Source organism: Kordiimonas gwangyangensis DSM 19435 = JCM 12864 (assembly GCF_000375545.1).
GTDB lineage: Bacteria > Pseudomonadota > Alphaproteobacteria > Sphingomonadales > Kordiimonadaceae > Kordiimonas > Kordiimonas gwangyangensis.
Map to the genome: position 1 here is coordinate 230,687 of NZ_AQXF01000004.1, position 114,245 is coordinate 344,931.

Annotated in this window: 104 protein-coding genes, 1 tRNA gene and 1 pseudogene (2 of these 106 running past the window's edge); 54 read left to right on the plus strand and 52 right to left on the minus strand. The window is 58.4% G+C overall.

The annotated features are described in order from the left end of the window. A protein-coding gene (locus B150_RS22465) for a FecR domain-containing protein (protein WP_020400298.1) crosses the window boundary here: on the plus strand, positions 1–656 show its 3' portion. Its footprint begins 451 nt before the window's first position; 656 of the gene's 1,107 nt are visible here — the last part of the coding sequence; its start codon lies off the left edge, out of view; the stop codon is at positions 654–656. A gap of 54 nt (positions 657–710) precedes the next feature. Continuing rightward, positions 711–1,433, plus strand: coding sequence for a tetratricopeptide repeat protein (locus B150_RS0112625; protein ID WP_020400299.1), 723 nt, complete (start codon positions 711–713; stop codon positions 1,431–1,433). 154 nt (positions 1,434–1,587) lie between these two features. On the opposite strand, the gene B150_RS0112630 is transcribed toward B150_RS0112625, so the two are convergent. Together B150_RS0112630 and B150_RS20950 are read right to left on the minus strand one after the other, a co-directional pair. Next, positions 1,588–4,068: an ABC transporter permease gene (locus tag B150_RS0112630; protein ID WP_040565435.1), complete on the minus strand. Its 2,481-nt coding sequence runs from the start codon at positions 4,066–4,068 to the stop codon at positions 1,588–1,590. A gap of 133 nt (positions 4,069–4,201) precedes the next feature. Beyond that, on the minus strand, positions 4,202–6,151 hold the full coding sequence (locus B150_RS20950) for a serine hydrolase (RefSeq protein ID WP_020400301.1): 1,950 nt from the start codon (positions 6,149–6,151) through the stop codon (positions 4,202–4,204). Positions 6,152–6,277: 126 nt separating this feature from the next. Here B150_RS20950 and B150_RS0112640 point away from each other — a divergent pair, with 126 nt between their 5' ends. From B150_RS0112640 to B150_RS0112660, 4 genes are all read left to right on the plus strand, one after another. After that, positions 6,278–6,892 (plus strand): TetR/AcrR family transcriptional regulator C-terminal domain-containing protein, encoded by a 615-nt coding sequence (locus B150_RS0112640; RefSeq protein ID WP_020400302.1) that lies wholly within the window; start codon positions 6,278–6,280, stop codon positions 6,890–6,892. Positions 6,893–7,392: 500 nt separating this feature from the next. Next, positions 7,393–8,370: a polysaccharide deacetylase family protein gene (locus tag B150_RS20955; RefSeq protein ID WP_020400304.1), complete on the plus strand. Its 978-nt coding sequence runs from the start codon at positions 7,393–7,395 to the stop codon at positions 8,368–8,370. Positions 8,371–8,663: 293 nt separating this feature from the next. Next, complete coding sequence (locus B150_RS0112655) at positions 8,664–9,314, plus strand: GNAT family N-acetyltransferase (RefSeq protein WP_162139699.1); 651 nt, start codon at positions 8,664–8,666, stop codon at positions 9,312–9,314. Positions 9,315–9,327: 13 nt separating this feature from the next. Further along, a complete protein-coding gene (locus tag B150_RS0112660) occupies positions 9,328–9,852 on the plus strand; it encodes a GNAT family N-acetyltransferase (RefSeq protein WP_020400306.1) in 525 nt (174 codons plus the stop codon). Positions 9,853–10,260: 408 nt separating this feature from the next. On the opposite strand, the gene gyrB is transcribed toward B150_RS0112660, so the two are convergent. The 9 genes from gyrB to mutM all read right to left on the minus strand — a co-directional run bounded on the left by gyrB (position 10,261) and on the right by mutM (position 20,514). Beyond that, on the minus strand, positions 10,261–12,693 hold the full coding sequence (gene gyrB, locus B150_RS0112665; RefSeq protein ID WP_020400307.1) for a DNA topoisomerase (ATP-hydrolyzing) subunit B: 2,433 nt from the start codon (positions 12,691–12,693) through the stop codon (positions 10,261–10,263). An 18-nt stretch (positions 12,694–12,711) separates the two neighbouring features. Further along, positions 12,712–13,896: a DNA replication/repair protein RecF gene (gene recF, locus B150_RS0112670; protein ID WP_020400308.1), complete on the minus strand. Its 1,185-nt coding sequence runs from the start codon at positions 13,894–13,896 to the stop codon at positions 12,712–12,714. Positions 13,897–13,996: 100 nt separating this feature from the next. Then, positions 13,997–15,112 (minus strand): DNA polymerase III subunit beta, encoded by a 1,116-nt coding sequence (gene dnaN / locus B150_RS0112675; RefSeq protein WP_020400309.1) that lies wholly within the window; start codon positions 15,110–15,112, stop codon positions 13,997–13,999. 356 nt (positions 15,113–15,468) lie between these two features. After that, positions 15,469–15,807, minus strand: a complete 339-nt coding sequence (locus B150_RS0112680; RefSeq protein ID WP_020400310.1) for a nuclear transport factor 2 family protein — start codon at positions 15,805–15,807, stop codon at positions 15,469–15,471. Between the two features lie 81 nt (positions 15,808–15,888). Continuing rightward, positions 15,889–17,256, minus strand: a complete 1,368-nt coding sequence (gene dnaA / locus B150_RS0112685; RefSeq protein WP_020400311.1) for a chromosomal replication initiator protein DnaA — start codon at positions 17,254–17,256, stop codon at positions 15,889–15,891. A 627-nt stretch (positions 17,257–17,883) separates the two neighbouring features. Further along, complete coding sequence (gene rpsT / locus B150_RS0112690; protein WP_020400312.1) at positions 17,884–18,147, minus strand: 30S ribosomal protein S20; 264 nt, start codon at positions 18,145–18,147, stop codon at positions 17,884–17,886. Positions 18,148–18,381: 234 nt separating this feature from the next. Next, positions 18,382–19,158: an enoyl-CoA hydratase gene (locus B150_RS0112695; RefSeq protein ID WP_020400313.1), complete on the minus strand. Its 777-nt coding sequence runs from the start codon at positions 19,156–19,158 to the stop codon at positions 18,382–18,384. A gap of 104 nt (positions 19,159–19,262) precedes the next feature. Beyond that, positions 19,263–19,655, minus strand: coding sequence for a hypothetical protein (locus tag B150_RS0112700; protein WP_020400314.1), 393 nt, complete (start codon positions 19,653–19,655; stop codon positions 19,263–19,265). 22 nt (positions 19,656–19,677) lie between these two features. Then, on the minus strand, positions 19,678–20,514 hold the full coding sequence (gene mutM, locus B150_RS0112705) for a bifunctional DNA-formamidopyrimidine glycosylase/DNA-(apurinic or apyrimidinic site) lyase (RefSeq protein ID WP_020400315.1): 837 nt from the start codon (positions 20,512–20,514) through the stop codon (positions 19,678–19,680). Between the two features lie 122 nt (positions 20,515–20,636). On the opposite strand from mutM, the gene ubiE reads away from it, so the two are divergent. From ubiE to B150_RS0112745, 8 genes are all read left to right on the plus strand, one after another. Beyond that, positions 20,637–21,416, plus strand: coding sequence for a bifunctional demethylmenaquinone methyltransferase/2-methoxy-6-polyprenyl-1,4-benzoquinol methylase UbiE (gene ubiE, locus B150_RS0112710; RefSeq protein ID WP_025897265.1), 780 nt, complete (start codon positions 20,637–20,639; stop codon positions 21,414–21,416). Between the two features lie 11 nt (positions 21,417–21,427). After that, entirely contained in the window at positions 21,428–22,957 is a 1,530-nt protein-coding gene (gene ubiB / locus B150_RS0112715) for a 2-polyprenylphenol 6-hydroxylase (protein ID WP_020400317.1), read from the plus strand. A 97-nt stretch (positions 22,958–23,054) separates the two neighbouring features. Beyond that, complete coding sequence (gene coaBC / locus B150_RS0112720) at positions 23,055–24,257, plus strand: bifunctional phosphopantothenoylcysteine decarboxylase/phosphopantothenate--cysteine ligase CoaBC (RefSeq protein WP_025897263.1); 1,203 nt, start codon at positions 23,055–23,057, stop codon at positions 24,255–24,257. Positions 24,258–24,281: 24 nt separating this feature from the next. After that, positions 24,282–24,743: a dUTP diphosphatase gene (dut, locus tag B150_RS0112725; RefSeq protein ID WP_020400319.1), complete on the plus strand. Its 462-nt coding sequence runs from the start codon at positions 24,282–24,284 to the stop codon at positions 24,741–24,743. Positions 24,744–24,745: 2 nt separating this feature from the next. Continuing rightward, complete coding sequence (locus B150_RS0112730; protein ID WP_020400320.1) at positions 24,746–25,510, plus strand: HesA/MoeB/ThiF family protein; 765 nt, start codon at positions 24,746–24,748, stop codon at positions 25,508–25,510. A gap of 1 nt (position 25,511) precedes the next feature. After that, positions 25,512–25,922 carry a DsrE family protein gene (locus B150_RS0112735; protein ID WP_020400321.1) on the plus strand — a complete coding sequence of 137 codons (411 nt, stop codon included), beginning with the start codon at positions 25,512–25,514 and terminating at the stop codon, positions 25,920–25,922. A gap of 115 nt (positions 25,923–26,037) precedes the next feature. Then, positions 26,038–26,277: a hypothetical protein gene (locus B150_RS0112740; protein WP_020400322.1), complete on the plus strand. Its 240-nt coding sequence runs from the start codon at positions 26,038–26,040 to the stop codon at positions 26,275–26,277. 11 nt (positions 26,278–26,288) lie between these two features. Then, positions 26,289–26,690, plus strand: a complete 402-nt coding sequence (locus B150_RS0112745) for a hypothetical protein (RefSeq protein ID WP_020400323.1) — start codon at positions 26,289–26,291, stop codon at positions 26,688–26,690. Here B150_RS0112745 and B150_RS0112750 read toward each other — a convergent pair. Next, positions 26,687–27,382 (minus strand): aspartate/glutamate racemase family protein, encoded by a 696-nt coding sequence (locus tag B150_RS0112750; protein ID WP_020400324.1) that lies wholly within the window; start codon positions 27,380–27,382, stop codon positions 26,687–26,689. The two genes, B150_RS0112745 and B150_RS0112750, sit on opposite strands and share 4 nt — an antisense overlap. A 12-nt stretch (positions 27,383–27,394) precedes the next feature. Beyond that, a complete protein-coding gene (locus B150_RS0112755) occupies positions 27,395–28,261 on the minus strand; it encodes a prephenate dehydratase (RefSeq protein ID WP_020400325.1) in 867 nt (288 codons plus the stop codon). A 296-nt stretch (positions 28,262–28,557) separates the two neighbouring features. Here B150_RS0112755 and B150_RS0112760 point away from each other — a divergent pair, with 296 nt between their 5' ends. Further along, the gene (locus B150_RS0112760) at positions 28,558–29,166 is read left to right on the plus strand and encodes a c-type cytochrome (protein ID WP_020400326.1); all 609 of its coding nucleotides are present in this window, start codon (positions 28,558–28,560) and stop codon (positions 29,164–29,166) included. Positions 29,167–29,238: 72 nt separating this feature from the next. On the opposite strand, the gene B150_RS0112765 is transcribed toward B150_RS0112760, so the two are convergent. From B150_RS0112765 to B150_RS0112780, 4 genes are all read right to left on the minus strand, one after another. Continuing rightward, on the minus strand, positions 29,239–30,111 hold the full coding sequence (locus B150_RS0112765; RefSeq protein ID WP_020400327.1) for a C40 family peptidase: 873 nt from the start codon (positions 30,109–30,111) through the stop codon (positions 29,239–29,241). Next, on the minus strand, positions 30,104–30,445 hold the full coding sequence (locus B150_RS0112770) for a MarR family transcriptional regulator (protein ID WP_020400328.1): 342 nt from the start codon (positions 30,443–30,445) through the stop codon (positions 30,104–30,106). The genes B150_RS0112765 and B150_RS0112770 overlap by 8 nt, the downstream gene beginning before the upstream one ends. Positions 30,446–30,543: 98 nt before the next feature. After that, a complete protein-coding gene (locus B150_RS0112775) occupies positions 30,544–31,929 on the minus strand; it encodes a leucyl aminopeptidase family protein (RefSeq protein WP_020400329.1) in 1,386 nt (461 codons plus the stop codon). 27 nt (positions 31,930–31,956) lie between these two features. Next, on the minus strand, positions 31,957–32,277 hold the full coding sequence (locus B150_RS0112780; protein ID WP_020400330.1) for a 2Fe-2S iron-sulfur cluster-binding protein: 321 nt from the start codon (positions 32,275–32,277) through the stop codon (positions 31,957–31,959). A 579-nt stretch (positions 32,278–32,856) separates the two neighbouring features. Here B150_RS0112780 and B150_RS0112790 point away from each other — a divergent pair. The 7 genes from B150_RS0112790 to B150_RS0112820 all read left to right on the plus strand — a co-directional run bounded on the left by B150_RS0112790 (position 32,857) and on the right by B150_RS0112820 (position 40,180). Beyond that, positions 32,857–34,293, plus strand: coding sequence for a helix-turn-helix domain-containing protein (locus B150_RS0112790; protein WP_020400332.1), 1,437 nt, complete (start codon positions 32,857–32,859; stop codon positions 34,291–34,293). Between the two features lie 188 nt (positions 34,294–34,481). Then, positions 34,482–35,876 carry an L-serine ammonia-lyase gene (locus B150_RS0112795; protein ID WP_020400333.1) on the plus strand — a complete coding sequence of 465 codons (1,395 nt, stop codon included), beginning with the start codon at positions 34,482–34,484 and terminating at the stop codon, positions 35,874–35,876. 31 nt (positions 35,877–35,907) lie between these two features. Next, positions 35,908–37,590 carry an AMP-binding protein gene (locus B150_RS0112800; RefSeq protein WP_020400334.1) on the plus strand — a complete coding sequence of 561 codons (1,683 nt, stop codon included), beginning with the start codon at positions 35,908–35,910 and terminating at the stop codon, positions 37,588–37,590. Between the two features lie 89 nt (positions 37,591–37,679). Next, on the plus strand, positions 37,680–38,339 hold the full coding sequence (locus B150_RS0112805) for a hypothetical protein (protein WP_155860053.1): 660 nt from the start codon (positions 37,680–37,682) through the stop codon (positions 38,337–38,339). Between the two features lie 61 nt (positions 38,340–38,400). Next, a complete protein-coding gene (locus tag B150_RS20960; protein ID WP_020400336.1) occupies positions 38,401–38,781 on the plus strand; it encodes an MGMT family protein in 381 nt (126 codons plus the stop codon). A 58-nt stretch (positions 38,782–38,839) separates the two neighbouring features. Continuing rightward, positions 38,840–39,214 (plus strand): hypothetical protein, encoded by a 375-nt coding sequence (locus B150_RS0112815; RefSeq protein ID WP_020400337.1) that lies wholly within the window; start codon positions 38,840–38,842, stop codon positions 39,212–39,214. Between the two features lie 66 nt (positions 39,215–39,280). Then, a complete protein-coding gene (locus B150_RS0112820; RefSeq protein WP_020400338.1) occupies positions 39,281–40,180 on the plus strand; it encodes a transporter in 900 nt (299 codons plus the stop codon). A gap of 37 nt (positions 40,181–40,217) precedes the next feature. Here the strand turns inward: B150_RS0112820 and B150_RS0112825 are convergent, their stop codons facing one another. The 6 genes from B150_RS0112825 to B150_RS0112850 all read right to left on the minus strand — a co-directional run bounded on the left by B150_RS0112825 (position 40,218) and on the right by B150_RS0112850 (position 49,091). After that, a complete protein-coding gene (locus B150_RS0112825; protein WP_020400339.1) occupies positions 40,218–43,403 on the minus strand; it encodes an efflux RND transporter permease subunit in 3,186 nt (1,061 codons plus the stop codon). Then, positions 43,400–44,563: an efflux RND transporter periplasmic adaptor subunit gene (locus tag B150_RS0112830; protein ID WP_020400340.1), complete on the minus strand. Its 1,164-nt coding sequence runs from the start codon at positions 44,561–44,563 to the stop codon at positions 43,400–43,402. Before B150_RS0112830 ends, B150_RS0112825 begins: the two co-directional genes overlap by 4 nt. Positions 44,564–44,740: 177 nt before the next feature. Then, positions 44,741–45,805 (minus strand): NAD-dependent epimerase, encoded by a 1,065-nt coding sequence (locus tag B150_RS0112835; protein ID WP_020400341.1) that lies wholly within the window; start codon positions 45,803–45,805, stop codon positions 44,741–44,743. Between the two features lie 72 nt (positions 45,806–45,877). Further along, on the minus strand, positions 45,878–48,220 hold the full coding sequence (locus B150_RS0112840; RefSeq protein WP_020400342.1) for an oxidoreductase: 2,343 nt from the start codon (positions 48,218–48,220) through the stop codon (positions 45,878–45,880). 50 nt (positions 48,221–48,270) lie between these two features. Further along, the gene (locus B150_RS0112845; protein ID WP_020400343.1) at positions 48,271–48,666 is read right to left on the minus strand and encodes a RidA family protein; all 396 of its coding nucleotides are present in this window, start codon (positions 48,664–48,666) and stop codon (positions 48,271–48,273) included. Further along, positions 48,663–49,091, minus strand: coding sequence for an acyl-CoA thioesterase (locus tag B150_RS0112850; RefSeq protein ID WP_020400344.1), 429 nt, complete (start codon positions 49,089–49,091; stop codon positions 48,663–48,665). The genes B150_RS0112845 and B150_RS0112850 overlap by 4 nt, the downstream gene beginning before the upstream one ends. A gap of 208 nt (positions 49,092–49,299) precedes the next feature. On the opposite strand from B150_RS0112850, the gene B150_RS0112855 reads away from it, so the two are divergent. The 3 genes from B150_RS0112855 (at position 49,300) to B150_RS0112865 (ending at position 52,003) form a co-directional block, all read left to right on the plus strand. Beyond that, entirely contained in the window at positions 49,300–49,890 is a 591-nt protein-coding gene (locus tag B150_RS0112855) for a hypothetical protein (protein WP_020400345.1), read from the plus strand. Positions 49,891–50,018: 128 nt separating this feature from the next. Continuing rightward, the gene (locus B150_RS0112860) at positions 50,019–51,389 is read left to right on the plus strand and encodes a S41 family peptidase (RefSeq protein ID WP_020400346.1); all 1,371 of its coding nucleotides are present in this window, start codon (positions 50,019–50,021) and stop codon (positions 51,387–51,389) included. A gap of 122 nt (positions 51,390–51,511) precedes the next feature. Further along, positions 51,512–52,003 carry a hemerythrin domain-containing protein gene (locus tag B150_RS0112865; protein ID WP_020400347.1) on the plus strand — a complete coding sequence of 164 codons (492 nt, stop codon included), beginning with the start codon at positions 51,512–51,514 and terminating at the stop codon, positions 52,001–52,003. A 34-nt stretch (positions 52,004–52,037) separates the two neighbouring features. On the opposite strand, the gene B150_RS0112870 is transcribed toward B150_RS0112865, so the two are convergent. From B150_RS0112870 to B150_RS0112890, 5 genes are all read right to left on the minus strand, one after another. After that, positions 52,038–53,642, minus strand: a complete 1,605-nt coding sequence (locus B150_RS0112870) for an AMP-binding protein (RefSeq protein WP_020400348.1) — start codon at positions 53,640–53,642, stop codon at positions 52,038–52,040. A 40-nt stretch (positions 53,643–53,682) separates the two neighbouring features. Continuing rightward, complete coding sequence (locus B150_RS0112875) at positions 53,683–54,870, minus strand: acyl-CoA dehydrogenase family protein (protein ID WP_020400349.1); 1,188 nt, start codon at positions 54,868–54,870, stop codon at positions 53,683–53,685. Continuing rightward, on the minus strand, positions 54,870–55,679 hold the full coding sequence (locus B150_RS0112880) for an enoyl-CoA hydratase family protein (protein ID WP_020400350.1): 810 nt from the start codon (positions 55,677–55,679) through the stop codon (positions 54,870–54,872). The genes B150_RS0112875 and B150_RS0112880 overlap by 1 nt, the downstream gene beginning before the upstream one ends. 18 nt (positions 55,680–55,697) lie before the next feature. Continuing rightward, the gene (locus B150_RS0112885) at positions 55,698–56,174 is read right to left on the minus strand and encodes a MarR family winged helix-turn-helix transcriptional regulator (RefSeq protein ID WP_020400351.1); all 477 of its coding nucleotides are present in this window, start codon (positions 56,172–56,174) and stop codon (positions 55,698–55,700) included. Between the two features lie 80 nt (positions 56,175–56,254). Continuing rightward, a complete protein-coding gene (locus B150_RS0112890) occupies positions 56,255–57,016 on the minus strand; it encodes an SDR family NAD(P)-dependent oxidoreductase (RefSeq protein ID WP_020400352.1) in 762 nt (253 codons plus the stop codon). Positions 57,017–57,291: 275 nt separating this feature from the next. Here B150_RS0112890 and B150_RS0112895 point away from each other — a divergent pair, with 275 nt between their 5' ends. The 5 genes from B150_RS0112895 (at position 57,292) to B150_RS0112915 (ending at position 63,276) form a co-directional block, all read left to right on the plus strand. Then, entirely contained in the window at positions 57,292–57,957 is a 666-nt protein-coding gene (locus B150_RS0112895; protein ID WP_020400353.1) for a hypothetical protein, read from the plus strand. Between the two features lie 133 nt (positions 57,958–58,090). After that, positions 58,091–58,906, plus strand: coding sequence for a metallophosphoesterase (locus tag B150_RS0112900; protein WP_020400354.1), 816 nt, complete (start codon positions 58,091–58,093; stop codon positions 58,904–58,906). A gap of 173 nt (positions 58,907–59,079) precedes the next feature. Beyond that, the gene (locus tag B150_RS0112905; protein ID WP_020400355.1) at positions 59,080–60,372 is read left to right on the plus strand and encodes an outer membrane beta-barrel protein; all 1,293 of its coding nucleotides are present in this window, start codon (positions 59,080–59,082) and stop codon (positions 60,370–60,372) included. Between the two features lie 51 nt (positions 60,373–60,423). Continuing rightward, positions 60,424–60,984, plus strand: a complete 561-nt coding sequence (locus tag B150_RS0112910) for a polysaccharide biosynthesis/export family protein (RefSeq protein ID WP_155860054.1) — start codon at positions 60,424–60,426, stop codon at positions 60,982–60,984. Positions 60,985–61,005: 21 nt separating this feature from the next. Beyond that, positions 61,006–63,276, plus strand: a complete 2,271-nt coding sequence (locus tag B150_RS0112915) for a GumC family protein (RefSeq protein WP_020400357.1) — start codon at positions 61,006–61,008, stop codon at positions 63,274–63,276. 157 nt (positions 63,277–63,433) lie between these two features. Here B150_RS0112915 and B150_RS0112920 read toward each other — a convergent pair. After that, positions 63,434–63,522: transfer RNA gene (locus B150_RS0112920), tRNA-Ser, on the minus strand. A gap of 303 nt (positions 63,523–63,825) precedes the next feature. Between B150_RS0112920 and B150_RS20965 the strand changes: the two genes are divergently transcribed. Then, positions 63,826–64,203 carry a TonB family protein gene (locus B150_RS20965; protein WP_238322630.1) on the plus strand — a complete coding sequence of 126 codons (378 nt, stop codon included), beginning with the start codon at positions 63,826–63,828 and terminating at the stop codon, positions 64,201–64,203. A 168-nt stretch (positions 64,204–64,371) separates the two neighbouring features. Here B150_RS20965 and B150_RS22470 read toward each other — a convergent pair whose 3' ends face one another. Further along, complete coding sequence (locus B150_RS22470) at positions 64,372–66,678, minus strand: methyl-accepting chemotaxis protein (RefSeq protein ID WP_020400359.1); 2,307 nt, start codon at positions 66,676–66,678, stop codon at positions 64,372–64,374. 225 nt (positions 66,679–66,903) lie between these two features. Between B150_RS22470 and B150_RS0112935 the strand changes: the two genes are divergently transcribed. Continuing rightward, positions 66,904–68,109: a BaiN/RdsA family NAD(P)/FAD-dependent oxidoreductase gene (locus B150_RS0112935; RefSeq protein ID WP_020400360.1), complete on the plus strand. Its 1,206-nt coding sequence runs from the start codon at positions 66,904–66,906 to the stop codon at positions 68,107–68,109. Positions 68,110–68,148: 39 nt separating this feature from the next. On the opposite strand, the gene B150_RS20975 is transcribed toward B150_RS0112935, so the two are convergent. The 3 genes from B150_RS20975 to B150_RS0112950 form a co-directional block, all read right to left on the minus strand. Then, complete coding sequence (locus B150_RS20975) at positions 68,149–70,764, minus strand: cation-translocating P-type ATPase (protein ID WP_020400361.1); 2,616 nt, start codon at positions 70,762–70,764, stop codon at positions 68,149–68,151. 76 nt (positions 70,765–70,840) lie between these two features. Continuing rightward, a complete protein-coding gene (locus tag B150_RS20980; protein WP_020400362.1) occupies positions 70,841–71,188 on the minus strand; it encodes a chaperone modulator CbpM in 348 nt (115 codons plus the stop codon). Beyond that, the gene (locus tag B150_RS0112950) at positions 71,185–72,099 is read right to left on the minus strand and encodes a DnaJ C-terminal domain-containing protein (RefSeq protein ID WP_020400363.1); all 915 of its coding nucleotides are present in this window, start codon (positions 72,097–72,099) and stop codon (positions 71,185–71,187) included. The genes B150_RS20980 and B150_RS0112950 overlap by 4 nt, the downstream gene beginning before the upstream one ends. 163 nt (positions 72,100–72,262) lie before the next feature. Between B150_RS0112950 and B150_RS20985 the strand changes: the two genes are divergently transcribed. The 6 genes from B150_RS20985 to B150_RS0112980 all read left to right on the plus strand — a co-directional run bounded on the left by B150_RS20985 (position 72,263) and on the right by B150_RS0112980 (position 81,511). Then, a complete protein-coding gene (locus B150_RS20985) occupies positions 72,263–73,897 on the plus strand; it encodes a Na/Pi cotransporter family protein (RefSeq protein ID WP_020400364.1) in 1,635 nt (544 codons plus the stop codon). 65 nt (positions 73,898–73,962) lie between these two features. Next, positions 73,963–75,456, plus strand: a complete 1,494-nt coding sequence (locus tag B150_RS0112960; protein WP_020400365.1) for a thymidine phosphorylase family protein — start codon at positions 73,963–73,965, stop codon at positions 75,454–75,456. Beyond that, on the plus strand, positions 75,453–76,355 hold the full coding sequence (locus B150_RS0112965; RefSeq protein WP_020400366.1) for a ribose-phosphate diphosphokinase: 903 nt from the start codon (positions 75,453–75,455) through the stop codon (positions 76,353–76,355). Before B150_RS0112960 ends, B150_RS0112965 begins: the two co-directional genes overlap by 4 nt. After that, the gene (locus B150_RS0112970) at positions 76,345–77,940 is read left to right on the plus strand and encodes an MBL fold metallo-hydrolase (protein ID WP_020400367.1); all 1,596 of its coding nucleotides are present in this window, start codon (positions 76,345–76,347) and stop codon (positions 77,938–77,940) included. The genes B150_RS0112965 and B150_RS0112970 overlap by 11 nt, the downstream gene beginning before the upstream one ends. A gap of 41 nt (positions 77,941–77,981) precedes the next feature. Further along, on the plus strand, positions 77,982–79,073 hold the full coding sequence (locus tag B150_RS20990) for an acetate/propionate family kinase (RefSeq protein WP_020400368.1): 1,092 nt from the start codon (positions 77,982–77,984) through the stop codon (positions 79,071–79,073). 17 nt (positions 79,074–79,090) lie between these two features. Then, positions 79,091–81,511 carry a phosphoketolase family protein gene (locus B150_RS0112980; RefSeq protein ID WP_020400369.1) on the plus strand — a complete coding sequence of 807 codons (2,421 nt, stop codon included), beginning with the start codon at positions 79,091–79,093 and terminating at the stop codon, positions 81,509–81,511. Positions 81,512–81,647: 136 nt separating this feature from the next. Here the strand turns inward: B150_RS0112980 and B150_RS0112985 are convergent, their stop codons facing one another. Beyond that, the gene (locus B150_RS0112985; protein ID WP_155860055.1) at positions 81,648–82,967 is read right to left on the minus strand and encodes a hypothetical protein; all 1,320 of its coding nucleotides are present in this window, start codon (positions 82,965–82,967) and stop codon (positions 81,648–81,650) included. Positions 82,968–83,137: 170 nt separating this feature from the next. On the opposite strand from B150_RS0112985, the gene B150_RS22475 reads away from it, so the two are divergent. The 3 genes from B150_RS22475 to B150_RS0113000 all read left to right on the plus strand — a co-directional run bounded on the left by B150_RS22475 (position 83,138) and on the right by B150_RS0113000 (position 86,332). Further along, positions 83,138–83,860, plus strand: coding sequence for a GntR family transcriptional regulator (locus tag B150_RS22475; RefSeq protein WP_020400371.1), 723 nt, complete (start codon positions 83,138–83,140; stop codon positions 83,858–83,860). Positions 83,861–83,884: 24 nt separating this feature from the next. Continuing rightward, on the plus strand, positions 83,885–84,928 hold the full coding sequence (locus B150_RS0112995; protein WP_020400372.1) for a serine hydrolase domain-containing protein: 1,044 nt from the start codon (positions 83,885–83,887) through the stop codon (positions 84,926–84,928). 162 nt (positions 84,929–85,090) lie between these two features. Next, positions 85,091–86,332 carry a serine hydrolase domain-containing protein gene (locus B150_RS0113000; protein ID WP_020400373.1) on the plus strand — a complete coding sequence of 414 codons (1,242 nt, stop codon included), beginning with the start codon at positions 85,091–85,093 and terminating at the stop codon, positions 86,330–86,332. Between the two features lie 8 nt (positions 86,333–86,340). Here the strand turns inward: B150_RS0113000 and B150_RS0113005 are convergent, their stop codons facing one another. After that, positions 86,341–87,228, minus strand: a complete 888-nt coding sequence (locus tag B150_RS0113005; RefSeq protein ID WP_020400374.1) for a LysR family transcriptional regulator — start codon at positions 87,226–87,228, stop codon at positions 86,341–86,343. 132 nt (positions 87,229–87,360) lie between these two features. On the opposite strand from B150_RS0113005, the gene B150_RS0113010 reads away from it, so the two are divergent. From B150_RS0113010 to B150_RS0113020, 3 genes are all read left to right on the plus strand, one after another. Then, entirely contained in the window at positions 87,361–88,101 is a 741-nt protein-coding gene (locus tag B150_RS0113010) for an SDR family oxidoreductase (RefSeq protein ID WP_020400375.1), read from the plus strand. A gap of 42 nt (positions 88,102–88,143) precedes the next feature. Continuing rightward, a complete protein-coding gene (locus B150_RS0113015; RefSeq protein WP_020400376.1) occupies positions 88,144–88,356 on the plus strand; it encodes a tautomerase family protein in 213 nt (70 codons plus the stop codon). A gap of 83 nt (positions 88,357–88,439) precedes the next feature. Continuing rightward, positions 88,440–88,943: a DoxX family protein gene (locus B150_RS0113020; protein WP_020400377.1), complete on the plus strand. Its 504-nt coding sequence runs from the start codon at positions 88,440–88,442 to the stop codon at positions 88,941–88,943. 25 nt (positions 88,944–88,968) lie between these two features. On the opposite strand, the gene B150_RS0113025 is transcribed toward B150_RS0113020, so the two are convergent. Further along, positions 88,969–91,107 (minus strand): TonB-dependent siderophore receptor, encoded by a 2,139-nt coding sequence (locus tag B150_RS0113025; RefSeq protein WP_020400378.1) that lies wholly within the window; start codon positions 91,105–91,107, stop codon positions 88,969–88,971. A gap of 430 nt (positions 91,108–91,537) precedes the next feature. Here B150_RS0113025 and B150_RS0113030 point away from each other — a divergent pair, with 430 nt between their 5' ends. From B150_RS0113030 to sigJ, 4 genes are all read left to right on the plus strand, one after another. Beyond that, positions 91,538–93,058 carry a glucan biosynthesis protein G gene (locus B150_RS0113030; protein WP_020400379.1) on the plus strand — a complete coding sequence of 507 codons (1,521 nt, stop codon included), beginning with the start codon at positions 91,538–91,540 and terminating at the stop codon, positions 93,056–93,058. A 7-nt stretch (positions 93,059–93,065) separates the two neighbouring features. Then, entirely contained in the window at positions 93,066–95,174 is a 2,109-nt protein-coding gene (mdoH, locus tag B150_RS0113035) for a glucans biosynthesis glucosyltransferase MdoH (protein ID WP_040565455.1), read from the plus strand. Positions 95,175–95,257: 83 nt separating this feature from the next. Beyond that, positions 95,258–95,716, plus strand: a complete 459-nt coding sequence (locus B150_RS0113040; RefSeq protein ID WP_020400381.1) for a carboxymuconolactone decarboxylase family protein — start codon at positions 95,258–95,260, stop codon at positions 95,714–95,716. Positions 95,717–95,726: 10 nt separating this feature from the next. Then, positions 95,727–96,626, plus strand: coding sequence for an RNA polymerase sigma factor SigJ (sigJ, locus tag B150_RS0113045; protein ID WP_020400382.1), 900 nt, complete (start codon positions 95,727–95,729; stop codon positions 96,624–96,626). Here sigJ and B150_RS22480 read toward each other — a convergent pair. Together B150_RS22480 and B150_RS0113060 are read right to left on the minus strand one after the other, a co-directional pair. Continuing rightward, a complete protein-coding gene (locus B150_RS22480) occupies positions 96,623–97,276 on the minus strand; it encodes an FMN-binding negative transcriptional regulator (protein ID WP_020400383.1) in 654 nt (217 codons plus the stop codon). The genes sigJ and B150_RS22480 overlap by 4 nt on opposite strands. Before the next feature lie 599 nt (positions 97,277–97,875). Further along, positions 97,876–98,217: a PilZ domain-containing protein gene (locus B150_RS0113060; protein WP_020400385.1), complete on the minus strand. Its 342-nt coding sequence runs from the start codon at positions 98,215–98,217 to the stop codon at positions 97,876–97,878. 130 nt (positions 98,218–98,347) lie between these two features. On the opposite strand from B150_RS0113060, the gene B150_RS0113065 reads away from it, so the two are divergent. The 3 genes from B150_RS0113065 (at position 98,348) to cysK (ending at position 101,067) form a co-directional block, all read left to right on the plus strand. Next, positions 98,348–99,115, plus strand: a complete 768-nt coding sequence (locus B150_RS0113065; protein WP_162139700.1) for a lysophospholipid acyltransferase family protein — start codon at positions 98,348–98,350, stop codon at positions 99,113–99,115. Positions 99,116–99,238: 123 nt separating this feature from the next. Then, positions 99,239–100,105 (plus strand): serine O-acetyltransferase EpsC, encoded by an 867-nt coding sequence (gene epsC, locus B150_RS22485; protein WP_020400387.1) that lies wholly within the window; start codon positions 99,239–99,241, stop codon positions 100,103–100,105. A 47-nt stretch (positions 100,106–100,152) separates the two neighbouring features. After that, positions 100,153–101,067, plus strand: a complete 915-nt coding sequence (gene cysK / locus B150_RS0113075) for a cysteine synthase A (RefSeq protein ID WP_020400388.1) — start codon at positions 100,153–100,155, stop codon at positions 101,065–101,067. A gap of 28 nt (positions 101,068–101,095) precedes the next feature. On the opposite strand, the gene B150_RS0113080 is transcribed toward cysK, so the two are convergent. The 5 genes from B150_RS0113080 to B150_RS21010 form a co-directional block, all read right to left on the minus strand. Next, positions 101,096–101,449: a hypothetical protein gene (locus B150_RS0113080; protein ID WP_020400389.1), complete on the minus strand. Its 354-nt coding sequence runs from the start codon at positions 101,447–101,449 to the stop codon at positions 101,096–101,098. Positions 101,450–101,536: 87 nt separating this feature from the next. Continuing rightward, positions 101,537–102,616 carry an AI-2E family transporter gene (locus B150_RS0113085; protein WP_020400390.1) on the minus strand — a complete coding sequence of 360 codons (1,080 nt, stop codon included), beginning with the start codon at positions 102,614–102,616 and terminating at the stop codon, positions 101,537–101,539. An 86-nt stretch (positions 102,617–102,702) separates the two neighbouring features. Continuing rightward, positions 102,703–103,467 carry an SDR family NAD(P)-dependent oxidoreductase gene (locus tag B150_RS0113090; RefSeq protein WP_020400391.1) on the minus strand — a complete coding sequence of 255 codons (765 nt, stop codon included), beginning with the start codon at positions 103,465–103,467 and terminating at the stop codon, positions 102,703–102,705. 99 nt (positions 103,468–103,566) lie between these two features. Next, positions 103,567–104,658, minus strand: coding sequence for a ZIP family metal transporter (locus B150_RS0113095; protein ID WP_155860057.1), 1,092 nt, complete (start codon positions 104,656–104,658; stop codon positions 103,567–103,569). Positions 104,659–104,817: 159 nt separating this feature from the next. Then, on the minus strand, positions 104,818–105,909 hold the full coding sequence (locus tag B150_RS21010) for a serine hydrolase domain-containing protein (RefSeq protein ID WP_020400393.1): 1,092 nt from the start codon (positions 105,907–105,909) through the stop codon (positions 104,818–104,820). A 151-nt stretch (positions 105,910–106,060) separates the two neighbouring features. Here B150_RS21010 and B150_RS23535 point away from each other — a divergent pair, with 151 nt between their 5' ends. Continuing rightward, complete coding sequence (locus tag B150_RS23535; RefSeq protein ID WP_202899620.1) at positions 106,061–106,591, plus strand: winged helix-turn-helix domain-containing protein; 531 nt, start codon at positions 106,061–106,063, stop codon at positions 106,589–106,591. Here B150_RS23535 and B150_RS21020 read toward each other — a convergent pair. Genes B150_RS21020 through bamJ form a run of 3 tightly spaced genes read right to left on the minus strand, consistent with a single transcriptional unit; the run spans position 106,582 to position 108,732 of the window. Then, positions 106,582–107,535: a peptidoglycan bridge formation glycyltransferase FemA/FemB family protein gene (locus B150_RS21020; RefSeq protein ID WP_020400394.1), complete on the minus strand. Its 954-nt coding sequence runs from the start codon at positions 107,533–107,535 to the stop codon at positions 106,582–106,584. The genes B150_RS23535 and B150_RS21020 overlap by 10 nt on opposite strands. Beyond that, positions 107,528–107,725, minus strand: coding sequence for a hypothetical protein (locus B150_RS23265; protein ID WP_155860058.1), 198 nt, complete (start codon positions 107,723–107,725; stop codon positions 107,528–107,530). The genes B150_RS21020 and B150_RS23265 overlap by 8 nt, the downstream gene beginning before the upstream one ends. A gap of 38 nt (positions 107,726–107,763) precedes the next feature. Then, the gene (gene bamJ / locus B150_RS23555; RefSeq protein WP_020400396.1) at positions 107,764–108,732 is read right to left on the minus strand and encodes a BamJ family beta-barrel-assembly machinery protein; all 969 of its coding nucleotides are present in this window, start codon (positions 108,730–108,732) and stop codon (positions 107,764–107,766) included. A gap of 100 nt (positions 108,733–108,832) precedes the next feature. Between bamJ and B150_RS0113125 the strand changes: the two genes are divergently transcribed. Next, entirely contained in the window at positions 108,833–109,090 is a 258-nt protein-coding gene (locus B150_RS0113125; RefSeq protein WP_020400397.1) for a DUF3253 domain-containing protein, read from the plus strand. Positions 109,091–109,164: 74 nt separating this feature from the next. Then, complete coding sequence (locus B150_RS21030; RefSeq protein WP_020400398.1) at positions 109,165–109,491, plus strand: Hpt domain-containing protein; 327 nt, start codon at positions 109,165–109,167, stop codon at positions 109,489–109,491. Positions 109,492–109,493: 2 nt separating this feature from the next. Here B150_RS21030 and B150_RS0113135 read toward each other — a convergent pair whose 3' ends face one another. The 6 genes and pseudogenes from B150_RS0113135 to yidD form a co-directional block, all read right to left on the minus strand. Beyond that, the gene (locus tag B150_RS0113135; protein WP_020400399.1) at positions 109,494–110,741 is read right to left on the minus strand and encodes an RNA polymerase sigma factor; all 1,248 of its coding nucleotides are present in this window, start codon (positions 110,739–110,741) and stop codon (positions 109,494–109,496) included. A gap of 2 nt (positions 110,742–110,743) precedes the next feature. Then, positions 110,744–111,091 carry a YciI family protein gene (locus B150_RS0113140; protein WP_020400400.1) on the minus strand — a complete coding sequence of 116 codons (348 nt, stop codon included), beginning with the start codon at positions 111,089–111,091 and terminating at the stop codon, positions 110,744–110,746. A gap of 100 nt (positions 111,092–111,191) precedes the next feature. Then, positions 111,192–111,647, minus strand: a complete 456-nt coding sequence (locus B150_RS0113145; RefSeq protein ID WP_020400401.1) for a hypothetical protein — start codon at positions 111,645–111,647, stop codon at positions 111,192–111,194. A gap of 5 nt (positions 111,648–111,652) precedes the next feature. After that, positions 111,653–112,306: a ribosome biogenesis GTP-binding protein YihA/YsxC gene (gene yihA, locus B150_RS0113150; RefSeq protein WP_020400402.1), complete on the minus strand. Its 654-nt coding sequence runs from the start codon at positions 112,304–112,306 to the stop codon at positions 111,653–111,655. A gap of 7 nt (positions 112,307–112,313) precedes the next feature. Further along, positions 112,314–114,062, minus strand: a complete 1,749-nt coding sequence (yidC, locus tag B150_RS0113155) for a membrane protein insertase YidC (RefSeq protein WP_020400403.1) — start codon at positions 114,060–114,062, stop codon at positions 112,314–112,316. A 112-nt stretch (positions 114,063–114,174) separates the two neighbouring features. Further along, a pseudogene (yidD, locus tag B150_RS23560) lies at positions 114,175–114,245 on the minus strand (membrane protein insertion efficiency factor YidD); its annotated part runs 193 nt beyond the window's last position; the annotation flags it as partial.

Sequence of the window (114,245 nt, forward strand, 5' to 3'; positions counted from 1 at the left end):
TCATCACGCTCAATACTGACACACGCCTTTCGGTCGCGTTGGCGTCACAGGAACGGCGCATTTTGCTTGAGCGCGGCGAAGCCTATTTTGATGTCGCCAAAGACAAAGCCCGGCCATTTGTTGTGGTGGTGGGTGATGAGATAGTGCGCGCTGTGGGCACCGAGTTCAATATTCGTCGCCGGTCCGATATCACCAATGTCATGGTCACGGAAGGTGTGGTCGAGGTGAAGAAAAACCTACCGGACGCCACACAGGGCGACACGTCGCGCCCGCTGCCCGTGCCGGTGTCCCTCAAGGTGGGGGATGACCTGACGGTGGATCATGAAGGCGTGCGCACCAATACGCTCAGCGCGGAAGAACTGGCACAGCGCACCTCGTGGCGGCGTGGCATGCTGCATTTCAAGGCCAAGCGCCTTGATGCCGTGGTGCAGGAGATCCAGTATTATCTCGACAAGGAAATCATCATTGCGAGCGACGATGTGGCCGACCTGATGGTGGGCGGTTCCATCAACACACAGAATGTCGCGTCCTTCCTTAAGGGGCTTGAACTCAATTTCCCGGTTACCGTTATTGAGCGCGACAGTGTTATCATCATAAGCTACCGCGAACGGCGGGATGCGGGAGCAACGGCCTCAGGCCTCGCCATCATCCTCTGACCTCGGCATGATATGGCGGACGGCAGGCTGAACAGGGCATAGGGGCAGCAAGAGTTGAAAAGCAGGTTTGTGCACATCGCCGTCTTGAGCGCCAGCTTGCTGATCTCTTTCCCGTCCTTCATGGCAAGTCCGGCTATCGCGTTTGAGGGCAAAACATGGTCCGCCAGTAAAATCGAGAAAGTGCGCAAGCGCGCGACCATCGCGGCGGACAAGAAAAAATGGTCCCTCGCCATTCGCTATAACGAGCAGGTCCTGGCGGTGCTCAGGAGCCGCGCCATGCAGGACAGCGCACCCTATATCCAAGCTCTGATACTGGGCGCTGACTATTACGCACAGGCAGGCCGCGTCATGGAAGCGGATGCGCGCGCGGCGGAAGCATATGCCCGTGCCGAGGCCAATTTGCCGGGCGCGCATGAGATCACCCGTGCCGCCCGTGCGGCGCATTATCGGCAACTGATAGCACGGCAGGATTACAGCGCAGCGCTGGCACTTGTTGAAGAAGCAGTCGCGGCGCTTGGTGTCACCGTAGATGACGACTACCGCCGCCACCGTTACCTCAAACACCTTTATTCCCTATATGGGCTGACCGGGCAGTTGGCGCGTGAGGCGGAAACCATTGAGGCTTTCCTGCGTCTGGACCGACAGTTATACGGCAACACCGCAATCGACCACGCCAAGGTACTGCAAAACCTCGCCAACAGCTATTGCCTGCAGGGGAAACTGCAGGAATTTGAGAACCTGCGACCGAAGCTGTCGGGTGACTTTGTCTGCCCATGAGATACGCTTTTGTGCGCCTTCGGCCAATCGCGGACGTTCGTGGGTAGCATGATACCTGCACCATGATCTCTTTGCTCGCGATCCTTGCGCGAAATACTTAGGTGGTCACGTCGGCCTAGAACGGGGGAAGAACCGTTTCTGTGTACACCCCACATCATTCATAGCGTAATGCCCGGATTGGATTGGTGCGGGCCACTTTTGCGGATTGTACACACACTGTGGCCCAGGCAATAGCCAGCGATAGAGCGCCGGCCCCGAAGCAGAAGACCCATATGAACCAGGTGTCGATTCGGTAGGGAAAGGTCTCGAGCCAGCGAGACATGGCCCAAACGGCGAGAGGCCATGCAATAATGTTGGCCACGAGCACGGGTTTGGAAAACTGCCAGACCAGAAGACGCACGATATCAAGCACGCGCGCGCCCATAACCTTGCGAATGCCGATCTCCCTTGTGCGTCGCTCTGCGGTGAAAGCCGCGAGACCGTATAAGCCAAGACAGGCGATGATCACCGTAATGGCGGAGAAGGTTGCCAGCACCTTTGATATCGTGCTTTCGCGGTCAAACTCCGCCGCAATCGTATCCTCGACAAATTCATATTGGAACGGCACTTCCTGGCTGAAGGATCGCCAGATGGTTTCGAGCCGTGCGACAACGGCCTGTGCCTCACCGTCATATTTAATGGCAAGCGTGTTATAGCGCGCGGGTGCAAGCAGATAGACCTCGGCCCGGATGGCTCGTTTGGGTGACTGGAAATAAAAATCAGGGGTGACGCCGATAATTTCCAGCTCGCCATACACTGGCCCGTCTGCATTCACGCCTGTTATGGTCGTAACGCGCTGGCCGATTGCTTCCTGAGCGGCTGTGAAACCCAGTTTGTGCGCACTGGTTTTGTTGATGACGACGGACCCTGTTGCCCCTTCGGCCGGCATGCCGTCCGACGTGAAGTCCCGGCTATAGAACCGGCCCGCCAGCATCGGTATCTTGTAGGTGTCCAGATAGTCATGGTCGACCGCCTGGGTGCTGATCAGTACCGTCTGGTCCGACTTGGCACCAACAAGCTGGAAGGGGTTCAGCCTTTCGTGGATGTCAATCGGGCTATAGTCCGTATACCCTGCCGCGCGGACACCGGGCACCTTCAGGATGGCCTGTTTGAGCGCTTCCCGGCTGCTGGCAATCTTCCCACTTCCCGTGTTGTTGAGCACCAGCACATTGTCCTTGCTGTATCCTGGGTCCTTGTTGGTGGCGAACCAGGTTTGCATATAGACGGTGGCCGTCGCGACAATAAGCGCCGTGGAAATAGTGAACTGAAGCACAACAAGAGCGCTGCGCAGCAGGCGCGAACCACCTCCCTCGGTTGACCGGTTGGCCCGCAACAGAAGCGCAGGCTTGAAGCCGGAAACTATGAGCGCAGGGTATACACCGGCAATCAGCCCGGTTGCGAACAATAACCCCGTAATGAGCAGGAGCGTGGTGCCATCACTATAGGAAAGCGTGAGCTCAAGGTTCAGGAACCGGTTGAAGGCAGGCAGCGAAATTTCCACGAATAGCAGACCGAACAGCAGGCCGAGGCCAGCGAGTAAAACCGTCTCACCCGCAAACTGGGTCACCAGCTGTGACCGCTTTGCACCCAGCACTTTCCGCAGCACAACCTCACGGGCGCGCTGGGTCGACTTGGCGGTCACAAGGTTGATGAAGTTGATGCAGGCAATAAGCAGAACGGCAAGGGCAATGCCGACAAGTATCCGGACAGCATCCATATCGCCCGAGGGCTTCATCTCACCGATGCCGACGGGGTGCAGGTGAATATCTGTGATGGGCTGGATGGTTTGGATATAAAAATCCGAGACCTTGGCATCCGGCCCGGACTTCAGGGAATCAAGCCCGGTCACATGGGTGTTGACCAGGTCCGGCAGGCGGCTGCTGATGGGGGCAAAGTCGCCTGTGCTGGCCACCTCGATATACAGCTGGTGCTCCCCAAGGTTTCCCCAGGTGTCATACAGGTCTCGTGTTTGCGGGAAATCCGTCAGGTCGAATTTTGCGAGGCCGTTGAGGGCGAGCGATGTATTGTCCGGCAGGTCCTTGAAAACCGCGCCGATACGGTAGTCCCGGTCAATTTCTGACAATTTGATGTGCAGAACCTGTCCAATCGGGTCGGCACTGCCGAAATACTTTTCCGCCATTGTTTCGCTGATCGCGAGGCTGGCCTTGTCGTTCAATGTTGCCTGCAGGTCGCCACGCAGCACAGTGATGTCAAACATCTGTGCCATTTCAGGGTCTGTCAGGTGGATGTCCTCCGCGAAGGCCTCACCATCGCGGATGATGACCGGGTGGACCGGGATAAAACGGGTGGCCCGAACGACTCTGCCGGGGAAGTAGGTTTCCACGATCTCTTTCATAGGGCTGGATGCAGAAGCCGCTTCATAAGGTGCGCGACCGGGCAACAGGACCGTCGTGTTAATCCGGCCGATGCGCTCAGCCTTCTCCCAGAACCTGTCATAGGAAAGCTCGTGTTGCACATAGAGCATGATAAGGATGCAGGCAGCAAACCCGGTGGCGAGGCCGATGGTGTTGATGGCGCTGTAAAGTTTGTTGCGGATCAGGTTCCTGATCGCGATTTTCATATAGTTCCTGAACATTGACTACCCTTCCCATGGGCTTGTGCCGGTACACTACAGGGCATGGTGAGCAGGACATGCGGCGCCGGGCCTTTTAAGGTGGCCAGGCGACACATCCTCGCGTTGTGGCCGGGCGTTTACGCCCAGCACCCGGTCAGTATTCGAGGGTAAAGCTCATGAGACCGCCAATGAAGGCAACCCAGGCGAAACCACACAGTGCGGCGGCGAATAGCAAGCTTCCCGCCTTGGCCATGACATGCCGGTCCGAGCGCAGGGTCAACCACGCGTTCCAGATGCCCACGCCAGCACCGGCGAGAGGAACTATGGCAGCAGCCAGAAGGGTGAAGAGCAGCGGATCAAGCGCAGGGCCAAAACCGTCCAGCTGCATCTGGAAGATCGGCAGCAGCGCTATATACCAGCCGAAGAGATAGACCATGTTCCCAACCATCAGCCAGCGCGTAAGACGGTAGGCAACCAAATCCCGACCGGTAAGGCCAAGCGGTTGGCTGTAAAGCCGACGACACCACCAACTGATCGGCCATGCGACAAGGGCCAGCAAGATGACGGTGATTGATGCGAAGAGGATGAAGCTGTTCAGGCCGGCATTCTCCGCCAGATCAACTTTCTGCAGGACAGAAACGGGGTTGTTGTTGCGGGTGATTGTTAGCTGTCCGTCAACGGTGTCAACATAAAGGGCATGTTCGCTGTCGGCGTCCCGCCACAGGCCCGGTGCGGTTTCGCGGTATTTCACCCCCGGTTCGTCGGCGAAGCTGACCGTGCCGTCCTCGTTTGCCACCACCGTCGTCTGTTGCAACGTGTAGAGCATTTTGAGGAACGCCGTTTCAATGCGGCGGGAGCTTCGGTATTTCCCTGCCAACGCCTCTGCGTGTTCCTTGGCCCCCTCAATGGTTTGGGGAAGTGACGCTTTGTCCTCCACCGGGAAATAGCGGTCCATGAAATCGTCGATGATACGTTCCCGAATGCCATAGACAGCATCGTCCTTGCCGCGGCTGTTGAAGCTGACGAAAAGGCCAACGCCTTCCTCGGGGATCAGCTTCATGTCGGTGTGAAACCATATGGTGTCGCCACCATGGCCGATGATACGTTTACCGTTGATGGGGCCACTGAAAAATCCATGCGCCATTGTGGTGAAACCCGGCTGGTGAGGTGCTGTGGGTTGATACATAAGGCGCGCTGTTTCAGGCTTAAGGATCTGGGCACCGTTAAACTGGCCTTCCTGCAGGTGGGCGATCATGAAATTGGCCATATCGTCCGCGGTGGAACTCATGCTGCCCGCCGGCGCGAACGTGATGAGCTCAAAGGCCTGGGGCGGCTGCGAGGCACTCCTGTATCCGAGTGATACATCGTCCTGAAGTTCTGCAGGCAGTGGTTGCCGGAACGTGGAGCGTTCCATCTCAAGCGGCGCGAGAATATGTCGCTCGATATAATCGTCGAAGCTCTCTCCGGACAGGCGTTCAACAATATAGCCCGCAAGCGCGGTACCATAGTTTGAATAGGCAGGCACTTTGCCAACCGGGAATATCCGCGGCCTGATGTGGTCTTGCAGAAACTTTTCCGTGGCGATGAACTTGGCAGGGTCTGTGATCACTACCTCTTTCAGCCCTTCCTCGAAACCGCCCCGGTGGTTCATCAGGTCTTTCATGGTGACCGGACCACCGTCACGTTCGGGTATTTTGAAATCGAGGTAGGTATTCACATCGGCATCAAGGTCCAGCTTGCCCTCTTCAACCAGTTGCATCACGGCGGTCCATGTGAACAGCTTTGACGTGGAGCCAATCCTGACAAGGGTTCGGCTCGCGTCCATCGGCCGTTTGGTGGCTACGTCGGCATAGCCATACCCCTTGGAAAAGAGTTGCTTGCCGTCCTTGACCACGCTGATGACAGCACCCGCAACGTCACCCTGTTCGAGCGCGCCGGACATATAGCCGTCGAGCCAGGCTTCAAGGTCGGTTGCATCAAGCGGCGAAGCGTCGGTTGCCTCGGCGCTCGAGATGTTCGCGGGTGTTTCCACCTGTGCTTCATGCGACGGCTCCTTAGCTTGGTTGTCCTGTGCCAGTAGCGGCCAGCCAAGTCCGAAAGCCATGAGTGTTATAGGTATCCAGAATCTTTTCTTCACTTCACTCTCCCTGTCGAATAGGCTTATACCTACACTGTATGTTTTTTATGAAACCTACAGTGTATGTTTTAAAGAGTCAAGGAGCCCGAAAAGGTGCCCAAACCGCAACTGAGCAAAGAAAAGATCGTCGATACCGCCATAGAAATTGCAGATGAGAAAGGACACGAAGCCGTCACGCTACGCGGCATTGCCAAACGACTGAACGTGCATGTTACGTCTTTATATAATCACGTGCCCACCAAGGATGCTGTCTTTATCGAAATGATGAAGAAGATGCTGGCGGATGCCGACATGCCGACCGGGTCTTTCACGTGGCAGGACTGGATCAGGGGATACGCCGCGGCGTTCCGGAGAATGGGCTATCAACATCCGGGAGCGTTTCAGGCGTTTCAGCGTGGCCTGGCCCAGGGCGAGGAAGCAATGGAAACAATGGAAGCCGCCATCGCAGCGTTTCTGAGCGACGGCTTTGATGTGGAAACCTGCTTCTGTGCCATACGGGCGACAAATGTCGTTGTATACGGGCTGTGCCTCGAGGATATGGCGCGCGAGGCGGACGCGGCGTCGCAAATCGACCCCGAGCTTGTTCCTGTTGCGCGGTTTCCGCGAATTCATGAGGTTATGGCCTTATCGGAACGGCCGGATACTTTCCATTTTCTGGTGGAGGCATTGATCGCGGGCATTGAAGCGAGACGATCAGGGCCACGATAACCAGGTGGCAACATTGACCCAGCGGCACCGCTCTGGGTCATTAACCGCAAAGTGGGCGCGGACCACATCCGGCGTGGACAACAGCCTCATGTAGCGTTTCGCTGCATCAACATATGGTGGCCATTGCTGAATTCGCGCTTGAGAAGCCGGAAAAATTACACGTGCCTTTAGGGCCGGAATTCCCTGCGGAACCCGATCGTCAGGCAGTAGGAATTACTGACGTAATGCTGCAGGGAATTCCGGACCTTGTGAGCTTCTAAAACAAATGGCTGGCAAAATCTGCCAGCCATTTTTCTATTCGTATCCTGAAAAACTCAACGCGATTAGTGTATTGATCGCGACACAGTAGTGCCTCAAGCTGGGGCTCCAGTCTCACTTTGTGGGTCAAAATTCTCATTTATGTGTCATCCTAAACGAACATAGGCAGATGTCCGCTTGCTTTTCTTTCGATGCGAAGCTTTAAACATTGTGTCGATCAGATGCAGCCTAAAGGCGAGAGAATGAGTGATGTCTTTATTACAATCGATACCGAATTCAGTGCGGGAGGTTATTTCTCGGGGACGGGAGGCCCCGTTACCGATCGGGCAGTGTTCTGCACTATCGACGGCAAGTCCCACGGCCTAGGCTTTCTTTTGGAGACGTTCGAACTTCACGGGATCAGGGTGACCTTTTTTATCGAGGCCGCGCATACCCATGTCCTCGGAGTTGAGCCTATGAAACCGGCAGTCAATGCTATTCTTGACGCTGGCCATGACATCCAGCTTCATATTCATCCAATGTGGCTTCAAAGAGATATTGGTCCGGGTGTCCAGATAAACGATTCAATGGAAAAAATTAGTGTCGAAAAAGCCAAGGAGGCCTTTGAAGTTGGTCTGCACGCTTTCGATGCCTGGGGTGTTCCCACTCCTATCGCTTTTCGCGCCGGCAACTTGCAAATGGGACGGAATGCGTATGCGGCGATGGAAACATTCGGTATTCCGGTCTCGAGCTCCTTGGGGCTTGCCATTCATGATCCTGCTGACCCATCCCTCCGGTTGTCCTCCGGCGTTCACCAAATAGGTAAAGTTCTGGAAGTACCAGTCCTGACCTATCGGCAATTCGGTATCGGCCGGTTTGCTCGTCCCAAGAATTTGACAGTTACAGGGTGTGGTACGCGAGAAACCGCCGAAGTGCTTAACAAAGCCTGGCGAGCGGGAATGGAGGATATCGTGCTCCTTACGCATCCTTTTGAGTTCATAAAACGAAGCAACCGGTGTTATGATCAAATCCATATAAACAGGGTCAATCAGGTCAGGCTGATGCAGCTTTGTCACCATATCGCGTCCACCGATACGTTGAATTGCATGACGTTTACAGCCAAGCATCCTCACTGGTCTTCCGGCGGCGTTCGTCACACCAGTTCTATTTCGGCTCCTATGATCGCTAGCGTACAGAGAATAGTGGAAAACAAGTTGAATGACTGGTTGACATGGTACTGACCCCCCAAGAGGAAAAAGCACCCTCTGAGCATCCGCGCGCCGAGATCGTGTACCTTAAGTTCTGGCTTGGTCCATTCCGGCTTGCTCAAGCACCAATCGCTGCGCATATAGTGGCATGTGTGCCTCCTCATGTCGGCCCTAAATTGTTGGAGCTTCCAGATGCATCTGAGGCACCACTTTTTGTCTGCTCTCTACCTCTAAGCGACACAGAACGGTCAATAACCATTAGTAGCGGTGTAATTCGGTACATTGAGAAAAGTTTTGTACACTGTTCCACGGACCTTACGGCTACGATGGAAGAATACTGGGGTACTTTCTCCGGTAAAACGAGGTCAACACTAAAGCGTAAGCTAAGAAAATTTGAAGCTGCCAGTGGGGGCGCTATTGATGTTCGCAGCTATCGCTCTCGTGAGGAGGTCAGGGAGTTTCTCTCGATTGCCCAACTGGTCTCAGCCAAGACATATCAGGAACGTCTCTTCCAAGCTGGCTTACCTGTTTCCGAAGAGTTTCAGGCGAAGACCCTGTCTTTGGCAGAGGAAGGGCATCTTCGAGCTTTTATCTTGTTCTTTCAGGGCACTCCTATCGCTTACCTGCTGTGTCCGGTTGAGGAAGGCCGTGTAGTATATCAATATCTCGGGTTTGACCCGGCCTTTGCGGAGCATTCTCCCGGGACGATACTTCAGCTAGAGGCGTTCAAGGCACTTTTCCCTGATCCGGTCTGCCAGATATTTGATTTCACCGAAGGGGATGGCGCCCATAAAAGGCTTTTCGCGACACACACGGCATTATGCGGCAATGTTTATTATTTTCCGCGTAAATTGAAATATATAATCCTAGTGGCTGGGCACCGGACTTTGTTGGCAGCGGACAGGCTGATCAATAGTTGCCTCGAAAAACTCAAGCTTAAGCAGCGGCTAAGAGCCCTGTTGCGTCGACAGGTTTGAAGCGAGGCCCGTAATGAAAAACATCCTCAAAAAGATCGCTGACGTCCTCATCGGCCCTTATGAAATCTATGCGATTTTCCGATCTGGCCAAACAGATGAGCTGCCACCCGGAGTGCGAGAGGTCACAGCAGCCGAGATCTTGGCAAGTCCTTATGAAACTGTTCGCGCCATAAGCCACTATGATGCACCAGACGCTCTATTCTTCGGAGCGTTTGAGAATGAATTGCTGGCGTCCGCTTGCTGCGTTTGGCATGGCGCTACGTATACGCGACTGCGCGGTTTTATCGATTTGCCAGCGGATGCCGCGAAACTGGTTCAAATCAATACGGCTGAGGAAATGCAGGGTAAGCATCTCGCCAGGAAGCTGATCAAAGGCGCAACCTTTTTACTGAAAAGAAAAGGCTTTAAACATGTTTATGCTAGAGTTTGGCGAGGCCATATTGGTAGCGAGAAGGCTTTCAAGTACGCAGGCTGGCAAAAGGCTTACACTATATTGAAGGGTACCATCTGGCGCAGCCCGTTTCGCATCAGTTTTTGAGCGGCCTGTCGCGCCGACACAGTGCCGTCTAACGAGACACCGGATGTAACCAATCGGAGCCGTTTTTTGAGTTGCATCACGGCCCTGACCATGTGGCCGTGTGGCCGTCAATTGCTTTATCTTTGATACACCTTGGCAGTGCGCTAATGAGGTCGGATTTACGAAGCGATCTGTAAGTGGCGAGGAATTTGATAATGCCGTCGCACAACAAAAGGCATGTGACTCCGGTGGGCAGGATACAGATACAGATTGGGGAGCCAAAAGCTCCCCATTTTCATGTCTGTCACCACGCAGTTTTGCTGAAAAACGCTTCAAAGGCGCAGAACTCTGGGCTCCGTTGTCCCAGTTTATGTGTCAATTGTCTCACTTTATGTGTCAACCGACAACCCTACAACACCTACAATGACCTTAGATATCGAGGTTTCCTACGCTCAGGGCGTTGTCCTGGATGAAGTTTCTACGTTCTTCCACGACGTCACCCATCAGCTTGGAGAAGATCTCGTCCGCCGTGTCGGCCTGGCTGATTTTCACGCGCAGGAGTGAGCGCACGTCTGGGTCGAGCGTGGTTTCCCAAAGCTGGTCGGGGTTCATCTCGCCAAGGCCTTTATAGCGCTGGATCGACAGACCCTTGCGGCCGAAGGCCAAGAGGATGGCGAGCATTTCAAGTGGTGTTCCCACGCTTTGCGCGTCTTCCTTGCGAGTGACGGTGATGGGCTCATCAAACAGGCCGCGCACCTCACCCATGCGTTTGTGCAGGCTGCGCGCTTCCTGGCTTTCGATGAAATGCGGGTCGATCTTGTGCATGTCGATCACGCCGCGCACCTCATGCGCAAAGCTGTAACCACCGTCGTCAGTTGCCGTGCCCGACCAGCCGCGTTCGTCATCGCTTGCGGCGAGGAAGTTGAGGCGTTCTGCGATGCGGTCAGCCATGGCCTGGCGGCCTGTTGCGTCTTCGAGCAGCTTTTCGTCAAAGCCGCCGAGCAACCCCATGGTCTCAATCAGCATGGGGTTATAACGCTGTGGCACGTTCGACATGATCGATTTGATCGCGCGGGCTTCGCCTGCCAGATGCTCAATCGCGGCACCGGCGTGCTGCGCGCCCGTCGCATCAGTGATCACAACGTCTGACGTGCCCTGATTGAGCAGATAATCATCAAGCGCCTTGTCGTCCTTCAGGTACACCTCTGACTTGCCGCGACCAACCTTATAGAGCGGCGGTTGTGCAATATAGAGGTGCCCACGTTCCACCACTTCCGGCATCTGCCGGTAGAAGAAGGTGAGAAGAAGTGTACGAATGTGGGCGCCGTCGACGTCGGCGTCAGTCATGATGATGATTTTGTGGTAGCGCAGTTTATCGACATTAAAGTCCTCGCGCCCGATACCGGTGCCGAGGGCGGTGATCAGCGTGCCGATCTCGTTCGAGGCCAGCATGCGGTCGAAACGCGCGCGCTCCACATTGAGGATTTTACCGCGGAGCGGCAGGATCGCCTGGTTTTTCCGGTTCCGGCCCTGTTTTGCGGAACCACCTGCGGAATCACCCTCCACGATGAAGATTTCAGAGAGCGCCGGGTCGCGTTCCTGACAGTCGGCGAGCTTGCCGGGCAAGGATGCGATATCAAGTGCGCCCTTGCGCCGCGTCAACTCGCGCGCTTTCCGCGCAGCTTCGCGGGCGGTGGCGGCGTCGATGATCTTCTGGATCACCATGCGCGACTCTGACGGGTGTTCACCAAACCATTCTGCCAGCTTCTCGTTCACGAGGCCTTCAACAGCCGGGCGAACTTCAGATGACACCAGTTTGTCCTTGGTTTGGCTCGAAAATTTCGGGTCCGGAACTTTTACGGACACAACGGCCGTAAGGCCCTCGCGCGCGTCATCACCGGAGAGCGTGACCTTGGCTTTTTTCGCCAAGCCGCTGTCGTTGACATAGTTGTTGATGGTGCGGGTGAGCGAGGCGCGGAAGGCCGCCAGGTGCGTGCCGCCGTCGCGCTGCGGAATGTTGTTGGTGAAGCAGAGCACGTTTTCGTGGTAGCTGTCGTTCCACTGCAGCGAAATCTCGGCCGTGATGCCGTCTTTCTCACCGGTGATGGTGATCGGCTCACCAATCTGGCTTGATTTGTTGCGGTCGAGATATTTCACGAACGCGGTGATGCCACCCTCGTAGAAGAGGTCCACTTCCTTGACGTCCGCATGGCGGTTGTCGCGGATGAGGATATGCACGCCCGAGTTCAGGAAGGCGAGCTCGCGGTAGCGGTGCTCAAGCCGGTCGAAATCGAACTCGACAAATTTGAAGGTCTCGAGTGAGGGCATGAAGGTCACGCTGGTGCCTTTCTTGCCGTTGGCGTCGCCGACGACCTTGAGGTCTTCAACCGGCTCGCCGCGCTCGAAACGCATATAGTGTTCCTTGCCGCCGCGCCAGATGCGCAGTTCAAGCCAATCGGAAAGCGCGTTCACAACCGAGACACCCACGCCGTGCAGGCCGCCCGATACCTTGTAGCTGTTCTGGTCGAACTTGCCGCCCGCGTGCAGCTGGGTCATGATCACCTGCGCTGCCGAGACGCCTTCTTCCTTGTGGATATCGGTTGGGATGCCGCGGCCATTGTCGGTCACGGTGCAGCTGCCGTCCGGGTTCAGGGTCATGGTCACAAGGTCACAGTGGCCCGCGAGCGCTTCGTCGATCGCGTTATCGGAAACCTCGAACACCATGTGGTGGAGGCCAGAGCCGTCCTCGGTGTCGCCGATATACATGCCCGGGCGCTTGCGCACCGCATCAAGGCCTTTCAGGACCTTGATCGAGCCTGCACCGTATTCCTGTTCCGCCGTGTTTGTCATTTCTTCACTCATGGCCTACGACCCTTCCTTCTACCCATGCGCCGGCTGGATCAAACCGCCGCACACATCAAAAAATTCCGCCCGGCCCTCAAGCGCAGCAAAAAGGCTGCGGTCCGTGCCGGTCAACCAGCACTGGCCACCAAGGGCGGCAAGTGCCTCAAACAGCGCAGCGCGGCGTTCGCCGTCCAGATGCGCGACAATTTCGTCCATCAGCATCAGGGGCGCTTGCCCGCGGATGGCTGACTGCAGTTTGGCGTTCGCGAGCACGAGGGCGATGAGAAGCGCCTTCTGTTCACCCGTTGAACACAGGTCCGCCTGCATGCCTTTGGGCGCATGCGTGACCACAAGGTCCGTTTTGTGCACACCCTCATGCGTGCGGCCTGACGCGATATCGCGCCCGCGCTCTGCCATCAGGCGTTCGCGGTAGGCGCTTTCGGCCTCGACCGCCGCCATGCCGTCCGCCAGTAAACCTTCAAGCCAGCCGTCGATCGCCAGTTCCGCCTTCGGGAACGGCCCGTCTTCGGCGTCCGCCAGTTGGCCCGCAAGCTGACCCGCAAAGTCAAGCCGCGCATTGGCAACCGCGACCGCGTGTTCGGCCATGCGCGCTTCAATCGCGCTCAGCCACGCCGGGTCGGCCCTGCGGCCTTTGTCCGTGAGCAGTCGGTTGCGTTCCCGCATCACGCGCTCATAGGCACCCACCTGACGGCTATGGTCGGCATAAAGGCCAAGCACAAGCCGGTCGAGGAAACGGCGGCGTGAGGACGGCCCCTCGATAAACAGCCGGTCCATCTGCGGCGTAAGCCATGTGACCGACCAACGGTCCCCAAGTACGTTGCTGTTCGGCGCGCTCTCGCCGTCAAGGCGCACAAGGCGTTTGCTGCCGTCGCTTGCACCCATGTCCTGGCCCGTGCCCACGCGCACATCTTCACCCAGCACATCAAGCGTTGCCGCCACGGCCCAAGGGCTGGTGGCACCCTGCTTGGCAACTTCGCCGATGGTCGCGCGGCGTAGGCCACGACCGGGGGCGAGGTAGCTGAGCGCCTCGAGCACATTGGTTTTACCTGCGCCGTTTTCGCCCGTCAGTACCACGAGAGGCGCGTCACAGGCTGGCGACAGGCTCGCGCGCGTATACGAGCGGAAGTTCGTAAGCGTCAGCGCGCGGACAAAAACCCCGCGTCTTGGCATATCTTCCCACTGTCGCATCGCATCAGCCATGGCATGGCACCACCTGCGCTGCCGGAAAGATCCCCGGCAGGGCTTTGCTCAAGCTCGGATTATATGTGCACTGGCGTGTCAAAACGGCCCTTGGCTGCTGTTACACACGCATCGGCATCAGCACATAAAGCGCGCCTTCGTCGACCATGTCGCGAAGTACGGTCGGTGCCGACGGGTCTGCGAGGTAAACCTGCACCGTCTCGCCCTCAACCTGCGCGAGGATGTCGAGCAGATAGCGGCTGTTGAAGCCGATCTCGAACGTGTCAGAGCCGTAGGACGCAGCCAGTTCTTCCGTCGCAGTGCCGCTATCGGGGCTGTTGACGGAAAGTGTGAGGGTGTCTTCACCCAGCGCGAGCTTGACGGAGCGTGTCTTGTCGGAGCTGATGGTGGACACGCGGTCCGTCGCTTCCGCGAACAGGCGGCAGTCCATCTCCAGAACCTTGTCGTTCCCCTTCGGGATCACGCGGCTATAGTCCGGGAACGTGCCGTCGATCAGCTTGGAGGTGATTACAGCGCCGTCATAGGCGAAGCGAATTTTGGTGTCCGAGAGCGAGACCTGAATGTTGCCATCAAACTCGTCAATCAGCTTGCGAACCTCACCAACGGTTTTGCGCGGTACGATCACGCCCGGCATGCCAGCCGCGCCCTCAGGCACGTCCTGCTCAACCTGCGCGAGGCGGTGACCGTCTGTCGCGACAGCCCGCAGGCGCGCGCCGTCTTCGGTGTTGGCAACGTGCAGGTAAATGCCGTTGAGATAGTAGCGGGTCTCTTCCGTCGAGATGGCGAAGCGGGCCTTGTCGATGAGGCGCTTCAGCTCAGCGGATGCAAGCTCGAACCGGTGCGGCATGTCGCCCTGGCTCATGACCGGGAAATCTTCCTTGTCGAGACAGGCGAGGGTAAAGCGCGACCGGCCCGCCTTGACGATCAGGCGGTCGTTTTCCTCAGCCGTCAGCTCAACCTCGGAACCGTCAGGCAGCTTGCGCACGATGTCAAACAGCGTGTGGGCCGGTACGGTGATGGCACCACCGGTGTGGACAGTTGCGCCAACGCGCTCCACGATGGCGATATCAAGATCGGTCGCGGTCATCGAGACCATGTCGCCATCGGCTTCGATCATCACGTTTGAAAGAATAGGGATGGTATTCCGGCGCTCGACCACCGACTGAACGTGACCGAGTGTCTTGAGAAGGGAATTCCGCTCGATAGTGACTTTCATGGATAATTCTTCTTGTCTGACTGTTTCTTCCGGCTGTGCAAAATTGCCCCCGTGCCGGACACTCCCGCCTCACCGCCAAACACCCTTTTGGGGTGCATTTCCCCTGCCGCCAACCGCCTCCCAGTTGCCAGCCCAGAGAAGGGTGAAAAACACCCAAAGCCGTGAGGATTTAATTCATAGAGAACAATAGCGATTTTGGCGCTCAAACCAAACTAAAAAGCGCCAAAAAGGCGCTTTTTTTTGGGGACAGGAATCGAAGGAAAACAGCCGAGTCGCGCCCGTGAAAAATAGGGCTCGGATTATGCCAAGCGCGGGGCGCGCAATTCGCTGTTTTTTACGTTGCCAGGTCGTTCGGCTCAGGCGGGTGAAAAGCCCATAACGGTGCGAATAAGGCCATCCTCAACTTCAAACACGGCAACCATCTCGATGGGTTCCGTCGCCACGCCATGAATGAGCTCATGGTCGAATATCTTGTTGCCCATGACGATGCGGTTCACCAGTTCCGCGCGCAGGCCTTTCTTGTTGAAGCGCTGGTCGCGGTAGAAGGCGCCGAAGGCTTCTTTGCCTTCAATCACAGCTTCACCTGAGGGTGGGCGTACCACGCGCACGTCGTCGCTGAAGAAGGACAGGAAACGCTCAAGGTCGCGGGCGTTATAGGCGTCAAACTGGCCTTGGACGAGATCAAGCGGGCTCATGGCATTGCTCTTGTGGTGAAGGGGAGGAAAAAGGCAGCACCGCGCGGTACTGCCTTTAATCGTTACAATCGCTTTGCTGTATTAGCCCTCAAGCAGGCGACCAAGGCGGGCAAGGTCGTCATCAAGCTGGCTATCGTCGCGGCGCAAGTCTTCGATCTTCCTCACCGCGTGCATCACCGTCGTATGGTCACGACCACCAAAACGGCGACCGATTTCGGGCAGGCTACGGCTGGTGAGCTGCTTTGAGAGATACATGGCGATCTGGCGCGGGCGGGCAATGTTGCGCGCGCGGCGCTCGGACAGCATCTCGGCAAGGCGCAGGTTGAAATAGTCCGCCACGGTGCGCTGGATCTCATCAATCGTCAGCTTGCGGTCATTGGCGCGAATGAGGTCCTGCAGCACGTCGCGGGTCATGTCCATGGTGATCGGACGGCCCACAAGCGTACCGTATGCCAGCACGCGATTGAGCGCGCCTTCAAGCTCACGCACGTTTGAGGTGATGCGGCGGGCAAGGAACTCAAGCACCTCAGCGGGTACGGGCACCGACCGCGTTTGCTCGGCCTTCGACTGCAGGATACCAAGACGCAGTTCATAGTCTGTCGGGTGGATATCTGCCACAAGGCCCCAACCCAGACGGCTGATGATGCGGTCCTGAATGCCTTCAAGGTCGGTCGGCGAGCGGTCAGCCGTGATCACCACCTGGCAGCGATTGTCCACAAGCGCGTTGAAGGTATGGAAAAACTCTTCCTGCGTGCTTTCCTTGTTGGCGATGAACTGCACGTCATCAACCATCAGCAGGTCTACCGCGCGGAACTTCTGCTTGAAGGCATGGGTGTCCTTGAAGCGAAGTGCTGCGATAAACTCGAACATGAATTTCTCAGCCGAGATATAGACCACACGTTTTTGCGGGTCACGGCGTTTTACTTCCCACGCCAGTGCGTGCATGAGGTGGGTTTTACCAAGCCCGACACCACCGTGCAGGAACAGCGGGTTAAACGCCACATCATCGGATTCGGAAATGCGTTTTGCGGCCGCATAGGCCAGCTCGTTCGACTTGCCGACGACAAAGCTGTCGAAGGTATATTTCGGGTCAAGCGCCGAGCCTTCGTCCGTGCGCATGCTGATACCGGCTTCCGCCGGTTCAGCGGGCACGGTCTCAGCCGGTGCTGCAGTCTCTGGCGTGCCTGTCATGGATTTTGGCGCCAGACGGATCGTCAGTGCTTTGACGCGGGCGTCTTCGCTGGCGAAAAAGTCCTGCAGGCGCGGCGCATAGTGCCGCTGTATCCAGTCGCGTACAAATTTTGTCGGTGCTGTCAGCTCAGCCGTGCCGCCGTCGATGCCATTGAAGCCCAACTGGCCCAGCCATGTCGTGAAAGCATGATGGCCGAATTCGCGCTTGAACTTTTCGCAGACCCGTGGCCATGGCGAACTGTCGCGTGTATCGGACATTACGGATGCAACCCCCCCGGTGGCCCCCATTTCACTTCGCTCCCTCTCAGACATCGGGCAATCAACCCCCTTGTTCACTAGATACATTTCTGTTGTCTTGCCCGACAAATGGACCAACAGCTTCCCTCGGCTGCAAACACATTTGCAGCGGTGCTGGCATGCATATGATCCCAAAAACTGGTCCTATGCGCCGGCTAGGGCACTGATGGTCCCGTTCTCTCATTTTTTAAAGCGGTGGCGTGATCCCAGCACAATAGCTATCGCTCTGCAAACTCTAGCAATCCCTGGGGCCTGAACCACATTCGGGCTACTCTCTCGAGGAGAAGGTTGGGCACCCGACCGGCCCACCGCGTAAGGATGGAATTTACAGTCCAGCCCCCTCACGCTCAACCGATTCATTCGCTTGACAGCAATTAAATTCACAGCCCTATGGCGCGATTCAGAGGGGCACACAAGATATTGATTGAAGGGTCAATATGGCTCCCGGCGTCCCACTTTTGTTCCTGAAGGGTCTGGGAACATTCGGGCAACAAAAAAAGCCGCATCCGGGGATGCAGCTTTTTCAACTCTCTCACACGCTCCCCTAAGGGGCGAATCGGAGGCGCGACGTTCGCGCGCCAGCGATAATTATGCGAGTGCTTTTACGCGAGCCGACAGACGGGAAACTTTGCGCGCAGCGGTCTTCTTGTGAATAACGCCTTTGGTAACGCCGCGCATGATTTCCGGCTGTGCATTCTTGAGGGCTTCGCCAGCAGCGTCTTTGTTGCCAGAAGCAATCGCTTCCTCAACCTTGCGAACGAAGGTACGGATGCGGCTTACGCGCGACTTGTTTACAAGGCGACGGGTTTCGTTCTGACGAATACGCTTCTTGGCTTGCAGTGAATTTGCCATGTCTTTTTTAACCTTTTTCGGACCCGCGCCCCGTTTATCGTCCGGCGCTCTAGTGTCCTTGCTTCTTCTGTTTGTCCGGGCGGCCAGCAAACTTCCGGTCAGCCACGTATGAATTCGAGGTCGGGTCTATATACCGCTTCCGGGCCCGCGTCAATAGCGGAAGGCCAGAAAACCGAAGCGAAAACTCAAGAGAAAACTTGGGGGTTCACCGGCCTTGACCTGCCTCGTGTGCCATCAGCAGTTTTTGAACTGCGGCTGGCGTTTCTCGATGAAGGCATTCATGCCCTCTTTCTGGTCTTCCGTCGCGAAGAGCGAATGGAAGGCACGACGCTCGAAAAGCAGGCCTTCTGCAAGGCTTGTCTCAAGCGCACGGTTGGTTGCTTCCTTCGCCAGCGCCACGCTTGGGCCGGAAAGGCCCGCGATGCCACTCGCCACTTCCATGGCCTTATCAAGAAGGTCATCGACGGAAACAATGCGGCTGATGAGGCCGGAACGTTCCGCCTCGGTCGCGTCCATCATGCGGCCGGTGAGCATCATATCCATCGCTTTTGACTTGCCAACAAGGCGTGTCAGGCGCTGCGAGCCACCGATTCCCGGAATGACGCCCAGCTTGATTTCAGGCTGGCCGAATTTGGCGTTTTCAGCGGCGATGATGAAATCGCACGCCATCGCGATCTCGCAGCCACCGCCAAGCGCATAGCCGGATACGGCTGCGATGACAGGCTTGCGAACCCGCGCGAATACACTGTTGATGCCGCCGAACAGGTCGCTTTTCGCAACGTCGGCGAATGTCAGTTCCGACATTTCCTTGATGTCAGCGCCTGCGGCAAATGCCTTTTCGCTGCCCGTGACAACAATTGCACCCACTTCTTCATCTGCATCAAGCGCCAGAAGCGCCTCACCCAGTTCCCCCAGAAGCTTGCTGTTGAGCGCGTTAAGCGCATCGGGGCGGTTGAACGTGATCAGTCCAACACCTTCCTGCTTGTCGAGCAGAATCGTTTCAAAAGTCATTAATCAGCCTTATTTTTGCTCCGACCTCGGTCGAGACTCCTACTGCTGTTCAGGCAGTTTGAAAAGACCTTTATGGAAAGCCTGCCGGGCTTCGCCATATATGGTCATTCTACGGGTTCTAGCCGCAAGATAATGCGATGCTCAGGCGCGCCTTCTTCAGGTTTTGTGAAGACGAGGCGATTCTCTTCCCGCGAGCAGGTGAGACGCTGAGACTCCGTCACGCATGCCCAGCCAAGGCCGGTGAGCGCCGCCTCATAGGCTTTGGCCGCCTCTTCCGCTGTGCCGGACAGCATGAGCGTAAACTCGGCCACGGTGCCGGACGGCGTGTCGAAAATCATCGGCTCACCTTCGAACGCTGTGACCATCTCAAGCTGCGGCACGTCAGGCAAGCCTTCTAGGAACACGTCCTCAGCCAGCACAAAACCACCGCACAAAACCCGCACACTTACCGCACAGATCAGGGCCGTTTTTGCACACTTGGTGCTCAGGATTCGCACAGATTTTGCTCCTAGTTCTGGCCTAGCTCTGGCAAGTGTCGCAGTAGAAACTGGACCGGCCCTGCTGGACGATTCGGCCAACCGTACCACCGCAGCCCTCACGCAAACAAGCTTCGCCTTCACGGCCATAAGCCNGGAAGCTGTGCTGGAAATAGCCAAGTTCGCCGCTCGCCTGCACATAATCCTTGAGGGTGGAGCCGCCGGCTCCAATGGCATCTGTCAGAACCTGCCGGATGATGGGTGTCAGGGTCTCAATCTCCGCGGAGGTCAGGCTAAGCGCTTGGCGAGACGGATGAATTCCTGCGCGCCACAGTGCCTCGCAGACATAGATATTGCCAAGTCCTGCCACCAGTTTCTGGTCTAGAAGCACAGCCTTGATGCTGGACTTGCGGCCCATAAGGCCGGCTTTCAGAACATCTGTATTGAATTCGTTCCCCAGCGGTTCCGGCCCGATGTCGCGAATGAGCGGATGGTCCTGCACCGTATCCCGGTCGCTGAACAGCAGCAGGCCAAAGCGCCGTGCGTCATTATATATAATGGTCGCGCCCCGGTCGGTTTTCAGCACCACATGGTCATGTTTGGCATAAACCTCGGGCGTGTTCTCTGCGTCATGGATCGTCACCCGACCCGACATGCCGAGATGCAGGATCACGATCAGCCCGTCCGCGCATTCCATCAGGATATATTTGGACCGGCGCGTCAGGCGCTCAATCCGGTTGCCGGTCAGGCGCGTACTAAAATCAGCGGGGATCGGGAAGCGCAGCTTGGGCGCGCGGGCGGTTGCTTCCACCAGCGTCGCACCTTCTAGGGCGGGCAACAGGCCACGCCGGACCGTTTCAACCTCGGGCAATTCGGGCATTTTGTCGCGTTCTCTCCGCTCGTGTTGCAGGATAGAGATAAAAGGGCGCTGGCAATTCCCGGTCATGCTGGGCTATGGTCCGCCGAAATCGCCGCACCACAAGCAACAGGGCCGATGGCATGATGTCAAGCAGCAAAGACGATAAAACCGGGCAGACAAGCGCGGACACCACCACCCACTTCGGTTTCCAGACCGTTCGGGAATCGGACAAGGCGTCCATGGTGCGCGGTGTGTTCAACTCGGTCGCGGACCGCTACGACCTTATGAACGACGCCATGAGCGCGGGTGTGCACCGGCTTTGGAAAGATTCGCTGATTAACAGCATCAACCCGCGGCCCGGCATGCACCTCTTGGATGTGGCGGGCGGCACGGGTGATATCGCCTTCCGTTTCCTTGAAGCATCAGAGGGCGGGCAGGTCACGGTATGCGATATCAATGCCGAGATGCTGCGCGTGGGCCGCAAGCGCGCGGAAGACAAAGGCTACGCTGGCCGGGCCGAATTTGTCTGTGGTGACGCGCAGAAGCTGCCGTTTGGTGACCGCACCAAGGACGCATACACCATCGCTTTCGGCATCCGCAATGTGACGCGGATCGAGGAAGCCTTGGCGGAGGCTTACCGGGTGCTGAAGCCGGGCGCGAAATTCTTCTGCCTTGAGTTCAGCCCGCAGGTGGTGCCGGTGCTTCAAAGCACCTACGACAGCTACAGCTTCAATGTGATTCCCAAGATGGGCAAAGTGCTGACGGGCGACGCGGACAGCTACCAGTATCTGGTCGAATCGATCCGCCGTTTCCCGGTGCCTGACCGTTTTGCCGATATGATCCGCGCTGCGGGCTTCAGCCGGGTGAGTTACCGCACCATGTCCGCTGGCGTTGTCGCCATCCACACCGGCACCCGTATTTAAAGGACAGCGCCGTGCGCACGCTCAGGTACCTCATCCAGCTTTATATGCTTGCCGCAGGGTTGCGCCGCTATGGTGCCATCCGTGCGCTCGCGGGCATTGAGCTGGTGCCAGCCTGGGCCCCACGTACTTTGCGGGCGCTGACCTTCTATATCCCGCGCAGGCGAGGGTTGCCAGACGCTGATGGTGAACGCCTCGCAATGGCGCTCGCTGCCATGGGGCCCGCCTATATCAAGCTTGGTCAGACGCTGGCCACGCGGCCTGACCTTGTCGGTCGTCCGCTCGCGGAAGGGTTGGCCACGCTGCAGGACCGCCTGCCGCCTTTCTCTTTTGCAAAAGCCAAGGAGACAATTGAGCGCGAACTGGGCGGCAAGCTTTCGGATCATTATGCGAGCTTTGATGAGACCGCCGTGGCGGCTGCTTCGATCGCGCAGGTGCACAAGGCGACCCTGCCGTGTGGTCGCGCCGTTGCCGTAAAGGTACTGCGCCCCGATGTGGCGGCACGTTTCACCCGTGACCTGTCGCTCTTTGAATGGCTGGCGGGCATGGCGGAACGTAACGTGCGTGAAGCCCGCCGCCTGCGCCTCACCAAGGTGGTGGAGAAGGTGCGTGAAACCGTGCTTCGCGAGATGGACTTGCGCCTTGAGGCTGCCGCCGCCGCCGAGCTTGCGGAGAATATGTCGAGCGAGACAGGCTACCGCCTGCCGAAAATCGAATGGGACCATACGGCCAAAAGTGTGCTGACCCTTGAATGGGTGGACGGCATCCGTCTGTCGGACAAGGATGCACTTGAAGCGGCGGGCCATGACCTGCCAACGCTTGGCTCGAAGGTGGTGCAGGTGTTTCTCACGCAAGCGCTGAGGGACGGCTTTTTCCATGCCGACCTTCACCAAGGCAATCTGATCGTGCAGGCGGATGGCACCATTGTCGCCATCGACTTCGGCATCATGGGGCGCCTCTCGAAGCTTGAGCGTCGCTTCCTTGCCGAAATCCTCTACGGCTTTATTCGCTGGGACTATATGCGCGTGGCACAAATCCACTTCGACGCGGGTTATGTACCCAAGGACCAGAGCCTTGAAGAGTTCGCACAGGCCATGCGCTCGATCGCGGACCCGATCATGGACCTGCCGGTGGAGGAAATCTCCGCTGGCCAACTGCTGGCTCAGCTTTTTGCCACCACTGAGCGTTTCTCCATGCAGACCCAGCCGCAGCTTCTGCTGCTGCAGCGTACGATGGTGATGGCCGAGGGCATGGCCCTGCACCTCAACCCGCGTGCCAACATGTGGAATATTTCCGAGCCGGTGATCGAGCGTTGGATCAGGGCAAACCTGTCGCCGGAAGCGCGGCTTGCGGACGCCATCAGCAACCTGCCGCGTTTCCTTGAACGCCTGCCCGCGCGGCTTGAGCGCTGGTTGACGGATGAGGAAGTGCCGGTCACGCCGATGCCGGACCCTGAACCCGCGCCGCCACAGAAATCAAGCCTGTTCCCCTTCGCGCTTGGCCTTATAGTCGGCGCTGCGGTCTTTAAAATCCTCACGCTCTAGTGACCCTTGCGCTGTTTTTGGGAACGCCTGAATGATTGCGGCGCGCGCAAAAGCCACCTATATGTCAGGACAACTGGAACAGGACGGGTGACGTATCATGCTCGCAGGAAAACGCATATTGCTGATCATCGGTGGTGGGGTCGCGGCCTATAAGGCGCTCGACCTCTCGCGCCGGCTGATGGAACGCGGCGCAACGGTGCGCGGTGTGCTGACCTCGGGCGGGCAGGAATTTATCACCCCGCTTTCTGTCGCCTCCCTCACCGGTGACCAGTGCTACACCGACCTCTTCTCCCTCAAGGACGAGGCCGAGATGGGCCATATCCGGCTGAGCCGCGAAGCAGACCTGATTGTCATCGCGCCCGCAACCGCTGACCTGATTGCCAAGATGGCAAACGGGCACGCCAATGACCTCGCCTCCACCATCCTGCTCGCGACCGACAAGCCGGTGCTGGTTGCGCCTGCCATGAACGCGCAGATGTGGGACCATGCCGCCGTGCGCCGTAATGTGAACCAGTTGGGCGCGGACGGCATCATGATGGTGGGGCCGGACGCTGGCCTGCTTGCCTGCGGGGAAGTCGGCGCCGGTCGCCTCGCGGACGTGATGGATATTGTGGGCGCGGTGGAGAATTTCTTCTCCCGCCAGGCGGGTGCGCTTGCGAGCAAACATATAGTGGTAACCGCAGGCCCGACGCATGAACCGATTGACCCGGTGCGCTATATTGCCAACCGTTCATCTGGCAAGCAGGGTTTTGCTATTGCAGGCGCGCTCGCCAATCTGGGCGCGCAGGTCACGCTTGTGGCAGGTCCGGTGGACCAGCCGACACCAGCTGGCGTGACGCGGGTGGATATCCAGACCGCGCTTGAGATGGACGCAGCGGTCAAAGCCGCGCTGCCGGCGGACGCTGCCGTTTGTGTGGCTGCTGTCGCTGACTGGCGCGCGGCATCGGGCGCCGAACAAAAACTCAAAAAATCGAAGGACGGCCTGCCGGATCTGAAGCTGACGGAAAACCCGGATATCCTCAAAGGCCTCGCCTCCATGGGCGAGGGCCGCCCGGCGCTGGTGGTCGGTTTCGCGGCAGAGACAGAGAATGTCATCGAGTACGCCACGGCCAAGCGCGCCCGCAAAGGCTGTGACCTCATCGTGGCAAACGATGTGTCGGCCACGGGTGGTGCCATGGGCGGTGCTACGAACGAGATTCACATCATCAGCCAAGACGGTACCGATAGCTGGCCGCGTATGGACAAGGCTGAGGTGGCAAGCCGCCTCGCAGACCTGATCGCCAGCAAGCTGAACGCATAACACCATTTCAGGGAACAGGATTTTATGACCGCCAACGTGACGATCAATGTGGTGAAGCTGCCGCACGGCGCCGACCTCAAGCTGCCGAAATATGAGACCGAACAATCCGCGGGCATGGACCTATATGCCGCGCTGGCAGAAGGCGAGACCGTCACGCTCGGCCCGCTTGAGCGCGCGATGATCCCCACGGGCCTCGCCATGGCATTGCCCGCAGGCTTTGAAGCGCAAGTGCGCCCACGCTCGGGCCTTGCGGCAAAGAACGGCATCACCTGCCTCAACACCCCCGGCACCATTGATGCTGACTACCGCGGTGAAGTGAAGGTGATCCTCGTGAACCTCTCGAATGACCCCTTCACCATTGAGCGCGGTATGCGCATCGCGCAGATGATCATCGCGCCGGTTACCCAGGGTGTGTGGAACGAGGTTGAGGCGCTTGACGAGACCGCCCGCGGCGCAGGTGGTTTTGGGTCCACCGGTACGAAGTAAACATGGATTTTACCGACGAACAGCTTGAGCGTTATGCCCGGCACATCATCCTGCGGGAAGTTGGTGGCGCGGGACAGGTTGCGCTGTTGAATGCCAAAGTGCTGGTCGTCGGCGCGGGTGGGCTTGGTGCCCCCCTCCTTATGTATCTGGCAGCCGCGGGTGTGGGCACCATCGGCATTGTTGATGACGATGTGGTGGAGCTTTCAAACCTGCAGCGGCAGGTGATTCATGCCACCCCCGATGTTGGTAAATCCAAGGTGGAAAGTGCGGCGGAAAGCATCCGTGCGCTGAACCCGGATGTGACAGTGAACACCTACCGGGAGCGGCTGACGGACGAGAATGCACGCGCGCTGATCGCGGACTATGACATTGTGGCCGATGGCTGCGATAACTTCAAAACCCGGCTGATCGTGAGCGATGCCTGTGTGGCACTTGGTAAAACGTTGGTGTCCGCTGCGCTTGGCCCCTATGAGGGGCAGCTTGCCACCTTCAAGCCGCATGCGGGTGATGACCTGCCGTGTTACCGCTGTTTCCTGCCCGAAGCCCCGCCCCCGGAGGCGGAGCGTACCTGTTCCGATTTCGGTATTCTGGGTGCGGTCGCAGGTGTTGTGGGCACCATGCAGGCGCTTGAGGTCTTGAAGGAAATTACCGGGGTGGGCGATAGTCTCGCGGGTAAAATCCTGCTGATTGATGCGCTTGCGATGACCAACCGCAAGATTGCCCTGAAGCCGGACCCGAAGTGCCCGGCCTGCGGAAAGGATGCGTAACATGCCAGCCAAACGGCCCATGACCCTGATGATGATCTCTGCGCACGCGGAACGCATTCATATGGCGCTGATGACCGGCGCGACCGCCGCTGCCATGGGTCGGCCCGTAACCTATTTCTTCTCGAAAGGGGCGGTGCGCTTCCTCACGCCGTCAGGCTGGAACGCGATGGTGACGAGCGCTGGCGAACCCGCGCCGGAGATGGATGCCTCCCTTGACGCCCGCGGTGTGGCGGATGCGGCTGTGCTGATGGACGGCCTCGCGGCCCTCAATGTACGTTTTGTCGCCTGCGATAGCGCACTGCGTGAATACGACCTTGATGCCACCATGCTCATCACCCGCCCCCATGTGGAAGTCAGCGGCCTCGCCGACATTATCGAGAAGGGCGAAGGCGGCGACTGGCTGACCTTCTAGCCTCAATCTCCACTCATTCACCCAATACCCCTGCAACACAGGTTTCATATGCTTGTCATCATATTGTTACCATGGTACATTGGTAATGTATTCAACTTGCCATGGTGTAGGGAACATGAAGATCGAGCGAATCCAGACCGGGGTGCGCATGGAAAAGCGGCTGGTGAAGGTGCTGAAGGGCACCGCGGAATATCTGGACATGTCGCTCGGTGACCTGCTCGAGGGCATCGTGCTCCACGCATTTGATGGCAAGGAGCGGGTGTTTTCGGACGAGACCCGCGCCAAGATCAACGCGCTCAAGGCCGTATACGGTTGCGATCTTGATGCGAGCATGAGCCACAAACTCTCAGAATGAAGGAGACGACCATGACCGACCTTGACCTTTTCCGCGCTTTTGAGAGTGGTGTGCTGTCGCGCGAGGCCTTCAGCCACCGGGTTCATGTGCAGCTTGGCTGGATTTATGTTGGCCGCTTCCCGCTCGCCGAAGCGATTGAGCGTTTCTCTGCGCGGCTCAAAAGCTGGGCGCGCAAACACGGCGCAGATGGGCTCTACCATGAGACCATCACATGGGCGTACCTGATGATCATCAACGAACGTCGTCACCGTCAGCCGGAAGAGGAATTCGAGGACTTCATCGCTGCCAACAAGGATCTGATCGGCAAGCCCTCAGTGCTTGAGGACTACTATACCCGCGAGACGCTGGAGAGCGATTATGCCCGCCACCACTATGTGATGCCGGACAAGGCGATTGCGCTGAAGGCGGCTTAAGGGTTTATAGCGAAGTTCACCGCTGCTTCGGCATGCAGGCTCGTGGTGTCGAAGAGTGGCAGGGAGATATGCTGCTGCTCGATCAGCAGGCAGATTTCGGTGCAGCCGAGGATGATGCATTCAGCGCCTGCATCCTTCAGTTTGCCAATAATAGTGAGATAGGTGTCGCGAGACTGCTCTTTCACCACACCGAGGCATAGCTCTTCATAGATAATGCGGTGGATGACGTCGCGGTCGTCCGCGTCTGGCACCAGTGTTTCAATGCCGTGGTGATCCCGGAGGTGGCCTTTGTAGAAGTCCTTCTCCATGGTGAAGCGGGTGCCGAGAAGTCCAACCTTCTGGATGCCCATCGGCTTGATCGCCTCAGCGGTCGCATCCGCGATGTGGAGGAGGGGGATAGTAACGGCGTCCGCTACTTGCGGCGCCACCAGATGCATGGTGTTTGTGCCGATCAGCATGATGTCAGCACCCGCAGCTTCAAGCCCTTTGGCGGCGCCAGCCAGCACAGCGCCTGCTTCATCCCACTTGCCAGCTGCTTGCAGCTCGGCAATGGGCGCAAAGTCCACACTGTGCAAAAGCACACGCGCGCTATGCAGCCCGCCAAGCCGCGCCTTCACTTTTTCATTGAGCGAGCGGTAGTAAACAGCGGTCGATTCCCAGCTCATGCCACCCAGAAGGCCGATGGTTTTCATGGCACGCCTCCGCTACAGCCGTTTGCGCGCCTGCGGGTAGGTGCCCAGCACGCGCACATATTTGGTGTGGTACCTGAGTTCGTCCATCGCGCGCGCCACATTTTCCATGCCCTCATGGCCTTCGATGTCGGCATAAAATTCGGTCGCGGTGAAGCTGTCTGATTCGTAATAACTCTCAAGCTTGGTCATGTTCACGCCGTTGGTGGCAAAACCGCCAAGCGCTTTATAAAGCGCTGCCGGGATGTTGCGCACCTCAAAGGTGAAGCTGGTCATCACCGGCACATCATAGGTTTCAGCCTTGATGGGCTCGCGCGATAGCACCACGAAGCGGGTCGTGTTATTGCCCTCGTCCTGATAATCCTTCCGGAGGATCTTGAGGCCATAGACCTCTGCTGCCAGTTCGCTTGCGATCGCGCCAAGGCTTGGGTCTGCGACTGTGGCCACATGTTTGGCGGAGCCCGCGGTATCGGCAAACGGTACACGCTCGAGCCCCATGGCGTGCAGGTTCTTGCGGCACTGGCCGATGGCTTGCACGTGGCTTGTCACGCGCTTGAGGGTCTCAAGGCTGGCATTCTGGCTACACAGCAGGCAGTGGCGGATCGCCTCAAAATGCTCGTCAATAATATGGAGGCCACTGCCGGGCAGCAGGATGTGAATATCTGCTACGCGGCCAGCGGTGGAATTCTCAATGGGAATCATGGCTAACCGTGCGGCGCCGTTGGTAACAGCCGCCAGTGCGTCCTCAAAGCTCGGGCACGGCAATACGTCCATGTCAGGAAACTTGGCCACGCACGCCATGTGCGAATAGGCCCCAAGTTCACCCTGGAAGGAGATGGTATTGTCGGGATTTTGGCCCGCGCTTGTCTGGTTCGCTGTCATGATATTTTACTCGGTAAGCGATTCTTGAAATAAATGAACAAACCTTGTGCCAATGCCTGCCAGCCAAGTCAACGCGCTAAGTGCTCCGACGAGTGTGCTAAACTCATGGCGGATGGTTTAGGGTGGCAAAAAATGCGGTTTTTTGTCGCGAGAAGCTATTTTGGTGTAAATGACGACTTGAAAATACGTCATATGAAGGGCTATTGTCCGCCCGAATTGCCGGTCTGCGTCTGTCAGGGTTAATCAGGGGGCGGGCCATTGTTATACGGATTGCTCGCCTGCAAGGAGAAGAGCCTGTGTCCTTAGAATCGAACAAAATTTTTGCGGCTGTTCTGTCGTCCGCACTTCTCATCATGGTTATTTCGATCGTGGCTGAGAGTGTGTTTCATGTGGAACACAAGAAACCTGCCTTCTCGATTGAAGTTGCAAGTGAAGAAGCTGGTGAAGAAGAAGTGGTGGAAGGCCCATCGCTTGCTGAGCTGCTGCAAACCGCAGATCCAAGCAAAGGCGAGCGTCAGTTCGCAAAATGTAAAAGCTGCCACACCGTTGAAAAAGGCGGCGCCGATGGCACTGGCCCGCACCTCTATGGTGTGATCGGTCGTGAAATCGGCCACGTAGCCGGCTTCAACTACTCGGGCGCCCTTGCTGGTGCTGGTGGTACCTGGACTTACGAGAAACTCGACGAGTGGCTTGCTAGCCCGAAAAACACTTTCCCGGGCACCTCGATGGCATTTGCCGGTATCCGCAAGGAAGACCAGCGCGCTGACCTGATCGCCTACCTGCGTACGTTCCACGACGACGCTCCGGCCCTGCCGGAAGTTGTTGCTGAAGACGCCGCTGCAGAGCCTGCCGCTGAAGAAGCCGCAGAAGCAGTTGAAGGCGCTGCCGAGGAAACTCAAGAGTAAGAAAACGCTTCGTTCAAGGGAGCGGAGACGGCGTACCCCCAGCGGGTGCGCCGTTTCTTTTTGTGCGCAAGTCTATTCGCTGATGCGGCGGTAGCCTGAGAACGGGGCGGTATCGCTGCCCTTGCGGGCAAGGTCGCGGGCCACCCAGCCGGTTACTTCATCCACCGGGTCGATGGTGACGGCCATATTGGTGGCGTTGGCATGCAGCAAGTGCACACTATCGATCATCCAACCCACATGGCCGGGGAAAAAGGCAAGGTCGCCGCGCATAGGCTGTTCGCCGTCTTCAAGTGCGCGGCCAAGGCTGCGAAATTGGGGGCCGGTGTCGCGCATCACCCGGTAACCGGTGCGCGCGAGCGATACCTGCACGAGGCCCGAGCAGTCGATCCCAAGCTTCGACCGCCCACCCCAAAGATAGGGGCTGGCGATAAACTGTTCGGCTACTGCGACGGGGTCGTCCTCATCCACGGTGTCACCGATACGCGTGATATGTTTCTCATATACCCAGCCGTCATAAGTGGATTCGGCAAAGCCGTTTTCGGTAACGCCCGGCAGGGTGAGGAACGCGCCCATGGGCAGGATCAACTCCGGCTCTGACTTGAGGGCGGGCTCTGAATAGAGGTGGGTCAGTGGTGCGGTGACGCGGTGCGTCGGCAGGAACTCATATTCCGTGATCGCGCTTTCCGGCGTCCAGCCCATGTAGCCGTCGATGATGGAAATGACAAACCACCAGCCCGGCGCTTCGGCGATCAGTTGCACTGGCTCGCCGTACAGAAGTTCGCTCAGGGTCTCGGACGCCGAATCGGGTTCGCTTTTCAGCGCGGCAACGGGGCGCGCGACCACACCGTCGATACGGCTGGCGGCCAGCAAGTTGCGATTGTTCGCGATTATCTGTTCAGGATCGTGAAGGGGGGGTAGGCCAAAGCTCGTGAGCAGGTCACTCATAATCACCCAGTTCCTGGTCGACCGTTTTTTCCGCCGCCAGAATCCGGTCCGACACTTCGCTCAAATACACAGCGCCCTTGACGGTGCGTTGCACCAGCACATTGCGGCGGTCACTTTCGTCACGCTTGCGTTTGATCAGATCCATACGGCCGAGGGTATCAAGCGCGCGGGTGATCACCGGCTTCGTGACATTCATCTTGGCAGCCAGCCCGCGGACTGTATGTGGCCCCTTGGTCATATAGACAGTGAGCAACAGGGTCATCTGACGCATGGTCAGGTCAGGATCGCTGGAACGCACACCGTCCAGATTGGCGGTGTGCCAGATTTTCAGCATACGTGGGCTCGTTTTCTCGGTCACTGTTTCCGTTCCTTTACCGGAATGATCCCCGAAAACGCTACACGGGATTGACCTAAAGACTGCCTTTTTGTCGCCTAGCCGTCAAGCTGCAAGAATTTTTTGATCGCACCAAAGCTCGCGCGCAGGCCTTGCGCCTCGCCACCCTTCGGTCGGCCCGGTTTGGCGGAAGGCATCCAGGCATAGACATCAAAATGCACCCACGGCGTGGCCGCATCCACAAAACGCTGCAGGTAAAGCGCCGCGGTGATCGAACCACCAAAGCCACCTTCGGCCGTATTGTTCATGTCGGCAATCTCGCTTTTCAGCATGGCGTCATAGGGTGCCCAAAGCGGCATGCGCCACAGTGGGTCCTGCGCGTCCTTCGCTTCCGTCTCGAGCGCAGCCCAAAGCTTGTCGTCATTGGCATAAGTGGCTGGCAGGTCCGGGCCGAGAGCCACACGTGCCGCACCCGTGAGGGTCGCGAAGTCCATCAGGAGGTCAGGCTTGTCTTCACCGGCGAGCGCGAGCGCGTCACACAGCACCACGCGGCCTTCGGCGTCGGTGTTGCCGATTTCCACACTCAGGCCCTTGCGGGTCATGATCACGTCACCCGGGCGGTAGGCATTGCCGCTGACAGCGTTTTCAACCGCGGGTACGAGCACACGGAGCTGTACCTTCAGTTTCGATGCCATGACAAGGCGCGCAAGGCCAAGGGCGTGTGCTGCGCCACCCATGTCCTTTTTCATGATCAGCATGCCGGACGCTGGCTTGAGATCAAGGCCGCCGGTGTCGAAACACACACCCTTTCCGACAATCGTCAGCTTCGGCCCCTTGGTGCCCCAATGCATGTCAATCAGGCGCGGTTCACGGCCTTCGGCGGCGGCGCGTCCAACCGCGTGGATGGCCGGGAAATTTTCATCCAGCAGGTCATCGCCCACGATGGTCTCGCAGGATGCGCCAAACTCTTCGGCGAGCGCTTCGGCGGCGTCCTGCAGATCAGCCGGGCCCATATGCTCAGCAGGGGTGTTCACAAGGTCGCGCACAAGGCTGATGGCCTCGGCGAACTTTTCGACCATCTCAATGTCCGTGCTTTCCGGCACAATGAGGGTGCGGGGGCCGGTGGCCTCGTCGCTGCGGTATCGGCTGAAGCGGTACTGCGCGAGGCACCAGCCGAGGGCCGCCACTTCACATTCACCTGCATCCACGTCCTGAAGGGCATAGACGCCCTCTGGCAGGTTTGCGGCGGCGTCAGCCAGGCTCCAGGGTGTGAGCTGCGTACTGCCGGTGCCTACAAGTACAAGCTCGATGCCCTTTTTGCCGGGCACCCGCAGGTAAGTGCCGACCTCGCCCGTAAACTTGCACGCTTTTGCCCAAGCCTGTACCGCCTTCGAGCGTTCTTCGAGCAATTCAGCGTCGACGATCTGGATCGGAATGGCCTTGGGGTTATGCTTGCGACTGAGAAGGGCGGCTTTTTTGGCCATACGGGGCTCCTGCGGGCGTTTGGGGTTTTAGGCTTCGGGTGCGATGGTGACGCTCAGGCCGTCCATCGAGCCGTCTACCTCAATCTGGCACGACAGGCGCGAAGAGCCGTCACGGTAATGTTCGCTGTCCTCAAGCAGATACTGCTCGTCATCTTCCATTGCTGGCAGGTCGCTATATTGTGCGGGGTCGACAAACACATGGCAGGTGCAGCAGCTGCAGCAGCCGCCACAAATGGCCGCGAGGTCGTCAAAATCGTTGTTGCGGATGTTTTCCATCAGCGAAAGGCCTTCTTCCGCTTCGATCATCCGGGTCTGACCAGCGAGGTTGGTCACGGACACTTTTACCATATGCAATTCCTGTTCACTTAAATATTGGCCCTTGGTTTGTTCTCCATATAGCACTTCGTGGGCATAAAAAAAGGGCCGATCCCGGTGGGGATCGGCCAGATTACACCCGTATTGTGGACAGGTGTGAGGGACAAACTGTATCGGGCAGCGGGTATCCGGGCGTTTTTATAAGGTGGCCCGTGGCTGCTGCTTGTGCCGAACAGCGGCACGTGTCTCTATTTTGATCAGGTCATAGGCCGGGTTGTCAGCAAGTCTTCAAGGTGAAGCTTGAAAACAAGGTCGAGGAACAGCCGGCCGGCGCTCGCTGGCCGACTGTCCCCGACAAGGTCCTGGCCTAAGGACTTGGTCAGTCTCTCTATCTCGTCGGGAAAAGGGTATGCAGCAGCGCTTCCATCGCTGCGTAGCCGTCTCAGGCGCTCGCCTTCCCCAGACAAGTAATTCCATTGCGCTCACTTGCTTTCATATTTCACGGTATCCCGTCGTTTCAAACAACAATTGATACAAAAAGTGTTCCATTGTATGGATATGTAAATGTAAAAATGTTGATATGTAAAAATTGTAAATATCAAGGGTGGGCGCATGGTTGAGGCAGCGACGAAGAAGATTTTTGCAGGCCCGCGTATTCGCCGCCTGCGCCGGGAGCTGGGGCTCAGCCAGTCGCAGATGGCGTCAGAGCTTGGGTTCTCAACGAGCTATCTGAACCTTGTTGAGCGCAATCAACGCCCTGTTTCCGCACAGTTTTTGCTCCGTCTTGCTGAAGTGTATGACATTGAGCTCACCTCCTTCGCGGGCACCGATGAGGCGCGCGCCTTTGCGGACCTTTCCGAAGTGCTGGCGGACCCCATGTTCAAGGGTATCGGGCTGTCGCGCAGCGAGATGCAGGATATGGCGGATGCGGCACCCAAGGCGGTTGAGGCTTTTACACTGCTTTACAAATCGTTTGAGCAGGCGCGGCAGAATGCCAAGGAAATCTCCACCCAGTTTGCTGAGCGCGAGGGCGGGGAGGTGGATGCCACATTTCCGGTTGATGAAGTGCGGGACTATATCCACGACCGCAAAAACTATTTCCCCGAGCTCGATGAAGCGGCGGAAGTGCTGCATGACGAACTGCACCTGAGCCGGGAGGATGCCTTTATGGTGCTCTCGGGCCGGCTGGATGAGGAACACGGCATCCGCGTGCGCATCATGCCGCATGAAGTGATGCCCGAAACCCTGCGCCACTTTGATTTGCACCGGCGCCAGCTTCTCATCAGCGAGATGTTGGATGCGCCCGCGCGGGTGTTCCAGCTGGCGTTCCAGCTTGGCATGCTGGAGTTCCGGCCGATGATCCAGCGGCTCGGTGATATGCATTCGTGGCAGACAGAAGAAGCCCGGCGCCTGGTGCGCATCAGCCTCGCCAACTATTTTGCCGGTGCGCTGCTGATGCCCTATGGGCGCTTTCTCACGGCTGCCAAGACGCTCAAATACGATATCGAACATCTGGGCCGCCGCTTCGGTACCAGCTTCGAGCAGGTGTGCCACCGGCTCACCACCTTGCAGCGTCCGGGGGAGCGGGGTATTCCCTTCTTTTTCATCCGGGTGGACAAGGCGGGTAATGTCTCCAAACGTTTCTCCGCCGGTCGCTTCCATTTCTCCCGCTTTGGTGGCACATGCCCCTTGTGGAACGTACACGACACCTTCGCCTACACCGGGCGCATCGTGACCCAGATCATCCAGATGCCAGATGAAACCACGTATTTTTCTGTCGCGCGTACGGTCACGCGGGTGGGGGCGGTCTATGGTCAGCCGGACCAGCAGCTCGCCATCGGCCTCGGCTGCGATATCGGCCACGCGAGGGAGCTGATCTACTCCAAAGGCCACGACCTTGAGACCTTGGACGCCACGCCGGTTGGTCCCAACTGCCGCCTGTGCGAACGCCCGGCCTGCCCGCAGCGCGCCAATCCGCCACTCACCCGCAACCTGGTGCTGGATGAACGTTCGCGTGGTATTTCGGCCTACCGCTTCACGCAGGAATAGGCTGCGTCGAAACATTGTTTCAGTGCCTAGTAATAATATTTCAAGAATTTCTGGCTGTATTCTGAGGCTAATTTAATGCTTGAAATAATGTTGCTCATAATTTCGCCATTTGCCGTTGCCAAAATATGGCTTCGCACGTAGCGTGTGCCGCGAAATCGAAACCGCACTTTCTGAGGGCCAAAAAAATCATGAGTACAAGTGTTCTTGATCTCTTCAATATCGGCATCGGGCCGTCGAGCTCCCACACCGTGGGGCCGATGAAAGCCGCGCGTGAATTTGTCGAGAAGCTTGAGGAAGATGGCCTGCTGGACAAAACCGACCGGCTGGTGACGAAGCTATATGGCTCGCTCGGTGCTACGGGCCGTGGCCACGGTTCGGACGGTGCGGTTATCCTTGGCCTCCTCGGCGAATGCCCGCGCGAAGTGGATGTGGAAAATATCCCCAATATTATCCAGCACGCGCGTGAGAATAAAACCCTCAACCTCATGGGCAAAAAGCCTGTGGTGTTCGAGGAAGACACAGACCTACAGCTGCTGCCGCGTGAACAGTTGCCTTTTCACCCGAACGGTATGGAATTCTGGGCCTATGACGCCGACGGCAATGAGCTTTCCCGCGCGATCTATTATTCCATCGGCGGTGGCTTCATCGTGCATGAGAAAGAAGCCAAGAAGGACAAATTCATCGAGGAAAAGGTGAAAGTCCCGTACCCGTTCAAAAGCGGGGCCGAGCTTCTCGATCACTGTGCCAAAACCGGCAAATCCATCTCCGCCATCATGATGGCGAACGAGAAGACCATGCGCAGCGTCAATCAGATCAGGGCCGAACTGCTCGAGATCTGGCATGTGATGGAAGAATGTGTCGAGCGTGGTTGCAGCCGCGGCGGGCAAATGCCGGGCCTCAACATCAAACGCCGGGCGAAAGCGCTTTATGAACAGCTCTCGAAGCGCCCGGAAAGTGCGCTCACCGACCCGCTCACCATCCTTGATTGGGTGAACCTTTATGCGCTTGCGGTGAATGAAGAAAACGCCGTGGGTGGCCGTGTGGTAACGGCGCCCACGAACGGCGCGGCAGGTATCGTGCCCGCGGTGCTGCACTATTACATGCGCTTCATCCCCGGTGCGAATGAAGACGGCGTTGTGCGCTTCCTGTTGACGGCTGGTGCCGTTGGCATGCTGTTCAAGGAAAACGCCTCCATCTCCGGCGCCGAAGTGGGCTGTCAGGGTGAAGTGGGTTCCGCGTGTTCCATGGCGGCGGCGGGGCTGACGGAAGTGCTGGGCGGCACGCCCGAACAGGTTGAAAACGCCGCTGAGATCGGCATGGAACATAACCTTGGCCTCACCTGTGACCCTATCGGCGGCCTTGTGCAGGTGCCGTGCATTGAGCGGAACGCGATGGCATCGATCAAGGCGATCAACGCCGCGCGCCTTGCGCTCCGCGGTGACGGCAAACATTTTGTCTCCCTCGACAAAGTAATCCGCACCATGCGCTTGACCGGACGCGACATGCGGTCAAAATATAAAGAAACGGCGCGTGGTGGCCTTGCGGTCACCGTGCCGATCGCAGCAACGGTGGTGGACTGTTAGGCCACATTAAAATTCGAGGGGGAACCGGGTTATGGAAAGTCATGTGATTGGCGACAAGTCGGTTCCCTTGATTGAGAAAACCATCGGCCAGATGCTGCGCGAGACGGCCGAAAAATTCCCCGACAATGAAGCGCTGGTGTTTGTCGAGGACGACATCAGCCTGACATGGTCTGAACTGCTGTCGGACGCTGAAGCGGTGGCCGCAGGGCTGCTCGCGCTCGGGCTTGAGCCGGGTGACCGGGTTGGCGTTTGGGGGCCGAACCGGGTCGAATGGGTGCTGGCGCAGTTCGCGACTGCGCTTGCGGGCCTCATCCAGGTGAATATCAACCCGGCGTACCGCCTTTCCGAGCTTGAGTTCGCGCTCAACAAGGTGGAGTGCAAGGCGCTCATCCTCGCGGACCAGTTCAAATCCTCGAACTATGAGGAGATGATCCTGAAGCTCGCGCCCGAGCTGCCGCATTGCCCACACGGGAAACTGCATGCCGAACGCCTGCCGGAACTGAGGGCGGTGATCACCATGGGTGAGGAAGCACCGGGTGGTTTCTTTGCCTTTGCGGACATCCCCGATCTCGCGGAAGAAGAGCACTATGAGCGGCTGGAGGAGATTGAAAAATCCCTCACCTGTCATGACGCCATCAATGTGCAGTTCACCTCCGGCACAACCGGCTCGCCAAAGGGGGCGACGCTCACGCACCACAATATTCTCAACAACGCGCAGTTTTGCGCACGCGGCATGCATCTGACCGACGAAGACCGGCTCTGTGTGCCGGTGCCGCTCTACCACTGTTTTGGCATGGTGATGTCGGTGCTGGCGTGCCTGACGGTGGGCGCGACCATCGTGTTCCCCGCTGAAGCCTTTGAGCCCGTGAGCGTGCTTGAGGCTGTGGAGGCCGAGGGCTGCACCGGCCTTCAGGGGGTGCCCACCATGTTCATCGCCGAACTCGCTGTGCCGAACTTTGGGGACTATGACCTTTCAAGCCTGCGCACCGGTATCATGGCAGGCGCGCCGTGCCCCATCGAGGTGATGAAGCGCGTGATATCCGAGATGCATATGAGCGAGTGCACCATCGCTTACGGCATGACGGAGACAAGCCCGGTCAGCTTCCAGACACACATTGAAGACCCCATCGAGCGCAAGACATCAAGCGTGGGCCGTATCCACCCGCACGCCGAGGTCAAGCTGATTGACGAGAACGGCAAGACCGTGCCCCGCGGCACGCAGGGTGAGCTGTGCACACGCGGCTATCTGGTGATGAAAGGCTATTGGGGTGATGAGGAACGCACCGCCGATGTGCTCGACGGTGACGGCTGGATGCACACCGGTGACCTGGGCGTGATTGACGAGGAAGGCTACTGCCATATCACGGGCCGGGTGAAAGACATGGTCATCCGCGGCGGCGAAAACATATACCCGCGCGAGATTGAGGAGTTTCTGTTCACCCACCCCGATATTCAGGACGTGCAGATTTTTGGCATCCCGGACGAGAAATTCGGCGAGGAACTGTGCGCCTGGATTCGCCTGAAGAAAGGCGTTGAAGGCGACGAGAAATCGATCACCGATTTCTGCGACGGGCAGATCGCGCACTATAAAATCCCGCGTATCATCCGGTTCGTGGAAGAGTATCCCATGACCGTCACCGGCAAGATCCAGAAGTTTGAAATGCGTAATGCCATGATCAAGGAACTCGGCCTCAAGGAGATTGTGACCGCCTGAGCTCCCTGCCTTCTAATGTCACCCTCACGCCATCTATCCGCCGCAATTTCTTTTAGAATGCAGGCTGGGGAGAGTGAGGATGACTGAAGATGTTTCGTAGTGGAGTTTGGGCTCTGTTGCTGGCCCTTTGTGCCTTGCCGGTGTTTGCCGACGCCGACGCCCCTGCGACGATTCCGCTCAAGGACCTCTTCACCGGTTACGATGAATTCCTCGAGAAATCCTCTGAACGTATGCTGATTATCGCGCCTGTCTACAGCCTCGCGGCCCGACTTGCGCGGCCCGAAGAAGTGGAGCTCACGTTCGACTATGACGGCAAGCCCTTCACCTTCCGCCCAATGAAAGACGGTCGCTTGCGCTTCCGTCCGTCGGCCCAGATGCTGGAAGCCAATCCCGAGGTGGTGACGAATCAGCCGCGTGGTACGCTTGCGGTCACCATGGTGCTCGATATCGTGATGGTCGCGCGCAACCGTTACCCGATAGATGAGCTGCATGACCGTGTGCACAAGGCATGGGGGCAGGCAAAGAGCTTCCGTGGGCTGATGTCCATCTTCTCCTCAAGCCACAGCAAGGTGATGATGCATTTCCCCTCAAGCTGCACCGAGACCAAATGGATGGTCACCAAACGCGGTAGCGTGATCGCGAGCGGCGCTGGGGTGAGCAAAGTTACCCTCGATTTCAGTGAAAAAGTTGTGCGCAAGGCAGACCAGCTTCTGCTCTCCTGCCGTCCGGACCGTTTCTCGCTCAACTAAGTCATTGCATTCCCGCGCATGGACTGATTTCTTGGGCTCCCAAGTATCAGACGGACGTGCCATGATCCGAACTTATGCCAGCTTTCCTGCCATCTATGCCCTCGTGAAACAGATTCCCGAAGGACAGGTCGCGAGCTACGGTATGGTCGCCAGCCTGCTGCCGGGCGTCACGCCGCGCATTGTCGGCTTTGCGATGGCCGCGACACCTGAAGGTGAGGGCATCCCGTGGCAGCGGGTGATCAATTCCGCTGGCCGCGTCAGTGAGCGGGAGGGTGCGACCCGGCAGCGTGACCGGCTGGAAGAGGAGGGCATTACGTTCCTCAAGTCTGGCAAAGTGGACTGGACTGCGCACCGCTGGCAGGGGCCGAGCGAAGACTGGCTTGAAGACGCAGGCATCGACCTCATGGATTTCCTGACCATCCAGAGCGGTTGGCCGGGCTAATTGCCGCAGGCGGTGAATTCTGTATCCGCCCTGCACCTCCTATGATAAAGCGCACGCTATGGCCAGGAAGCTAAACGACATCGCTAACCAGTTTGAGCGCATGCTGCCAGCATTTGCACTTGCGCTTGTGCTTGCTTTGCAGGGCGTGGTTGCGTCTGGTGCTGCGGACAGTTTCCTTTATCCTGCGCTGGTGGGGCCGGATGGCCGCACCGCCACAATTTCCGACATTTGCAATAGCACGGGCGAGGCCAAGCATGCGGGAAGCCACTGCGGCGCCTGTACCCAGCTTGCGGCGGCAGTATTGCCGGCGGCGATTCTCAGCCTTCAGGTGCCGAAAGCAACCATATCGCGGGCCGCCGTGATGCCATCAGGTGTCAAGGCCCGCCGGTTTGAGGCTCATAGTCGCTTGCGTCGCGGACCGCCCACCATCTGAAGCGAATTTGAACTGAGCGGCCTCATACACGAGGCCTGACCACATATTTCGTTTCAGGAAAATACCATGAAATTCCAAATGACCGCCGCTGCGCTTTCAGCGGCACTATGCACTGTTGCGGCTTCTGCGCATGACGGTGAAAAACCCCGTGTTGATGACCATGCCCCCATTGGGGTCATGGCCGACCACTACCACAAGAAGGGTGAATGGATGGCATCCGCCCGCCTGAGTCTGATGGGCATGACCGACCCCTCAAACACCATGATGGGCCCACAGGACATGGACATGGCGATGGGTATGCTTGGGCTAATGTATGCGCCGTCCAACAAACTCACCCTCGCCGCTGGCATGAGCTACGTTGAGAAATCTATGGATATGCTTATGGGTGGCATGACGATGAGCAACAAGGCGAAGGGCCTTGGTGACTTGCGCCTGACAGCGCTCATCCCGCTCGCGAAAACGGAAAACAGCCGAGTATTGGCCGGGTTTGGTGTATCGGTGCCGACGGGCGACAAGGCGGATACGAATGCGGGCGGCGCACGGCTTCCCATCACGATGCAGGCGGGCGCTGGCGCGTGGGCAGTTATGCCCAGCCTGACCTACAGTTATTTCGGCGATGGTTGGTCCAGTGGTTTGCAGGGCAGCGCCAAAATCTGGCTCGATCACAACAGCTTTGGTGAGCAGCCCGGTGACAGCTATCAGGTCACCAGCTGGGCATCACTGACCGTCGCAACCAATTTAAGCCTGTCTGCGCGGTTCGCCTACGACCGCTCAGGCGAGTTTGAGGGTGCGCCAGTATTTGCGAGTGACGCGCGCGAGAGCCTGACAGCCTATGCCGGGGCCAATGTGTATATGGGTACACACCGCTTCGGGGTGGAAGTGGGTCAACCTGTTGCGCAAAGCCGCGGCGCAAATGCGCTCGGCAAAAGCACCAGTTTCATGCTGGGTTGGCAGAAGGCATTTTAGGGCAGCTAAAAAAGCCGGGCGACAGCCCGGCTTTTGTCTATTCAGTCTCGACTGCCGCTTCCGGCGGCGCCGCACCCACCAGTTTGCGTATGTCTTCGACAATCAACACAATCGCGGGCAGCACAAAAAGCATCAGCGCGCTTGAAACCAGCAGCCCTGTCGCCAGGCTTACGGCCATCGGAATCAGGAACTGCGCCTGTGGGCTGGTTTCCGAGATGATGGGCAATAGCCCGAGCGCCGTGGTCAAGGTTGTGAGCGCAATCGGCCTGAAGCGCCGAAGCGTTGCGCGCACCGCAGCATCAAGTGGCGATGTGTCCGGGTCTTTCAGTTCAATGTTGTAGCGATCCACCAGCACGACGGATGCGTTCACGACCACACCCGATAGCGCCACAATCCCGAACATGGAAATGAACGACAGGTCATAGCCCAGCACCTTATGGCCAAGGATGGCACCCGCGATGCCAATGGGGATCGAGACAATGATGATGACCGGCTGCAGATAACTTTTAAGCTGCGTTGCCACCAGCGCATAAATCACCAGAAGCGCGAGCATGAACCCGCGCGCGAGGGCGGCAAAGTCCTCCCGCTGCTCGCGGGAGCCGCCTTCAAGCTGCCAGCGTAGGCCCGGGTGGTTTTCCATCACGGCTGGCAGGATATCGCTTTGGATAATGTCGTTCACCACGTTGGGTGTGGTCACACTCTCGTCCACATCCGCCGTGACCGTCAGGATGCGGCGGCCGTTCACCCGCTCAATCGAGGTGGGGCTGCGGCCTTCGGTGACGCTGGCCACATGGTCAAGCGGCACACCGTCACCGTTCGGCAGGCGAATGCGCAGGTTCGCAAGTGCGCTCAGGTCGCGGCGGGCATCACGTGGGTAGCGCACGAACACCTTGATCTCGTCACGCCCACGCTGGATACGCTGCACCTCTTCGCCAAAATAGGCTTGCCTGAGTTGGCGCGCGAGGTCCTGTGGTCTTAGCCCGGCGGCAAGACCAGCAGGTTTCATGTGAAACTCGAACTGACGTTTACCAAGGTCAAGCCCGGCGTCGATCTGGCTGACGCCGTCAATGGCGCTCAGCTTGTCGGCAAGGTCGCTGGCGGCCTTTTGCAGTTCCGCCTGGTCAGCGTGCGAAAGTTCATAGCCCACGTCCACGCTGCTTGGGCCAATGGTGGCGGCGAACGTCAGGGTCTCTGCCCCCGGTACGCTGCCCACTTCCTGCTGCCAGCGGCGGCTGATCTCACGCGAGGAGACGGAGCGCGCGTCGGTCGGCACAAGTTCTACGGTGAATTGGCCCAAGTGGCTCGCCAGTGAGTTGGAGGATACAGCACCCGGCCCCGAAGCCTGGCTGAATTTGGCCCCCGTGGTGATGGCGACCGCGCGGATGACATCCTCACCGGTCTCGGCCTTGATGTCGGCGGCGACTTTATTGAGCGCGGTTTCCATCTGCTCCATCGCGGCGGCAGTGGCATCAAAGGGCGCGCCTTCCGGCATGGCAAGGTTGGCTGAAATCTCCGTTCCCTCAATATTTGGGAAAAAGACCACGCGCACAAAACCTGCTCCGACGAGAGAGAAGGCGATGAAAATGAAGCCGACGGCGGCGGCGAGTGTCACATAGCGAAACTCGCTTGATTTGATAATCAGGCGCTGGAGGGGTCCAACCGCAAAACTGTCGAGCGCGCGCGACACCTTGACCTGAAAGCTGCGAAGCGCACCGCGGGACCAGCGCTTCTCGTGTGACAGGTGCGAGGGCAGGATCAGCATCGCTTCAATCAGCGACACAAACAGGATGGAAATCACCGCGATAGGGATGGGGCGTGTGATCTCGGCGAAGGTGCCGGTCTGGAACAGAAGCGGAGCAAAGGCCGCCATGGTGGTCAGAACGCCCACCAGCACCGGTGCGAAGATGTTTTTCACACCTTCGAACGCGGCGCGCGGGCCTTTGAAGCCAGCCTGCTGCTCAGCATAAATGTTTTCGCCCACCACGATGGCGTCGTCGACCACGATGCCGATCACCACAATCAGCGCAAACAGCGTGACCATATTGAGCGAGACACCGACACTTCCGAAAATCAGGAAGCCGCCGAGGAAGCTGATGGGGATACCCATGGCAACCCAGAAGGCCAGCTTGAAATCAAGCGTGATAACAAGCAGCAGGAACACGAGCGCAAAGCCCATCAGCGCGTTACTGGTGAGAAGGCTGATACGGTCCGCGAGGATTTCCGTCTGGTCGCGGAAGATCACGAGGCTTTGGCCCTCGGGCAGGTCAACGGTTTCCACGTATCCGGCCACTTGGTCTTTAACGAGCAGGATGTCCTTGCTTTCGTTCCTGAGGATATCAAGGAAGATGGCGGGCGCACCGTTATAGGTGTTCACCAGTTCATCGTCCGTGAGGCCATCGGTCACCGTCGCGATATCGCTCAGTCTGATCAGCTCACCACTCGTTGTGGCGCGCAGGGTGATGTCCTTGAACTGTTCACCCACGCGTGCCTTCGCGTCAGTGCGCAGGAGAATCTGCCCGCTTTCTGTCTTGATCGTGCCGCCTGAAAGCTCAAGCGACGAGCGGCGCACGGCGTCGGCAATCTCGGTGAAGGTGAAGCCGTATTTGCGCAGTGTATCCTCGCTGACCTCAATGGAGATTTCACGGGCACGGGTGCCGCGCAGGTTCACCGCCGACACCACCTCAAGGGTCAGAAGGTCACGTTCGAGCAGCTCTGCGGTGCGCCTTAGGTCTTCCTCAGCAGCTTGCCCCACGAGCACGAGTGTCAGCACGTTTGAGAGCGACTGTGTCACCGCTACAATCGGTTCTTCCGCATTGCCGGGCGGGAAGTCAATGAGCGCGTCAATCTCGGCCTGCACCTCATCCTTGATGCGGTAGGCATCAACAAAATCTTCAAGCTCAAGCACTACGCTTGCGCGGTTCTCAAAGGCGTAGGACCGCACACGTTCAACACCATTGATGCCGAGCACGGCCTCTTCCACCCGCCGGGTGATGCTGTCTTCCACCTCAAGGGGCGTGGCGCCGGGGTAATTCACGCTCACGGTGATGGTGCCCACGTCGACGGTGGGGAATACCTCGGACCGCATGGTGACAGCGGTCATAAGACCCCCCACGATCAGGAAGATCATGAGGAGGTTTGTCATCACCGGGTTTTCAAGGAAACTCGCGACAAGGGAGAGGATGCCGCGGCCTTCAATCTTTTGATCGTCGTCGCCGTCACTCATGACTTGACTCCGTCATGGCGGCGGATTTTGACTGGCCGGTTGATGAAGCTGGTCGGCACCTCAGTGACCACAACGCCATCAGCGGCGTCGAAGGGGCGCACAAAAATCTTACCGTCTGCGCTGTCGACAATCTCAACATCCGCGCGCTTCAGTTTGCCGTTCGCCACTGTCCATACGCTGCTGGTGGTCACCAGCGCCTCGGCAGGCAGTTCAAAGACATCACCGTCGACCGTGTGGCCTGCGAGCACAGACACAAAGGCACCGGGCACTAGCGGGGCACTCTCCGGCAACTCGATGAAGATGGTCTGCAGGCGTGTGGCATCTGCAAGCGCACCACCAACGCTTGAGATGGCGGCACGGATTGGGGCCACGTTTGAGCTTTCCGGTTTGACCGTTACTTCGCTGCCTGCTTCAAGCGACAGCAGACCAAGTTCCTGCGGGGTGATGCTCGCGCGTACCCGCAAGCCATCCAGTGCATAAAGGCTGCCATATTGCCCGCTGGCATTCAGCAGTTGCCCGCGCTCAATGCGGCTGTCGGTAATGCGTGCGTCATAGCTGAGGCGGTAGCTGGTGCGCGACAGGTTGAGCTTCGCTTGCGCAACCGCTGCCTTGGCGGATTGCAGCTGGGCTTCAAGCGCCTTCACCTGTGGTTCCTTGGCGACAAGGGCGGGGGTGGGCTCGTTCGGGAATACGCGCTTCCAGTCCTTGATGAAGTTCTCGGCCGTCGCGCGCGTTTGCAGCAGTTCTGCTTCCGCGCTTGCGACTTGCGCTTTGGCCTGTTCCAGCGCCAGCTCAAAGTCGGTGCCGTCGATGGTGAATAGGGCTTCGCCCGCGCGTACCACTTTACCCGGCGCCATGGACGGGCTGATGCTCTCCACACGGCCTGACACCTGCGGTGTGATACTCACAAGCGCCCGTGCTTCCACCGTGCCCGTCACGGTGCGGGTGATGGTGTGGCTGATGCGTTTGGGGCTCACGGTATCCACTACCACCTGCTCAAGCGATGCGGACATATCAGGTGCCGCACCGCCACTGGTGCGGATCAGCCTGGTGATGCCAATGGTGCCAACGACCACAAGCACGACAAGGATGATCTGGATGAGGCCAACCGCACGCTCGGACGTGCGTTTCACATGAAAAGCTTCAATAACCCGTTTCATGGCTATCCTTCGGAAAGATATGAATTTTATACAAACGAATACACAGTGGCGGGTCGCCTACTACCTATACGGAAGCGAAGCGTAAATCCGTCAAAAAAACTTTGCTGCGGCTTCAAACCGCAGGTCGATGACATGCAACACTAGTGTGATGGTGGCGAAAATCCAGCTCTCACGTGCCTAGAGGTAATAGGATTTGTACCAGTCCACAAAGCGGCGAATGCCGACTTCAATCGGTGTGTCAGGCTTGTAGCCGGTGGCGAGCTCGAGGGTTTCCACACTGGCGCTGGTGTCTGGTACGTCACCGGCTTGCATCGGCAGGAAGTTTTTCTCGGCCTTTTTACCAAGGCAATCTTCTAGCACCTCGATATAGCGCATCAGCGGTTCCGGGTTGCCGTTGCCGATATTGTGGATACGCCACGGCGCGCTTGAGGACGCGGGCGCGGGGTTCGCGCTGTCCCATGTCTTGTCAGGCGTCGCGGGGGTATCAAGCGCCGCCACAACACCGCGCACGATATCGTCCACATAGGTGAAGTCACGCATGTGGTGGCCGTGGTTGAACACGTTGATCGGCTTGCCTTTCAGGATCGCATCCGTGAACAGGAATAGCGCCATGTCTGGCCGGCCCCATGGGCCGTAAACGGTGAAGAAGCGAAGGCCGGTTGTCGGCATGCTGAAGAGGTGCGAATAGCTGTGGGCCATCAGCTCATTGGCGCGTTTGGTGGCGCCATACAGCGCGACCTGATGGTCAGCCGGATTATGCACGCTGAAGGGCATGTTGGTATTCGCGCCGTAAACGGAACTGGTGGAGGCATAAACAAGATGCCCCACCTTGTGGTGGCGGCAGCCCTCCAGCACGGTCAGGAAGCCGGTGATGTTGCTGTCGATATAGTCGAATGGCGCGTTGAGCGAGTGGCGAACGCCAGCTTGGGCGGCAAGGTTGATCACCCCGTCAAACTGTTCGCGCTCAAACAGCCTTGCCATGCCGTCACGGTTTTCAAGCGCCATTTTCTCGAAGCGGAAGCTGCCGCGGGGCTGGCCCGGCGCCTGCGCTTCCTCGTAAATGGCTTCCTTGAGGGAGCCGTTCGCGAAAGCCTCAACCCGGCGGAGCCGCGCTTCCTTGAGGCTGACATCATAATAGTTATTGAGATTATCAAGCCCGACAACGTCATTGCCGCGCGCCAACAGGTAAAGCGCAACATGGCTGCCAATAAAGCCCGCAGCACCGGTGACCAGTATTTTCATGACACTAAACCCCGCCGTCCTGATTTGGTCAGTCGCGGCGCAGTGTCGTTCGAAGCGGCGAGAAGCGCAAGCCTAACCTTGCGCTTTTTTATAGTGCCGCCGCGCAGGCCGCAGCTTGGCTGCCACTTCAAAGGCTTTCTCGGTCGCCTTTTCGGCTTCCCTAAGTTGTTGGTATTCCCCGGTTTTATACTGGATAGGCCAGTGGGGGTCGGTGACGCCATAATGGGCTGCCGCGCGGCGGGTAAAGGCCGGGTCATTGAGGTGCGGGCGGGCCAGCGCCACAAGGTCGGCACGGCCTGCTGCAAGGATTGTATTAATTTGTTCCGGTTCCGTAATAGCGCCCACGGTCATCACGGGAATACCCACCTCATGGCGGATGAAATCTGCAAACGGCACCTGGTACATGCGGCCATACATGGGTTTCTGGTGCGGCACTGTCTGGCCCGACGAGACGTTGATCAGGTCGACGCCTGCGTCCTTGAAGGCGGTGCATATGACCTTGAGGTCATCCCAATTCATGCCGCCGGGCGCCCAGTCCCACGCCGAAATCCGCACCGAAATAGGCCGGTCTTCGGGGAAGACTTCGCGCATGGCGCGGAAGACTTCCAAGGGGTATCTTGCGCGGTTTTCTGCGCTTCCGCCGTACTCGTCCGTGCGCGTGTTGGTCAGCGGCGACAGGAAACTGGCGATCAGATAGCCGTGCGCGCTGTGCAGCTCCACCATGTCGAAGCCAGCCGCTGCCGCGCGTTCGGTCGCGGTGACAAATTCGGCTTTCACCCGGTCCATGTCAGCGCGGTCCATGGCTTTGGGTGTGGTGTTCACGCCCTCCTTGAACGGGATGGCGGACGCGCTGAGGAGCGGCCAGTTGCCAGCGTCCAGCGGCAGGTCCGAACCGTGTTTCGGGTGTTTTGTCGAGCCCTTGCGGCCGGCATGGCCGATTTGCATACAGACCTTGGCGCCTGAATTTTCATGAATGAAATCAACGATTTCCTTCCATGCGCACATCTGTGCATCGTTCCAGATGCCGGGGCAGTGCTCGGTAATCCTTGCATCCGGCGAGGTACAGGTCATTTCGGTAAAGACAAGACCCGCACCACCCGTGGCCCGCGCGCCCAGATGCACAGTGTGCCACTGTGTTGGCATGCCCTTATCGGCCGAATACTGTGCCATCGGTGCCACCACAACCCTGTTGGGCACTGTCATGTTACGGAGGCGGAACGGTGTGAACATGGGGGTCGGGCGACCCTTTATGGTGTGCGGAAAGTGTGCGGAAAGTGTGCGGTAAAATTCGTCCTCGACCGCGGAGAGAAAATCCGCGTCCCGAAGGCCGAGATTGTCCCACGTGATGCTTTTCGAGCGCGACATCAGCGCGAAGGCAAACGCGTAGCGGTCCTTGCCGAAGTGGCGCGGCATATCCTCGAACCAGCGCAGGGAAACATCTGCTGCGTGCTGGATGATCTCCACCGGCGTGCGGCGGTTCGCCTCGTAAGCAGCTTCAATGCCGTCAAGGTCACCTGCATGAGCGAGCACGGCATCCGAGAGACCGATTGCGCATTCCATGGCAAGTTTGGTGCCCGAGCCGATAGACCAGTGCGCGCTGGCCTTGGCGTCACCGAGGATGACCGTCTTGCCGACACGCCAGTTCTCACAGCGCACACGGGGGAACTGCCGCCAGATCGAGCGGTTGGTGACAAGCCCATGGCCCGCGAGCTCGTCTGCAAACACACCCTCGAGATAACGCGCGCTTTCCTCTTCGCTCATGGTAGCAAACCCGCAGGCCTCAAAAGCGGCTGGCGTGCATTCGATCACCCAGGTGGATTTGCCCTCCTCATACTCATAGGTATGGGCGCAGAAATGCCCCTCCGGCGTTTCCTTGAAGAAGAAGGTGAAAGCGTCGAGGGGGCGCGTTGAGCCCATCCAGGTGAAATGGTTCTTGCGTAGCTCGACCGTGCGGCCAAAGGCTTCCGCCCGTGCTTCGCGGATGGCGCTACCGATACCGTCCGAGGCCACAATCAGGTCGCTTGCGGCAAAGTCGGCTTCCACGGTTTCCGGGTTGATACGTTTGCCGAACTCAAGCTTTACGCCAACCGCGCGGCAGCGCTTGGTAAGGATTTCAAGGAGCTTGAAGCGCGAACACCCGGCGAAACCGTTGCCGCCAATCACCGTACGGTCGCCGCCTTTCTCCACCACGATATCCTGCCAGTAGGCGAAATGATCACGGATCAGGTCATAGCTTTCAGGGTCGGCGGCAAAAAATTCGTCGAGTGTCTCGTCGGAGAACACGACGCCAAAACCGAACGTGTCACCTTCCTGATTCTGCTCAATCACCTCGATGTCAAAATCCGGCCGCGCCTTTTTGGTCAGGAGCGCAAAATAAAGCCCCCCCGGGCCGCCACCGATCACCGTGATTTTCATCTGCCTCATCCTCCCTGGAAACTTAAACAGAAACAGGCCGTCAGGCCGTCTTAGTCCCGCGGCAGAACTGCCGTGGTTTCGATCTCGATTTTTGCCTTGTCTTCCATCAGGCGGGACACTTCCACACACGCCATGGTGGGATAGTTCTTGCCCATCAGGTCACGCCATATCTGGCCCATGCCCTTGAGGTTGGCGAGATACTCGTCCCGGCTCGTGACATACCATGTCATGCGGGCGATATGTTCGGGCCCCGCACCGGCTTCCCCGAGGATCGCGAGCGTATTCTCAAGCGTCTGCCGAAGCTGGCCGAGGAAATCCTCCGCCTCGAACACCATGTCTTTGGTCCAGCCGATCTGGCCGGCCACAAACACTATGCGGCCTTCCGCCATTATACCGTTCGAATATCCGCTCGGCCGTGGCCAACCTTCGGGCAGAAGCGCCTTCATGCGCCTTCCCCCGGCTCGGCCATCCAGTCCTGCATCGCTTTCCTGAGCGGTGTGCACCAAGGCATGCTCTTGCCGCTTTCCATATCCATGTGCACAAGGATGAGCTTGCCGCTCAGCCTGTCTTCGCCTTCGCAGCGCGCGCGGATATTAAGCGTGCAGCTGGTGGTGCCGAGGCGCGCGACGGAAAGCTCGAAGATCAGTTCATCCTCAAGCTTGCTGGGCGCATGGAAGTCCACCTCGATATGCGCTGTTGGCACGGCGCGCTTCTCCTTGAGGTGAAGCTGGCGGAAGCTTTTCTTGAGCCCGCTTGCAAACCAGTCCTCGACCAAGTCGTTGATGAGGCCAAAATAACGCGGGTAAAACATAATGCCCGCCGCATCCACATGCGCGAAGCGCACCTGAACCTCGTTTCTGAAAGTCGCCATCAGGATATTCCCGTCCCTACTGAGATTTGAATTTATTTTAGCACTAAATTAATTGCGCGACAAGGCTATGAAGGGTACGCGCCCCGCATCCGGCTTTCTATGCCGGAATTGAGGCATTCTGTACTGAAATTCGCCACAATGGTAGGTAACAGTGCCTCATGTGCAGAACGTCGGTGTGGACCGGCGCTGACACACGGAGTTTTATCAAATGAAAAAGCTTGTCCTTGCTGCAGCCATTGGTGTGCTCGGGGGTGGTGTGGCTTTCTCTTCTGTTCTTAGTTCTACGGCCTACGCACAAACCGTAACCGAGCAGCAAACGATCCAGAGCCAGCTTGTCGCGCTTGCACAGGCCGGTGATTGGGCTGGTTTCCAGTCAGTGGTCGATATTCAGGTGGCTGCCGGTAAATCGAACGTACTGGCCGCAATCGCCGACAGTCTTTCCAGCATGGGGCTGGCCCTTGCGGATACCGATGATACGGCTGCGGTGGCGCTTGAGCTGGCGGCTCTTGCGCTTGTCGATAACCAGAGTGTCAGCGCGGTAGACACCGGCCTTGCCGCCCGCGTGGGCAGCAATGTTGGCCGGGTGAAAGCCAAGGTTGCCACCCGTAACCCGAACGGCGCTGCGGCGCTGACCGCGGCGGTGAACCGCAACAGCTCTTCAACCCTCGTGGCGGCCTATACATCAGGCCAGTCTTCCGGGTCGATCGGTGGTGGGACCCCGGGTGAACCCGGCTCCACGGTTGATAGCGTTACCGACGGTGAGAACCCGAGCCAAAGCGGTAGCCCGACGGGCACCTGATAGCGGCTTGTCAGCAAAAGGCCGGGCCATGCTTCGGCCTTTTTTGACGGGCATGTTTTCTCCTTGTTATGGATGTTTTTTTTACGTGGCCTGATGGCCGCGCCTGATTTGTTGTTTGGGACTTTATCATGCGTTTCCTCCTCTGTGGCCTTGCGGTTCTGGCCGCCTGCCTGCCCGCTCTTGCAACTGACGACACAAGTGCGTTTGCCGGTGTCTGGCAAACCCGGGGTTACGGCTATGTCATGTCGGTTGAGGGGGATACGGTCACGCTTTATGAACGCACGGCCATCAGTTGCCAGAAGTCAGCGCTGACGGCAGGCGAGCTGGTGCCCGCGCCGGGCGACAGCATGGCTTTTTCTGTCTCGCTGCCCGGGTTCATTAACGCCACCATGGTGGTGAAGCCGGGGGATGACGCTGGCAGTCTGTCGTTGCACCGTACCGACACCGTGACATGGATGAAGGCCACCCGGCTTGAGATACTGCCCACCATCTGCACCAGCGAAACACCGGAAAGCCAAGCCGCTGCCATCTTCGCGCAAACCTTCCGCGAGCATTATCCTTTTGAAGGCATCAGCGGGCTGGCTTGGGACAGCAGCGAACAGGACAGCCTGATTGCGGGGTCCGAGCTTTTTAAAGTGCTCTCGGGCCAGTTGATGGAACTTGAGGACCCGCACGTGGCGCTGGTGGCACCGCACCTTGATGAAGCGTTTTTTGGTGCGGAACAGGGTGGCCGTAACCTTAGTGATGACGACCGCAAAGCGGCGCGCGCACTGGTGAAATCAAAATACCTTGGCGGCAAGGCCCGCACCCTTGCTGGTGGACGCATGCTGTTTGGTTGGCTGTCGTCGGAGCTTGCCTACCTGCGGGTGGACAGTTTCTATGGCTACGGCGCGCAGGACGGCGGGGCCGATGATGCGGCTGTGCTGCATAAAGCGCTCGACCAGATTGTGGGTGGGCTATCGGGGGCGGCTGCCCTTGTGCTTGATATGCGTGATAATGACGGCGGATCCGACAAGCTGGCGATTGAGCTGGCGCGCCGCTTCACCGACCGCGCTTATGTGGCCTACCGCAAGCAGGCGGTGGGTGAAGTAGGCCCGGACCGGCAGATCATCTGGGCAAGCCAGAGCGAGACCATGGTTGAACCCTTGCCGGAGCATGCGGCTTACACGGGCGAACTTCTGATCCTGACCTCGGGTGACACGGTGAGCGCGGCGGAGACATTCCTTATGGCAATGATGGGCCGCGCGGCTGACACCCGCCGTCTGGGTGCCGCGACACGGGGCAGTTTCTCGGACATGCTGCCACGTGCACTGCCGAACGGTTGGCTTTTCGCCCTGCCGAATGAGCGTTATGTGGACGCGAGCGGCAAAAGCTATGATGGTACCGGCATTGTGCCCGATTTTGCTGTGGCCGAAGTTTCGCCCGCCGATATCAAGGCTGGCCGCGACCGGGCGCTTGATACCATCCTCACGCTCCTCAGCGCCACCGAACGCCAGTAGTCTAAGCTAATCGCTCGCCATCCTTATGGCCTGCTGACGCGGCCAAGTATGTGTGCCCATCGATATTTGACGCCCCAAGCGGCAGCATGGAGCACCCAAGCCAAACGATCGGGAGCACAGCTATGAGTATCTATACAAAAATCAAGGAAGACCATGACGAGATGCGCGACCTGCTTCAGCGCATTGAGGCCCTTGGCCCGCATGAGAATGACGCCCGCGACAACCTTTTTAACATGCTCAAGGAAAAGGTGATCGTGCACAGCGTGGCGGAAGAAAAGGCTTTTTATAACCCGCTCAAGCGCTTCAAGGATATGAAGGAAGAGATTGAGCACGGCAAGGAAGAGCATGAAGAAGCGGAGGAACTGCTTGAGGAACTGACGGACACGTCGCTCGGCGGTACAGCGTGGATGCAGAAATTCCGCAGCCTCAAAGATTCGCTCGAGCATCACATGCGTGAAGAAGAGCGCGAGATTTTCCCGGACGCCAAGGAAGTGCTCACGCAAGACCGCGCCGAGACTATGGAGCAGGAGATGATCGAGCGCGCGGACAAGGAAAAATACGACAGCGATATCGACCATCGCCGTCACGACCATATATGGGACGGTAAGCTTTAATGCTGGATGACCACGAGAGGTTTAGGAGGCACCGCTAATTGCGCGGTGCCTCTTTCAGTTTGAAGCGCTGCAGTTTGCCGGTCTGGGTTTTCGGTAGCTCATCGATAAACTCAATCGCGCGCGGATATTTATAGGGCGCGATGGTGGCCTTCACATGGTGCTGCAGCGCTTCCTTGAGCTCATCGCTCTCGTCCACGCCGCGGCGCAGCACAATGAAGGCCTTTACAATCTGGCCGCGCGCGGCATCTGGCACGCCGATGACCGCACATTCCGCAACCGCATCGTGGGTCAGCAGCGCGCTTTCCACCTCAGGCCCGCCGATGTTGTAGCCGGATGAGATGATCATATCGTCAGACCGCGCGACAAAGGTGAAATAGCCGTCCTCGCTCATATAATAGGTGTCGCCGGTGATGTTCCAGCCGTTCTGCACATATTTCTGTTGTCTGGCGTCGGCCATATAGCGGCAGCCGGTCGGCCCACGCACGGCGAGGCGGCCTGTTGCGGGCGGGGTGAGGATTTTGCCACTCTCGTCCTGCACACAAGCCGTATAGCCGGGCACCGGTTTGCCGGTGGCACCCGGGCGAATCTCGCCCTCGGTCGCGGCGATGAAAATATGGATCATCTCGGTCGCGCCGATGCCGTCCATCAGCTTGAGGCCGGTGCACTCGAACCACGCCTGCCATGTGGCTTCCGGCAGGCTTTCGCCCGCCGAGACACAGCGGCGGAGGGTGGAGATATCCCGCCCCTTCAGTTTGCCCATCAGCGCGCGGTAGGCGGTGGGGGCGGTGAACAGCATGGTCACGCCAGCATGCTCGATAATATCCAGGAGCGCTTCGGGCGTCGGGCCGGCGGGCAGGGCGGTGGCGGCGCCAAACCGCGCCGGGAAGACCACAAGGCCGCCAAGCCCGAAGGTGAAAGCAATGGGTGGTGAGCCGGTGAACACGTCCGTGCTTCGGGGCGCGAGGATATTGGCGGCATAAGCGTCCGCCATTGCAAGGATATCGCGGTGGAAATGCATGCAAGCCTTGGGCTCACCCGTGGTGCCGGACGTGAAGGCCAGAAGCGCCACATCGTCCTGCGCGGTATCGACGGCGTCAAAGTCATCGGCTTTGCTGGCCATATGCGCTTCAAGCGCCGCGCCCTCGTCACCAAAGCCGAACGCCTTGAGGGGCTGGTTCGTAAGCTTCGCGGCGGCCGACAGTTCATCCATCAGCGCGTTTTCACAAAGCGCGATCGTGATCTCCGCCTTGTTGCAGATTTTGACAAGCTCGGGCGCGCGCAGCAGCGGCATGGTGGCAACCGCGACGCCACCCGCCTTGATGATGGCATACCAGGCCGCATACATTATCGCCGTGTTGCGGCCGCGCAAAAGCACGCGGCCGCCGGGCACAAGGCCCATGTCTTCCGTGAGCACGCGGGCGATGCGGTTGACGGTGGCCGTCAGTTCCGCGTAGGTCCAGCGGCCTGTGGTCCAGATGATGGCAGGGTCTTCCGGCTTGCCGGACTTCAGCAGCACATCGGCAGCGTTCACCCTCTCAGGGTAGGCAAGCGCGGCCAGGTCGAACCTCAGCTCGGGCCACAGGCTCTCATCCGGCAGGTTGTCCCGCGTGAAGGTGTCGATATGCGCTGATCTGTACATGCTCCCGGGCTCCCCTCCCTTCATGCTTGTGACGCGGGTATCAGTCCGCGAGCAATTGCCGTGCGATCACCAGTTTCTGCACCTCGGACGCGCCCTCATAAATGCGGAGCGCGCGGATCTCGCGGTACAGTTCTTCCACTTTCACGCCTTTGGTCACGCCCATGCCACCGAACATCTGCAGCGCCTTGTCGATGACCGTTTGTGCGCTGTCGGTGGCGTGAAGCTTGGCCATGGCGGCCTCGCGCGTCACACGCGGTGCGCCGCTGTCCTTGGTCCAAGCCGCGCGGTAAATCAGCAGCGCGCTGGCGTCGATATCAAGCGCCATCTCGGCCAGCCGTTCCTGTGTGATCGGCAGGTCCGCAAGCGGCGCGCCGAACAGCTGCCGGCTTTTGGTGCGGCCGATGGCCTCGGCCAGCGCACGGCGGGCGAAACCAAGGGCTGCAGCCCCCACGGTGGAGCGGAAGATATCAAGCGTTGCCATCGCGAGCTTGAAGCCTTCACCGCGCTTGCCGATCAGCTTGCCCGCGTCCAGTTCGCAGCCATCAAAGGCGAGGCGGCCAAGCGGGTGCGGCGCGATCACCTCGATGCGTTCCTTGATGGAGAAACCCGGCGTGTCGGCATCGACCACGATGGCGGACAGGCCGCGCGCGCCCGGCGCTTCGCCGGTGCGGGCAAAGGTGCAGTAAAAGTCTGCGATGCCGCCATTTGAGATATAGGTCTTCTCACCCTTCAGCTTATAGCCGCCGGATTTGCGCTCCTTGAGCTTGGCGGCGATTTGCGCGACATCCGACCCGGCCTCAGGTTCGGTGAGTGCAAAGGCGGCGATCTTCTGGCCCGATGCTACCTGCGGCAGGTATTCGGCCTTGAGCTCTTCACTGCCCGCGAGCGTGATCGCGCCAGAGCCAAGGCCCTGCATCGCAAAAGCAAAGTCGGCGAGGCCGGAATAGCGCGCGAGCGTTTCGCGGATGATGCAAAGCGAACGCACATCAAGCCCCTCATGCATGCCGCCATAGGCCTTTGGCACCGCGTAGCGCAGCCAGCCACCGGCACCAAGCGTATGCACAAGGATACGGCAGGTGCTGTCCACGTCCGCATGGGCGTGGTCGCTGTCCACAATGGGGGGCAGGTATTCTGCCGCCCAGGCATCCAGCTCGCGCGCGAGCACACGGTGGTGGTCGTCGAAAAAGGGCCAGTTCAAATAGCTTTTATCTGCGGGAATGCTTGCCATCAGTCACCCTCGAATACCGGTTTTTGTTTGTTCACAAAGGCATGGTAGGCGCGCTCAAAATCCTTCGTTTGCATGCAGATGGCTTGCGCTTGCGCTTCAGCCTCAATCGCGGCATCGAGGCTCATGTCCCATTCCATATTCAGCTGGTTTTTGGTCATGCCGTTCGCGAAGGTAGGACCGGATGCGAGGCGCGATGCCATATCCTCGGCTTCCGCGCGCAGTTTGCTTTTCTCGATGATGCGGTTGAAGAAGCCCCAACGCTCGCCTTCCTCCGCACTCATGGTGCGACCGGTGAAAAGCAGTTCGGACGCGCGGCCCTGACCGATGATGCGCGGCAGGATGGCGCACGCGCCCATGTCGCAGCCTGCGAGGCCAACGCGGTTGAAGAGGAAAGCGGTGCGGGCGTCTTTGGTGGCGAAGCGCAGGTCGGACGCCATGGCGATAATTGCCCCTGCGCCGACACAGATGCCGTCCACGGCGGTGATGATCGGCTGCGGGCAGCCGCGCATGGCTTTGACGAGATCGCCGGTCATGCGAGTGAACTTGAGGAGGTCGGGCATGTCCATCTTGACGAGCGGACCGATGATCTCATGCACGTCACCGCCCGAGGAGAAGTTGCCGCCTGCGCCCATCATGATGATGGCCTTGACCTCAGGCACATAAACGAGGCCCCGGAACGTGTCCCGGAGTTCGGCGTAGCTTTCGAATGTCAGCGGGTTCATGCGGTCCGGGCGGTTGAGGGTGACGGTGGCCACACCGTCCTTGAAGTCCCACAGGAAGTGTTTCGGTTTGAAGCTTTTGGGGTCCATCGTTTGTGTCCTTATGCGCTATTCGCTGCTGTGCCCGGCTGCCGCATGGGTGCCCAGCTTGTCGAGGAGGGTGAGGAGGTTTTCCTGCTCTGCCACTGTGAGGGGAGTGAAAATATCCTCGACCCAGGCGGCATGTTCGCTTGCCATTGTTTCAAATGTGGCGCGGCCTTCGGCGGTCAGGCGTGCGACGGCGGCGCGTGCATCATCCGCGCAGGGCTTGCGCTCCACGAGGCCTTCTTTCATCAAAGGTGCCATCACCTGCGTGACATTGCCGTTTGAGACCATGAGCTGTTTCGAGAGGTCCGAGAGGCGCACACCGCCCTCTGGTGCGCGGTAGAGGTTGGCGAGAATATCAAAGCGTGAGAGCGACACGCCGTGCGCGGCCTGCATGCGCGCGGTCAGCACCTTGCGGATCGCATTCGAGGAGCCGAGCAGCCTGAGCCAGCTCCTGAGCGCCTGTTGCTGCGCCGTGCTGATACCCGGATGATGCGCCATCTGTTCTCTCCCTCCGCCATTTGAAATTTATTTTAGCACTAAATTAAATCCGCATCAAGCGGGGTAAGTGGGGGATGGTGTTACATCACTTCTCCGCCCGCGACGGCGATGGCTTGCCCGTTCATGGCGGCGGCCTCAGCGCGTGCGAGCCACAGGATGGTGTCCGCCACTTCTTCGGGGCGGATGAGGCGGCCTTCGGGGCTGTGTTTGGTGAGTTCCTTCACGGCGTCCTCCGCGCTGCGGCCGGTTTTCTCAACGATATTGGCGACGGAGGTGCTGACGATATCCGTGTCGGTGAAACCGGGGCATACCGCATTGGCGGTCACGCCGGAGCCGGCCAGTTCAAGCGCGAGCGAACGCGTCATGCCAATCACGCCGTGTTTGGCGGCGGTGTAGGCGGCTGTGTAGGCATAGCCTTTCAGCCCCGCCGTGCTGGCAACAGTGATGATGCGGCCAAAGCCCTGTTCTTTCATGTGCGGCACCACGGCGCGGGCACAGAGGAAAGCGCCCGTCAGGTTCACAGCCAGCATGGCGTTCCAGTCATCAAGGCTGGTGCGGTGCAGGGGCGCGGTTTTGGCGGCGCCTGCATTATTAATAAGTATATCGGGCATATTGCCCTCAGACGCCAGGTTCTGGAAGGCGATGGTGAGCGCAGCTTCATCGGTAACGTCAAGCGGCAGCGCGCTAGCACCGGGCAGGTGGCTTATGGCGGCGTCAAGCCGGTTTCGATTCCGACCGGCGAGCGTGACCCGGTAGCCTGCATTCACGAATGTCCGCGCGGTGGCCAGCCCGATGCCGGACCCGCCGCCGGTGATAAGCACATGGTTTTGCTGGTTGTCCATACGGCTTTCCCTCCCGCGATGCTGGTACTATATTTATTTTAGACCTAAAATGATTTCCGCGCCAGTGTATATGGGCAGTTGCCAAAATTATCGTTGGGCCAATTGTGGCATTATGGCACCACGACGCGGGGAAGTTGCAGTTTATACGCGAACTGCCAAATTTACTTTTGACTCACAGGTTTGTATGTGGGACCTTAAGTATGAATTTTATGTGCCGCGGCCATTCCATCGTATGACTTGGAAAGTTCCGCCGGTGAAGTTGATGGAGCAAAATTATGCGTTTGGCAATTTTGGTTGCAGCTTTTGGCCTTGTGGCCACTCTCCCGGCTGTATCGCCGGTTTTCGCCCCGGCTGCTGAGGCGCAAGCCGTTTCGGCGCAAGTGGAGCAGAACCAGTTTCAAGCCCAGATTATCGCACTGGCACAAGCTGGCCAGACCGATCAGATCAAAAACCTTGTTGCGCTGAAGGTTCGCCAAGGCAAGGCGGCCATGGTTGCGGCGGTGGTGAAAAACATTGCGACGATGGGTGCGAACCTTGCGGGCACAGACCCGAACAGTTCCGCGACGCTGGTAAACATCGCGGTCGTCCTTGCGGCTGACCCTTCAGTTTCTGCTGCGGACAGCACGGTGGAATCCAGTGTAGGCGAGTCGGCCAAGGCTGCGGTTGTTGCTATGAACGATAGCACTAACCCGAATGCGATTCCTGCCGCCGCGTCGATCCAGACGGGCGTTGCCAGCAACGCCTCGACTGCCACGCAGCAGTACTATACGGCCAGCAACGGCGGTCAGCAGCAGACCGGTTCGACCCAGACTGTGAATAACGCTCAGACGGTGCGCCGCACCTCTACCCGCACGGTTGTGGTTGTTGGCGGCGACACCTCTGGCACGGGGGACATTCCTATCGTGATCGAGAACCCGAACCAGTCGGGCAGCCCGACCTAATGCAATGCTGCCGGGCTTCGGCCCGCACAAGAATTTGCAGGAAGGCGAAGGATAGTGACCTTCGCCTTTTTTGTTGGTATGTCGTCCGTGGTATTTGGCCGCCGGGCGGTCGCCATATGGCTGATGAGGTAACGTGCTTAACTTCCTGAAAAAGATGATGGGCCTTGACGCGCGCGACAGCGACCATGGTTTTGGTCTGCCGGGCCATGCGCTTGACCCCGCCTCCTTTTCCTGGAGCCTGCCGGACGGTGTTCTGGTTTACGCCATCGGCGACATTCACGGCCGGCTCGACCTGCTGCTTGATCTACTTGAGCGTATTGATGAGGACCGCACCACCTATTGGGGGGTAAAGGAAACCTATGTTGTTTTCCTTGGCGACTATGTTGACCGCGGTTTTCAGTCCCGCGAGGTGCTTGATTTCCTCATCACCTACCAGCCCGAGGGCATGACCCCCATTTTCCTGCGCGGCAACCACGAGGACCTCATGCTCCAGTTCATCGATGACCCGATGATGGGCGGCATGTGGCTCAGTGTTGGTGGCGCGGCGGCGCTGGCAAGTTACGGTGTTGACATTCATTCGCCGGAGATTGGCGGCGATGTGATCGCGGCATCTGACAAATTCATGCGGGTATTCCCGGCTGAACACCGGCGGTTCCTTGAAAGCCTGCCGGTAAGCTGGCGCAAGGGGGACTATTTCTTTGTGCATGCGGGCATTCGCCCCGGCCTGCCGGCCGAGATGCAAGACCGGTTTGACATGACCACCATTCGGCAGGATTTTACGCTTTCAGCAGAAGATCACGGTGTGTGTGTGGTGCACGGCCACTCCGGCGTGCCGGAAGCGGCGCACTTTGGTAACCGTATTGCGCTTGATACCGGGGCCTTCGCCACGGGCGTTCTGTCGGCTAGTGCACTTAACGGCAATGAAGTGCGCTTCATAAGCACAACCTAATTAAATTAGTGTTGCACTAACGACACATTCGAAACTATTATTGTTTTCAGGTACTTCGGTTAGCTTTATGGTGGCAGCCAAAAGTTTGCCGTTATATGTATATTGTCCAAAGTTTCAATTATCTGGTGCGCTCCCGTATTTTCGCGCGCTTCTACCAAATCGGGGTATGATAGATGAAAAATCAAAAAACCATTGTTATGGGCGCGCTTCTCTTGGGTGCTACTGCCTTGACACCGGCCGCATACGGCCAGGATGCAGCAGCGGAAGGCGACCAGGTTAAGTCCGTTTATGACCGTGCACGGCCTGATTATGATGCCCCAGGTGTTCGCACCGGCAGCTTCCTTTTCTATCCGAAAGCAACTGTTGAGGCGGCTTACAAGTCCAACATCTATGCTGAAGAAAGCAACGTGACCGACGATTTCATCGTCTCCGTGAAGCCTTCCTTCAACCTTGTGTCTGACTGGAACAGCAGCTTTTTCGCGCTCGAAGCAAAAGCTGATGTGGGCCGTTACCTTGATAACGGTTCGGAAAACTTTGAAGATTACAGCGTTGGCATGAACGGCCGTAAGGACATCTCCTACGGCACCGACATTCATGCAAATGCATCCTATAACCGTGGTCACGAAGACCGTGGTGCTGCTGATTCGCCGGGTGCGGCTGCTGAGCAGGTCTTCTTTGACGTGCTGACCGCGGGAATCGGCTTCAAGCGTGACGTATCCGTACTGTCCTTCGCGGTTGACGGTGAATACACCAACCGCAACTTCCAGGACAGCGAACGTGTAGGCGGTGGCCCGGCTATCAACAACGATGACCGTGACCGTGAGCGTTTCAAGGGTATTGTCCGTGTAGGTTACGAGCTTTCTGACGGTTACGAGGCGTTTGTTCGCCTGACCGCAGACCGTATCAAATACGACGATTCGACCGAAGATGGTGGCCCGAACCGTAACTCTGACGGTTACGAAGTTGTGGGTGGTGCAGCCTTCGATCTCACCGGTAAAGCAAAGGGTGAGTTCTACGGCGGTTACATGAAGCGGTCTTATGACTCTGCTACCCTCGACACCACTGACGGTGTGAAGTTCGGTGCTGCGCTCCTCTGGAACGCAACCGGCCTTACCTCCTTCCGTGCGTCGGTTGACCGTTCGATCGAAGAATCCACGCTCTCCGAGCAAATCGGTGGCAGCGAAGTCTTCGCATCCGGTTACGTTTCCACGGCAATCTCGCTCCGTGCTGAGCACGAGCTGCGTCGTAACGTTCTCCTGATGGCTGAAGGCGGTTACACCAAAATGGATTATCAGCGCATCACCCGTGAAGATGATGTCCTGAAGGGTCGTGTTGGCTTCAAATATCTGGTTGGCCGCAACATGAACGTGAACGCAGGCTACAACCTCGACTACCGCAACAGCTCCATCCAGGGGCAGGATTATACTCGCCATTCGTTTATGGTTGGCCTTACTGGTCAATGGTAAGTATACTCGCCGCTCGAACTGATAGTTTTCAAGTTACGGTTGGTAGAGCGGATGCGTAGATTTCAGATTGTTATCATGATGATTGTGGCGAGCCTTACGGGGCTCGCCACAAGTGCTGCTGCACAGGACACGGCTGTGCCGCAGCTGGACGTACAGCGATATGAACTGGGTTCGGGTGACCGTATCCGGGTGATCGTGTACGGCGAGGAAGACCTCTCGGGCGAGTTTGAGCTGGACGGCTCCGGCGTTGTTGGCATTCCGCTTATTGGTCCCGTGACGATTGGCGGGCGTGACGTGGCGAAAGCCGAGCGCCTGATCAGCGAAAAGCTGGCGGATGGCTATTTGGTCAATCCCCGTGTCAGCATCGAAGTGCTGAATTATCGCCCCTTCTATATTCTGGGGGAAGTGAAACAGCCTGGCAGCTACCCGTATGTCAACGGCATGACTGTTCTGAATGCTATTGCACTCGCGTCCGGCTTTACCTACCGCGCCAACGAGAAGAAAATCGTTATCACGCGCAAGGTAGACGGCGCTGAGAAAAAGATTGATGTCGGCGATACAACGCTTGTAATGCCCGGCGATATTATTCGTGTACCGGAGCGGTTCTTCTAGGTACCTGACTGGGTTTTGATCATGTACGACAATCACACCACCGAGCGTCAGCAAGGTATTGAGCCTGCACAAATGCAGGACAACGGCGACAGCGATGTCATTGATGTTCGCGCGTTCCTCCTTGTTCTGTGGCGCCGCAAATGGATCATTTTCAACGTAGCGCTCATCACCATTGTGATGTCCGCCATTGTGGTGTTCCAGCTGACGCCGCGCTACACCGCGAAGGCCATGCTGGCGATCGAGACTCGCCAGAACAGGGTTGTGGACCTTGAAGCGGTGATGTCCGGTCTTGGCACCGACCAGGCGGCGATCAAGACCGAGATTGACGTGCTCCAGAGCCGCCGCCTCGTTGGCAAGCTCGTGGATGATGTCAACCTCGTCAATGATCCGGAGTTCAATGCTGAGCTGCGGGAAGGTCGTGGCTTCCTCCAGGCTATTAATCCCTTCACTTACCTGCCGGACGAGTGGAGCGCTGCTATTTTTGGCCGCCGCAAGGCTGAACAGTCGCCGGAAGAAGCAGCCCAGGCAACCCGCGCCCGTGTGGTTGACCAGTTGCTCTCGCAAATGACCGTGGCGAACCCGCCGCGCTCCTATACGCTTGAGGTCGCTGTCGAATCTGCTGACCCCAAAAAGGCGGCGAAAATCGCAAACGGCCTCGCCAACCTGTACCTGACCGATCAGCTTGAGGTGAAGTTCGAAGCCACCGAGCGCGCGAACGAATGGCTTAATGAGCGGGTATTTGAACTGCGTGAAAAAGTGCGCCTTGCCGAGCAGGAAGCTCAGCAGTTCCGCGAAGAAAACCAACTGATCCAGACTCAGTCTGCGGGCCTCGTCAATGACCAGCAGCTGGCGCAGCTAAACACTCAGCTTGTGACGGCCCGCACCGATCTCGCCCGCATCGAGGCGCGCGAACGCCAGATCGAGCAGAATATCGTTGACGGTACGGTCGAGGAATCCGGCCTGCTCGAGGTGGTGCAAAGCCCGCTGATCCAGCGCTTGAAAGAACAGGAATCGGAAGTACGCCGCCGCCGCGCCGAGCTTGCCACGCGCTATGGCCCCAAGCACCCGCGCATGATGAATGTGGAAGCCGAGCTTGCTGACGTAAGAACCAAAATCTCGCTTGAGATCGACAAGATTGTTGCTGGTATCCGTGGTGAAGCCGAGGTGGCTGCCATCCGCGTAACGACGCTGGAGCAGAACCTCGAAGCCCTCAAGCAGGAAAGCTTCAAGAACAGCCGCGCCCAGGTGCGCATGCGCGAACTGGACCGCGAGGCCGAAGCCAACCGCTTGCTGCTGCAGACCTTCCTGACCCGTTTCAAGGAAACGTCGAGCTCGGACGGTATGCAACAGGCTGACGCGCGGATCATCTCGAAGGCGGATGTGCCGGTTTATGCGTCCTTCCCGAAGAAACGCATCATCATGGTGGTTGCCGCCGTCATCGGCCTTGGCGCCGGTGTAGCGCTCGCCTTCCTGATGGAATCGCTTGATAACGGCTACCGCAGCCCGGAACACCTGAAGCAGGACCTGAACCTGCGTCCGCTCGGCATGATTCCGCTTGTGGGCAAGGCCGTGCTGCAAAGCGGTGGTCCGGAGAAATATATCATCTCGAAGCCGTCGTCTTCGTTTGCCGAAGCGCACCGAAGTATCCATGCGTCCCTGATGTTCAGTGGTGCGGGGGGCGCGACGCCGAAGGTTCTGGCCGTGACCTCCTCAATCCCGGGTGAGGGCAAGTCGACCGCGACGCTCTGCCTGGCGCATATTCTCGGCCGCACCGGTCTCAAGATACTGGTCGTCGAAGCTGATATGCGCCGCCCGGTACTGCGCAAACGCCTCGGCCTTGAGAAGGGCAGTTTTGTGAGCCTTAATGACGTGCTGTCGCGTGAGCCGATCCCGGCTGGCCTCAGTATCTATGCCGATGACGTGAGCGGTATCCATGTGCTCTGGACCGACAAGGAAGAAAACCCGCAGAAGCGTTTTGCGGCGCCTGAGTTCCAGTCCTTCCTCAGTGAAGCGCGCAAGCAGTATGATCTTGTGCTCATCGATACACCGCCGATCATGGCAGTCTCGGACGCCATGATCATCGCCAAATATGCTGAAAGCATCATGTTTGTGGTGCAGTGGGCTTCGACCGCTAAGGGCATCGTCAAGACCGCCGTCAAGCAGCTGCAGCAGACCGGTGTACCGCTTGCGGGTGCCGTGCTGACCCAGGTAGACGTGAAGCGCCACCGTGGCTACGGGTATGGCGACCAGGGTTACTATTATGGTGGCAAGAGCAACTATTATACGAACTGATGTGCGTGCCCGTCAGGGCGCACCCAACTGATGAAAAGGCGCGGCACCTTCCGCGCCTTTTTTTGCGCCTGTTGCCAAAGCGGCCAGAAGGCTCAGGAGGCGACGCAGAGCCGCACCGGCATCGTACAAGCACTATGATAAATTTGCTGATGGTAGATGGCGGAGCCGGAGGGATTCGAACCCTCGAGGGGCAGGACCCCAACACGCTTTCCAGGCGTGCGCCTTAAACCGCTCGGCCACGGCTCCGTACAAAGGCAGCCCCGGAAAACTGTCCTGCTTACATCCGGGTCGGGGCGCACTATAGCCATGTTGGATGCAAAGGCAAGCGGGAATTTGACCAATACGTGACAACAGTTCTATGCTGGTTGGCAGGGGACAGGGAAGGCAAAACCCACAGTGTGAAATCACAGGCGTGACAATCGCTTAAGGTGCGTGATAACCTTAACGTGGGATTAACTATAATTATTATCACAGTTTTTACTGGATTCTTAGTAAACTTGGTCCCGGGAGCAAAAATCGGAGGAAGATGGGATGGTATTTGGGGTTTTGATGAGCAGCATTTCACGGCAATGTCGGCTTGCCATGGGCGCAGCTCTATCACTGGCGTTCGTAGCGACTGCCACACCGGTATTCGCAGACGATATTCAGGATTGGCAACGCGAGATCGTCAAGCAGATTATCAAGACGCATATTTATCCGCGTTCGGCAATCGCGCGTGAAATTGAGGGTAGTGCCAAGGTGCAGGTCTCGATTGACCGCAGTGGCAAGATCCTCTCGTTCGAGATTACGGAACCGAGCGGTGAAGACCAGCTCGACAAGGTAATCCCGAAGATGATGGAAAAGCTCGATCCGCTGCCGGCGCCGCCAGCCAGCCTGCCGGACGGTAACCTGACATTCGTTATCCCCATTGCGTGGCGTCTGCAATAAGGGGCTAACCCGGTTCGAGAATGCGTTTAAGGCCCCGCGAGGGGCCTTTTTCATGCCTGTCATAGGCTCCGCGCTCGACAGTGGCGGCCATCCCATAAAAGAAAAGGGCCTCCGGAGAGGCCCTTGAAATTCGTTGTTGGTGCCGGGCAGCTGGCCCGGCGCCCGATGTTAGTCTTCTTCGCGGATGGTGCGCAGGAAGGCTTCTACCTGACCACGCAGCTCGTCCGACTGCTGGGTCAGGAGCTGGGCTGCGGACAGTACTTCCGTCGCGGCGGAGCCGGTAGAGGTCGCGCCTTCGTTCACCGCGTGGATGTTCGACGTCACTTCTTCCGTACCGGTCGACACTTCGGCCACGTTGCGCGCAATTTCCTGCGTGCTGGCGTCCTGCTGCTCAACCGCTGATGCGATGGAGACGGACGTGGACTCGATGGCACCGATGATGCCCTTGATCTCGTCCATCGCGCGTACGGCGAGGTTAGTGGCCTGCTGCATGCCTTCCACCTGCTCACTGATTTCCTGCGTGGCTTTTGCGGTCTGGTTTGCGAGCGACTTCACTTCGGAAGCCACGACAGCGAAGCCTTTACCGGCGTCACCCGCACGTGCCGCCTCGATGGTGGCGTTGAGCGCGAGAAGGTTGGTCTGCTCGGCAATATCGTTGATGAGCTTGACCACGTCGCCGATCTTTTGCGCCGCGTCCACGAGCTCGGCAACGTCCTTGCCCGCGTTCTCGGTACGGTTCACTGCGTCACGGGCAGATGCGGAGGACTGGTTGGTCTGGCCGGTGATCTCACGAACCGAGGCCGAAAGCTCTTCTGCAGCCGATGCCACCATCTGGGCGTTCGAGCTGGCCTGCTGAGCGGCGTTCGCCACAACTTCCGACTTCTTGGACGTGTCGTCAGCGGTTTCAGCCATGCCGCGCGCCGCGCGCTCCATCTCGGACGCCGAGTTGGATACACCCTGCACCACAGCCATAACCGAAGCTTCGAACTTGTCAGCGAGGTCAAGCATGGCGGCGCGACGTTCCTCGCGGGCCTTCTCTTCGCGTTCCTGTTCGCGCTGGCGCTGCTTTTCCTCGCGCTCGCGCTGCTGGCGCTCTTCCTCTTCCTCGCGAATGCGCTGCTCTTCTTCCTGCTCGCGCTGCTTGGCTTCAAGTTCCTGACGTTCGATCGCATTCTCTTTAAAGATTTGCACCGAACGCGCCATGTCGGACACTTCGTCGCCACCTTCGGTGTAGGGGACCTCCACATCGAGGTTGCCGTTCGAAAGTACCATCATGGTGTCGGACAGGGCGTTCACTGGGCGAACCACCTTGAACATCACAACCCATACAGCCACACCGCCGATGCCCAGTACAAACACCATCAGGAAGATGGCGAAGGATACGTTGGCCGTGGCCGATGAAACCGCAGATTGGTTCAGTGCCCGCGAGAGCTCCTGCGCGTAGTTGTTCATGTTCATCACCGGCTTCGCAGCCGTTTCAGCGAGGCGTACCCACTCAATCGGCGTAATGCCGTAGTCAACCACGGTTTTGCCTTCGTCATTCGGCTCAGCCTCGTCCGAAAGGTCATAAAGGTCGAAACGCGTCAGCTCAAAGTCGTTGAAGAAGACTTTCTGGATCTGCTCAATCTGGGCGTCACGCGATGCTGGTGTGGTGTCTTCCTGTGCGAAGGAGACCGAGCGCGCGATGCCGGTAACCTGTGCCCATGCTGCCTGGCCGTAACCGCCGTAGCGCGAGCCCTGGTCACGTTTGATCGAGGAAATCGGCTCACCGGAGGCAACGTTCTCACCAAGGGACGCGCTCTCGCGGGTGGCATATTCCAGCATCAGCCAAAGCTGGTGCTTGAGACGGATAACCTGCGAAATGCGGTCGTCGCCAAAATCGTAGTTTTCTTCAAGCGCTGTACGAATATTGGCTGCGGCCTCAACAAGGTCTGTCATGACGTTGGTGGCGCTGCGGCCATTCAGTTCGCGCGAGCCTTCCATCTTGCCGAGGTCAGCGTCGATGGTATCAAGCTGGGATTCGTATTTGCTGTAAAGATCGCTGAACTTCTGCTTGGTTTCTTCAAAGCGCGCATTCACAGCTTCGTAGATAGATTCGTTTACGTTCTTGCCGTCAAATGGCTCGGTCTCCTGCAAGGTGGCCAGCTTGCTGATGATATTATCATGTGCAGCGGAAATGACGCGGCGATTGTTCTTGATGATTTTCTCAAAATCATCAGACGCCGGCGATGGTGAGCCATAAGATGAATAGGTCGCACCGCGTTCGTCACTCAGCGCCAGCTTCATCTGGACAATGTCGTCAATCAACGCGTTTACCGTCATTGAGCGTTCAGCGCGGGCGCTGTTCTCAAGCGCCTGGTCCATACGGAGCCACGTGAGCGTGATGACAATCACCATAAGTGCTGCGGTAACGATGAGCAGCATGTTGCGGATGGAGAAGAATTTGTTCTGCAAAATATTACTAAGCGCGGCCATTGTTGGTGAGCCCCTCGTGTTTCAGCGCATTCAGCTTTAAGAATTCCAGCTAACTCGTTCAATAGATTGCATAGCACGGTTAACGAAACTTAAAGATGCATCATATTGGGTGACATTTGTGGATGCCACTTCCCCCTGCACGCGATAGTAACGCCAGAATTCTTGTTATCAACATTATCCTTCTATATTTATCGCCGGAAAGTGCGGGGTAGTGGCTCTTGCAGAATGGATTATACCCTTATGGTTGAAGCAGCAGCAGAAATGCAGGATGTGGTTGTGATTGGGGGCGGCGCGGCGGGCCTTATGTGCGCGGCAACGGCCGCTGCACGAGGGCGCAAGACCCTGCTGCTCGAACACAACAAGAAGCCGGGCGCCAAGATTCTCATCTCAGGCGGAGGGCGCTGCAATTTTACCAATCAGGACGCGGTTGCCGCGGCCTATTTGAGTGAGAATCGGCACTTCGCCAAATCCGCACTCAGCCGCTACACACCATGGGACTTTATGGACCTGCTCGCGCGTCACGGCGTGACATGGCACGAGAAGACCCTCGGCCAGCTTTTCTGTGACCAGGGCGCGGGCCGCATCCTCAAGGTGCTGCTGGATGAATGCGCTGAAGCGGGTGCTGTGGTGCGCACCGGCGTGGCGGCTAGGTCTGTGCGTTTTGAGGACGGGCGCTACAAGCTTACCACCAGCGAAGGGGTGATCAGTGCCTCTAAGTTGGTGGTCGCCAGCGGCGGTCTCTCCATCCCCAAAATGGGCGCAACCGGCTTTGCCTATGATGTGGCGCGCCAGTTTGGCCTGAAGGTCGTGACGCCTGAACCCGCGCTTGTGCCCTTTACCTTCAAGGACCATGACCTTGCGTTCATGAAGCCGCTGGCCGGTGTCGCGGCTGACAGTATGGTGTCTTGTGGCAAGACCAGTTTCCGCGAAGCGCTGCTGTTCACACACCGCGGCCTCTCTGGCCCCGCGATCCTGCAAATCTCCAGCTACTGGCACGCAGGCGAGGCGGTGACCATCAACCTGTTGCCGGATGAAGCGGACGTGCTTGGCTGGCTCAAAGACGTCCGGGACAGCCGACCAAAGGCTGCGCTCAAAACCATCCTCGCTGAAAAGCTCGCGACCCGGCTTGCGGACGCAATTGCCGAGAGCTGGCCGGGTATCATGGCGTCATTCTCCAACAAGACACTTGAAGTGATCGCGGCCCGTCTTGGTGCCTGGGAGGTTGTGCCCGCTGGCACCGAAGGTTTCGCAAAAGCCGAAGTGACGCGCGGCGGTGTGGATACAGACTGCCTCAGCTCCAAAACCATGGAAGCGAAAGCGCAACCCGGCCTCTATTTCATCGGTGAAAGTGTGGATGTCACCGGCTGGCTGGGTGGCTATAACTTCCAGTGGGCATGGGCCAGCGGCTGGGCCGCCGGCCAGTATGTATGAGTATGAGATCATATGGTGGCTTCCGCATATGGATTCCGGTCAACCACGGGCGCGCCTGAATTTTGTATTTAGTTCCTTTGCGGCTTGGCCAAATATGAGAGGGCCCAGGCTTGCGGCGGCGACCACGGCCCAGCCCTTGGCATCAAGCTGTTGAAGCTGCAATACATCTCGTATCAGGGACCATGACAGCGCTATTGCGATTAACCCGAGACACAGGCCGATAGCGGCCCAGACAAGTTTGTTGCGGATAATCTGATTGTCCAGAAGGAGCGCCTTCCTGCTTCGCATATTGAATACATGCCAGAGTTGCCCGAGCGCAAGGGAGAGAAACGCGACGGTATTCGCATAGGCTACGCCCGTATTCTCCTGCCCGAGTGCCCAGACGAACGCAGCGATGACGCAGGCCGCCATAAGTCCCGCATAGGCAACAATGGCCTGCCAATGGCGAGCGCCTATCAAGCCTTCGGATTTGGGACGTGGTGGTCGCTGCAATATTTCAGCGTCGCCTGAGCTGAACCCGAGCGCGAGCGCGGGGAAAACATCCGTCACCAGATTGAGGAAAAGGATTTGTAGCGGAAGCAGTGGCAACGGCATGCCGAGCAGTATGGCAGCGGCAACAACCAGTATTTCGCTCAGGTTGCAGGACAGCAGGTAGATGACAAACTTGCGGATATTGGCAAAGATTATCCGGCCTTGCTGAATGGCCACGACAATTGAAGAAAAAGAGTCATCCTTGAGGATCATATCCGCGGCCTGCTTGGCCACCTCTGTGCCGCGTTCTCCCATCGCGATGCCGACGTCCGCTTTTTTGAGGGCCGGAGCATCGTTGACACCGTCGCCGGTCATGGCAACCACGGCGCCGTTTCGCTGATGAAAGTCGATCAGGGTCAGTTTCTCACCCGGGCTCATGCGGGCAAACACCTGGGTGTTGAAAATGGCGGTTGGTTGCGCATTTCCATCGGCAGCTATTTGCCGTACGTGTTCTCCCGTGAGAACCGGCATCGTGTCTGGTGCGCTAATGCCCACGGCCTGTGCGATGCTTTGCCCTGTTTCCATGCTGTCACCGGTTGCCATAACAACCCGGATGCCTGCGGCTTGCGCAGCTCGCACGGCCTGGGCGGCATCCGCACGGGGAGGGTCTTCAAGTCCCACAAGGCCAAGGAACTCGAGGTTTTCAAACGGTGCCTCACTGTTGGCGGGAACGAGCTTGTCCGCAAGTGCCAGCACCCGGAGGCCGCGTCGTGCCATGTTGCCCATCTGGTCAAGCCAGTGTTGTTTGATCTCCGGCTTGATGGGCGCGCCGTTATAGCAGGTTACACTGGCCAGCACGGCTTCAGGTGCCCCCTTGATGGCATACAGATACTGGCCGGCACCATCACGATGCACCGTTGCCATCATGCGTATGGCGGGGTCGAATGCGTGCTCGGCTATGCGGGGGTAGGCCAACTCCATTTCGCGCGGGACCATGTCCGCGGTCCGCGCGGCCTCCACCAGGGCTTTCTCCATCGGGTCGCGCAGCATGTCTGCGTTATCGCCACTGTAGCACAAGGCACAGACCCGGAGTGCTCTTACTCCATAAGCTTCCGGCTTTTCGAGATTGTTTTCATCTGGCCTGTCCGGAGTTGCAAGGGTCGTGACGGTCATTTTATTTTCCGTCAGTGTCCCGGTCTTGTCAGTGATGATAACGGTCACGGACCCCAGAGTTTCCACGGCCGATAGACGTTCTATCAGGGCATTCCGCGCAGCGAGCTTCGACATGCCGCGTGCCAGCGCGAGCGTTGCAACAATAGGAAGGCCCTCAGGGATGGCGGCCACGGCAAGGGCAATGCTGGTTTTGACCATCAGCATGATGTCTCGGCCAGCAAGGACGCCCGAGATGGTCAGTATCAAAATCAGTGCAAGAACCGCCAGCAGCAGATGTTCCGACAGTTTCTGCAGACGCCGCTCAAGCGGTGAAGTGGCGCCCTCCGCGGTATCGGTCACTTCAGCAATCTGGCCGAGTTCGGTTTTTATGCCTGTGGCAATGACCAGCCCCACACAAGAGCCCCTAGTGACGAAAGTACCCTTCCAGGCAGTTGCGGTCTTGAGGTCTTGCGGCGCGCCGGTGTTGGAAATTGCTTCCTTGTCCACCGGGACAGATTCCCCGGTAAGCATGGACTCATCACATTGCATATGATTGCAGTCGACCAGCCTGAGGTCGGCTGTAACGACGTCTCCCGCCTCCAGCAGCACAATATCGCCCGGCACGAGTTCTTCATCGGCGATTGTGAGGATGTGGCCGCCGCGCCGCACCCGGGTCGCCGCCCGGCCCATCTGCCTGAGCGCGTCCATTGCACGCGTGGCCCGGCTTTCGGCAATAAATCCGACCGCCGCGTTGAAGAGGACAACCACAAGAATAGCAACCGCCTCGGAGATATCGCCAAAAGATGCAGCCAGTCCGGCTGCACCAAGAAGAATGAGCGTCAGTAGGCTTTTAAACTGGGAGGCGAGAATTCCCCACCACGCGGTTGCTGTCGGTGGTTTGAGGCTATTGGGTCCATATAGCTGGCGCCGCCGGATGACCTCACTATCGCTCAGGCCGACAGCAGGGTCGGTATCGCTGCTCTGGTTCTGGTGGACCGACTTCTGTGTGGGAATATCAGGTTGGTTGGGCATGTGTTTTCCGCGCTATCTGCTGTCCCGCCAGAATGGCCTTGACCATTGGCGTCAATAAAAAGGTCGCTTGAGCTGATTATCCTTGCGTATTGGCACCTGTCGCATCCCGGATCGCATCGACAATGGCCTTGCGCACACCGTGGTCCTGCTGCTCGATGGCTTGGCCGATACTTTTCAGCTGATGGCGCAGGCCGTGAATCTGATCCACAAGAGAGAGGACCACGGGCACGGCCGCGTCATTGATGGCCATGTCCATGCGGAGGTGTTCAATGAATTGCAGACGCGCAACGTCAATTTCAGAAAACCGCTGTTCCGCCGATGTGGTGGCCGGTGCCACCCATCCCTGTCGGATATACAGGTTCAGACGACGGACCGTGAGGCTCTCAATCCGGTGGATCACCTCCGTCTGGGTCATGATTTTCATGCGCCTGTCTCCATATCCTGCCGCACGTCATAAGGGTGTTTGTCACGCCACCGGGTCATGAAATCTTTCAACTCGTCATCGACGGTATCCGGCAGCATGACCTTCAAGGTGATAAACTGATGTCCGCCTTTTATACCCTTGCCTTTGAGCCGAAGCGTACGTCCGGTACTGGAAGCTGCGGGCACTGGCACGGAGACATTGCCGTGGATTGTCGGGACAGTGACCTTGCCGCCAAGAACCGCCTCGTCGATGGTAATCGGGAGATCCAGATAAATATCCTGCCCTTGCCGCCTGAAAAGGGGATGGGCGGCAATTTCAAGCGTTACATAAGCATCGCCCGGGTTCCCGCCGCTGTGGCCGGGCATGCCTTTACCCTTCAGGCGTAGCGTCTGCCCTTCCGACACACCAGCCGGGATCGTGATATCGAGTGTTATGCCGTCGGGCATCGACACACGGCGTTTCACGCCGAGGGCGGCGTCAATAAAGTCGATCGCGAGATGATAGCGTACGTCTCTGCCCCGGTGGGTGCGGCCATCATGCCTGTGTCTTCCTTCGCTGGCTTGGCGAAACAGATCAGAGAAGAAGTCACTTTCGTCGCCAAAATCCGAAAACCCGCGATTTGAATAATAGTGATGCTGTGCATCGCCGCCGGCATACTGGCGATAAAACGGATTTTGTGGGGCTTCCGCTCCCGAGGCGTCAAGCTCGCCACGGTCGAAACGGGCCCGTTTCTCCTTGTCGCCCAAAAGATTGTAGGCCGCCGACACCGCCTTGAAGCGTGCTTCTGCCTCCTTGTCTCCGGGATTGAGGTCCGGGTGAAGCGATTTGGCAAGCTTTCGGTAGGCAGCCTTTATGTCCTTGTCGGAGGCGTCCCTGCTGACGCCCAGCACACTATATGGATCGTCGCTCATTTTCCTCTCAAGGGGTATGGTTTGCCCGAATTGGCCGGTACCCTGATCAACTGTATTTTAGCAGAAAAGCAGGGCAATGGCTTGACTTTGCTCAAGCGCGCCGCTGGCAGAAAGTATATGCTGTCCAGTGGATATGTGAGCGTCAGTTGGGCTGGGAGGCAATATGGGTATTGCAGGTGTTGGTCAACTCATTGGTGGGCTGGGCTTATTGCTGCTTGCGCTGGCCCTGATGACGGACGGGTTGCGCCTTGCCGCAGGTGACCGTCTGACAGGCATCCTGAAAAGAAGCACAACACCCGCTTGGCGGGGTTTTATCTCCGGCGTGTCGGTCACGGCAATCGTGCAATCGTCAAGCGCGGTTACTATCGCGACGATCGGCTTCGTGAACGCGGGCCTTATCACTCTGTCGCAGGCAATATCGGTCATTTTTGGCACCAATGTCGGCACAACAATCACCGGTTGGCTTGTTACGGTGCTTGGCTTCGAGTTCGATATCGCTGCCTTGGCGCTTCTGATGGTGGGTGCCGGGGTCATCGTGAGGTTGATTGCGGGCGAGCGACCTTATGGCGGGTTTGGTACCGCCCTCGCCGGGTTCGGCCTCTTTTTTCTTGGCATCGACTTCCTCAAAGCCGGCTTCAATGACCTCGGCTCGTTCGTAAACTTTCAGATTGTCAATCAGTTCGGTTCCTGGGGGATACTGCTTGGCATCGGGCTCGGGTTTGTTGTCACCGTCCTTGCGCAATCCTCAAGCGCGGCGATTGCGCTGGTGCTGACAGCGGCCAGCAGCGGCGCTGTTCTCTTGCCAACCGCTGCTGCCATGATTGTCGGAGCCAATATCGGTACGACCTCGACCGCGTTGCTCGCGACGGTCGGAGCAACACCCAATGCCCGGCGGGTGGGCCTTGCTCACATCTTCTTCAACCTCATCACAGGCGGAGTTGCGGCACTCCTGCTGTTGCTTGCGTTGCCGTTTGCGGACAGCATCAGCACATGGATGGAAACCTCCGTATTTCTCGCCTTATTCCACACCGCTTTCAATATACTGGGTGTTCTTCTGGTCTGGCCAATGCGGACGCGCCTGTCCGCCTTCCTGGAGACGCGCTATCGAACAATTGAAGAAGACGAGCAGAAGCCGCGATATCTGGACCACACGCTGCAACAAACCCCCGGCCTCGCTTTGCAGGCCCTTTTGCGGGAAGTGGCACGGATTGACGAAAAGGTGGTTGACCTGGCCATGCTGGCGTTGGCCGAAGGCGAACCGGATCTGAAGCATATTGGCAGCCGCCGCATGATCATAAGGGCGCTGGTCAGGGAGGTTTATGCCTTTGTGGGCCGGGTGCAGCGAACCAACGTCACCCCTGAGACCGCCGATGACCTGGGAGAGATTATGCGGATCGCTCAGTATTACCGTGAGGCAACGGACTTTATAGGCGAGGTGTGTCAGATCAGGGCTGCCATTGTGAAGCTGGAAGACAGCCAGGTCCGCCGCGCAGCGACACGTTATGTCAATCAGGTTGCGGGGTTTCTTGTGCGCGAGGGAATGCAGCCTGTTCCGATAGTGCCGTCCCTGCCTGATCACGTCGGTGGTAAGGTGAAACGTGGCTATCATGCCTTGAGGACTGATATATTGCATGCCGTTGTCGCACAGGATGTGCCGCCTTCAGCTGCCAATGAAATGCTGGATATTGTCAGCACGCTCAATCGCCTCATTGCCCGTATCTCGAAGGCGAACAGTTTGCTCAACAAACTTGGGGGCCGGTACGGGACTGGTGCAACGGGACTTCAGGCCCCGGCTTGATCTCCATCAAAGAAGAGCCGGCACAGTGCCGGTATGGTTTTCCTGACTCGCGAGGATGACTGGTAATGCTGAAGCTCAAACGTGTGGCCATTGATACGCAGGGAGCGAACGTCGCCTTCTTGGCGCGGAACTGTGTCGCTTACCGACCGGAAGAGTTTCAGGCCTTCAAGAAGATTGAGGTCCACCATAACGGTGGGCGGCTTCTGGCATCACTCATGATCGTTGATGACGAAAACATTGTCGCATCGGATGAACTCGGTCTGTCTGAGCAGGCATATGGCAGGCTCGGGGCCTCTGAGGGTGAGGAAGTGTGCATCGCGCCCGCCGAGCCACCACGAAGCCTGGATCATGTAAGGCAGAAAATCCACGGTTACACGCTTGAGCCGCACCAGCTTGAGGACATCATTTCCGACATTGCCGCGCACCGGTACTCTGAAATGGAAATTGCTGCTTTCCTCGTGTCGTCCGCCGGTTTCATGACAACGGGAGAAATGCTGGCGCTGACACGGGCGATGGCAAAGGTTGGCAACCGGTTGCACTGGGAAGCTCCCATTGTGGTGGACAAGCACTGTATTGGCGGCATCCCCGGTAACCGTACTTCAATGATTGTTGTTCCCATTGTCGCCGCACATGGTTTGCCGATCCCGAAATCCTCGTCGCGCGCCATAACGTCGCCCGCCGGTACGGCCGACACGATGGAAGTTCTCGCGAAGGTCGATCTGTCGATGCAGGCTATGCGTCGTGTGGTCGAGGATTGTGGTGGCTGTCTTGTCTGGGGTGGGCATGTCAATCTGTCGCCGGCTGATGATGTGCTGATCTCTGTCGAGCGTCCGTTGTCGATCGATACACGCGAACAGATGGTTGCCTCCATCATGTCCAAGAAATTGTCAGCGGGCTCCACCCATCTGCTGATTGATATCCCCGTCGGAAGCAGCGCCAAGGTGCATAGTAACGGGGATGCCATGCGCCTTCGCAAACTCTTTGAATACGTTGGGCAGGAAGTAGGTTTATCGGTCGAGGTGGTAACGACGGACGGTAGCCAGCCCATCGGATTCGGCATTGGCCCCGTCCTTGAAGCGCGAGATGTGATGGCTGTGCTGTCGAATGCGCCTGGCGCGCCTGCCGACCTGCGGGAAAAGTCGCTGCAACTTGCCGGGGCCCTCATTGAAAATGACCCCGGCCTGCGCGGCGGGTCCGGCTATACAAGGGCGCGGCAGCTTCTTGAAAGCGGCGAGGCGCTCAAAGCCATGAACCGGATCATCGATGCACAGGGCAGGCAACAGCAAATCGCGAAGGCAGGTGCACTCGTCAAGGATATCTGTGCCGACAGGTCCGGCATTGTGAAAGCAATTGATTGTTTCAGGATGAACAGGCTTGCCCGGCTCGCCGGTGCCCCGCTTGACAAGGGCGCGGGTATCGACCTGTTTCGCAAAGTCGGTGATCCGGTGGAAAAAGGGGAGCCGCTCTACCGCATCCATGCATGTTTCGAATCCGACTTCGGTTTTGCGCTGACCTATGCCGCCGAAGGCAGCGGCTATATCGTGGGGGATATGGGATGACTGGCATCAGCCTGCATGCTTTCCCCGGCTATGAAAGTGAAGCCGCCAAGTTGGCTACCGCCCTGCAGGTGCAGCTTCACGCCGTGGACATTCATGCCTTCCCGGATGGAGAGAGCCGGGTGAGGATAGAACCTGTCGCAGGCACCGCTATTCTGTTTGCGGGGCTTGATCATCCTGACAGCAAGATCACGCCGCTCCTGCTGGCTGCAGCCGCATTGCGAGACTGGGGCGCTTCCCGCGTGGTACTGGTATGCCCCTATCTTTGCTACATGCGCCAAGACAAGGCCTTCGCGGAAGGAGAAGCGGTTAGCCAACGTGTCTTCGGGGCAATGTTGGCGCGCTTTTTTGATCGTGTGATCACGGTGGACCCACACCTGCACCGGGTCTCTTCCCTTGCGGATGTGATGCCTGGCATTCAGGCTGATGTGTTATCGGCCGCGTCCGCCATTGGCGAAATGATCGCAGGTGATGACAGCCTGCGGAATGTCATTCTTGTCGGGCCGGACAGTGAATCTCGCCAATGGGTATCGCAGGCTGCCAGTCAGGCCGAGGCGGACTATCTTATAGCGCAGAAGGTTCGGCACGGTGACAGAAACGTGGAAATTACGCTTGAAAATGCGGCGTCCGTCCGAGGCCACCCGGTGGTTATCGTTGATGACCTGATATCTAGCGGTGCTACCGTCTGTCGGTGCGCTGAACTTCTGTCTCGCGCCGGGGCCAGCCGGATTGAGGTGGCGGCGGTTCATATGCTTGCGGATGACACAGCACTGGAAGCAATCAAGGCAGCAGGCGTGACCCGAATACGGTCAAGCAGCAGCATCAAGCATCCCAGCAACGCATTCAGCCTCACGCCGCTATTTGTTGCTGCGCTGGAGGAGGAGGTTCATCATGGGCATTAAAATTCGCTTCTGTGGCGCCGCAGGTACAGTTACGGGCTCGTGCTACTGGATCAGGACGGAAACACAGCAATTCCTTGTGGATTGCGGCATGTTTCAGGGGCCAAAAACCCTAAAGGAGCTCAACTACGGGGCATTTCCGTTTGACCCCGCACAGCTTGATTTCGTGCTCCTGACCCATGCCCATACGGATCACGCCGGCTTGCTACCCAAGCTGACCAAAAATGGTTTCACCGGACCGATTTACATGACCTCGGGTACGCGGGACCTTCTTGCCTATATGCTGCCAGACAGTGCTTACATTCAGGAAATGGAGGTGGGCCGTCTCAACCGGCGTAACCGGCAGCGCGGGCACGAGGAAGTTGAGCCAATCTACACGGCTGAAGATGTCGAGGTATGTCTCAGCCAAATTCGAACGATTGATTACGAGCATTGGCTTGATCTTGGAGGGGTGCAGGCCCGGTTCTGGAATGCAGGCCATATCCTTGGCGCCGCTTCCATTGAGTTGGAAGTGGGCGATGGTGAAGGACGGCAGCGGTTTCTGTTTTCAGGAGATATCGGGCCGGACAACAAGCTCTTTCATCCCGATCCGGAAGCTCCAAACGAAGTTGATTTTCTGATCTGTGAGGCAACCTACGGAGGCCGCTACAGGGAAAATGTACCACCAGAGGAGCGGCGGGCCATGCTTGCGCGCGAGATCAACGCTGCGATGAAGGCTGGTGGCGCGCTTGTCATTCCGGCCTTCGCGGTGGAGCGCACGCAGGAATTGCTGCTTGATATCGCCTACCTCCTTGGTCGTGGCGATATTCCCAGTGTTCCCGTTTTTCTGGATTCTCCGCTGGCAATCAGGGTGACATCTGTCTTCTCGGACCATCGTGATGACCTGCGTGATATTGGTAAGGGCCGCTCCCCGTTCGAGCATAGCAGTTTTCATTTCACGGAAACCGTTGATGAGAGCAAAGCCATCGCGCGCTTCAGCGGCAATTCCATTATCCTTGCTGCGTCGGGCATGTGTGACGCTGGTCGTATCCGGCATCACCTGATGAACCATCTGTGGCGCCCTCAGTCAACGGTGCTGCTTGTAGGGTATCAGGCGGAAGGCACATTGGGCCGCTTGCTCGAGCAAGGCAAAAAACGCGTGAAGATCCAGGGTGAAGACATCGAGGTCAGGGCGCGTATCCGGACACTTGATACCTATTCGGGGCATGCCGATCACGACGGCATTCTGGCGTGGATCAGGGAGCGTCTACCAGTCCGTCGCGCGCTGTTTCTCACGCACGGGAATCCGGAAGCGCTGTCAGCGATGCGTGAGGCACTGCTGGTGGAACGTTTCCCCGAAGACTTACTCATCATTCCGGCGCTTGATGACGACTATGATCTTGATGGGGTGGGGGCGAGACCAAAACGAACAGGCTTGATCAAACGGCTGCCACCCGAAGCGGTATGTGCTTCTGACTGGCATAATGATCTGGCGGAACTCACGCTGAACTTGCGCGCCCGACTTGAAGCGGCAGGTAGCGATAAGGAACGGCGGCAGATTCTGGGTGACCTTGAAAGAGCCCTCAACCGGTCGCAAGGGATCAGCTAACTGCCACATTTCCCTGATAGTGCCGGGAGCGAGAGGTAGAGATGATCATAACCATTAACATCGGCAGCTCGAGCGCCCGCCTGGGGTTGCACATGAATGACGGCAAGCTATGCCACCTCGATCATTTTGATGGCGGCATGCAGCAGTCGGGCATGGTGGACGTGCTGCATCAACTGGCAGCTCATGCCCGCGAGGGGGCGATTGATGCCGTCTGTCACCGTGTTGTCCACGGGGGCCCCAAGTTCATGGAAACCTGCTTCCTCGAACCCGAGGTCGAACAGGCAATTGAAAAGGCGTCATCGCTGGCACCGCTTCATAACCCGCCAGCCTTGCGCGGCATTGCCGCTGCGAGAAAGGCATTTCCAAAAGCACTACAGCTGGCGGCGTTTGATACGGGTCTTTACGCGGCTTTGCCCGATGCGGCTGCACATTACGCAGTGCCTGAGAGCCTTGATGTGCGGCGCCTTGGCTTTCACGGCCTCGCGCACCGGTCCATGCTCCGGCTTGTGAAGTCATGTGACACGGAGGGGTTTGCGGAAAAACGGGCCATTAGCCTCCAGCTCGGCTCGGGCTGCTCGGCGACGGCAAGCCGCGGCGGGCAGGCCATTGATACGTCGATGGGCCATACACCGCTTGAAGGGCTCGTTATGGCGACCCGTTCAGGGGATATTGACCCTGGATTGCTGCTTCATGTCCTTGGCGAGAAGGGCCGTACAGCGGAGGCGGTGGAAACCCTGTTGAGCAAGCAGTCGGGCTTGCTGGGGATCTCCGGTAGAAGCGCGGACATGAGGGAACTTCTGGAACTTGATGATGAGCGGGCTGAACTCGCCGTTGCAATGTTCTGCTACCGGGCAAAAAAATACGTCGGTGCCTACGCGGCGGCGCTCGGCGGTGTGGATCATATCGTCTTCGGTGGCGGGATTGGGGAGAACCAGTCCGAAATCCGCCATCGGATATTGGGGGGGCTGGACTTTCTGGGTGTCGAGCTCGATTCGCGGGCAAACGACGCTGTTGTTGGCCGTTCCGGCATGATTTCCAGTGGCCGCAGTGCGGTGCGGGTCGATGTATGTGCCGTGGATGAAAATAGCCTGATGGCGGAGGACACCGCTGCACTGATGCAGGGCAGTGAATAGCTGAAAAGGGAAGAGTCATGACGGTGGAAACCCACCCGGTTCACGAAGAATATCAAACGGAGGCCCGAGCCCGGGCCTACCGGCGGTACAATGCAGACTTTGCTAAATGGGCCGAGGGGTACGGCGTGATCAAGCACAGCGCTGCAACGCAGGTAAATGTGCATGAGATGGTGGCATGGCTCGTCGAAAGTGGCAGCGTGCCGTCCGCCACCACTGCCTATACACGGCTTCAGGCCGCCGACCGTATTGCCAGCGCTGCCATGTGGCTTGTGGTGCACATGACCTACGCGGACAAGGTCTATACGGATGGCCGCGTCATGGCCTCATCGGATTTCAAGAAAGACCCGCAAGGTCACACGGGTGGTGCCCTCAACATGGCGATCGGCTATGTGGGCTATCTCGCGGCAAATGCACTGCGTGGCACAACACGCGGATGGGTTATGGGGCAAGGGCACTGTGTGGCCGCAATCGACGCGGCCAACCTGATCATGGACAATATGTCCCCCGAGCAAGCAGCTCGATATGGTTTGAGCGACGAGGGACTGACAACCTTCGTGCGTGATTTCTATTCCTACGACATCAGCCCGGAAGGCAAGGCTGTTTCTCCCCTTGGCAGCCACGTGGGCCCCCATACGGCAGGGGGGGTCATTGAGGGTGGGTACCTTGGTTTTGCCGAGCTCCTCTATCCACATATGCCGTTGCCGGGCGAGCGGCTGGTGGCATTCCTGAGCGACGGTGCCTTTGAGGAACAGCGCGGAAGCGACTGGGCGCCGCGCTGGTGGCGGGCGGAAGACAGTGGTCTTGTCGCTCCCATCATGATCGCCAATGGCCGCCGGATCGATCAGCGGTCCACCATGGCGCAAAGTGGTGGTGTCGACTGGTTCAGGAAACATCTCGCGCTGAACGGTTTTGACCCGATTGACATCGACGGTCGTGACCCGGCTTCGTTCGCCTGGGCCATTTTTGAAATTGAGGCACGTCTGGCAGCGGCCGGGGATGCGTGCCGGGATGGCCGTGGTCATTATCCGGTGCAACTGCATTATGGTATCGCTGAAACAGAGAAGGGGTTCGGGTTTCCCGGTGCGGGTACCAACAGGGCGCATAACCTGCCGCTCGAAGGCAGCCCGTTTTCGGATACCGATGCCCGGACCAGCTTCAACGAAGGCGCGGCGAAGCTTTATGTACCCCGGGATGAGCTTGCAGCGGCAGTGCACGACCTCAGCACCCACGAGGGGCAGGGGCGGGTGAAAGAGCGGGACCATCCTTTGGCAAAACGGTCCGTGAGACAACCGGATATGCCGCAGCCCGAGTGGTTATCCACGAGCACAGAAACACGCTCCCCAATGGATGCGATAGACAGCTACTTCAGCCGAATTGTGGAAGCCAACCCGGACTTGCGGGTGCGGGTTGGTAACCCAGATGAGATGCGCAGCAACAATCTCAACCGTACGCTCGATCTCCTCAAGCACAGGGTGACTGCCCCTGAAGAAGGGATCGCAGAAGCGGTCGATGGCCGGGTGATCACCGCGCTTAATGAGGAAGCCGTGGTCTGTGCCGCGCTTGGCAACAAAGGCGGGATCAACCTCGTTTGCTCTTACGAGGCTTTTGCGGTGAAGATGCTGGGTGCCTTACGGCAAGACCTTATCTTCGCTCGCAATCGCAAATTGGCCGGGCAGGCGCCATCGTGGCTTGGTGTGCCTGTGGTCCTCACATCCCATGCCTGGGAAAATGGCAAGAATGAGCAGTCACATCAGGATACCACCCTCGCCGAGGCGATGCTGGGGGAAATGTCGGACGTTTCCCGTGTTGTATTTCCCTGTGACTGGAACAGTGCGCAGGTTGTCTTGCGCAGTGTTTATGAAAGCCGTGGAGTCATATGGTCGGTGGTGGCACCCAAGCGCCCGCAGCGTCGATGGTTTTCGAAGGAGCAGGCCGAGACTTTGATGCGGGACGGCGCGGTGCAGATAAAATCGGACCCGGATGCGCGCGTACTTCTTACTGCTACTGGCGGCTACCAACTGACAGAGGTTCTCAAAGCATCTGCCCGACTGGAGGAAAAAGGTATTCCCCATGCGGTCAATTATCTGATGGAGCCGGGCCGTTTCCGCAACGCACGCGACCTGCTTGAAACCGACATGCTGGCTACACAGGAAGTTCGGGAAGAGCTTTTCCCGGCGTCCATATCAGCCCGGGTCTTCCTGACACACACCCGGGCCGCGCCCTACCTTGGCACAGTGCGTCCACTCGATACCGGCCCACAGACGACCCACGTGCTAGGCTATGCCAACAGGGGCGGTACCCTTGATGCGGCGGGAATGTTGCTGGCAAATGGCTGTACCTTTGCTCATGTGCTGGAAAAGGTGACGGTTGCACTTGGGAGCCCATTGTCTGATTTTCTGACCAGTGATGAGATCAAGGCGCTGTCCCAGCGCCGCTAAGCCTCGATGAGCATGGTAATGCCGAAGAAGTTTGTGGCGGTGGGAAAGGCAGCGTTAAAAACGGCACAAATACCGACAGGCCCTAGTTTCCATGAACCAACTTTATTGGTCCTGAACTTGGGGTAAAAGCCCTTGCTCAGGCGCTTGAGTTTGCGACAGTTTCCACAAGCTTGCGGAACGCCATGGCCGCAGACGCTGTTGCCGCCACATTCAGGCATCTCTCGTCATCTTCCGCCACATGGTGATAGCGGTGAATGCCGAACACGCCTGCCGCGCGCGGGTAGCCTGCCTTGACCACCTCGTCCAGTTCGCCTGCGGTCAACACGTCAGTTGAAAGCGGGCGCTCATAGCCGGCTTCACCGGCAAAAATCTCACGCGCGAGTGGCAGAAGTGCGGGCGAGATGGAAAGGAAACGCTGGCTGTCCACGCTTGGCAGTGGCACCAGGTAGCCGGGCAGGTCATGCCAGTCGCGTGCCGCGACATTGGCGCCCACATGCAGCCAGAAGCGGGTTTTGTCGGGTGGCGGCGCGATCTCTTTCATCGCTTCCGCCGCGCCCAGATATTCATACTCGTGCCCGGTGTTGCAGATGAAAGCGAGGTCATGGTCCGGCAGCGCGGCCGCAGCCCAGCGCGCCAGATCAAGCCATGCCGCGACACCCGGCCCGCGCTCCGCCGCACATGTGAACCAGCCGGAACGCGGGGTGGATACCGCCAGCCAATGCCCTTTGCCGCGGTCCATGCGGCCAACAAAATTGAACGCCGGGCGGCGGCCGCCTTCACCCTCAATGGTGAGGCGCGCTGCCTTGCCCGCAATCGCGCCGGCGAGGAAGGCGTCAGCGTCCTCAGGCGCCATCAGCGCCAGCGGGCCGCTGAACATCGGCTTGCGGCCATCGGTATTGAGCGCAATCATCTTGCCTGTGGGGCCGTTCGTGATGGCCACGACCGCGTTGGCGCCGCCTGCAAAGGCGGCCTCAATCGGCCCCCGTACGGGTTTTGCAAGCAGGCTGGACCAACGCCGGTGTGGCAGGTCCACAAGCGCGATGGCCCCGGTCAGCGACCCTGCTGCGCGGCCCTTTGCGTCAACTCTGACAAGCGGGCCGGAGACACCCTTGGGTCCAGTGGTCATTACTATCGGCTGTGGGTAGATCGGTGCTGTGGTGTCACCGCAGCGCAATTCAGCGGTATCTACCTCGAAGAAGGGGGCAGAGAATGTCTGGCGCTCAATGGTGTAACCGGCAGCTTCCAGTTCTGCCGCGAGCCAGTTACCACACGCCGTATCACCAACGCCGCCCGCGCGCTTGTTGCCAAAGCCAACGTAGCGTTTGAGGTCGGACTCAATCGTACCAACTGAATTTGCAGCAGGTGTCGGGCCGGGCTGCGCTGCCTTTGCGCCGAAGGGCAGCAGGGACAAAGCCACACTGGCACCCAGAAAGGTTCGTCTGCTTGTGTCCATCATCAAATGCCTTTCGCTGCTTTAGTGCCGACACCAGGGCCGAGCCCGGCGTATCTTCCCGAGACAGACAGTCGTTCACACATGAGTGAATGTCAATAATTGTACGACAATTCCATACCTATTGTATGACTTCTGTTGAGTATGGGCCTTCCTGTCGCTATCATGCGCGGCATATGAACACGATGATCACAGCAAGGGCTGCAACGGCCACACCGAAGCGCGCAGTTGTCGCGGCAGATGACGTGGCGGAAGCGCTGCGGCAGCGGATCCAGTCTAATGAGCTTGTGCCCGGAGAATGGCTGCGCGAAGCCCGGCTATGCGGCGAGTTTGGCGTGGGTCGCTCCATCGCGCGCCGGGCGCTCAGGATACTCGGTGAGGACGGGCTTGTTGAGCTGGAAGAAAACCGTGGTGCCCGTGTATCAGCCACCACCGTTGAAGAAGTGTTTGACTTGTATGAAGTCCGTGCCGCGCTTTATGGTCTCGCGGCCCGTGTCGCCTGCATGCGTATGACCGACGATGAGATTGCCGGTGTGCTGGAACAAATTGACCAGTTGCTTGAGGCTGCCGACAAAAACGATACCGCCGAACACATCATCGATTTGAGTGAAGCGATTTTCAGCACGTTCGCGCGCTATGCCAGTGCGGACGCCCAGAAAATGATCGCGTCCGTCCGGCGCAAGACACGGTTTCATTTTTCCTATGTGGCGCTTGCGCTGAACTCCAACGGCCCCGGCCCCTATGCGCATTGGCGCGAGGTCCGTGCAGCGCTTGCTGGGCGCGATGTGGATGGCGCAAGCCAGGCCGCGCGCAACATCCTTTATTTCATGCAGGGCGAGGTTTCCCGCATCATGCTGGCGCAAGGGCGCCGAACTCGCAAGGCGGCCATGCAGGGCTGAATTTCACCACGAAGGGGGATAGAAATGAGACACATACTGGCTGCTGCGACAGCGATTTTTGCGGTAATTCTCACCGGCCTCGCGCCAAACACGCCAGTTGCGTCAGCCCCCGCCACAGCACCTGAGGCGACGATGAACGAAGCCATGGAGGACCTGCTTTCCTACGTGCAGGGGCAAAATACAACGGGTTTTATTGTGATGCGCGGCGGTGAAACGCTGGTTGAGGAAAACTGGCCTGCGCCGGAAAACCCGCTCTTCAAAATTTTCCTATACGGTGAAACCGAGAGCGGTGCGCTCTTTGAAGACGTGGCGTCACAGCAGAAAAGCTTCATTGCGGTGCTTGTCGGTATCGCGGTTGATAAAGGGCTGATCGATGTTGAGAAGCCGGTCAGCGACTATATCGGTGCCGGTTGGTCCAAGGCTACACCCGCGCAGGAACAGGACATCAAGGTCATCAATATCCTGAACATGAACTCAGGCCTTGATGACAAATTCGCCTACGAAGCACCAAGCGGCAGCAGGTTTGTCTATAACACCCCGGTCTATGCCATCAGCAAAAACATCCTGACCGCTGCAAGTGGCCTTGCGCTTGAGGAGATGACCCGCGACTGGCTGACGACGCCTGCGCGCATGACGGAAACTGACTGGCGCCAGCGACCGGCCGCACTCGCCAACGTGGGTAACCCGACGGGGCTTGTCACCTCGCCGCGCGATACAGCACGGTTTGGTCAGATGATCCTGAAGGGTGGCATCGGTGCTGACGGTCACCGGGTTATATCTGAGGAAAGCCTGCAGGCGATGTTTGAACGCTCTGCGACCAACCCGGCCTACGGGCGGCTTTGGTGGCTGAACGGCGGCGAATACCGCATTGCCGCACGAGGCGCGCGCGAGGATGGCTCGCTTGTGCCGTCGGCTCCCGCTGATCTTGTGGCGGCGCTCGGCTTCCTCGACCGGCGGCTTTATATTGTGCCCAGCATGGATGTGGTTGTTGTACGCACCGGTGCTGATGCGCCGGATGCCGACTTCGACGAACAGCTATGGCGGCGCCTGATGCGTGTGCTGAACTGAGCGGATAGCCATTCCTTTAGCTGGCGGGCGGCGCCTACCCGCCCCCCCTTGTGCTTGCCCTTTTGCCGATCCCGGCTACATAACCCTTGCCCATCGGTTTGATAGTGAGCGCCGCGTGCCGGTGCCGGTGCCGGGACCGAGGGGCGGTGGAAAGGGAAGACAATGCCAGCAAACGCACCTGAGAAACACGGCTTCAACGCAGCGCGCCTCAACCGTATCGATGCTTTTCTGAAAGACAAATACCTCGATAGCGGCTTGCTGCCGAACGCGCAGCTACTGATCAGCCGGGGCGGCGAGATCGTGCATTTCAGCCATCAGGGCGCGGCGAACGAGGGCTCTCAAAAGTCGGTGAATCAAGAAACCATCTACCGTATCGCCAGCATGACCAAGCCGATCACCTCGGTCGGTTTCATGATGCTGGTTGAAGAAGGCAAGGTGGCCGTTGATACCCCTGTCGCCGATGTGTTGCCTGAGTTCAAGGACGCCGGCGTGTATGTGAGTGGTGGCGACGGTGCACCGTTTGTGACCGCGCCGGCCACGGCACCCATGCGCATGCTGGACCTGCTGCGCCATACTTCGGGGCTGACATATGGTTTCCAGAACCGCACCCACATAGATGCGGGCTACCGCGCGGGCAAGGTGGATATCGACCGGGTGGACAACTGGTTTGCTGGCAAGGACATGAACTGGTTCGTGGGCGAACTGTCCAAATATCCGCTGGAATTCAACCCCGGTGAAGCGTGGAACTATTCCCTCGCCACCGACGTGCTGGGCGCGGTGATCGAACGAGTTTCGGGCATGCCGCTCGATGTGTATCTGAGCGAGAAGATTTTTGCGCCGCTCGGCATGAAGGATACAGCCTTCATGGTGCCGGAGGGCAAGACCGACCGCCTCGCCGACTGCTATTTCTGGCGCGGGGCCGAGAAGGGCCGCGTGATGTATGACCGTGCGTCTGAAAGCCGTTGGCGGCAGAAACCGGATGTCTTTTCCGGTGGCGGCGGGCTGGTGTCGACCGCGCTTGATTATCACCGCTTTTGCCTGATGTGCGCGAATGGGGGCGAGCTTGACGGCGCGCGCATTCTTGGCCGCAAGACCCTTGACCTGATGACCATGAACCACCTGCCTGGCAATGCCGACCTGACGGACCTGTCCCGATCCCTGTTCAGTGAAGCGCAGAATGCCGGCACCGGCTTCGGGCTTGGTTTCGCGGTCACGGTGGACGTGGCCAAGACCATGGTGCCAGGCTCGGTGGGCGAATATCATTGGGGTGGCATGTTCTCGACCTCGTTTTTCATCGACCCGGTTGAGGAGCTGCATATGGTCTTCATGACCCAGCTGAGCCCGTCGTGGATCCACTCCATCCGCCGCGAACTGAAGACGATGATCTACGCTGCCATGACCTGAGGGTAAGCTCAGATCGCGCTGAAAAGCTCTACCAGCCAGTCGACAAATACGCGGGTGCGCGGAGAGAGGTGCCGGACCTCGGGGTATAGTACCGACACTGGCATTTGGGGCGGTGGGAATGCGTCAAGCACCGGGCTCAAAAGCCCGGCGGTCACCTGTTCCAGCACCCGGTAGCGCGGCACTTGAATGAGGCCGAGGCCTGCTAATGCGGAGGCGGTGTAAATCTCCGCGCCCTGCACAACGATATCATGCTCAAGCGCCACTTCGCGCAGGCCACCCTTGGTCTCAAACTCAAGCGGATAGGGCTGCCCGGTGGCGGAGGCGGCATAGCCGACCATGCGGTGGCCTTTAAGTTCATCCAGTGTTTTTGGCGTGCCGAAACGTTTCAGATAATCGGGGCTCGCGAATGTGCCCTGTTCAAAGGCATTGATGCGGCGGCCTACAAGGGTAGAATCGCTCAACTCCCCGGCCCGCACCACACAGTCGACCCCTTCCTCGATCAGGTCGACCATACGGTCACCTTCACTGAGCTTGAGGGAGATTTGAGGATAGCGGGCCATGAAGGCTGGCAGGGCAGGCACGATGAAAAACCGCGCGATGGTACCCTGCAGGTCTACCCGCAGTTGGCCGCGTGGCTCAGGGTTGCGGAATGCATTTTCCATCTCGTCGAGCTCGGCCAGTAACTGCACGCAGTTCTTGTGATAGATTTTGCCGTCAAGCGTTGGCCGCACTGTGCGGGTTGTGCGCTCCAGCAGGCGCACGCCAAGATCTGCTTCCAGCTTCTGGATCGCGTGGCTCGCGGTCGGGCGCGGGATCATCAGGTCGCGCGCGGCCTGTGCGAAACTTGCGCGTTCCACAATGCGCACATAAAGGCGCATGGTCTCAATCCGGTCCATCTGCTTAGCCTGTATTGTTAATAAATTTTGAATAGTGATGTTCGGTTTGGTTGTCTAGCGATAACGATGAGGGTGGTTATCTTTCTCCCATGAGCGCTGCACGGGTTTGCAGCGCGTAACAGGAGAAAATCCATGACCACAACAGCATCAAGGGTAGCCATTGTCACTGGCGCGTCGCGCGGTATCGGCGCGGCACTTGCCACCCGCCTTGCCGCGGACGGCTTCACCGTCATCGTCAATTATGCAGGCAACGCCAAGGCCGCTGCCAAGGTGGTGGATGGTATTGAGCGCAGCGGCGGCCATGCCATCTCGGTCCAGGCCGATGTCAGCAACCCGGCAGCGGTACGCCGCATATTCGATATGGCGGAGGAGGCTTACGGCCGGGTTGATGTCCTCGTCAATAACGCGGGTGTCATGAGCCTGAGCCCGATTGCTGAAGCTAGCGACGCTGACTTTGACGCAACCATTGCCGTCAACCTCAAAGGCAGTTTCAACGGCATGCGTGAAGCCGCGCGGCGGCTGCGGCCACGCGGGCGTATCATCAATTTCTCCACCAGCGTCGTTGGCACATCGCTGCCCGGCTACGGCGTGTATGTCGCCACCAAAGCCGCGGTGGAGGGACTAACACGAATTCTGGCCAAGGAACTGGGCCCAAAGGGCATCACCGTGAATAGCGTGGCCCCCGGCCCTGTGGCGACAGACCTGTTCCTGATGGGCAAGGATGAAGAAACGCTCAAGCGTATCACCGGCATGATCCCGCTCGGGCGACTGGGTGAGGTTGATGACATCGCGGGCGTTGTTTCCTTCCTCGCGAGCGAAGACGGCGGCTGGGTCAATGGCCAAACGCTCCGTGCAAACGGCGGCATGGTCTAGCCGCACCCTCATCTTGAACAACTCAAAACAAAGGAAATCCCCATGCCATTTGTGAATATCAAAACCCCGGAAGGGGCGCTCAGCAAAGCCCAGAAAGCAGAAGTGGCGCACCGCACCACGGAAATGATGGTCGAATATTTCTCGGAAGCGGCGCGGCCTCACACCATGGTGCTGATCGAGGAAGTCAAGGACGGCGGCTATACCCGCGCCGATGAAGTGTTCATCCTGCCAGACGCCTACCGTGCCACGGATTAGATTCACCCTGTCCCCTGAGCGGCCGGGCCGGTGCGTCAGTGCCGGTTCGGCCAACCACAGCCATATGATTGGAGACATAGCCGATGGCTCAACACGGCAAAATCACGATCGTGCGGCACCTTCGTGCGTTCCATATACATTTTAGTTTGTCCGGTCTTGCGCGCTTCCAGCCGCTTGCCTACGCGGTATTGCGGGTGGCTTATGGCGTGGTGATTTTCACCCACGGCCTACCCAAGGCGCTGGGTACCTCCCACGGCAGTATGGCTGATCCGATGGCTGGCAGCACGCGGCTGATTGCTGAGGTCATGGGGTTGCCGTTCGCGCCGCAGTTGGCGGTACTCGTGATGTTGCTGGAAACTTTGGGCGCAATCTGCCTTGCTGCTGGGTTCATGACCCGCCTGCTCGCGCTCGCTTTTGTGGTGGAGGTGATTGGCATCGCCTATGCGCTTGGGCCCGTGTGGCCCTGGATCGACCGCGGCATTGAGTACCCGGTCATGCTCGCCTTTACCGCTATTTACATGCTGGCCACTGGCGGCGGGCGATATAGCGCCGATCATATGCTCGAAAGCAAACCCGCGGACGCCTGAGCATCCGCGGGTAAGGTTTTGTGTATTAGAAGCCGTAGTTCAGGCTGACGAAGTAGCTGCGCGGCGCACCGTAGCGGTACTGGCTATAGAAGCCGATCTGGCTGTAGTAGGTTTTGTCCGTCAGGTTTTCCACGTTTGCCTGCAGCGAGAGATGCTCGTTGATCTCATACCGCGCCATAAGGTTGACGAGGGCGAAAGCACCTTGCTCAAGGCGGAACGGCTCACCCGTTACCGGGTTGTTTGCATCCGTATAGTTCTTGGAGCGCCAGTTCACACCCGCACCCAGCACAAGGCCGTCAAACGCACCCGGCAGGCGGTAAGTGGTGAACAGGTTCAGCAGTTGGCGCGGGTGGTCGGTGTTCACCTTGGCGCCGTTCGCATCCTCGACTTCAAAGAGGCTGTAACCGAGGCTGATGTTCCAGCCTTCCGCCGGTTGGCCAATCACTTCAACCTCGAAGCCTTCACTTGTGGCACCTTCGACCGCGCGGGACGCTTCGAACGGCGTGCCGGGGATGAAGTGGCCGGGGTCAACAGCGGCGAGGTTGTCCTGCTCGATCCGGAACACGGCGACGGAGGTTTGCAGCGCATCGTCTAGGAAGCTGCTCTTGAGGCCGACCTCGTAGCTTTTGCCAACGATGGGCGCGAGGAATTCGCCGTTGCGGTCCTGTGCGTTCTGCGGCTGGAAAATCTCGGTATAGCTTGCGTAGACGCGGTGGTTTTCCGTCACGTCATAGAGAAGGCCGGCGTAAGGCACAAACACACCGTCGTCACCGAAATCGAACTCTGGGCTATAGTTTACCCCTTTGCGGTCCCAGCTCGCGAGGCGGCCACCAGCAATCACCTTGAACGCGTCTGACACGTTGATGCGGGTCGCGCCGTAGATGCCGGTCTGTTTGGTGTCCATATCGACGGCGAGATTACCGGTTTCCGAGAAGCCCGGGTTCGGGAAGCTGCCGTCCCATTCGTTGAAGTTGCCGGGGGCCGGGAAGGCCAGTGCGTCAAATGTAGTGGTCTCGAGCTTTTGTTTGCTGTGCAGTGCGCCGACCACAAATTCATGGTCGCGACCGAAGAGGCCGTATTCGCCCTTCAGCTGGATATCGAAGCTGTTCTGGATGCTTTCACCGTCATCCTTGAACGGATAGGAGAACAGGCCAAGGCCGGTGTCCTTGTCAGGCTGGCCGGAGATATAGAGGATCTCGGTCTGCTCGGCGTTTCTGAGCCAGTTGTAGTTGAAGACAATTTCCCAGCCGTTCGAGAAGGTGTGCGACAGGTTGGCAAAGATGTTCTGGTTCTGCGTGTCCCAATAAGTCCAGTCCGCTGACGAGGTTTGCGAACGTGGCCAAACGGCAAAACTTCCGTCCGAATACCATGACGGCAGTGCGCCCCACGCCGGTGCGGTCGGGCTTTCTTCCTGATGGCTTGCGCCCACGCGGAACAATGTGTTCTCGGTGATGTCAGCGTCGATCACACCGTAAAAGACAGCTTTCTTGTCTTCGAACAGGTCGATGAAGTTTTCGCCTTCTTCGTATTTCACCACGGCGCGGCCACGGATGCTGCCGCTTTCATTGAGCGCGCCACCCACATCAGCGGACACCTGCCAGTTGTTCCAGCTGCCGAATCCGCCGCTCACATAGCCGGTGAACTCTTTGCTGTTCGCGTGTTTGCGCACAAGGTTGATGGAGGCGGACGGGTCGCCCGCGCCGGTCAGCAGGCCGGTTGCGCCGCGCACAATTTCAACCCGCTCGTAGATGGAGACATCAGCCATGGTCTCGCCCGCGCCGCCCGCAAGCGTCCAGGCCAGGGGTACGCCGTCTACCTGATAGTTATTGATCTCGAACCCGCGCGCATTGAAGGTGTTGCGCACGTCATCCACTTCATTCACCGAAACGCCGACCGCGTTGACGACAACATCCGCCACGGTATCGAGGTTTTGGTCAAGGATGCGCTGGGCGGTGATGACGGTAACAGACTGCGGCGTTTCCCGCAGGGTCAGGCCAAGGCCGGTTGCGGTATCGATGCGGTCATTCGTGGTATAAAGACCAGTGACCACGATCTCTTCGACAACATCATCGTCGTTTGTGTCCGCCGAAGCGTCCTGTGCGAAGGCACCAGCCGACAGCGCGGCGACAGCACTGCTCGCGAGCAGCATTGACTTGAAACTCATGTGAAAAAAACTCCCTGGCCTCGTGCGCCAGCCTGCCCCAGGCTCCCGGTCGGGTTGGCGCAAATAGATAAATCCTGATGGCGCACAGCGCCGGTCGGCAGGAGGCATAGCAGCTATGGTTTATTATTGCAAATCATTATCAGTTTCATTCGCAGTATGGCAAAAGATGCGTTAGAAACTTTTCCTGCGCGCCGCACAGCTTCTCGTTATGTGGCGCAAAAAGAATCAGCTATAATGAGGAAGCTAGGGGCGGCTAAGGGCCGACACACAATGGGGTTTTCTATCAAAAGCCGTATGAATTTCGGGGTAATCCGCACATCCACTTTCGTTTAGTTTTGAGGGCCTGAGGGCCGTCAGCCCATTTTTTTGCCATTATGTACGGGCATTTATCTACCTGCGACTTTTTTAAAGGACTGATTAGGGGCCAATCATGGGTAAATTTCTGCCGCAGACCGCCCTTCGGGCTTGCCTGACCGGCATTGGTATTTCTCTTCTGTGTTGCATGTTCATGGAGAATGCTGTTGCGCAGGGCACCGCTTTCACCAAAACACAGGTGCTGGATGCCGCACGCGAGCTATCCAAAACGCCGTTCGTTGAACCAAAAAAGGTTCCGGATGCGCTCCTCAAGCTCGACTATTCCGCTTACCGCCGCATCAATTACAACAAACGCGCTGCCATCTGGGGTGGCACACCGACCAAATTCTCGGTAGAGATGTTCGCGCCCGGTAACCTCTACGCCAGCGGCGTTGATATTTATGTGGTGGAAAACGGCAAAGCGTTCCCCGCGCCGGTGAACGAAAACTCGTTCGATACGCCAACAAAGGAAGTGGCGCAGCTCCTCGCCAAAGTGGGCCAACTCGCCGGTTTCCGCCTGCATTTCCCGCTGAACCGTGAAGACTATCAGGACGAATTTATCGTCTTCCAGGGCGCGAGCTATTTCCGCGCGGTCTCCAAGGGTCAGACATACGGCCTCTCCGCGCGGGGCCTCGCCATTGACGTGGCAGAGCCGACGGGGGAGGAGTTCCCCATCTTCCGGAAATTCTGGATCGAGCGGCCGTCCTCGCAAGCGGACGCCATCGTCGTGCATGCGCTTCTCGACAGCAAACGTGTCGCGGGCGCATACCGTTTTGGCATCTACCCCGATGACCCGACACGGCTTGATATCGAGGCCACCTTGTTCCCGCGCGCTGAGCTTAAGCATGTGGGCCTTGGTGCGCTGACCTCGATGTTCCTTTTTGGCAGCATCGACCGGTCAGACCTGCCGGATTACCGCGAGGCGGTTTACGATTCGACCGGTCTTGCCATGCACACCGGCAATGGTGAACGGCTCTGGCGTCCGCTCAATAACCCTGTCGACCTGCAAGTGAGCGCCTTTATGGACAAAAACCCCAAGGGTTTTGGCCTTATCCTGCGTGACCGCCGTGCTGAAGCATTCGAGGATGAGGAAGCCGGGTATCAGACCCGCCCGTCCGCCTGGGTTACGCCGATGGGCGAATGGGGCGCGGGCCATGTGCAACTGGTGGAAATCCCCACGCCGGTGGAAACCAACGACAATATCGTTGCCTACTGGCGGCCAAAAACGCCGCTGGCGGCGGGGCAGGAATATACTTTCAATTACCGCCTGTCGTGGCCGAATGATAACCCGCTTCCACAAGGCTTTGGCCGTGTGCGGCGCAGTGCGTATGGTCATAAGCTCGGCACCGAGCTGCCGCAAATGGTGATCGATTATCGCGGCCTGCCGGAAAGCATTCCGGTCAAGGAAATCGCGCTCGAAGCCAGCGTGAACCGCGGCAAGGTAACCGAAGTGGTAGCGCAGGACCTGCCGGACGGCCGCATGCGTGTGTTCCTGACTTTCGAGCCCGCGGGCACGGGGCCGGTGGAAATCCGTCTGCAACCCAAACATAAAGGAGCGCCAATTGGCGAAACCTGGCTTTATCGCTGGACAGGGTGAGGGGAACATGCCCAACGCCCAGAGAGCGCTGCCGAGCGAGACGCCGCTTGATATGCCGCGCCAGAGCGTTCATGCACCACGGGGCAAGTCCCGCGGGCGCATGAAGCCGTTCCGCCTTGTGGGCACGTGGCTCGCGCGGCTCCTTCTGCTCGCGGGCACGGTGGCGATCACCGCTTTTGGTGTGCGCGAAATGTATGAGGTGATGAGCACCGGCTCAATCACGCCGCTCCAGTGGGCGTTCCTTGTGCTGTTCTCGCTCAACTTCGCTTGGGTCAGCTTTGCGGCCTGTCAGGCGGCGCTTGGTTTCCTGCTCATCATGAAGCGGGATATTTTTGGCCGCCGGCACATTCACGAAAACCCGCCGGGCATTAACACGGCTGTGCTTGTCCCTGTGTATAACGAGGACCCGGTGCGGGTGGGCGCGGCGATTGACGCGATGGCAGAAGGGTTGGCGGAAAAAGCGCCGGGTAAATTCTGTTTCTTCATCCTATCCGACAGCAACCGGCCGGAGGCATGGCTGAGGGAAGAGCATGTCTTTTACCAATTGATCGCTCGGGCTGACGAAAACTGCCCGATCTACTATCGCCACCGGCACCAGAATACCGAACGCAAGGCGGGCAATATCTCCGACTGGGTGAAGCGCTGGGGCGGGGCCTACGAAGCCATGCTCGTGCTGGACGCCGACAGCATCATGAGCGCCGATACCATGATCGAGATGGCGCGCCGTATGGAAGCGGATGAGGGCCTTGGCCTGCTGCAAAGCCTGCCGTCCATTGTCATGGGCGAAAGCCTCTATGCGCGACTGCAGCAGTTCGCGAACCGGGGTTACGGCCTGATTTTCGGCAACGGCCTGTCGGCATGGCACGGCAATGGCAGCAACTTCTGGGGCCATAACGCCATCATCCGCACGCGTGCGTTTGCCAGTGCTGCACACCTGCCTATCCTGAAGGGCAATGCACCCTTTGGCGGCCATGTTATCAGCCACGACTTTATTGAAGCCGCACTCCTGCGCCGCGCGGGCTGGAGTGTGCGTTTCGATACCGACCTCAATGAGACCTATGAGGAAGCACCGCCATCGGTGAGCGACGTGATCACACGGGACCGCCGCTGGTGCCAGGGCAACCTGCAGCACATCAAGTTCCTGTTCGCGCGCGGTCTGGCGTTCACCACGCGCATGCACATCTTCTCAGGCATCATGGCCTATATGAGTGCGCTGTTCTGGTTCCTGCTGCTGACAGTAGGCCTTATGCTTGCCGTACAGGCCAGCTTTACGCGGCCTGAGTATTTTGCGCGGCCGTCCCTGTTCCCGACGTGGCCTGTGTTTGATTCCGTGCGCGCGGTACAGCTTTTCATCCTGTCGATGGGTATTGTGCTGGCGCCTAAAATCCTCGCGTGGGCGTCGGCGATGATCAACCTCAGGCGCTGTTTCCGCTATGGCGGGCCCATCCTGCTGACCCTCAGCGTGCTCACGGAAGTGCTGCTGTCCGCACTGTATGCGCCCATCATGATGATGGCGCAAACCCGCATTGTTTGGGAGGTGATCACTGGTGGTGACAGTGGCTGGCAACCGCAGCGCCGGGGGGACGGCTCCATAGGGTTCATCACGGCGCTCAAGGCACACCGCTGGCACACGGTGGTGGGCTTCGCGGCCTCGGGCGTCGCCTTCTACCTGCACAAGGACTTGTTCCTCTGGCTCCTTCCCGTGACGGGTGGGCTGATGTTGTCGGCACCTCTGTCGTGGCTCAGTGGCCGTGCGGATGTGGGCCTCGCGCTGCGCTGGCTTGGTATTCTGCGCACGCCGGAAGAAAAGCGCCGTCCGCCAATCCTTGATGGTGTGATCAAGCGTCTGGATACGCCGACGGTGCGGGAAGTGGCTTCGCCCCTCGCAGCGCTGGCGGCCGAAGACGAGTTTCGTGACTGGCACCGCGCCCAGCTTGCGGACGTGAAAAGCAACGGTGAGTTTGACGCCCATCTGGTGCTGGCGCGTGCCAAGCTTGAACGCGCCAAAACCGTGAGCGAGCTTGAGCGTTGGCTGAGCGACAAGGAAGCCATGGCGCTTCTCAACAGCACCAACCTTGTGGACGCTGTACCCGGCTGGGTGAAGGCGCACGCGTAAGGCGCGGCAGAAAATTCAAAAAATATTCAGGGGCACGTCACAGGCGTGCCCTTTGTCTCGTCCCCTTTCTGAAAGCGGCAATTATGCCGCGCACAAGAAAGGACAATCCCGTGTCACAGACAGCACCCGTCAATATCTATAGCCACGCCAAAGACATCGTTGCGGCCCTCACCGCAGCGGAAGAGATCATCCACACCAGTGGCTTTGACTATAAACTGCATTACCTCCTGCGCCTGCGCGCGAGCCAGATGAACGGCTGTGCATTTTGTGTGAAGATGCACACAGCAGAAGCCCGTAAGGTGGGCGAAACGAATGAACGGCTGGACCGTTTGATCGTGTGGCGCCATGTGAGCGATTTCACTGCGCGTGAGAAAGCTGCCTTCGCCTATGTGGAAGCCCTGACAGAATGTGGGGGTCGTACAGACTATGGTGCGCAGCGTGCAAACTTGCGCAGCCATTTCAGCGATGCGGAAATTGCGACCATGACCACCATTGTGGCCATGATCAATATGTGGAACCGTATTCAGGTCTCCCAGCACTAAGGGCATTATCTTGGATACCAAGGCCATAGACATTTTTGAAGCTAACCGGGCCAGCCTTATGGGGCTGGCTTACCGGGTGCTTGGCTCGGTCGCGGAAGCCGAAGACGTGGTGCAGGACACGCTCATCGCGTGGCTCAGTCATTACGAGAGTGGTATTGATAATCCCAAAGGCTGGCTCACCACCGTTTGTGTGCGCAAGGCGGTGGATGTGCTAAAATCCGCGCGGCATGCGCGCACCAGCTATGTCGGTGCCTGGCTGCCGGAGCCCATGCACACCGAAATGCTGGATGACCCCGAAGCGCAATTGTCCCTTTCGGAAAGTGTGACCATGGCGTTCATGCTGGTGCTTGAGCGCCTTGCGCCGAAGGAACGGGCGGCTTTCATCATGCACGACGTGTTTGAAAGCGATTATGCCGATATCGCCGCGAGCCTTGACGTGAGCGAAGCCGCGTGCCGCAAGCTGGTCTCCCGCGCGCGGGAGAATGTGCGCCGGGCCGAAGCGCCCAAACAGGCACCGCCATCACGGCAGGATGAGGTATTGCAAGCGTTCCTGAATGCGGTGGACACAGGGGACACTGCAAACCTTGTGGACCTGCTGGCCGCCGATGTGACCCTAGCCGTCGATTCAGGCGGTAAGGCAACCTCCATCAACCGGGTGCTTGAAGGCAGCGCCGAGGTGCTTTCCTTCATCGGCAAGGCACTGTCACGCTACTATGTGGACGCACGCGTTCATGAGATTGAACTGAACTCAGGCCGCTCGGTCGCATTCAGCACCATGGATGGCCCGATTGAAACCGTGGTGACCTTCGCTTTTGACGAGGAGCAGCGGGTGAACCGCATTTTCATCACCCGCAATCCGGACAAGCTGGCCCGGATTGCGGGGCTGGTTCACACAGGCGCGCCGCACTAGGCCTTGTTGTGGCGTGCCGCTGTTTTCTCGCGGATCAGCGCGGCGATCTGCCGCCCGCCTTCCTCCGGGCTTTCTGCCAGATGGTCAGCCACCAGATAGGCATCCTTGGGCGCAAAGTCCTGATGCACTTTCGTGATCGCCTCAATGCGGGTGATCTCCACCTCAAAGCCGCGCAGATGCGGGAACAGCCGGTCCACATATGCCTCGGGCGCGTCAGCAAATGACCAGCGTGGGTGGGGCGACAGTGCTTCAAAACGTTCCTCAAGCGGGGCGGAGAGGTCGTTAATCAGCTGGGCGAAGAATGCGCGCTCCTGCCGCAGTCGTGCGCGGCCCCACACATGCACAGCCGTATAGTCCCATGTGGCACCACGGGTACGGTCGCTGCGCCAGTTTGGCGACACATAGGCATTGGGGCCTGAGAAGGCGATCAGTACCTCACCGCCATCCAGATGATTGGCTTGCGGGTTATTGGCGTCCATATGGCCGCGCAGCAGCCCGCCTTCACCGTCGCCATCATAGGCGAAAGGCAGGCGAGTGACCCGCTGGTCGGTGCCGGTGCCGGAGAAAATATGGGCGAAAGGGTAGGCGCGAATATGGGCGCTGATGCGCGCAGCATCCAGTTCCCTGTGGGGTTTGGGTGGGTATGTCATCGTCTGTCGTTCCTCGGGTTTATAAATATAAAGAAATCTTTATATTTGACTCGCCCTATGGATACGCGAGCGATGCGACAAAGGCAAGCCCCGGTGGAAGCCAAGGCGCTGACAACTGTCCAGAAACGAACAAACGTCATGTTCGGAAATGAACAGTTCATAGATGTCTGTTTCACTGTAAAATTATAAGTATTTGAAATTTAATGATTTTATTTTCTGGCACACCCCTTGCTGATATGAGGGCAAGAAAACAACAAAATGACCAACGCATAAGCGACAGCAACAAATATTCGGGAAAACCCGAGCACAAACAAAAAGCCGGCCCAACGAGGTGCGGCAGCGAGGAGAAGAAAAATGGTATTCGTGAATGAAGTGATGCCGCAAAGCCCAGCCATCGTCGTGTACGCGGACTTTGGTGTTCGCGACGCAAGTTACAGTCGGCGCCGTCAGCGCCGCAACAAGACCCGCCGCTAAAAGGCAGGCTCAGGGATATAGAATAATAATAGTTTGGCCTAACGAGCACTCAGCAGGATAGCACTCGGCAGTTTTGCTCACTGGAAAAGGCGGTTCACCCGAGGGTGGCCGCCTCTTTTTTTGCTTTAACCTGCAAGCGGGTCTTCACCCGGGTCCTTAGGGCTTTCGGACAGGTCCTGGCCTGCCCCTTCGGCAAATTTCTTGAGCGCAAGGTCAGGCCCCGCGAGGATCATGAGGCCAAGCCCGCGTGAGCCCTGCCATTTCACCACGCTGGCGAAATCGCCCAGATTGTCGATCGAAAGCAGCAGGTGCTGGCCCATGGCCACATCCGCATCGCAAGTGATCAAGGTACCGGCGTGGCTCACATCGCGCACCTCGCAGGGAAACTCCTGATCGTCTTCTGTCGTGAGTGTGCCATGCCACAGTACGGGCAGGCGGTCGTCCCTGCGTTTGTCGTCGTCAGCCATGGTGACCCCTTTTCCGCTCATACCGGCCGCACGCAACCGGATTTTTTTCTTGAGTTAAACCTGTGTAAAATGGCAATGGCTTATCGGGCAAGTGCTAATGCGCACAGTTGGTTTGGAACAGGAGCAAAACATGATCCATCTGATAAACGGTATCCGGTCTATCCTGTTCAACCTGACCTACTATCCCTTTACGCTCATTTACTGCTCCATCGGTCTGATGCCGCTCTGCCTGTTCAAGTCGGATAAGCCACTTCGGAAGGGTATCCATATTTACTGCGTTGGCTCGCTTTGGCTGGCGCGCTGGGTGATGGGTATCCGTCACGAGTATCGTGGCACGGAGAAGCTGCCGAAGGAAGGCGCGTTTATTTTTGCCGCCGCGCACCAGAGCAACATGGACCCGATCATGACCTTCCCGCTCAGGAACGACCTGACGGCGCTGGCGAAAAAGCAGTTGTTCCTGATCCCGTTCATCGGGCAGGCGCTTAAGAAAGCACGCATTGTGCGCATCGATCGCGAAAGCCGCACCGCGCACAAGGGCATGGAAGATGTGGCCAAACATATTATCGAGCTCGGTCGCCCGCTCATTGTCTACCCGCAAGCCACGCGGGTGAAGCCCGGTCATCACCGCAAGCTCAAGAGCGGCGCTTATTACCTGCAGGCGGACACCAACCTGCCGGTGTACACCGTCTCCACCAACACGGGCCTCTTCTGGACCAAAGGTTTCTGGCACCGCATGGGTACGGCGGTCTATGAGATCCATGGCCCCCTGGAAACTGGCCTTGACAAGCCTGCGTTCATGGAACGGCTTGAGGAAGATGTGGTGCGCCGGTCGGACCAGTTGATGCTTGAGACACGCTACGCAGGGCTTCTCTCTCACATCGTGGAAGACGACGCCTAGGCGCCTCACAGCTTCCAACACAAGCTTTCCTCGCGAACAAGTGAAGAATTTATCGCCCGCGCCAGCCCTTGTAGATGGCTCGCGGCTTCCTAAACTGTTATACAGGAAGAAGAGGGCCAAGCCATGGACAGCAGCAATCCGATGACCGACACGAGCCTTGATCATATCGCAGCGCGCCTGCAGGAACATCATCAGCGGTATGGTGACCTGTCTGGCTTGTCGCTCGCCAAGATCGGCAATCTCCTCAAGAAGACCGCGGCAGTCATGTTCCCGCACTATGCCGTTGCGGAAGATGATGACCTGACGCTTGAAGCGCGCCTGTCGCTTCTGGAGCGTGAGTTTTTCATGCTGGTGGAGCGCCTGTGCAAAGGCAAGGATGTGGGCTGCGAACGGCTTCTGGTACAGGGTTTCCTCTCGGACCTGCCCGCGATTGCGGACGACTGCTACCTCGACGCCCAGGCTATTTTCGATAGTGACCCTGCGGCGGAATCGGTTGAGGAGGTTATCCTTTGCTATCCCGGTTTTTATGCCATCATGGCGTATCGCATTGCCCATGCGCTCAACAAGCGCAAGGTGCCGTTGCTGCCGCGCATGATTGCGGAATATGCGCACCAGAAAACCGGCGTGGATATTCACCCGGGTGCCACCATCGGCAAATCCTTCTTCATCGACCACGCCACCGGTGTGGTGGTGGGCGAGACCGCGATCATCGGCAACAATGTGAAGCTCTATCAGGGGGTGACCCTCGGTGCGCTCCGTGTTGACCGGGACCAACGCTCGAAGAAACGCCACCCCACCATTGAGGACAATGTGGTCATCTATGCGGGGGCTACGATCCTCGGCGGTGAAACCGTTGTGGGCAACAATTCGGTCATTGGCGGTAACGTTTGGATCACGCGGTCTGTGCCCGCATGGTCCCGCGTCATGTTTCGCCCCTGCGACACGGATGAGATCATCTCCATCAAGGAACGGCGCAAGGCGCAGGGGTAAACCCACGCGCGGCGCTCGCCATAAACACACCTGAAAAGGGGGAAAGCATGAAAGCTGAATCCATTCTGGATACCATCGGCAACACACCACATGTGCGCATGAAGCGCCTGTTTCCTGATCATGAAGTCTGGATCAAACAGGAGCGGGTAAACCCCGGTGGCTCGATCAAGGACCGTATTGCGCTCTCCATGATTGAAGAGGCCGAGAAAGATGGCTCGCTCAGGCCCGGTGGTGTGATTATTGAGCCGACATCCGGCAACACAGGCATCGGCCTTGCCATGGTGGCGGCGGTCAAAGGCTACCGCATCATCCTTGTGATGCCGGAATCCATGTCTATCGAACGCAGGCGCCTGATGCTGGCTTATGGTGCCGAATTTGCGCTGACGCCCAAGGAGCTGGGCATGAAAGGCGCGATTGCGAAGGCGACGGAGCTTGTGGAGAACACTGAGGGCGCGTGGATGCCGCAGCAGTTCAAGAACCCCGCGAACCTGAAGGTGCACCGCGAGAAAACCGCGCAGGAGATCCTGAGGGATTTCCCGGACGGGCTTGATTATATGATCACGGGTGTTGGCACGGGTGGCCACATCACGGGCTGTGCGGATGTGCTGAAAAAAGCATGGTCCGGTTTCAAGGTCGCGGCGGTGGAGCCGACGCTTTCGCCCGTGATGTCCGGCGGTGAGCCGGGGCCGCACCCCATTCAGGGTATCGGCGCGGGTTTCCTGCCTGATGTGCTGGATATGGACCTGATTGACGAAGTGCTGAAAGTGGACCCGGCGGACGCCAAGGAAATGGCCCGCCGTGCCGCACGTGAGGAAGCCATGCTGGTGGGTATCTCATCCGGTGCCACGCTTGCCGCCATCGCTGCCAAAGTCAAAGACCTGCCGAAAGGCGCACGGGTACTGGGCTTCTGCTACGACACGGGTGAGCGCTACCTTTCGGTGCCCGAGTTCCTGCCGGAATAGATTTTAGCTGAACAAGGAGGGCGAGGGTTTATTCCTCGTCCTCATCAATGCTTGAGTGCACAGAGCCACTTTCAAGCCGCACAATGAGCGCAATGTGCGAACCGCGGATCGCCAGTTCCTTATAGGACCCGCGCGGCAGCGGAATGCCCTGGTCGATACAGTGGTTGAGAACGGCGGCCCCCACTTCCCGGCTGTTGAAGAACACCGGGTCCGAACCGTCCGACAGGATGAAGCGCACGGTGACCTCACCTTCGTTATCGAGTTCCGACACCACATTCTTGATCGGGAGGTTTGATGATGAGCCTCTGCTCTCCAGAACGGGCCGCATCGCGAGGACCAGTTCTTCATCCGAAAAAATGATGCTACGTGATTCAAGAATCATACGTTGGCCTTGCCTGTCCTTCCTCTAAGTCCCGCATATTTAGGCAGAAATAGCGCCCGAAGGAAAGAATTTTATCTAAATGCCACCTCAGGCGGCAGGTGTTTTGCTGCCGGTGGTGACCAATGTGCGGTCACGCCAGCCGCGCAGAACAGCGTTCGCCACGGTCGCGAGCGGGATGGCGAAAAACACGCCCCAGAAACCCCAGATGCCACCAAAAATCAGGATCGCGATGATGATGGCGTTCGGGTGCAGGTTCACCGCCTCCGAGAACAGGAGCGGCACAAGAACGTTGCCGTCCAGCGCCTGCAGCACAAGGTAGGCAATCACCGCAACGGCCATTTCATGCCCGAAGCCCCAATGGAAATAGGCCACAAGCGCGACAGGGAACGTAACCGCAGCCGCGCCGAAATAGGGGATGATGACACTGAGGCCGGTGGCAACCGCGAGCAGGGTGGCGTAGGGCAGTGTAAGATACTGGTAGACCACAAAAGCCGCGATGCCGACGATCAGGATTTCATAGACCTTGCCGCGGGCATAGTCGCCCGCGCGGTCCAGAATTTCGCGCCATACCTGCTCAAGCAGTGGTTTGTCGCTCGGGAAAAAGCGGCCAAACCAGCCCATGATCTGTTGTTTGTCCTTGAGGAAGAAGAACACCATCACCGGCACCAGCACCAGATAGACCACAAAGGCCGCAGCACCCGTGAGGCCCGTCAGAGAATACTGCAGCAGGCGTGGGCCAACATTGGCCACCTCGTTACCCATGTTCGCGAGCCACGTTTCCGCCTGCGCTTTCGAGATCAGGCTCGGGAACCGTGCCTGAAGGTCAAGGAGCGCATCCTGAAGCGAGCTGACCATGGCGGGCGCGTCATTGATGAACTGTGTCACCTGGCGCACAAGCGGCGGTACCACGGCAAAAAGCGTAATGAGTGCCACGGTGATGAAGAGGATATAGACTGTGATCACCGCTACAAGATGGTGCATGCCGCGCCGTTTGAGCCAGTTCACCGGGCCATCCAGCAGGAAGGTGATGACCACAGCGGCAATGGCGGGTGCCAGCATCTGACCAAAAAAGGTAATGCCGATAAAGGCGATCACAAGCACCATGACAAGCAGAACCATCTGCGGGTCTGAAAAGGTCCTGCGGAACCAGTCGGTTACCAGTTTCATGTCGTGGGCACTCCTGAAGGGCGCCATATGGGCGCTATCCTGTTATCTGTCGGTCTGAGCCTTGTTTTTCAAGGCTTCGTCTGGTTTTAGCCGTGCTGGCCGGACGATGTACCACCGTCCACCACCACATTGGCGCCGTTCATATAGCCCGCTTCTTCGCTGGCGAGATAGAGCACAGTGCGCGCCACATCCGCTGGGTTTGCCGGGCCACCTTTCGGTAGGCCACCGGCGAATTTGCTCATGTCGCCGCCAATGTCAGCGAGTGCGCGGTCAAACATCGGGGTCAACATGGGCCCCGGCGATACCGCGTTGATGCGAATACCGTGGTCAGCATAGTCAAGCGCTGCGCTTTTCGTGAGGCCGATCACCGCGTGTTTGCTGGTGCCGTAAGCCGCCATCCATTCCGCGCCGGATTTGGAGAGGATCGAGGCGGTGTTGATAATCGCACCGCCACCGGATTTGAGCATCACCGGGATCTCGTGCCGCATGGCATACCAGATGCCCATCACATTGGTGCGCCACACATCTTCGACCATGTCCATGTCCTGGTCCGCGAAGCGGGCAGCCTTGTGGCTGATACCGGCGTTATTCACGGCAATGTCAAGGCTGCCACTCGCCTCCGCTGTCGCATCAACGAAGGCTTTGACATCGGCCTCTTTGCGCACATCCGCGTGTCGGTAATGGGCCTTGCCGCCTGCGGCTGTGACGTCCGCAACCACACGCTCCCCTTCCGCGTCGATGAGGCCGCAAAAATGCACGGTCGCGCCTTCGCGGGCGAACGCTTTCACGATCGCTTCGCCAAAACCCGATGTGCCGCCAGTGACCAGCACGATACGTCCGTCAAATCGCATGGAAGGTATCTTTCCTGTTTCCGGGCGAATGGCTAACGCGCTTCCGCCCTTTGGGCAAGGAAAACCTTGAGGGTGCGGCGGTTTCGCCGGCTTTGAGGGCTAGTGGCTGTGGCCGTGGCTATGTTTGTGGGTGCGGTAACGCGGCATCAGCGTGGTGAAGAAGGCGCGCGCACCCATGTGCACAAGCACCAGCGCCGCCGCGCCAAGCCAGATGGCGAAGAGGATGAAGCCGCCCGATGGGCTCGGCAGCGCATAGGGGCTCAGCTCAACAAATACCGCGGTCACCAGCCAGAACAGCACGGTCCATGGTGTCACGCGTTTGACCAAGCCGTATGAAGCAGCGAGGCCTTTGCCGTATACCTGTGGCAGCACCGCGCTTACGAGCAGCACGAGCAGGAGGATAGGCGCCACAAGCCGGCCAACGGCGCTCAGCAGTTCCACAGCGTGGTGCATGCCGTGGATGGGCATGTCACCGAGCGGGCCGGGCGTGTGGTGCAGATAGTGTGCGGTGATCAGCGACAGCACAAACACAAGGCCAAGGGCCGTGCCCACCCGGTGTGCCATGATGGTCTGGCCACTTGGCGCGGCGTTATGTTCCTCAAGCGGATGCAATACCACATGAAGGAGCGAGCCTGCGGCAAAGGCCTGCCAGTAGCCCACCAGCGGGATGTTGTACCATTCGCCGGCAAAGAGCGCGAGCAGGTAGCCAACGATGGTCATGGCACCAAGGCCCGCAAGCACCAGAAGGCCACCCGTTGTGGACAGGACAGGCCGCAGCAGCCACCACACGGCAATCGCCACGCCGATGCGGTGCAGTAGAATGCCAGTCGCGACAAAATCACCTGTCTCGCTTTCGTTCGCGAAGGCGAGGATCGCCCCGTCAGACGCCGCATGCACAACAAGCGCGAGGGCCGCGACGAGCAGCACGACGCGGTGGGTCATCTCTTCAGCGCGGTGGAACAGAAACTCGGTAATCCAGGGCAGGGAGAAACCGAGGGCGGCCACCATCAGCGCCCAGCCGCCACCATGAGCCAATGCCTCGGGCAGCAGGGTAAGGGTGATAAGGCCAAGGACCGTAATGAGCACAAAACCATCAAGCGCGCTTTTGACATGCGGCGCACGCGCCGACAGTCGCGCCAAAAGCGGCGCGGCCAAAAGTACCACGACAGATAATACCAGTGCCCAGTCCAAAACGGTCTCACTCTGTTACATAAGATGTTCAGTTATAATATCACAATTTGGAAAGCCAACCCAAATCTTCAAGGACGGTGCAGAATCTTTTGTGCAGACATGAAGGCCCGCGGCGCAAGAGCACCGTGGGCCACCACGTTTTTGAAGGATGCCTTGGGCTTACGGTGTCACAGGCTTCGGCGTGCGACCGAGCATGATTTGCGAAAGCCCATCTGCGATCTTGTACGCGGGCACATCATCTGTGTGGGTCGCGAGGAAAAAGGCGGTGCCATCCTCAGGGAATCGCCAGAAGTCTGCGCGGGTGAAATAGCCGCCACCATTATGCCAGACCAGTTTTCTGCCGCCAAAGTCCGGCACCACTGACCAGCCGTAACCGTAGTGGTACACACCCTCATCATCTTCCGGCACGTGCGGTGTGAACATCAGCGCCTTGGACTGTGCACTCAGGATTTCGTCCCCAAGAAGGGCGCGGTGCCAGCGCAGCATGTCCTCCAAGGTCGAGAGCACACCGCCATTCCCATAAAGGTGCCACGTATTGCCCGCGGTGCGCGCATAGAGCTCATCTGAACCAAAGAGACCGTCCACACCCTCTGCTACGCGGGGGAAGGTGCGGCCGCTATAGTCTGGCCGGTAGTAGCCAGTCTGTTCCATGCCAGCGGGTTTCCATAGGTTCTCATAGAGATATGTCTCGTACGCCAGACCCGAGGTGGCCTCAATGATCACGGCCAGAAGGCTATATCCCACGTTCGAATATTCGTATCGCGTGCCGGGGCTGAACAGGAGCGGGGCTGCATAGGCGCGGGCGAGGTAAGCCTCTTTGGTGATCGCTTCTTCATCGGGGCCGATGACATCCGGCATGCCCGCCGTATGGGTCAGCAGTTGGTGCACGGTGATGGCAGCCTTGTCAGCCGGTACATCTTCCAGATAACGGCTGATGGGAGCCTGAAGGTCTACCTTGCCAGCCTCATGCAGTTTCATGATAGCGGCACCAGTGAACTGTTTGCTGATGGAGGCGATATCCACCACCGTGTCCAACGTATATGGAGCCTTGCCCGCAACCGCGTCACCAAAAGCGCGGGCGTAGATGGTGCCGTCCGGCCCCGATACACCCACCACGCCGACAAACCCTTTGGCTGCGGCGTCCTCCAGGAAGGTGTCGAGGGCTGCCTTGTCGGTCCAGCTTTGATCGCTGCTGTGTGCGGCGGGGCTCATGAATGCCATCACAGCCACCAATAACAGTTTCAGTCGCATGTCTTTATCCTCTTTGGTCTTTGGGTAAACAGGTTTGACAGGCTGTCAAATCCCGCCCACTTTTGTGTCTGTCGCTTCCCAGATGCAGCATGACACCTGTTGCGGGAAGGTTGAGAAATGTTGGGAAACATTGCGGAAGGTTGCGGAGCGCGTGAAAAAACTGATTGGGGACATCATTTTCGACCCGGCGGGGAACCAGGTGACAGTGCAGGGTGACGTAAAGCTGTTGGAGCCTCGCCTCGCCCGCCTGCTTGAAGAACTATGCGCCGCTGGCGGAGAGCCGGTTGCCCGCGATGTCCTGCTCGCCGCCGTGTCGACCCTGCCACATGCAGCAGACGATGTGCTGACACAGGCTATCTCCAAGCTACGTCAGATACTGGGGGACGATCCAAAAGCGCCCCGGTTCATCAAGACTGTCCCGCGCCGGGGCTATGCGCTGATCGCACCGATCGCGGACTATGCGGATTCGCCCAAAATCGCCCCATCCGTGCCAAACAAGCTGCCCTGGATGGTCGCCATCGGCGCGCTTATCCTCGCCCTCCTTATTTTCGCATACACCGCATACCGGTTCTCGACGCGCGAAATCGAGATCGAGTTTCACGAGAAAGCGGATCAGGAATTTATCGAGAAGGAGAGCGAAGGCTCGGGCTCAGTATCCGAAAACCCAGATGATCAAACGTAGGTGCCAACAAGGGTTTTCACCTTTGCTCCTGTGCCCAGTTTGAACCGGGCGATGCCAGCACCGGATGCCGTTGTGTCAACGCCACCAAGGTCAAGGAAGCGGATGCCGTGTTCCTTGAGTGCGAGCATACCCTCAAAAATCACCCGGTTCTGAGCGTGGACCGCGCGTGCTTCCTCACTGGCCCAGCCGATATGATAAGTGGCGCTGTTGCCGTGCAGCAGGAACAGTGCGCCCGCAATCTTGCGTTTACCCGATAGCGCGCTGACAGCAAGTACAGCCTGCTCGCCACCATTTTCTTCAAGCGCATCTGTATAGAGCGGCACAAGGCCAAGCGGCACGCCGTGGTAACCGCGGCCCTTGCGCTGCTCGGCCTCTTTCTCAAGCAGCCATGCATACTGGTGTGGCTTGCGGCCACTCACGCTGATGCTGAGGTGTGCGTCAGCCGCGCGGTTCAGCTGGTTGCGCCATTTGCTGTCGAGGTTAGAGCGCAGGTGTGCTGCGTCCACGCTCAGGTCAAGCCACGGCGTGGAATAGCCGGTCATGATTTGCCGGAGCCCTGCACGTTTGAGCGCTTGTGATGCCTCATCGGATGCTTCCATCTCAGGCTGCTGCGCGAGGAAACGCCAGCGCCATGGCCGGGCTTGCGACTTGAAGGCGGCTGCCATTGTGCTCGCGTCGCCCTCGTCAGGTGCTGTGACCCACAAGGGGCCGCGCATCATGCTGGCGACTTCGATAAGGCCTGCGAATTTGCGTTTCGCTACGATGCCAAAGGCTTTGAGCGCACCGTCACGCGATGCCTGCCACACCTCAACTGGCACGCCAATGGCCTTGAGCGCATGCCCATAGCCCCAGTGCTGCTGCAGTGGCACTGCCTGGGTTTCTGGCAAGGCTTGCCAAAGACTTGGGTTGATTTCACCTCTCTCAATATCAAAGGTGCTAGGCATAAACTCGTGCTCCCGCTATCATTGCGGCATGATACAACGACAAAATATAGCCGGAAATGTGAAAGGGCAGCGCATTGCGCCGCCCCGTCTGACTTTTGGTGCCGCTCTTGTGGTGCTCAAATACATTGCCTTGCCCGTTTTCCTTGGGCTGGCGGCGCTGGATGTCGCGTTTTACTTCTTTTTCCAGCATGTGCTTGAGCGCTGTTACGGCGTGCTTTGCTACTTCGGTTAGTCGTCTACCGAAATCAGCTCAACGGTGAATACCAGCGTTGCATACGGCGGGATCGAGCGCGAGCCGCGTTCACCGTAAGCGAGGTGGTAAGGAATGAAGAATTCGTACTTCGCGCCTTCTTTCATCAACTGAACACCTTCGGTCCAGCCTTTGATCACGCCGTTCAGCGGGAAACTTGCCGGGGTGCCACGACGGTAGGACGAATCAAACTCGGTGCCGTCGATCAGCTTGCCAGCATAGTGAACGGTGACATTCGATTCGCCGCCCGGCTGCGCGCCCGTGCCTTCTTCGATCACACGGTACTGGAGGCCGCTTTCGGTCTCAACCACGCCGTCCTGCTTCGCATTTTCTTCGAGATACGCGAGCTGTTGGATCTTGAAAGCCTGCGCCTGCTTTTCAGCTTCGGCTTGGGCTTCCTCAAGCGTCATCACGCCCAGAAGCTCAACGGTGAATACGAGAGTCGCGTCGCCCGGGATCACGCCGCCCGCGCCGTTTTCGCCATAAGCGATGTCAGACGGGATCACCAGTTCCCACTTGTCGCCAACTTTCATCATCTGCAGCGCTTCAGTCCAGCCCGGGATCAGGCGGCCAGCAGGGAAAGTTGCCGGTTCACCGCGCTTGTAGCTGGAATCAAACTCGCTACCGTCGATCAGTTGACCGGCATAGTGCACGGTAACGAAGTCGTTTGCGGTCGGGCTTTTGCCGTCACCCTGTTCCAGAACACGGTACTGGAGGCCGGACGCGGTGACTTGAACGCCTTCTTTTTTCTTGTTTTCTTCGAGGTAGGCGAGGTTTTCAGCCTTGAACGCGGCTTGATCGGTCATTGTATCGGTTACTTTCTCGTCTAGGGTTTCGGTTACGCCGTCTTTGGCGTCTTCTGTTTTATCTTTTTCGCTGCTATCGTTACTGCAGGCAGCAAGGCCGAGAATTGCGGCAACGGCTGCGAATTTCAGTGCTTTTTGCATGGAAGACCCCTTGTTTAAGCATTGCCGCGACACTAGCCCGGCAGGCATTTGGGGGAAAGGAAAAAAGCGCTGAAATGAGCGAAATACGAGGGGAAATACAGTGAAACCGGTGGATCAGGCAGTGCGGGACGAGATCGTCAGGCAGATCGCAGACGAGAAGAGTGTCGCGCCACGAGATATTGCCCAGGCCCTTGCTGGAGAGGGTGAGGACTGGCGCAAATACCTGCCGCGAATCCGTGCGGAAGCGATAGAGCTTTATCATGCGGGGGAACTGTCGTTCCTGCGCAAGCGCAAGCCAGTTTCGCCAAGCGGCCTGAAGGGTGTTTACCGCCTCAGCAAACCGGTCGCGGCCGAGTAACGTAAAAAGTGTCGCTTGCCTGCTCATGGCAGGCCGGCCCGAGTGCAAGTACGGAGAGTATAATGGGGGGTCATATGCCAATTCTCGATAAACCTGTCCTCGACAGGCTGACCGCTGACGTCGGTGAAGAATCGGCGGCTTTCCTGATCAGCTCGCTCAAGAACGAGATCACCCGCACCCGTGATGCGCTTGAGGATCTCGCCGCTAAAGGTGAGCTTGAACAAGTGGAAATCCAGGCCCACGCGCTGAAAAGCGCGGCGCGCAGCTTCGGTGCCATGCGGCTTGGTGAAACCTGTTACGCGATTGAGCAGGCCGCCAAAGCGAGCCAACAGACAGAGGTTGATGGCTTGTTGGTGGAACTTAAGAGCGTATCAGCCGAAACCATCACTGCGTTCAGCTGACGTCAGTCGAGCGCCGCAAGTCGCCCATCCAGATAAGCAAGGTCGCTGTCGCTGCCCGGCAGGAAGCGCGCTTTCTTAAATGCGGCTTTGGCGTCTTGCTGGCGTCCGAGCGTGCTCAGCACATCCGCCCGCGCGGTGTGATAGTGGATATTGCCGCGCATCGAGGGGTGGTCTGCAAGCTCATCGAGTATGTTGAGCGCGTCAGCGGCACGGCCTGCTGCCGCGATGGCCGCCGCCTTGTTGAGCGTGACAATGGCAGAGCCCGTCATGACCTCAAGGGTTTCATAAAGCGCAATAATCTGGGCCCAGTCGGTGGCCTGAACGCTGGGCCCTGCCACATGCGCCGCAGCGATGCCCGCTTCGATATGGTACCGGCCCAGTTGTGCGGTCTGCCGTGCACGGCTCAGATGCACAAAACCTTGCGCAATCAAGTCCTTGTCCCAGCGCGTGCGGTCCTGTTGCGCCAGCGGCGTGAAGTGCCCGGCATCATCCCGCCGGGTTGCAAGGCGCGAGGCCTGAAAGCTGAGAAGGGCGGCGAGGGCATGGCAGGTGCCGTCGGTGCGCCATGGCCCTAGCGCGAGCGACTGTGCGAGCCGCAGCGCCTCAAGGGCGATATCTTCCCGCACCGCCACAGGTCCGGGCCCGGGGCGATAACCAAGGCTGAAAGCGAGGTATATGACCTTCAGCACCGTTGGCATGCGCTCACCGGCTTCCTGCCCAAGCGGGGTACCGGTGCTTAAGCCAACACTGGCAGCCCGCTCTTTCGCGCGGGTCAGCCGGGCCGACATGGCGGCGGGTGTGGCATAAAATAGCTGCGCAATTTCGCGTGCGCTAAAGCCAAAGGCGATGTTCAGGGTAAGGGCGACGCGGTCCATCTCGGCCATATTTGGCTGGCAGCAGAGGAACAGCAGCTCAAGCTCGCTGTCCGTCGCGCTCTGCCCAATAGGACGGGTATCTTGTGCCGCGCGTTCAAGCTCGGGTAAGGCTGTTTGCGCCACCTTGATATGGCGCAGTTCATCGATGGCTTTGCGGTAAGCGGTGGCCTGTAGCCACGCTGCCGGGTTCTCCGGCAGGCCATCATAAGGCCAAGTGCGGGCGGCTGCAGTCAGCGCCTCCTGAGCGGTATCTTCGGCAAGGCTCAGGTGGTGGGGGCCAAGCCGCTTCACAAGTGTAGCGACCAGCCGCCCCGCCTCGCGGCGGAACAGCCGGTCCAGTTCTCGTCTCGCTTCGGTGTCGTGCCCGGCTGCCATTCTTATATCTGGTCGATCTCGCGTAGCTCGATACGGCCATATTTGACATGCGGGCAGGTCTTGGCGATCTCGACCGCCTCGTCATAATCTGCCGCTTCAATCGTCATGTAGCCGCCGATCATCTCATTGGGTTCGGTGAACGGGCCGGCGTGCACTTCCACACCGCCCGCCCCTGTCGTCAGGTTGCGGCCGGGTTCGTCCTTCAGTTTCTCACCGCCGAGGAAACGGCCCTCGGCAATCATCTTCTCGGTCCAGGCGGTGTATTCCTTGATGATGTCCATCATCTGGTCATGGGAAAGGTCAGCAAAACCATCGAGGCGGTCGTGCAGTAGCAACATGAACTGAGCCATGGTGTCGTCTCCGGGGTTGGGCGGCGGGCGTCATGCCCTTTTGCCCGTTATACCCCTAGCGACGGCTGAGCGGGTGCCGATTTCGACATCGGCCCGGAAATTATTTACTCTGGTGCTGGTCGAGCTTAGAAACCGCAGCTTCGATCGTGGTGCGGTAGGCCTCTCGATCAAACACCAGCACAGGCATGTCGCCATAGCGCCAGTCCACCCCTTCGGCGGCGCGCTCAGGATTGTTGCGGTAGGGGTTTTGCCAGTTTGACCAGCGTACGGTGTCGCCCTCTTCGGTAACACTGAAATGCAGGAGCCAGCATTCGGGCTCCCCGCAGTCGCAAGCATAGGGGGTCACAAAGGCCTTTGGGTCCAGGAGCGAACGTGCGCCCTCGGGCCCGAGGTAGGGCGCATAGGCCCCGGCTATGCTGTCGGTGTACTGCCTTTCGTGCCGCTTGATGCGGTCCAGCAGGTTTTCGCCGTCGACGAAAATATCAAAAACTGGTCCATAGGGCTCGCTATCGCCCGAAAGCTTGAGTTCAAGGATGTTGAAGGCATGTCCTGCCATCGGTATCAGAACGCCATGGTCTGGCAAAGTTCGGCGCGCAGTTCAGGGATGCCCCAGCCCTTCTCGCTTGAAGTGGCGAGGACGATGGGGAAGCAGGCGATAAACTTCTTCGCGTCTTCCTGCGTTTTTTTCAGCATCTTCTCGCGGTCGGCGACCTTGAGTTTGTCGAGCTTGGTAAGCACGATCTGATAGTTGACCGCTGCCTCATCGAGCATCTTCATGATCTCACGGTCGTTTTCCTTCAGCCCGTGGCGGCTGTCGATCAGCAGCATCACACGGCGAAGGTTCGGGCGACCGCGCAGATAGTCTTTCACCAGACGGGTCCAGGCGTGGACCTTCTTACGTTCGATTTTGGCATAGCCGTATCCGGGCAGGTCAACCATATAAGCAGGCTGGTCCATTTCCTGACCGAGCGTGAAATAGTTCAGTTCCTGCGTGCGACCTGGCGTGTTTGATGTGCGCGCCAAGGTCTTGCGGCCTGTCAGTGCGTTCACAAGGCTTGATTTGCCTACGTTGGAGCGCCCGGCAAAAGCAATCTCCGGCAGGCCGGTGCCGGGCAAGGTGTCAAGCGACACCGCACCCATGACAAACTCAACGGGGCCGGCAAACAAGAGCCGGCCACGTTCCATATCAGCCTGGGTGAAGCGTTCTTCTTCCATGCTTGCCTTACGCCTTCGCCTTGCTGCTGTCGTCCGTGCGCGCGTCTTCACGGCGCATGATCACCCATTGCTGGCCGATCGACAGGATGTTGTTCCACGTCCAGTACAGCACGAGGCCGGCGCTGAACGGCGCCATAATGAAGGTGAAGATGAGCGGCAGGAAGCTCATGATCTTCTGCTGGGTCGGGTCCATCGCGGCAGACTGCGGATTAAGCTTCTGCTGCAGCCACATGGAAAGGCCCATCAGGATCGGCAGGATGCCGATAGCCATGAAGGCAGGAGGGTCCCACGGAATAAGGCCAAAGGCGTTGACCGGTGTCAGCGGGTCGGGTGCAGAGAGGTCCTTGATCCAGCCGAAGAAGGGCTGGTGGCGCATCTCGATGGTGACATACAGCACTTTATAAAGCGCGAAGAAGATCGGGATCTGGATGAGGATCGGCAGACAGCCCGCCATCGGGTTGATCTTCTCTTTCTTGTAAAGCGCCATCATCTCCTGCTGAAGCTTCTGGCGGTCTTCCTTGTAGCGCTCTTGCAGTTTCTTGATCTTCGGCTGCGCTTTTTTCATGTGGCTCATGGACACATAGGATTTGTTCGCGAGCGGGAACAGCACAAGCTTCAGGATCACGGTCATCAACAGGATTGCAACGCCATAGTTGCCGGTCAGGTTGAAGAGATAGTGCAGGCCTTTGAAGATCGGGCGCGTAAGCCAGTAGAACCAACCCCAGTCGATGGTGCGGTCAAACAGCGCGATGTCATATTTCTGCTGGTAGTCGTCGATGGTGCCAACAATCTTGGCGCCAGCGTAAAAACGGGTCGTGTTCTCAAGCGAGCCACCGGCCGCGAGCGTCTGCCAGTTTTCAACATAGTCGACACGGTAGCTCTCTTCGCCACCCTTCGGTGCACGGCGCACAAAACGGGCGCGCGACAGTTCAGCATCCTGTGCCGGGATCAGCGTGGTCATCCAGTATTTGTCTGTGATGCCCATCCAGCCACCGGTGGAGCTGACTTCAAAATTACCGTCGTCTTCGAGATCGTCGTATTTCTTCTCTTCGAGTGTGCCGTTGAATACGCCAAGCGGGCCCTCGTGCAGGATATAAAGCCCTGCGGTCTTCGGCTTGCCGTGACGGCTGATGAGGCCATACGGCGCCATCTGAAGGGTAGAATCGGTGGTGTTCTCAACGCTCTGCGTGATGGTGAACATGAACTCCTTGTCCACCTCAATCTTCATCAGGAATCGCAGGCCTTCGCCGTTCTCCCAGGAAAGCGTCACCGGGTTCGACGGCGTAAGCGTGTCACCGTCCGCGGACCAGATGCTCTTGTCGGTCGGTACAGAATCAGGGTTCTGGCCTGATGCGGACCAACCGAAGCGCGCGTAGTAAGCGTCCGGCGTGCCAGCCGGCGACAGCAGGCGCACATTCGGCGAATCGTCCGCCATCGTCACCTTGTGTTTCACCAGTTGGAGGTCATCGAAGCGTGCACCGCGGAGCGAGAGCGAACCCTCAAGCTCGGGCGTTACGATCCGCACGCTGCCAGCGTCTTCAAGCACGGTTTCATGCTCAACCACTTCAGCGGTGGTTGCGTCCTCAGGGGCAATCTCGCGCGGGGCAAGCGCTTCTTCGGTTGCCTGTTCTGTGCGGGCCTCTGCCGCTTCCATGCGCGCAGCTTCCATTTTCGGACCGGCATAGAATGTCTGGTATCCAAGAAGGATCGCCAGCGACAGCACGGCAAACAGCACAAAATTTTTCGTATCACCCATGAGATGTCATACCCTCATCATGTGGCAGCCCGCTCTTGGCTGCTTCACTCTTTTTCTTCTTTCCGCAGCAGTCAGGCCCATGGGCGCTGACTTCCGCAGAATCGCGTGCGCTTTGTGGCACAGGATCGTATCCAAATCCACCCCAAGGATGGCATTTGAGGATGCGGCGAATTGACAGGTAGC

What these genes read in the sequence shown, in the direction of transcription:
- dnaA (WP_020400311.1), bottom strand. Translation starts at nt 17,256, where the DNA reads ATGTCCGATACACGCGACAGTTCGCCATGGCCACGGGTCTGCGAAAAG.
- B150_RS20975 (WP_020400361.1), bottom strand. Translation starts at nt 70,764, where the DNA reads ATGCCCAACCAACCTGATATTCCCACACAGAAGTCGGTCCACCAGAAC.
- B150_RS21030 (WP_020400398.1), top strand. Translation starts at nt 109,165, where the DNA reads ATGCCAATTCTCGATAAACCTGTCCTCGACAGGCTGACCGCTGACGTC.
- B150_RS0112825 (WP_020400339.1), bottom strand. Translation starts at nt 43,403, where the DNA reads ATGAGTGACGGCGACGACGATCAAAAGATTGAAGGCCGCGGCATCCTC.
- coaBC (WP_025897263.1), top strand. Translation starts at nt 23,055, where the DNA reads ATGCTCGCAGGAAAACGCATATTGCTGATCATCGGTGGTGGGGTCGCG.
- B150_RS0112815 (WP_020400337.1), top strand. Translation starts at nt 38,840, where the DNA reads ATGGCCAGGAAGCTAAACGACATCGCTAACCAGTTTGAGCGCATGCTG.
- B150_RS0112890 (WP_020400352.1), bottom strand. Translation starts at nt 57,016, where the DNA reads ATGGACAACCAGCAAAACCATGTGCTTATCACCGGCGGCGGGTCCGGC.
- B150_RS0112835 (WP_020400341.1), bottom strand. Translation starts at nt 45,805, where the DNA reads ATGAAAATACTGGTCACCGGTGCTGCGGGCTTTATTGGCAGCCATGTT.
- B150_RS0112970 (WP_020400367.1), top strand. Translation starts at nt 76,345, where the DNA reads ATGGGCATTAAAATTCGCTTCTGTGGCGCCGCAGGTACAGTTACGGGC.
- B150_RS0112855 (WP_020400345.1), top strand. Translation starts at nt 49,300, where the DNA reads ATGAAAAAGCTTGTCCTTGCTGCAGCCATTGGTGTGCTCGGGGGTGGT.
- B150_RS0112660 (WP_020400306.1), top strand. Translation starts at nt 9,328, where the DNA reads ATGAAAAACATCCTCAAAAAGATCGCTGACGTCCTCATCGGCCCTTAT.
- B150_RS0112875 (WP_020400349.1), bottom strand. Translation starts at nt 54,870, where the DNA reads ATGGCAAGCATTCCCGCAGATAAAAGCTATTTGAACTGGCCCTTTTTC.
- B150_RS0112775 (WP_020400329.1), bottom strand. Translation starts at nt 31,929, where the DNA reads ATGGCCAAAAAAGCCGCCCTTCTCAGTCGCAAGCATAACCCCAAGGCC.
- B150_RS0113140 (WP_020400400.1), bottom strand. Translation starts at nt 111,091, where the DNA reads ATGGCTCAGTTCATGTTGCTACTGCACGACCGCCTCGATGGTTTTGCT.
- B150_RS0113090 (WP_020400391.1), bottom strand. Translation starts at nt 103,467, where the DNA reads ATGCGATTTGACGGACGTATCGTGCTGGTCACTGGCGGCACATCGGGT.
- B150_RS0112985 (WP_155860055.1), bottom strand. Translation starts at nt 82,967, where the DNA reads ATGATGGACACAAGCAGACGAACCTTTCTGGGTGCCAGTGTGGCTTTG.
- B150_RS0112630 (WP_040565435.1), bottom strand. Translation starts at nt 4,068, where the DNA reads ATGTTCAGGAACTATATGAAAATCGCGATCAGGAACCTGATCCGCAAC.
- B150_RS20955 (WP_020400304.1), top strand. Translation starts at nt 7,393, where the DNA reads ATGAGTGATGTCTTTATTACAATCGATACCGAATTCAGTGCGGGAGGT.
- recF (WP_020400308.1), bottom strand. Translation starts at nt 13,896, where the DNA reads ATGGCTGATGCGATGCGACAGTGGGAAGATATGCCAAGACGCGGGGTT.
- B150_RS0113065 (WP_162139700.1), top strand. Translation starts at nt 98,348, where the DNA reads ATGATCCATCTGATAAACGGTATCCGGTCTATCCTGTTCAACCTGACC.
- bamJ (WP_020400396.1), bottom strand. Translation starts at nt 108,732, where the DNA reads ATGCAAAAAGCACTGAAATTCGCAGCCGTTGCCGCAATTCTCGGCCTT.
- B150_RS23265 (WP_155860058.1), bottom strand. Translation starts at nt 107,725, where the DNA reads ATGCTGGAAAAAGAAGTAAAACGCGACATCCAGCGCCGCCAGCCCAAG.
- B150_RS0112800 (WP_020400334.1), top strand. Translation starts at nt 35,908, where the DNA reads ATGGAAAGTCATGTGATTGGCGACAAGTCGGTTCCCTTGATTGAGAAA.
- B150_RS0113020 (WP_020400377.1), top strand. Translation starts at nt 88,440, where the DNA reads ATGGCTCAACACGGCAAAATCACGATCGTGCGGCACCTTCGTGCGTTC.
- B150_RS0112910 (WP_155860054.1), top strand. Translation starts at nt 60,424, where the DNA reads ATGCGTAGATTTCAGATTGTTATCATGATGATTGTGGCGAGCCTTACG.
- B150_RS0112770 (WP_020400328.1), bottom strand. Translation starts at nt 30,445, where the DNA reads ATGCTGAAAATCTGGCACACCGCCAATCTGGACGGTGTGCGTTCCAGC.
- B150_RS0112745 (WP_020400323.1), top strand. Translation starts at nt 26,289, where the DNA reads ATGACCGACCTTGACCTTTTCCGCGCTTTTGAGAGTGGTGTGCTGTCG.
- B150_RS0113025 (WP_020400378.1), bottom strand. Translation starts at nt 91,107, where the DNA reads ATGAGTTTCAAGTCAATGCTGCTCGCGAGCAGTGCTGTCGCCGCGCTG.
- B150_RS0112790 (WP_020400332.1), top strand. Translation starts at nt 32,857, where the DNA reads ATGGTTGAGGCAGCGACGAAGAAGATTTTTGCAGGCCCGCGTATTCGC.
- B150_RS0112860 (WP_020400346.1), top strand. Translation starts at nt 50,019, where the DNA reads ATGCGTTTCCTCCTCTGTGGCCTTGCGGTTCTGGCCGCCTGCCTGCCC.
- B150_RS0113060 (WP_020400385.1), bottom strand. Translation starts at nt 98,217, where the DNA reads ATGGCTGACGACGACAAACGCAGGGACGACCGCCTGCCCGTACTGTGG.
- B150_RS0112905 (WP_020400355.1), top strand. Translation starts at nt 59,080, where the DNA reads ATGAAAAATCAAAAAACCATTGTTATGGGCGCGCTTCTCTTGGGTGCT.
- B150_RS0112865 (WP_020400347.1), top strand. Translation starts at nt 51,512, where the DNA reads ATGAGTATCTATACAAAAATCAAGGAAGACCATGACGAGATGCGCGAC.
- B150_RS0112765 (WP_020400327.1), bottom strand. Translation starts at nt 30,111, where the DNA reads ATGAGTGACCTGCTCACGAGCTTTGGCCTACCCCCCCTTCACGATCCT.
- B150_RS0112850 (WP_020400344.1), bottom strand. Translation starts at nt 49,091, where the DNA reads ATGGCGACTTTCAGAAACGAGGTTCAGGTGCGCTTCGCGCATGTGGAT.
- B150_RS0112680 (WP_020400310.1), bottom strand. Translation starts at nt 15,807, where the DNA reads ATGAGCCCGCTTGATCTCGTCCAAGGCCAGTTTGACGCCTATAACGCC.
- B150_RS0113040 (WP_020400381.1), top strand. Translation starts at nt 95,258, where the DNA reads ATGCCGCGCACAAGAAAGGACAATCCCGTGTCACAGACAGCACCCGTC.
- dut (WP_020400319.1), top strand. Translation starts at nt 24,282, where the DNA reads ATGACCGCCAACGTGACGATCAATGTGGTGAAGCTGCCGCACGGCGCC.
- B150_RS0112960 (WP_020400365.1), top strand. Translation starts at nt 73,963, where the DNA reads ATGCTGAAGCTCAAACGTGTGGCCATTGATACGCAGGGAGCGAACGTC.
- B150_RS0112820 (WP_020400338.1), top strand. Translation starts at nt 39,281, where the DNA reads ATGAAATTCCAAATGACCGCCGCTGCGCTTTCAGCGGCACTATGCACT.
- B150_RS0113085 (WP_020400390.1), bottom strand. Translation starts at nt 102,616, where the DNA reads ATGAAACTGGTAACCGACTGGTTCCGCAGGACCTTTTCAGACCCGCAG.
- B150_RS0112885 (WP_020400351.1), bottom strand. Translation starts at nt 56,174, where the DNA reads ATGGCGCATCATCCGGGTATCAGCACGGCGCAGCAACAGGCGCTCAGG.
- B150_RS22470 (WP_020400359.1), bottom strand. Translation starts at nt 66,678, where the DNA reads ATGGCCGCGCTTAGTAATATTTTGCAGAACAAATTCTTCTCCATCCGC.
- B150_RS0112730 (WP_020400320.1), top strand. Translation starts at nt 24,746, where the DNA reads ATGGATTTTACCGACGAACAGCTTGAGCGTTATGCCCGGCACATCATC.
- B150_RS20950 (WP_020400301.1), bottom strand. Translation starts at nt 6,151, where the DNA reads ATGGCTTTCGGACTTGGCTGGCCGCTACTGGCACAGGACAACCAAGCT.
- B150_RS0112695 (WP_020400313.1), bottom strand. Translation starts at nt 19,158, where the DNA reads ATGACTTTTGAAACGATTCTGCTCGACAAGCAGGAAGGTGTTGGACTG.
- B150_RS21010 (WP_020400393.1), bottom strand. Translation starts at nt 105,909, where the DNA reads ATGCGACTGAAACTGTTATTGGTGGCTGTGATGGCATTCATGAGCCCC.
- B150_RS20985 (WP_020400364.1), top strand. Translation starts at nt 72,263, where the DNA reads ATGGGTATTGCAGGTGTTGGTCAACTCATTGGTGGGCTGGGCTTATTG.
- B150_RS0112655 (WP_162139699.1), top strand. Translation starts at nt 8,664, where the DNA reads ATGGAAGAATACTGGGGTACTTTCTCCGGTAAAACGAGGTCAACACTA.
- B150_RS0112935 (WP_020400360.1), top strand. Translation starts at nt 66,904, where the DNA reads ATGGATTATACCCTTATGGTTGAAGCAGCAGCAGAAATGCAGGATGTG.
- B150_RS0113005 (WP_020400374.1), bottom strand. Translation starts at nt 87,228, where the DNA reads ATGGACCGGATTGAGACCATGCGCCTTTATGTGCGCATTGTGGAACGC.
- B150_RS0113145 (WP_020400401.1), bottom strand. Translation starts at nt 111,647, where the DNA reads ATGGCAGGACATGCCTTCAACATCCTTGAACTCAAGCTTTCGGGCGAT.
- B150_RS0112995 (WP_020400372.1), top strand. Translation starts at nt 83,885, where the DNA reads ATGAGACACATACTGGCTGCTGCGACAGCGATTTTTGCGGTAATTCTC.
- B150_RS0112780 (WP_020400330.1), bottom strand. Translation starts at nt 32,277, where the DNA reads ATGGTAAAAGTGTCCGTGACCAACCTCGCTGGTCAGACCCGGATGATC.
- B150_RS0112915 (WP_020400357.1), top strand. Translation starts at nt 61,006, where the DNA reads ATGTACGACAATCACACCACCGAGCGTCAGCAAGGTATTGAGCCTGCA.
- B150_RS0112880 (WP_020400350.1), bottom strand. Translation starts at nt 55,679, where the DNA reads ATGGACCCCAAAAGCTTCAAACCGAAACACTTCCTGTGGGACTTCAAG.
- B150_RS0113015 (WP_020400376.1), top strand. Translation starts at nt 88,144, where the DNA reads ATGCCATTTGTGAATATCAAAACCCCGGAAGGGGCGCTCAGCAAAGCC.
- B150_RS0113080 (WP_020400389.1), bottom strand. Translation starts at nt 101,449, where the DNA reads ATGATTCTTGAATCACGTAGCATCATTTTTTCGGATGAAGAACTGGTC.
- B150_RS0113030 (WP_020400379.1), top strand. Translation starts at nt 91,538, where the DNA reads ATGGGTAAATTTCTGCCGCAGACCGCCCTTCGGGCTTGCCTGACCGGC.
- mdoH (WP_040565455.1), top strand. Translation starts at nt 93,066, where the DNA reads ATGCCCAACGCCCAGAGAGCGCTGCCGAGCGAGACGCCGCTTGATATG.
- B150_RS21020 (WP_020400394.1), bottom strand. Translation starts at nt 107,535, where the DNA reads ATGCCTAGCACCTTTGATATTGAGAGAGGTGAAATCAACCCAAGTCTT.
- epsC (WP_020400387.1), top strand. Translation starts at nt 99,239, where the DNA reads ATGGACAGCAGCAATCCGATGACCGACACGAGCCTTGATCATATCGCA.
- B150_RS20965 (WP_238322630.1), top strand. Translation starts at nt 63,826, where the DNA reads ATGAGCAGCATTTCACGGCAATGTCGGCTTGCCATGGGCGCAGCTCTA.
- rpsT (WP_020400312.1), bottom strand. Translation starts at nt 18,147, where the DNA reads ATGGCAAATTCACTGCAAGCCAAGAAGCGTATTCGTCAGAACGAAACC.
- B150_RS20960 (WP_020400336.1), top strand. Translation starts at nt 38,401, where the DNA reads ATGATCCGAACTTATGCCAGCTTTCCTGCCATCTATGCCCTCGTGAAA.
- B150_RS0112750 (WP_020400324.1), bottom strand. Translation starts at nt 27,382, where the DNA reads ATGAAAACCATCGGCCTTCTGGGTGGCATGAGCTGGGAATCGACCGCT.
- B150_RS0112840 (WP_020400342.1), bottom strand. Translation starts at nt 48,220, where the DNA reads ATGAAAATCACGGTGATCGGTGGCGGCCCGGGGGGGCTTTATTTTGCG.
- B150_RS22480 (WP_020400383.1), bottom strand. Translation starts at nt 97,276, where the DNA reads ATGACATACCCACCCAAACCCCACAGGGAACTGGATGCTGCGCGCATC.
- B150_RS0113010 (WP_020400375.1), top strand. Translation starts at nt 87,361, where the DNA reads ATGACCACAACAGCATCAAGGGTAGCCATTGTCACTGGCGCGTCGCGC.
- B150_RS0112735 (WP_020400321.1), top strand. Translation starts at nt 25,512, where the DNA reads ATGCCAGCCAAACGGCCCATGACCCTGATGATGATCTCTGCGCACGCG.
- B150_RS0113135 (WP_020400399.1), bottom strand. Translation starts at nt 110,741, where the DNA reads ATGGCAGCCGGGCACGACACCGAAGCGAGACGAGAACTGGACCGGCTG.
- gyrB (WP_020400307.1), bottom strand. Translation starts at nt 12,693, where the DNA reads ATGAGTGAAGAAATGACAAACACGGCGGAACAGGAATACGGTGCAGGC.
- B150_RS0112895 (WP_020400353.1), top strand. Translation starts at nt 57,292, where the DNA reads ATGCGTTTGGCAATTTTGGTTGCAGCTTTTGGCCTTGTGGCCACTCTC.
- B150_RS0112845 (WP_020400343.1), bottom strand. Translation starts at nt 48,666, where the DNA reads ATGAAGGCGCTTCTGCCCGAAGGTTGGCCACGGCCGAGCGGATATTCG.
- B150_RS0112965 (WP_020400366.1), top strand. Translation starts at nt 75,453, where the DNA reads ATGACTGGCATCAGCCTGCATGCTTTCCCCGGCTATGAAAGTGAAGCC.
- dnaN (WP_020400309.1), bottom strand. Translation starts at nt 15,112, where the DNA reads ATGAAAGTCACTATCGAGCGGAATTCCCTTCTCAAGACACTCGGTCAC.
- B150_RS0113000 (WP_020400373.1), top strand. Translation starts at nt 85,091, where the DNA reads ATGCCAGCAAACGCACCTGAGAAACACGGCTTCAACGCAGCGCGCCTC.
- yidC (WP_020400403.1), bottom strand. Translation starts at nt 114,062, where the DNA reads ATGGGTGATACGAAAAATTTTGTGCTGTTTGCCGTGCTGTCGCTGGCG.
- B150_RS22475 (WP_020400371.1), top strand. Translation starts at nt 83,138, where the DNA reads ATGAACACGATGATCACAGCAAGGGCTGCAACGGCCACACCGAAGCGC.
- B150_RS0112740 (WP_020400322.1), top strand. Translation starts at nt 26,038, where the DNA reads ATGAAGATCGAGCGAATCCAGACCGGGGTGCGCATGGAAAAGCGGCTG.
- B150_RS20980 (WP_020400362.1), bottom strand. Translation starts at nt 71,188, where the DNA reads ATGAAAATCATGACCCAGACGGAGGTGATCCACCGGATTGAGAGCCTC.
- B150_RS0112870 (WP_020400348.1), bottom strand. Translation starts at nt 53,642, where the DNA reads ATGTACAGATCAGCGCATATCGACACCTTCACGCGGGACAACCTGCCG.
- B150_RS0112950 (WP_020400363.1), bottom strand. Translation starts at nt 72,099, where the DNA reads ATGAGCGACGATCCATATAGTGTGCTGGGCGTCAGCAGGGACGCCTCC.
- B150_RS0112980 (WP_020400369.1), top strand. Translation starts at nt 79,091, where the DNA reads ATGACGGTGGAAACCCACCCGGTTCACGAAGAATATCAAACGGAGGCC.
- B150_RS0112830 (WP_020400340.1), bottom strand. Translation starts at nt 44,563, where the DNA reads ATGAAACGGGTTATTGAAGCTTTTCATGTGAAACGCACGTCCGAGCGT.
- ubiE (WP_025897265.1), top strand. Translation starts at nt 20,637, where the DNA reads ATGTCAAGCAGCAAAGACGATAAAACCGGGCAGACAAGCGCGGACACC.
- B150_RS20990 (WP_020400368.1), top strand. Translation starts at nt 77,982, where the DNA reads ATGATCATAACCATTAACATCGGCAGCTCGAGCGCCCGCCTGGGGTTG.
- B150_RS0112795 (WP_020400333.1), top strand. Translation starts at nt 34,482, where the DNA reads ATGAGTACAAGTGTTCTTGATCTCTTCAATATCGGCATCGGGCCGTCG.
- B150_RS0112755 (WP_020400325.1), bottom strand. Translation starts at nt 28,261, where the DNA reads ATGACAGCGAACCAGACAAGCGCGGGCCAAAATCCCGACAATACCATC.
- yihA (WP_020400402.1), bottom strand. Translation starts at nt 112,306, where the DNA reads ATGGAAGAAGAACGCTTCACCCAGGCTGATATGGAACGTGGCCGGCTC.
- B150_RS0112805 (WP_155860053.1), top strand. Translation starts at nt 37,680, where the DNA reads ATGTTTCGTAGTGGAGTTTGGGCTCTGTTGCTGGCCCTTTGTGCCTTG.
- cysK (WP_020400388.1), top strand. Translation starts at nt 100,153, where the DNA reads ATGAAAGCTGAATCCATTCTGGATACCATCGGCAACACACCACATGTG.